Origin of the sequence: Streptomyces sp. WM6386 (assembly GCF_000972385.1) — a bacterium.
Taxonomy (GTDB): Bacteria; Actinomycetota; Actinomycetes; order Streptomycetales; family Streptomycetaceae; genus Streptomyces.
Genome location: NZ_JXTE01000002.1, coordinates 1 through 113335 on the forward strand (window position 1 = coordinate 1; position 113335 = coordinate 113335).

Consider the following 113335-nt stretch of genomic DNA (forward strand, 5'->3'; position numbering starts at 1 on the left):
CTCCTGACCCGACCCCGCCCCCGACCCGCCAGCCGACACCCCACGCACCCCGGATGCCCGTCGCGCGCCGAGCTGTCCCGCACCCGCATCCCCCACTCCTCCCGGGGCCGGCGCCCCGGCGGCTTGCCCCAGCCGGTGAGGTGCAGGGTCCAGGTGACGAGGACACTCACCACGACGATGGCGAGCCCGCTCGCCAGCACCGGGGCGGACACCATGATCATCCCGAGCCCCAGAACGGCCGATCCGACGATGGCCACGGCGAATCCGGTCCACCCCGCGACCGTGTGCCCCTCGTCATACTGGTGCGCACTCAACGTTCTCGCCTCCCGCTCACAGCAACAGAACATCTCACGACGTAAGAAATTTAGCACCGAAACCTCTCACAATCTAAGGTAATCAGCAGATGCAAGCCGAGCCCCGCCCCGCCACCACCCCGGCCCAGGCGTTGTCGTCGATGGACTCCCTCATCGCGGCGCATCTGCTCGGCCAGCAGGAGATGGCCCAGCGGCTGGGCCTGAACGTCACCGATCTCCTCTGCTTCGGCTGTGTCCTGAAGGCCGGCGAGGCCCTGCTCACCGCGGGCGACCTCGCGGAGCACGCCCATGTCACGACGGGCGCGATGACCGGCATCCTCAACCGTCTCGAACGCGGCGGCTTCATCACCCGCCGACCCGACCCCGACGACCGCCGCCGGGTCCGCGTCGCCGCCGTCCCGGCCGCGGTCGCTCGCGTCGAGGCCCTCTACGGCCCCTACTACGCCCGCCTCAACACCCTCTTCGCCGACTACTCCGCGGACGAGATCGCCGTACTGAACGACTGGTTCACGCGCACGACGGGCCTGGCGCTGGAGTACATCGAGGAACTGCGGGACCAGGACGGCCAGTAGGGCCGTGAGCAGGGCGGGTAGGGCCGGTCGGAGGGCGATGGTGGGGCTGGCTCCACCATGGGTTCGGTAGGGGACACCCTCGTTCCGGAGCGCGCGCGACGAGATCGTAGAACCACGCTGATCCGGGCTGAAGCCGGGGTGAAACTCCACTGAAGCCGGTCCGGGGTCAGCGGTGGTCCGTCAGATTCGCGCCCGGCCCGGAAGGAACCGTCATGGAGATGCAGCGCACAGAGGCCAAGCCGGTGGGCCCGCTCGCCTCCTTCGTCCGGTTCGTGGTGTGCGGCGGCGGGGTCGGGGTCCTGTCCAGCGCGGCGGTTCCGCTGCTGGCGCTGCTGATGCCCTGGGCGGCGGCGAACGCGGTGATCACGGTTGCGTCCACGATCCTCTGCACCGAACTGCACGCCCTGTTCACCTTCGGCACCGGCGGCCGCGCGGGTCTGCGCCGCCACGTCCAGTCGGCCGGTTCGGCGACCGCCGCCTACGTCGTGACCTGCACCGCGATGTTCGTCCTGCACTCGGTGCAGTCCTCGCCGAGCCTGGTCCGGGAGCAGGCGGTCTACCTCGGCGCCTCCGGTCTCGCCGGGATCGGCCGGTTCCTGGTGCTGCGGCTGTTCGTCTTCGCCGGTCGCAAGGAGACCGCGGCCGCGGCGGTACGTCCCGTGCGCGGCAGCCGCGTCCACCACGGCGACCTGCTGCTCGCCCGCTAACTCCTCGGCTCCGGGGCCCCGGGATCTCCCGGGGCCCCGCTCATGCGTTCAGGAGCCGTCGGCCCGGACCGCGTACACGTACCGCTTGTTGACGTACTCGCTGGCGTTCCAGATCACGGACTCGCTGTACGACCAGCCCGACGCACCGCTGCTGTGGTAGCTGAGGTCCTCGGAGCCGATGGCGAGGTCGGCGACGGTGCTCGTGCTGTTCGCGCCGGAGGTGAAGGTGCGCAGCGTGCCCGCGGTGGACTTGCCGGCGCTGACCGAGAGGTAGTGCTTGGTCTTGCGGGAGACGACGCCCTGGATCTTCTGCTGGGCGACGGTGACGGCCTCGGTCGCGGTCAGCGAACCCGGGTGCCGGTCGGTGTAGTCGAGCTCCCAGCGGACCACCTTGGGCACGGTGTTGGTGGGCTCGGTCGAGCCGAGGAAGGGGTCGCCCGGCTCGTCGTAGTCGACGACGCCGGAGAGCGAGTACTCGCCTATCACCAGGCTGTCGGGGGTGCTTGCGCGGTCGAGGCCTATCGCCGAGTAGCGCAGCCAGGTTCCCGCGTTGTCGTAGGCGTGGCTCTGCGGGAGGACGTACTTGTAGCCGTAGCCGTAGTACTGACCGTCGGTGTGCAGACCGCACACGTCCTTCTCCGTGGTGGGGACGGTGAAGAGGGTGTTGAGGTCGAAGAGCCTCAGGCCCTTGTACGTGTCGACGACGTACAGCAGGTTGCCGTACCACATGATGCCGCCGGCGTGTTTGCGGACGGGGTTGAAGGAGTACGCGCCCGTGCTGGTCCGCACCGGTTCGACCAGCAGTATGTGCCGGTAGGTGGGCGCGGAGGGGGTGTTGTAGTCGACGAAGGTGAGCCGCATGCCCTTGTCGAGCGCGTAGTCGTCGTCGCCGTCCTCGTCGGGGTCGGTCTCGAAGTACCAGGAGACCAGGATGACCTTGTTGCTGCCGCCCTCGGGGTAGAGCCCGTTGCCGTAGGCGTCGGCGCTGGTGGTGATGCCCTGGGGTATCCAGTAGGCGACCTCCTGGTCGTCGCCGTCCCAGGCGAAACCGGCCTGGAAGGCCTCGGACGTGCTGGGTGCGCTGCTGAGCACGTCGGCGCTGCGGTTGGTGTCGGCTATGACGGTGGTCGCGTCCACCTTGGTCAGACTGGCCGCCAACCCGGCTGCCAGGGCGGCGAATTCGCCGTGGCTGTTGTAGGAGCGGCTGGTCAGTGAGTACTGGCCGGCGTCGATGGTCGCGGCGTGCGCGGCGGTGGGGGCGAGCAGGCTGCCGGCGGCACCTACGAACGGTGCGGCGGCCATGCCCTTGATGATCGCTCTTCGCGTCATGGTCATGACGCGAGAAAATATGCGGATTCGAACAGATAGCACAAGCACATACGTTCGTCACCAACGGGCAAGTGCAGCACGCCACTTGCCCCGGAGCGCCCGATCCCGCCCGCCGATTGCGGTCGCCCTCGCGAACGGCCACCTGCTTGTGCCGGTCCGAACCTGGCCCGACCGACACCGAGTTCGACCGCCTCGACTGACCTACCACGCCTGCGCGGCTTCCCGGGCGGCCGTTCTCGAGACCCGGTCGAGGGGGGCTAGCCGTTCCCTGGGGTACGGCTAGCTACACCCCCCACGCGGTAGGTCGCTCCATGGCGGCTGAAGGCCGACGGGGGCATCGTGGAAAGCAGAGGATCCGAGAGGCACAGACCCGAGGCACAGCCCGAGGCACAGCCCGAGGCACAGCCCGAGGCACATCACACCTCCCCGGAAGGAAATCCGATGCAGTCGCTGCCCTCCCCCGAGCCGAACACCACCGTGGCCGCCATGACCGAGAGCGCGCACGAGAGCGAACTCGCCCCGCTCCTCACCGCCTGGGACCAGGCCCACTCACCCGCGACCGACCCCGAGTGGCGCCACCTCCTGGACGAACTGGCCCACCCCCGCACCACCGAGGCGTTCCACCGCCTGGCGGGAGCCACGGCTTGAACCCGCCCACTTCTTGCCGCCAGACCCAGAACGCCAGAGGCCCCGGACATCACGCCGGGGCCTCTTCTCGTATGTGCGGGTGCCTGTCCCCGTCCTTCTCCTACGCGGACTCCACGGTCAGCGTGTAGTCCACCCCCACCGAGAAGTCCTGCGACCGGCCGCGGATCTCCAGCGTGTGCTTCCCGCTCCGCAACGGGGGCAACTGGACCCAGAGGCCGCACCCGGTGGCCGTGAAGCGCTCGCCCGTGCCCGTGACGGGATTGCCGGCGACACCCTCCACGGAGATCGTCTCCCCACGGCTGGTCTCCGCGTCGATCTTCTCGCCGTCCAGGACCGCGGATCCCTCGGCCGTACTCATGAACTCCGCACAGTCCGCCGGGTCGGCGACCAGGTTCACCAAGGGGAACGCGAGCGGGACCCCGCCGGGAACCGTGCAGGTGCGCTCGGCCTGAGTACCGAACGTGCCCGCCAGGAACCACACGTCCTTCGGCTGGTTACGTCCGCACGCGCGTCCGTCCTCGTCGGCGACCGGGTTCGTGGCTTCGGGCTCCGACGCCGCCCACGTCCACCACCGGCTCTGCAGCACCGCGGAGGACAGTCGGGCCGCTTCCGTCGTCTGCGTCCGCGCCCCCGTCCTCGCCGAGCCGTCCGATTCCCCGGCCGCGCTGCCGCCGCATCCCACCAGCACGGCCAGCATCACGCCGCCGAGCCCCGCCCTACCGATCCCACCGTTCACCAGCACCCCTCCCGCACCGCGAACCCGCCCCCGACAACGCGAGAGGCCCCGGATCTCTCCGGGGCCTCTCACTTCATGTGCACTCGGCAGGATTCGAACCTGCAACCTTCTGATCCGTAGTCAGATGCTCTATCCGTTAAGCTACGAGTGCTTGTTCTGTTTTCCCGCCGTTCCCTGCCCTTCCGGGCCGCTCGCGGCGACAGGAAGAACATTACATGACTGCCGCCGCCATGTGAAATCCGTTTGCCGTACCCATTGTGAGCTGCGGAAACGGCCTGATAGGGCCTTGGCGGCAACGACGAAGCCCCGGCCGAAAGACCGGGGCTTCGTGATCAAGCGCGGAGGCGGAGGGATTTGAACCCTCGATGGGATTTAAGTCCCAAACCGCATTAGCAGTGCGGCGCCATAGACCGGACTAGGCGACGCCTCCAGCACAGCCATCCGCGCGAGCGCGAGTGGTGCGTCCAGATGATGACACAGTCGAGCGCGGTGTCACCAATCGCCTCCCACGGTACTAGGCAGGCGGGCCGCAGGGCAAAGCCCCACCGACGGTGCGAGAGGGGTGGCGCAACCGGTCGGGGCGGGGCGCGTTAGTCAGGTCATGCTCCAGTCCGCCCGGCTCGCCCGGCTCCTCGTCCTCGGCGCCTCCACTCTCGTCGCCGCCGGTTCCGTCACCGCCGCACCCGCCTCCGCCCACACCCTCATGCCCCCGCCCGCCCGCGACGACGACCGTGTCGGCGACCACCTCACCGTCACCGTGCGGAACGCGGGCGGTGCCAAGGACGGGACCTTCGAGCTGTACTGCCATCCCGGCGGCGGCACCCACCCCGACGCCGGCAGCGCGTGCGCCGCGCTCGACCGCGGTGCGCGCTGGGGCAGGGACACCTTCGCCCCCGTACCGGAGCGGAGCCTGTGCACCATGCAGTACGGCGGGCCGGCCACCGCGCATGTCACCGGGACCTGGGCCGGGCGGCCCGTCGACGCGAGGTACGACCGGAGCGACGGTTGCCAGATCGGCCGTTGGGACCGGCTCGTTCCCGTGCTGCCCGACATGGGCCGGTAGGCAGGAAGTACCTCGCACAGGCATTTCATGGCGGAAACAGGGCGTCCATTAAAGTCCTGCGGAAGTCCCGCGGGGGTATCGCGCAGGAGAAGCAGGTGGTCGCGCGTGCGGTCACACGTTCTACGTCACTTCGTCGTGCGACCTCCCTCTCATCCGGCGCCCCCGGCACAACCGGTGCCCTTAGACTCCCTCGCGTGACACGTCGCGGGCCGGTTGGCAAGATGGCCCGAGCGGTCGGCAAGGTGCGGTAACAGGGAGGAAGCGTCTCGTGAGCAGCAGGCCATCCCGAGGCGCTGCTCGCCTCGCAGCCATACTCGACGCGCTGCCCGACGCGTTGGTCCTGGTCAACGCCAACGGGACCGTCGTGAACGCCAACACCATCGCCCTCGAGGCCTTCGAGGCGCCGGGTACGGCTCTGGTCGGGCGCGGGCTGCTCGATCTGCTGCCCGAGTTCGACTCCAAGCTGATCCCGGGGTCGATGCGGCGGCCGGACCACATGGATCCGCGGGGGCAGACCAAGCCGACGCGGATGATCGCGCGCCGCACCGACGGGGCCGAGTTCCCGGTCGAGGTCACCAGCGCCAATCTCGAGAACGGCCAGCAGGCCTACGACAACTACGGCTACGGCAGCGACGAGCTGCTGATGCTCGTCGTCAGGGACCTCACCGGGACCGTCGACACCGAGGCCGAGCTGGCGCGTTCGCAGCGGCAGACCGAGATGATCCTGCGGGCCGCGTCCGAGGGGGTCGTCGGTACCGACACCGACGGGCGGATCGTCCTCGTCAACCCGGCCGCCGCCCAGATACTGGGCTACCGGGCCAGCGACCTCGGCGGCCGCGAGCTGCACGAACTCATGCTGCACTCCCGCGCGGACGGCACACCGTTCCCGTACGAGGAGTCCCCGCTCGCCGACACCCTGCGCTCCGGGCGCAAGCACCGGGTGCGCGGGCAGGTGGTGTGGTCGAAGAAGGGCGACAAGGTCTCCGTCGACCTGACGACCGCGCCGGTGCGGGACGGTGACCAGCTCGTCGGGGCTGTCATGACCTTCACCGACCGGCGGCCCTACGACCAGCTCGCCGAGGAGAAGGACGCCGCCGAGCAGCGGCACGCGCAGGAGCTGGAGCGGCTCGCCGAGGAGCACGCCTCCGAGCTGACCGCGCTGCGCCAGAAGCACATCACCGAGGTAGAGGGGCTCCAGGAGCAGCACGAGGAGGAACTCGCCGCGGGTGAGGAGCGGTACGCCTCGCTCGGGGAGCGGGAGAAGGACCGGTACGAGGCGCTCGCCGGGCGGCATGAACAGCTCCTCACCCTGCTCGGGGCCTCCCTGCGCGGGCCCCTCGACGAGCTGCGCCGCGAGCTGGCGGCTCTGGCCGCGGACGACGCCGGGCAGTTGTGGCCCGAGGCCAACCAGGTGCTGCATCACCTGTCCGCGGGGTACTCGCGGATCACCCAGCTCATCGACAACGTCCTCGCCTACCAGCGCCTCGACACCGGCACCGACGGCATCACACGGACGAAAGTGATGCTCGACGCCGTCGTCGCGGCGGGCGTCGACGGGGCCGTGGAGCTCATCGGGCCGGGGCGCGTGCAGTTCGCCGTGCACGCCCCGCCCATCGAGGCCGAGGTCGACCCGCAGCTCCTCGCCCGGGCCCTCGCCCACCTCGTCGCGGACGTCGCCGGCGTCGACGCGACCGGCAACTCGCCCGTGTCGGCGGGCGGATACATGGACAACACCGTCGTCGTGGCGGCGGCACAGCGCGGCGAGGTCGTACGCATCGAGGTGCGCGGGCCGTACGCCGGGGGAGACCCGGTGCACGAGCCGATCGTGCGCGGGATCGTGCGCGCCCATGGTGGTGTGCTGCAGACGCATGAAGTGCCGGGGATGAGTGGGAGCGCCTACGTCCTCGAAGTGCCCATCGGCGGTGGGGCGGGAGCCGTCGCGGCGGCCGGTCCGGCCGCGATCGAGCCGCCTGCCGGGACCGATGGCGGGGGCGGGCGGCGCCGGGCGCGGCGGTCGTCCGTCGACGCGTTCCTGGAGAGCGACGTGCCGGAGGCTTCCGGCATCGGCGCGGACCCCGACTCCGACGGGGCCGAGGGCACGCCCACCGGGCGTCGCAGAAGGCGTGCGGAGCAGGCTCCGGCCCTTCCGGCGCTGACCTCCGGTGTGGAGTCCGGGTCCGGTGGTACCGGGCGGCGGCGGGGCAGGCCGGCCGAGGGTGCCGGTGAGGACGTGGCCGACGGGGTCGATGCGGGCGTGTCCGAGGGTGCCGTCGTCACGGCCGCCGAGTACGCCGCGGGGACCGCCGCCATGGGAAGTGGGCTGGGCGGGACCGTGCCGCCGCAGGGTGTGCCCGCGCCTGCCGAGGGTCACCGTGCTCGACAGGACTCCGGTGCGGGCCCGGGCTCCGGCGGTGAGCAGCACGCGCTGCCGCCCGCGCTGCCCGCGGTCGCGTCCGCCGAGCCCGCGGAGGGCGGCGGGACGCAGCCGACCGGACGTCGGCGCCGCGCCCTGGCCGCCGCGAACGAGCGGGCCGCCGCGCAGGAAGCCGCGCCCCGCGCGGTGTTCGCGCTGCCGCCCGCGGACGCGGACCGGGCCGAGGGCACCCCGGACGGGCCGGGCGGGCCGGGCAGGGCGCAACAGTCGGCGGCCGCGATCGGGCAGGCGCACGTTCCGGGGCAGGGACAGGGGCAGGGGCAGGGTGTGCCCATGCAGGCACCCGGCGCCCAGAGCGCCGTTCCCGGGCAGTTGCCGGGTCAGATCGCCGTGCCCGCACAGGTTCCGGTCCAGGCCGGGCTTCCCGGGCCGGTGCCCGGTGCGGCCGCCGTACCCGTGCAGGTGCCGGGTGCTCAGGTCGCGGTCCATGTCCCGGGGCAGGCCGTTCCCGCCGCCGGGCTCGTCGACGACGGTCGGCACGACGCCGTGCCGCACGACCAGTCCGGCGACCACACCCCACCGCAGCCGCACCCCGCGTCCGCGCCCACGGGCCGGCGTCGACGGGCCGTGGGCGCGCCCGCGGAGGCCGGTGGGACACCCGCGCAGGGGGTTCCGGCGCAGCAGGCCCAGCAGGCACAGCAGGTGATCGCCGGGCAGCAGACCGCTCAGCCGGTCCCCGCCCAGGCCGCCCGGCCCGCCGCCGTGCCCGCGCAGAACGCCACCGGTCAGACCGCGCTGCCCGCCCAGGCACCCTCCGGACACACCCTCGCAGGCCAGCCGCTCCCCGCCGAGGCCGCTCCCGGTCAGGCACCCCAGGGCGCCCCGGCTCCCCAGCCGTGGCCCGCCGACGACAACGCCGTACCGGCGAACGCCCCGCAGCCCGTGCCGTCCGCCGGCACCACACCGCCCCCCGAGGCGGCCGCGCAGGCCCGCCCGGCGCAGCCGCTGCCCGCGGAGGCCGCGGCGCCCGTCGACCCGAACTCGACGCAGGGGCGGGCGATCAGCGTGCGGACGCTGGGGCAGGGCGTGCCGTTCACCCGGCAGGCGGCCCAGGTCCAGCAGCCGCAGCCGACGGCGACGCCCGCGCCGCATCAGCCCGGGGGTTCCGGCCGCCGCCGCAAGCTCGGCACGCCGCCCGACCCGGCCGCCGGGCGCCCGCATCCGACGGCCGAGCAGACCCCGGCGCAGCCCCAGCCGTCGTTGGCCGGGCAGGCGCCCGCGCAGCCCCAGCCCTCGATGGCCGGACAGTCCCGGCTGGCTCATCTGACCGAGGGCACCGGACGGTCGTACGCCATAGGCGCACCGGACGAGAACGCCGCCGAGGGTCCCGAGCCGCTGGACGGTCCCGGTGGGGCCGTCGAGATCGCGAACACCCCGCGGCCGCAGCCGATGGACGACGAACTGCCCCCGGAGCCGCTGGACAACCCGCGCCGGCTGCTGGTGTGGCCCGCGCCGGACGTCACCACGCAGCAGGCGCTCAGCGACCGCGGCTACCGGCCCGTCATCGTGCACTCGCGCGAGGAGGTCGACGCGCAGATCGCCGCGTTCCCGGCCGCGCTGTTCGTGGACCCGCTGACCGGGCCGATCACCCGGACCGCGCTGCAGTCGCTGCGGCAGGCCGCGGTGGCCGCCTCGGTGCCGGTGATGGTGACCGCGGGGCTCGGACAGGCGACGCGCGAGGCGGCGTACGGTGCCGATCCCGCCGTACTCCTGAAGGCCCTGGCCCCGCGCGACAGCGAGCAGCACCCGCCGCGCGTGCTGCTGATCGAGGAGCACGCGGAGATCGCGCTGGCGCTGACCGCGACGCTGGAGCGGCGCGGGATGCAGGTGGCGCGGGCCGCGAGCGACGCGGACGCAGTGACGCTGGCGGGGCAGTTCCGGCCGAATCTGGTTGTGATGGACCTGCACCAGGTGCACCGCCGCCAGGCCGGCATCGTCGACTGGCTGCGCGCGAACGGGCAGCTCAACCGCACCCCGCTCGTCGTCTACACCGCCGCCGTCGACCAGGCGGACCTGCCGCGGCTGGCGTCCGGCGAGACGGTGCTGTTCCTGGCGGAGCGGTCCACCAGTGGTGAGGTGCAGGCGCGGATCGTGGATCTGCTGGCGCGGATCGGGACGAACTAGCCGGGACGCGGGGCCGGGAGCGACTACGACGGCGACCGCGGCGGTCGTACGACGATGCCGGGCAGGGATGTCGATCCCCTGCCCGGCATCTCGTGTGTCCGAGCTCGTGTCAGAGCTTGGTGATGTCCAGCGTGCCCTCGGCGTACTGCCTGCGCAGCACCTTTTTGTCGAACTTGCCCACGCTCGTCTTCGGCACCGACTCGATGATCGTCCAGCGCTCCGGGAGCTGCCACTTGGCGATGTGGCCCTCCTCGGCGAGGAAGGTCCGCAGGGACTCGAAGTCGGCGGTGGAGCCCTCGCGGAGGACGACCGTGGCCAACGGGCGCTCGCCCCACTTGTCGTCGGGGACGGCTACGACGGCCGCCTCGGTGACGTCGGGGTGGGACATCAGGGCGTTCTCGAGCTCCACCGAGGAGATCCACTCGCCGCCGGACTTGATGACGTCCTTGGCGCGGTCGGTGAGGGTGAGGAAGCCGTCGGCGGAGATCGTGCCGACGTCGCCGGTCTTCAGCCAGCCGTCCTCGCTGAACTTGTCGGCGGGGCGCAGCGATTCGGCGTCCGGGCCGTTGTAGTAGGCGCCGGCGATCCACGGGCCGCGGACCTCCAGCTCGCCCGCGGACTCGCCGTCCCAGGGCAGGCGCTCGCCGCCGGGGCCGGTGAGGCGGGCCTCGACGCTCGTCGGGAAACGGCCCTGCGTGAGGCGGTACGCGAACTCCTCCTCGGTGCCCACCACATGGGCCGGCGGACGGGCGACGGTGCCGAGCGGGGAGGTCTCCGTCATGCCCCAGGCGTGGCAGACCCGCATGCCCAGCTTGTCGAAGGCCTCCATGAGGGAGGGCGGACAGGCGGAACCGCCGATGGTGACCTGCCCGAGGGAGGAGACGTCCCGCGGCTTGGCGGTCAGTTCGGCGAGCAGGCCCTGCCAGATGGTGGGGACGGCGGCCGCGTGGGTCGGCTTCTGGCTCTCGATCATCTCGGCGAGCGGCGCGGGCTGCAGGAAGCGGTCCGGCATCAGCAGGTTCACACCGGTCATGAAGGTGGCGTGCGGCAGGCCCCAGGCGTTGACGTGGAACTGCGGCACCACCACCAGCGAGGTGTCCTGGTCGGTCAGGCCCATCGACTGCGCCATGTTGACCTGCATGGAGTGCAGATAGATCGAACGGTGGCTGTACACCACACCCTTGGGGTCGCCCGTCGTGCCGGACGTGTAGCACATCGCGGCGGCATGACGCTCGTCCAGCTCGGGCCAGCCGTACGCCGTCGGCTTCCCGGCGATCAGGTCCTCGTACTCGTGCACCTGGACGTCGGCGGCCGCGAGCCCGGAGCGGTCGCCCGGGCCCGACACCACCACATGCTCGACCGTCTTGAGGTGCGGCAGCAGCGGGACGAGCAGCGGCAGCAGCGAACCGTTGGCGATCACGACCCGGTCGGCCGCGTGGTTGACGATCCACGCGAGCTGCTCGGCCGGGAGCCGGAGGTTCAGCGTGTGCAGGACCGCGCCCATGGACGGGATCGCGAAGTAGGCCTCGACATGCTCGGAGTTGTTCCACATCAGGGTCGCGACCCGCTCGTCGTCCGCGACGCCGAGGTCCTCGCGCAGCGCGTGCGCCAGCTGGGCCGCGCGGGCACCGATGCCGGCGAAGGAACGCCGGTGCGGCTCGCCCTCACCGGTCCAGGTGGTCACCTGCGATGTGCCGTGGATCGTGGACCCGTGGGCCAGGATCCTCGAGATCAGCAGCGGTACGTCCTGCATCGTGCTCAGCACGGCGTCCTCCCGGGGCGACATTGCCTACGCGGTGGTAAGGGCTGGGCTGATTCTGCTCACATACCGCGCGGTATGTCACTAGTCAGCGGTGATCGATCACGTCACGTTGCGTTCACAGTGCTGTGCAGCTGTCGGAGAGACCGCACTGCGGTCCCAGGGCCGGTCGGGGCCGCGGAAGGGCAGGGTCTGGCTGTAGACGACGCTCGTGGTCGTGCTGCCCAGACCCGCCAGCTCGTCCATGAGGGTCTCCAGGTGCCCCATGGAGGTCGCGGCGACCTTCAAGGTGTAGCAGTCGTCGCCGGTGGTGCGCAGGCACTCGAGGATCTCCCGCCGCTCGGCGAACAGTTGACGCAACGGCTGGTGCCGGTTGCCCGGGTACTTCAGCCGGACGAGGGCCAGCACGGGATAGCCGACCTTCTCCAGGTCCACCACCGCCTGGTAACCGGTGATGACGCCCTGCGCCTCCAGCTGCCGCACCCGTTCCGTGGTGGCCGACGGGCTGAGATTCACCCGCCGCCCCAGTTCACTCAGGGACAGACGCGCCTCCTGCTGCAACTGACGGATGATCGCCCAGTCGACCTCATCGAGATTCACGGCCATGTCGTGAATCTACCGGCAGATTCACGGGACCACAGCCCGATCACCAGGAGAAGTCTGTTCCGTTGCCCATGATCACCGCTATAGCCTCGAACCATGCAACTGGGCGTCAACGTACCGAACTTCGGCCCCGGCACCGACCCCGGCGTCCTGCGCGAGTGGGCCCGCGTCGTGGAAGGGCTCGGCTTCGACCTCCTCATGGTCTCGGACCACGTGACGGTCACCCCGGACGTGGCCGAGCGATACCCGGAACCGTTCTACGAACCCTTCACCACCCTCTCCTGGCTCGCCGGCATCACCACCACCCTGCGCCTGGGCACCACCGTCCTCGTCCTCCCCTACCGGCACCCGCTCCTGGTGGCCCGTATGGCCACCAACCTCCAACAGCTCAGCGACGGCCGCCTGGTGCTCGGCGTGGGCGTCGGCTGGGCCCGTCAGGAGTACGCGGCGCTCGGCGTGCCCTTCACCGCGCGCGGCAGACTGACCGACGAGCACCTCACCGCCCTGCGCGACGCCTGGCGCTCGAACGGCCCCGCCACCGCCGTCCCCCTCTGGGTCGGCGGCAACAGCGACGCGGCGATCCGACGCGCCATCGGCTTCGGCGACGCCTGGCACCCCCTGCGAGGCACGATCTCCTGGCTGCGCTCCACCGTGACCCACCACTCCCTGCCGGGCTTCGCCCCGCGCATCGCCCTGCGCCTGACGACGACACCGGTCGACGACCCCGAACGCCCCGCAGGCGTCGGAACCCTCGACCAGATCCTCGACGACCTCGACCAACTCCGCCTGCTCGGCGCCTCCACCGTCCTGCTCGACCCCTACCACGGGGACCCGGAGGAGACCCGCCGCCCGCACACGGCCTGGCAGGATCTCACCGCCGTGGCCACCCACTGGAGGACCCGCCCATGATCAGCACCGCCGACGAGCACCTCCTGCGCCGCGCGATCGCCCTCGCGGCCCACGCCGTCACCCTCGGCGACGCCCCCTACGGCTCCCTGCTGGCCGGCCCCGACGGCGAGATCCTCGCCGAGGCCCACAACACGGTCCTCCGCGACAACGACATCAGCGCCCACCCCGAACTGAAGCTCGCCCGCTGGGCCGCCCGCGAACTCGCCCCCGACACCGCCGCCCGCACCACCCTCTACACCAGCTGCCGGCCCTGCGGCATGTGCACCGGCGGCATCGCCCGCTCCGGACTCGGCCGCGTCGTCTACGCCCTCTCCACCGAGCAGCTCATCGAACTCAACCCGGCCTCAGGCGCCTGGCCGACGGTCGAGCAGCACGGCCCGGCACTCTTCGACGAGGCACGGGGCCCGATCGAGACGTATTACCGACGGTGACCCGCGGGCATGGCCATGCCAGGACCTCCCGGCCGCGGCCAGGACCCCAACCGTGCGAGGCGGCCGCCCGCGCTCCAGGGCCGCGCACCCGCGACGGGGCAGCCGCCTAGCGGACCAGCCCCAGCTCCGGGTCCTCCCGCAGCTTGCCCAGCGCCCGGGACACCGCCGACTTCACCGTGCCCACCGACACCTCGAGCACCTCGGCCGTCTGGACCTCGCTCAGATCCTCGTAGTACCTGAGGACGACCATCGCCCGCTGCCGGGCCGGCAGCTTCATGATCGCCCGCCACATCGCATCGTGCAGCGCCTGCTGCTCGGCCGGGTCGTCCCCGCCGAGCGTCAGCTCGGGTTCCGGGATCTCGTCGGTCGCGAACTCGTCCACCTTGCGCTTGCGCCACTGCGATGTGCGCGTGTTCAGCAGCGCACGACGCACATAACCGTCCAGCGCCCGGTGGTCCTCGATCCGCTCCCAGGCGACATACGTCTTGGTGAGCGCGGTCTGCAGCAGGTCCTCCGCGTCGCACGGGTTCGCGGTCAGCGACCGGGCGGTACGCAGCAGCACCGGCTGGCGGGCCTTCACATACGACGAGAAGGAGGGGTACGTCGCGTGCGGGCGGGTCTGCCTCGCCGGTACCGCGACGTCCGAAGCGCTGGTGCAGACGGGTGTGGTCATGGCTCCACGCTAGGAGCGAGGAGGCCTCCCGCTCATCGGCCGCAGGTCCCGAAGACGAGTCCGCCTCAGGTTGTAGGGGTGGGGGTGGCTCCACCTCCTGAGGGTGGACGAGGGGGTGGGGACTACTGCGGGACGACCCCTGAGGGGTACACCCGTCCTCGCAGACGAGCCCGCCTTCCGAGGCCTCAGCCTTCCCCGGAGAGCACCAGCCCCGAGGTGGGCACCCCCGTCCCCGCCGTCACCAGGACCCGGCCCGCGCCGGATATCCGGTTCACCGCCGTCCCCCGGATCTGACGCACTCCCTCCGCGATCCCGTTCATCCCGTGCAGATACGCCTCCCCCAGCTGTCCTCCGTGTGTGTTCAGCGGCAACCGCTCCCCGGCCACGAAGTCCGCCGCCTCCCCCTTCCCGCAGAACCCGAACTCCTCCAGCTGCATCAGCACGAACGGCGTGAAGTGGTCGTACAGGATCCCCACATCGATGTCGGCTGGCGTGAGCCCCGAGGTGCGCCACAACTGGCGGGCCACGACCCCCATCTCCGGCAGGCCCGTCAGGTCGTCGCGGTAGAAGCTGGTCATCTGTTCCTGGGCCCGGCCCGCTCCCTGGGCTGCCGCGGCCACGACCGCCGGCGGGTTCGGCAGATCACGTGCCCGCTCCAGGGACGTGACGACGAGGGCCTGGGCGCCGTCCGTCTCCTGGCAGCAGTCGAGGAGACGGAGCGGCTCCACGATCCAGCGTGAGGCGGCATGGTCGGCGAGGGTGATCGGACGGTCGTGGAAGTATGCCGCCGGGTTGGTCGCCGCGTGTCTACGGGCAGTGACAGCCACCTGCCCGAACGCCTCCGGGGTCAGACCGTAGGTGTGCAGATAACGCTGGGCCGCCATCGCCACCCAGGACGCCGGGGTGAGCAGCCCGAACGGCAGGGACCAGCCGAGCGCGACCCCCTCCGCGGAGGGCTCCCGGTGCCGCACCCCCGCGCCGAAGCGACGCCCCGACCGTTCGTTGAAGGCGCGGTAGCAGACCACCACCTCGGCCACGCCCGTCGCCACCGCCAGCGCCGCCTGCTGGACCGTCGCACAGGCCGCACCGCCGCCGTAGTGGACGCGGGAGAAGAAGGACAGCTCACCCATCCCGCAGGCCTGGGCCACGGTGATCTCCGGGTTGGTGTCCATCGTGAACGTCACCATCCCGTCCACGTCGGCCGGCGTCAGCCCCGCGTCGTCCAGCGCGGCCCGCACCGCCTCCACGGCGAGCTTCAGCTCACTGCGGCCCGAGTCCTTGGAGAACTCGGTGGCACCGATGCCGACGATCGCCGACCGTCCGCCGAGGGTGTCCCGGGTACGGATGCTCATCGGGCACCTCCTGAGGCCGTCCCCGACGGTGCCTGCGGCGGCGCAACCGGCGGCGCGTCCGGCGGGACGGTGACCGTCACCGTGCCCGTGACATGTCTGCCGATGCCGTTCTCCCCGAGCACGCGGACGGTCGCGGTGTCGCCTTCGACCTCCTCGACCGTGCCCGTCAACGCCATGGTGTCTCCCGGGTAGTTGGGAGCGCCCAGCCGGATGGCGACGCGGCGGAGCTCGGCCGTGGGACCGAAGTGGTCCGTGATGTAGCGGCCGACCAGGCCGTTGGTCGTCAGGATGTTCATGAAGATGTCCGGGGAGCCCTTCTGCCGGGCCGACTCCGCGTCATGGTGGACATCCTGGTAGTCGCGGGAGGCGACGGCGCCGGCGACGATCAGTGTGCGGGTGACCGGGATCTCCAGCGAGGGGAGCTGCTCACCGACGTACATGGGACCCCTCCTCGTGCGACCCCTTCCCGTACAGGCCTTCCTCGGCCCGGAAGACCGGGAGCACCAACTCCTCGTCGTACTCCCTGAATTCGAGCCGCACGGGCATGCCGATCCGCACCTTGTCGTACGGCACCCCGGTCACGTTGCTGATCATTCGCACGCCTTCCGTGAGCTCTATCAGGCCGACCGCGTACGGACCCGCCGCGTCAGCGGCGTGATCGGATTCCGTGAAGGCGGGGAAGGGCGGGTGGTGCATGACGACGTACGAATGGACCGTGCCGTTTCCGCTTGCCTCGACCGTGTCCCACTCCGGGTGGCCGCAGGTGTTGCAGCCGGGCAGCCAGGGGTGGCGCAGGGTGCCGCAGGCGGTGCAGCGCTGGATGAGGAGGCGGTGTTCGCGGACGCCTTCCCAGAAGCCGGCGTTGTCGCGGTTGATGACGGGACGGGGGCGGCGGGGTGCCTCGTCCGGCTGCCGCCGTCGCGCGGAGGCGGGGGCGTATTTGAGGATGCGGAAGCGGTGGGTGCCGGCGAGGTCGGGGCCGACGCGGATGTCCATACGGGTCGTGACGAAGTGACCCGTGCCGAGCTTCGTCGTCTTGCGGGAGGACACCGACTCGATCACGGCGTCGAAGGTGATCTCGTCCCCGGGGCGCAGGGGCCGGATGTACTCCTGCTCGCAGTCGGTGGCGACGACCGAGGTGCAGCCCGCCTCGTCGAGGAGGGTGAGCAGTTCGTCGTAGGCCGACGAGCGGCCCGTATGCCCGGAGAGGCCACCCATCGTCCACGCCTGGAGCATGGTGGGCGGGGCGATGGCGTCCGGGCCGGAGTAGGCCGGGTTGGTGTCGCCCATGGCCTCGCACCAGTGCCTGATCATGGGCGCGTTGACGGGGTCCTTGCCGGTGCCGGAGACGGCGGCGGGCCGACCCTCGTACGCCTTCAGTCGCTGCTCCAGTTCGTCGGCCATGGCCTCCCCCTCGTCCTCGTGGTCCCGTTCGTCCCGCCCGTTTCGTATCGACACTTCTGGTACACCGCTGCCGCCGCCGGGGTTCCCGCGAACTCGGCGAAGATTTCTGACTGTCCGTCAGATGGCGTGCACTGTCAAGGCGGATGGTCACCGGCCCGGCCGGAGTGTGCGGGCCCGGCCCGGGCCGACAGCCTCGCCCGATCCGTGGCCGTGCGCACAAACACCTGCGCGGCGATGCCGAAGCACCGCCGCGCAGACGTGTCACACCCCACGAAGCACACCCGGTCGGAGGCCGGGGCCGCCGGAGCGGCGACCCCTCAGCTCACCACCACAGCGGGGTGAAGTTGACGGACGTGTTGTCGTTGCCCTGATTGATGGCCGTGAACGCGGAGCCGTTGACCTGCGCGGTATTGCTCTGGTTCGAGGCACCGGAGCCCACCGCGTTCTGCTGCGTGGTGGACGAGTTGCCGTTGTTGGTGCCACCGACACCGCTGCCGACGATGCTCGCGACACCCGCGTTCGATCCGTCGTCCGCGAAGCCACCGTTGTCCGCCGTCGCGACGCCGGTGAAGAGCGCGGCGGCGAGCGGAAGGGCGGAGACGGCGGCGATGACGCGGGCGGTACGGATGCTTGCCATGTTCTTCCTCCAGAACCCGGCTTCATAGCCGGAAGTACGTCAAGTAAGGCTTTTTCCCCAGGCAGTTGGCCGACCGCCTCGGAGTCGATCACGACGTCGCGAGATCAGAGTTGCCCACCGAATCCCCGGCGAACCAGCCCGGAAGCGATCATTCGCCCTGAAGCGTGAGGACAAGTCGATAAACCCCTTTCACGACCTTGAGCATCAGGTCAGGGCGATGCGGGCAGACCCTCCCCAAGCACCGCAAGAGGTGAAGCGTTCCGGCGCTTTTCCGGCCAAGCCGCCCCGCTCGGCGAGTCGCCCTGGAATACGCTTCCCTTTCTCGAACAGGTGTACGAAAATAGAGCCATGGCCACCACAGACCGGCAGGCCACGACGCTGGCCCTCGCCCACGCCCTGTCAGCCGCCGAACGCGGCCTGGCCGTCATCCCCCTGTCCCGCACGAAGCTCCCGGCCCTGCGGTCCCCGCACCGCGACGACCCCGAGGCCCCGCCTTGCCACGGCGAGTGCGGCCGCTTCGGCCACGGGGTCTACGACGCCGCCACCGACCCGAACCGCATCCGCGAAATGTTCGCCGCGACCCCCTGGGCGACGGGCTACGGCATCGCCTGCGGCCTCCCGCCCCACCACCTGATCGGCATCGACCTCGACACGAAATCGGACACCGACTCCTCGGCGGCCCTGCGCGAACTGGCCCTGCGCCACCTGTTCACGATCCCCGCCACGGTCGTCGTCCTGACCCCCAGCGGCGGCCGCCACCTCTGGCTGAGCGGCCCACCGGACGTCGTCGTCCCCAACTCGGCCGGCCGTCTGGCCCCCGGCATCGACATCCGGGGCGCCGGCGGCTACCTCGTCGGCCCCGGCTCCCGCACCGACCACGGCGTGTACGCGACGGCCCCCGGTACGGCCCATCTGGCCCCCGCCGCCTGCCCGCCCGCCCTGCTCCGCCTCCTGCTGCCGCCGCCCCGCCCCCACCACCCCACGCCCCCGTCGGCCGGCGACCACGGTCAGGGCCTGGTCCAGTTCGTCCTCGCCGCACACGAGGGACAGCGCAACACTCGCCTGTTCTGGGCGGCCTGCCGCGCCTACGAGGACGGCATCGGCCCCGCCCTCGTCGATCCCCTGGTCGACGCGGCCCTCAACACCGGCCTGACCGAACGCGAGGCCCGCGCGACGATCGCGTCGGCGGCACGCATGACGGGGCACCGGCCGTAAGGCCCGTACGAACCGGCGTCGGCCATGAAACTCACGGGAGCCCGATGCACCACCGCCCTAGAGTGCCGACCATGTCACTGGCCCGCATCGTCCTGAACTCCGGCCGCAGCATCGACCTCTCCGAGCTGTGGCTCTCCTCGACATACGGCGGAATGCTGGAGGGCTATCCCTGCAAGCCGGTCAACGAGATGAAGATCAAAGGCCTGTTGCGATCGGCAGAGCGGGAGTTCCCGAGGACGCCGGTCCACCTGGTCCCGCCCGCGCGGGAGTACCCGGACCAGTACTCGGGTGCGTTCGGCCCGGTGGAGGTGCTCCCGTCGGTGGCGTGCGTGGGCCGCTTCCGCTCCGCCGCCATGAACCCGGCCCACGATCCGGTCCTGTACCGGTCGGACCTCACAGTCATCTGGTTCCAGCCCACGACCCAGGTTCCGTCGGGCTGCGACGCGGAGGAGGGGCTGCGGGAGGTGGCGTGGGACGAACTGGCCCGGGACCACGAGTTGTAGCCGAGTGGCCGTTCGACTACTCGCCGGAGGGACGACTCGGAACCGCTCGGCGACGACGAACTCCGGGGCCTTCGAGCTTGTCGCGGAGGGGGCCGGGGAAGGCGAGTTCGTAAGGCGGCAGGCCATCCATGAGCGAGCGTATGGGGCGCAAGAAGCCACTTCACGCCGAAGGGGTGCCTCTCGTCAGAGACACCCCTTCTGACCTGCATAGCTTCTGGCCTGCGCGGTGGGTGTGGGATTTGAACCCACGGTGACATCGCTGCCACGACGGTTTTCAAGACCGTTGCGGAATCAGGAACGAAACCCCTTCTCACGTGTACGGGAGCGCTGGATCGGCTCCTTCTGCGCGACGTTGGCCCACACATGGCCCACAGGCCCGTGAGCGTCGGACAGATTTGAACCGCAACGAGTACTCCCTCGTGCGCCGCTGTCTGTCTCTGTTGATGTCAGCTACTGATGTCACACAGTCGCTACCGCCGACAAGTCCTGCTCCACCACTGCTCATCAGGGTCTGTCGACCCGGCGCGCGACCTGGGGGTGCGCGCCGGGTCGACAGATCGCTACTCCGGGACCACGCTTAGTTGTTGAGGCACGAGGCGTAAGTGGCAGGAGTACGGCGCCCACTGAATTGGGTGACGACACGGGAGGTCAGACATGGCGACTCTGCGAAACATGCGAGAGCGGACCATCACGTTCTTCGAGATCGTCAAGCCAACCAGTGGTGAGCCGAAACGAATGGAACAGATCGATTGGGACGGGGCACTCTCCGATGTGTCCCAACTGTCGGCGCCCGAACGTAAAGTAGAGGCTGAGAACATATGGGTCGGGACGGTCACCACCGTAGACACCGACAACATCCTCCTGTTGCATCGAGTGAAGGACTCAGGTGAATGGCTCTCCGTTCTCAACTGGGACACCGGAGACCTGCGTGAACTTGAACAGTCAGCCCACGAGGGGTACTTGGACACCTCCGTCATATATTTCCTACCATTCGGCAATATAGTTGCCGTCATGCCAGGCTCTGTTTCCGCTCCAGGCAGGCCTGCACTCGAATCATGGATCAACGGGATGAAAATATTCCCGCACGATCTTCTCGTACGCCCGGTCATAGCTCATGCCGAAGTGGAGAAACTCAGAACAGCTGAAGGAGCAAGCCGGGTAGAAGTCAAGGTAATGGCCAATAAGATGGGAGCCCTGAGGGAGAAGAAGGGCGGACTGGCCCACTCGCTCCGAATTGCAGGAGAGGCCTATGGAGAAATCAGCGTCACAATGATTATTAGTGTCCCTCGGAAGAAAGAATTGAGAGAGCACAGGGAGATGCTCCTAGCCGACCTCAGGGCTATCTCCGATGTCGTACCGGAAGCCGAACGAGCGCGCGCCAAACTCGTTTACTCAGACCCCACCGGTCCCGAGTACTCACGCCTAGTAGAACTGGTAGATCACCACATCACTGCCAAGCGCCGCGTCGCCGCAACGGACGATGAAGGCAACTCCATCCGGATCCTGTCAGCGGTGCATGCCATCCTGGGAGCATCAGCAGAGCACGAGGACGAGTTGCGCTTGGCGGTCGACAGCGTAGAAGCTACCTGAGCTGCGGGGAGGATGTAGCGACGATGGGTGCGGGCGAAGCACTAGAAGATCGTTGGTCCGAGTGGCTCTGGGTTGACTACCTGGCAGCTGCGGTCATCGTCGCTGGCCACATTCTCTTGATCAGGCTCACAGGATCGGGAGACTGGCTTTCCTGGATCGACTCCTCACAGCGCACTGACGCCTACGGCACTTCGGCTGGCGTAGTTTCCGCAATCGGCGGGTTGAGTGCCATTGCGATCTCAATTTATACCGCCTCGAATGGAATTCGAGTTCGGGAAGTCCGACGAGAACACCATGCGAAACTTCGGAAGAGCTGGCGCGCCCTACTAGCTGTGACAGCTCTCTGCTGCGCTCTATTTATCGTTGCTCAGACACTAGACAGGAAGAACGATCCGCTCTCAGCAAGGTTCATCTTCGAATATGCCTTCTGCCTCGCTGTGATCCGTTTTGGTCGTTTGATCTGGCTTTTCGAGATGATGATGCGCATTTCGGATCGCGACCTAACGGACCCACAGATTGAGCCAGCGCCGGTGCGGGATCCCGATTGGGTTCAGCGGCGCCGACAGAATGCCAGCTGAAAGTGATCTGCGAACCCATCGACTGACGAAACCATCGACGCACAGCTGAGTGCGAGGCACCCCTGGTCGTCCGGCCAGGGGTGTTCGTTTGTTGGGCGGGATATTTGACGGCTTGGCCAGCCTGTTAGCCCTTTCTGAACGACTCCCCGGCGCGTGATGCCGGCCCTGTGAGGTCAGGTTCGAGAGTCTTCTAGAGCCGCGATCACGGTCGAAGGATCGCCGTCGTACGAGAGGTACGGTTCACCTGCCTGAGGGGGGAAGAACCGGGCACGGTACCTCTGAAGGTCGCTCTCGGAGAAGTAGATCGAGTTGGGGTCGTTCGCGTGAAACTCGTTGCGCTTACTGATCCTCGCCCAAAGCTCGTCGTGGCTGGCCGCGAGATAGACGACAACCGCAGTGGCGCCGGCGTCGGCGGCGATGGCTCGCCAGTGAGCTCGGTCCTCGGGGGTCCAAAAGCCATGGTCAACGACGACGTCATGTCCCGCCTTGAGCTCATCGGCGAGTTCGACCGCCACGTCCTCCAGTACCGGGCGCTCAAGGGTCGGGAAGATGCCCCGAGGAAAGTCCACCCCGTACACACCATGCCGGCGGTACATCTCTTCGTCCGGACACAGCCGTACGAACCCGCGGTCGGTCAGCGCGCGGGAGAGGGTGGTCTTGCCGGAGCCTGGCAGTCCGGCCATCAGGACGCAGAACGGTGGACGTGATGACATCGGTCTCGTCATGGTCATGGAGATGGCGGCCATCTCCGCTTCGGCTTCGGGCGTGATTGTGCCAGCTCTACGGGCCGCGAGCAGTGACCCTAGGCGGTTTTCAAGCACGCTCGCGAGCGTGTCGTCTACCACCGTCACGGCGCGACCTCCGATTCTGTGCGCCAAGTGCGGCCAGGGCCGCCGAGGTCCACGCCGAATTCCACGACGTTGCCCTCGCTGTCGACGAACTTTGCCGTCATCACGACTACTGGTTCCGTCGGTGGGTTCTCAGGGTCCAGCTCGAGGAGTCGTGCGTACTCCGGCGTGAGCAGCCTCGCGGAAGCGGTGTCGATGCGGTGACTGATCGGGTGGCCGGTGGCTTGGGCGATGAGCTGGAGCGAAGTTCCCCCTGCCAGGCGCTCGCCTTCTGCCAGTTGGGGGATGAGCTTTGCGTACCGAACCGGAATCCATGACGTGCTGTGGGCCACGATGCCGTGCCGGTCTCGGTACACCCGGCTCCGGCGAATCACGTCAGAGTCGGGCTGAAGGTCCAATGCTTGGGCCACTTCGGTGGGCGCGGGCACTACCGCTGCCTGATGCGAGTCTGATCTTTCGCCTGCACCCCAGCTAGATCCCGTGCGGCGTCCACGGTCCTGGCGTTGAGAGCCTGAAGACATTGGGGCCGGCTGGTCCAGGACTTCTGTCCCGATCCCGTGGATCCCTCGGACAAGCCCCTCGTTGCGCAGCTTGCGGAGAGCCTTCTCGGCTGTCGCGGTGCTGACTTTCCACTCTTCGGCGAGGTTCTTGATGCTGGGCAGGAGCGTTCCTGGCTCTAGCTGGCCAGACGTAATCAGCTCCGTGTAGTGGGCGGCAATCTTCGCGTACGGCGCCCGGTTGTCGGCCTGGCCTGCCATTTCGCCTGCTCCCTGTCGTTACTTCCCTGAGGTTCCCTACCTTACCGCTTGACACCGCAGGGAACCCTAGGGAACCTTAGGGATGTGCCCGCCGGTCGGTTCAACCGAACGGCGGGTGTCGGACCTCAATACGCCCTCATTCAGGGCCCGTTCGAGGTCAAGGGGCCCGGGACAGAGCGGGCCGAGGGCGCCCCCGACCCTGGGCATTCGGGAGGGCTTAGACCGAAAGGTCACGTCTCCGTACGCCTACAACGGGGTCATGCCGCGCTACCTGATACGGGCGCGACACCCCCCAAGGAGACATGCACGTCGCCCCGGCATCCAGCCGTGAAGGGTGCGAGATCGAATCTCGCCCGGGGCACTCCGGCCGCTCGACGCGGCCATGCCGCGCGTTTGGCGTGGCTGATCACCCAGAACGGCGCGCACCCCCGGAGGGGCAACTCCGGGGGTGCTGTTCGGGCCGTTCCACCTGTGAGAGGAACACGACCCAATGAACCCCATCGTGACTGTTCAGGATGCTGTTACCGCGTTCGCCGACTTCATGGAGCCGACGGATGCGGAGCTGGACGCGATCGACCAGGAGATGCCGGTCATCGTCGCGGACATCGACCTGTTGGACGCGCACATCGCCACCCTCGACCGGACCCCGACCGAGTTGGACCAGCGGCGCATCCGCCGGGCCCGCCGCCGGGCGTTGGCCGCGCGGGTGGAGCTGATCAACCACACGGTTACGGCCTCGGGGGTCGGGGCGTGACCGCGCAGACGTTCACGGCGCAGATGTCCGCGTTCAAGGACGGGTGGCGGCTGTATGTGGTGCTCATGGACACCACCGACCCGTGGCCGGAGTTCGGCTTTGACCGGGCCGCTCCGGTGCCGACGTTCACGGAGCGCGTGAACGCGCTCAGCGTTCTCGGCTTCGAGCCGGTTCCGGGTGCCGAGTGGGAGTGGACGGAGTACAGCGCCGACCCCGATGACCCCTCCACCGCTGTGACGCTGCTCGCCGCCATGCGGGTGCGTTCATGGACGGAGGGGCAGGCGTGAACAGCGTTCAGATCCGTTCAGCCGAGCGCGCGCTGTCCGTCGGGACGTGGCTCATCGTCGCGGGCGCCATGCTCTATTCGATCCTCACCGTCACCCCGCTCGCGGCCGCCCATACCCCCGATGAGTGGGACTGGACGGCCCCGATCCTGCCCCTCGTCGTTGACGCCGCGGTCGTCATCGTGGTCCGTCTCGATGCGGTCCTGGCCCGTCTCGGGGGGCATGGCGGCCGGTGGCCGGTGGTGCTGCGCTGGATGACCGGCTGCATGACGCTGGCGTTGAACGTCGCGGACTCCGCGCTGCAAGGCGACCTGGTGGGCGTGGCCGTGCATGCGGTCGCACCGCTGCTGCTGATCGTCACCGCGGAAACCGGTCTGGCCTACCGGCGCGCCATCACCGCCGCCGTCACCTCTCTGGAAGAGCGGCAGCGCATCGAGCGGGAGACGCGGGAGCAGGCCGCGGCCGAGCGCCGTGAGACTGCCGCACGGCGGGCCCGTGAGGAGCGTGAGCATGCGGCGATGCTGGCGCGTGAACAGCGTGAGCACGAAGCCCGTCTGATCCGTGAGCAAGCGGAGCGGGAGGAGCGGGCCCGCCGCGAGGAGCGTGAGCGCCAGGAGGCCCGGGAGCGCGCGGAGCGGGAAGATCGTGAACGCCGTGAACGCGAGCGTGAACAGCTCCGGCTGGACCGTGAACGGTCCGAGCGCGAGGAGGCCGAGCGACGCGAGCGGGAGCGGCAGGAGCACATCGAGCGTGAACGCCGTGAACACGTAGAGCGCCAGGAGCGGGCCGCGCGTGAACGCGCCGCCCTGCTGGCGCTGGGACCCGCCACAGAGAAGAAGCCCGAGGAGCGGGCCCGCGTGATGGTGCAGGCCGCGTTCACAGCCGGGTTGTCGGTGCGGGCCGCTGCGGAGCTGTGTGGTTGGTCGGTCGGTTGGGTCTCTACCCGCTATCAGGAACTGCGCGACGCCGGCCACGTCGCCGCCGACGTGAGCGAGCTGGTTGAGGCGGTCATCTGATGGCGACCGCCTACGCGAAGTGCTTCGACCCAAACGGGGCCCGCTACGGCATACCCACCTACCCGTGGCGGATGGCCCCGGACGGCTACGCCACCCGCCGCCAGCTCCGCGCCCGCGGCCTACGGCCCGGGGGTCAGCCGGTGGCGGCGCAGGTGATGGTGTTCAACCGCCGCCACGGCGCCCGCGTCGCCTACCTCTACCTCGAGGAACTGGCCAAGCCGGTCCGTCCGATGACCTCCCGCAAGTGGGGCGCACTGGCACTGGCGATGCTCGCCCGCCGCACCTGCCCCCGCTGCCAGGTCATCTACAGCTACTGCCTGTCGACCCGGCACGGCATCTGCGGTCTGTGCATCAACGCCGAAGAACAGCGCGCCGCCTGAACCCCCTTCGACTTTCCAAGGAGTTTCGCTGTGTCCAGTCGTACCCGTACCCGCAAGGTCAGGACCGCCGCCGGCGTCCACACCGTCCAGCTCCCGCGCCAACGCGGGCGCCGCGCACAGCCGTTCGTGGTCGTCGTCCCCGAACACCCCTCGCTGACCCGTGAGGCGCTCGGCTTCGTGGGCCGTGGACTGTGGATGGCCCGGCACGCGCTCGCCCCCACCGGCCTCGCCCTGCTCGCCCTGGCCGTCACCGGGCTGCTGCACGTCATCGCCTGGTGGTCCGCTCTCGTGCTCGCGCCCACGGCCATAGCGCCGCTCGTGTGGTTCGCCGTTGTGCAGCGCTCTCGCCCCGCGCGGGGTTCCACGCTGGCCTGGCGCATCGCCCTGGCCGTGTTCGCCACGCTCGCGTTCACGTGGGCGGCACTCGCGGCCGGGTTCGGCCCGTGGGCCAGTCCGCTGCCGCTGGTCTGGCTGCTCACCCTGATCGTCGTCCAGACCGCGTGGCTCATCGTCCGCCGCACCCACTGACCCGAGGAGGCCACCTCTGATGGCAACCCCCACGCGCAACAGCAACGGCCGCAACGGCGGCGCCACCAACCGCACGAACGGTGCGAACAGCAACAACGGCAAGGGCAACAAGTTCACCAACGCGGGCGCCGCGGTCGGCGGGTTCGTCGGTGCGATGGGCGGCTCGTTCGTCCCGCCGATCAACGTCACCGTCAACAACAACCGCAACCGAAGCCAGGCAGGCGGTGGTGGCCGGTCGGGCGGCCAGTCCCTGTTGCCTGCGCCGGAGTTCACCAATCCCGCGCAGGTACGGAACTACTGCAACACCCTGCGGGCGGCCGGCGTGACGCTGTCCATCGAGGTCGCCATGGCCGCCGAGATCCTCGAAAGCGTTCTGGCGGCCGTACCGGACCCGGAGGGACGGGCGTTCGGCTCCCGGATCAGGGCCCGGAGGGTGTCCCGCAAGATGCGCAAGGCCGCGGACGAACTGCGGGGCGCCGCGAAGAACGCTGCCGCCTGCTACGCGACGTTCCAGCAGGAATTCGAGGAAGAGATCAACCGGGTCCGCCACCGCGCCCGCCGCCCGCAGCAGCCGGTCATGAACTGGGACCAGCAGTAAGGAGGTTCACCCGATGTCCCGGAACCGAACCAGCACGATGACCTACCCCGACAACATGCCCGGCTACGTCATGGACCCCCACGGCGGACCCGAGAACGGCACGGTGCGCGCCTACCTGCTGCACAAGGCCAAGCCGCATCTGCCGCCGTGGCTCGGCTGGGCCGGTACCGGTCTGGTCGGCGCTTTGGGGCACTGGCGGTGGCCGGACAACGCTGCCGCGGGCGTCGGCCTCACCCTCGCCTCCGTGACACTGACCGGCGTCACCTGGTGGGCAGGCAAGAACACCAGCCAGCAGCGCCGCCTGCACTCGGCCGTTACGGTCGCGTGCGGCTCCGCATGGGTGACCGCCGCCTGCCTCGCCGGCCCGACCGCCGGGCCAGTGGACGACCTGTACCTGATGGGCGGGCCCGCGGTCGCCCTGTCCTGGAACATCCGGATGGGCCTGCGCCACAACACCGAGGGCACCCCGGGCAGTTCGGACGGAGGCCTGCTGGAGAAGGTCGGGCTGGCCCGCGCGCAGATCGGGGCGGCGAAGGTGGAGCCCAACCGGGTCACCGCGCCGCTCGCGCTGCAGCCCGGCGAGCAGACGAACGACGATGTCACCAAAGCACTGGCCAAGATCGCGTCCGCGCTGGATCTGCCGAAGAACGCCATCCGCTACACCCCCGACCCCGAATCCGAGCGCCGCGGGAATCTGGTGATCGTGCCGGAAGACATGCTCGCGGAGGTTCTGGAGTGGGAGGGCCCCTCCAACCTGGGGGGCTCGATCGCCGAGCCGCTGGTTCTGGGACGCTACGACGACGGCTCGCTGCTCGTGATGTGGCTGCCCGGTGACCCCGATGAGGGCCGCAACTCCACCCATGGCCTGATCGCGGGCCAGTCCGGCTCCGGCAAGGGCGATGCCGCCCTCAACCTCCTGACGGAGATCCTCTCCCGTCGGGACGTCATCGTCTGGTTCTCCGACCCCAAAGCCTTCCAGGACTTCGCACCCCTGCGGGCCGGACTGGACTGGGCCGTAGAGGGCGGCTCACAGACCGAGGTCATGGTCGCGGCCGTCGAAACGGTCATCCCCGCGCGTACCCGCTGGTTGGGTGCCCACGGCTACCGGCAGTGGGTTCCCGAGGCCGCGGAGGTGCAGAACGACCCGGCGCACTCGTGCAGCACGGACGGGAGCGCGTGCGGCTGTGCGGGCATGCCGTTCCTGGTCACCTGGTTCGAGGAGGCCGCCAACACCCTGCGCAACCTCGGTGACAGCGCGTTCACCGGCATCGCGCAGGAAGCCCGGTCGGCCGGCGTCTCGCTGATCGTGTCATTGCAGCGTCCGTCGTTCGACCAGATGTCCACCTCCACCCGCGCCTCCCTCCCGTCCGTGATCGCACTCGGCTGTGACCCGCGGGACGAGGGATTCTCGCTCCCCGAGACGGTCATCGACGCCGGCGCGCACCCCGGAGCGTGGGCCAACCGGCGACCGGGCTACTGCTACGTCGTCTCCCCCGGCATCGACGAGGACCGCTACCCCTCACCCGCGCGCACGCAGCGCTTCACCATCCGCGCCGTACCCGTCATGGAACAGCTCGCTGCATGGGCTCAGGCCAACGGTGCGGTTGCCGACCCCATCACCGCCGGCGCGGCCTCCTCGGTGGCCGGACGCGCCTACACCGGCCGCCCTACCCCCGACAAAGACGTCCAGCCGGTCGCCCCGCTGCGGGTGGTCCGCGACGAGGAGGACGACATGCACGACACCGGGCCCCTGATCGACCCGGAGGACACGGATATCGACCCCGAGGCTGAGCTTCCCGAGCCGGAGGAGGGCGACGACGCCCCGATCTTCGGCGAAGAGGAGGGCCGCAAGCCGAAGCCGGAGGAGGCACGCCGGCTGTTCGCCACGGCGCTGGCCGAGTTCGAGGACGCGGGCCAGATGATCGTAGGCCCGAAGGACTTCATGGACTGGTGCGACCGCAACAACCTCTCCCGCCCGTGGGTGTCCGCACGCCTCAAAGAGGCCGCGATCGAGGGCCGGTTGGAGCCCACGAACGCCACCGGGCGGTGGCGCATCGTCCCCACTCCGAGGGCTGCCTGACACCAGCCTGACGCCTGACACCGTCACGGCCCCCTGACACCCAAACCCCTAGGCAAACCCGCTGTCAGAAACGCGTGACGCCCCTTCCTGACACTCCCTGACACCTGACGTGACACCCCACCCTGTGCGGGCCCGCACCACCTCTGTGGCGCGGGCCCGCGGCCTACCCGAGGGAGGCTCGATGTCCCACCGCGACCCGCCGGGGATCCTCGCCCCGCACATACCCGCCGACGCCTACCGCCGCGCCGAAGCCACCGGAGCGCCGGTGGTCATCGTCGTCCCGGGCAGCACCCACCACGGCATCCCGTGGCGCCGAATCCTGATCCCCCTCGCCGTCGCCGCGGCTGCCTCGCTCGGCACCTGGGGACTGGTCGTCGCCCTGTGCGCGCTGCTCGATGCAGCCGCCCACGCCGCCGCCGTCATCGCCGGCGCCGCCGGACCGATCGGCGTCGGCGGCATCACGCTTCGGCTCGCCCGCTCCAAGTAGCCGCCCCGGGCGGCGGTTGCGCGCGCGGCCCCGCCGACGCGCGGACACGACCCGAGCCGCCCCGATCCCCGAGGCTGCCCCGCGCCACCACGCCCACCGCCTCACTCCCTCCACCAAAAAGCACGGGGCAAAGGGGCCGCAGAGGGGATGTCCGCCCCGACCACGCCCATGGTCTGGCCGGTCACCTGCGAAAACACCCCGTGGCTGAATCGGTCACCGCAACACCCAGCGCAACACCATGGCGCAACACCCAGCGCAACCCCCTGGCGCAACACCCAGCGCAACCCGGGGGGATGGAGGTTGGCCGACCGCACTGGCGACAACCCGGCCAATCAACCGCAAAACTCCAACAACCGCACCCACCGTCCCTGTTGCCTCAGGAGAGGACTGACGTGTTCGACGACGAGCAGTACTGCGACGACTGCGCCGACTACGGATGCCCCGGGCACCGGCTGTGTGACGAGTGCTCCGACGACGTCTGCAACGAATGCGGCGGCTGCGACTGCCCCGACACCTACTGCCCCGGCTCCATCGCCCACTACACCGGCGCCGACCACTAGCTACGCCAAGGGCGGCCCCCGTCTCGCCAAAGTCACGGGCCGCCCCTGTCCACCTGCCACGAACTGACCTGTGGAGGTCTCCAGCATGACCCAACCCACCGACATCCGGCGAGCCCACCGGCCACGGCCGCGCCTGCTGGATCTGTTCTCCTGCGCCGGAGGCGCCGCCATCGGCTACGACCGCGCGGGGTTCGACGTGGACGGATGCGACATCGCCCACCGACCCAACTACCCCTTCGACTACCACCAGGGCGACGCCCTCACCTACCTTGCCCACCTGATCACCTCGGGCGAGATCGAGCGGTACGCGTTCGTCCACGCCTCCCCGCCGTGCCAGGACAAGTGCACGTTGACCGTGGGCACCAACCAGTCCCAAGGCTGGGGCGGCGCCCACGTCGACCTGGTGGCGCCCACCCGCGAACTCCTCGACGCGACGGGCCTCCCGTACGTCATCGAGCAACCCAACGGCCGCGCGAAGATCCGCAAGGATCTGACCCTGTGCGGCGAGATGTTCGCGCTCGACGTCATCCGGCACCGCAACTTCGAGTTGGGCCGCTGGACCATCGACCAGCCGGCCCACGTCCCGCACCGCGGGCGCGTACGTGGCTGGCGGCATGGCCGTTTCTATGACGGCCCCTACGTGGCCGCGTACGGCAACGGCGGCGGCAAGCCGTCCGTGGCCGAGCTGCAAGCCGCGCTCGGCATCACGTGGACCGACGTGCGGGAGGAACTGACCGAGGCCATTCCGCCCGCCTACAGCGAGCACATCGGCCGCGCCTTCCTGCTCTCCAGTGCGTTGGAGGTGGCCGCATGAGCACGGATCTGATGAGGGCCGCCCTGGAGGCCGCACAGCGCGGTTGGCACGTCTTCCCACTGCGCCCCAACAGCAAGCATCCCGCCCTGCACGGCGCCGACCGCTGCCGGCAGACCGGCGACTGCGCTCATGGACACCTGAAGTGGGAGCAGCGGGCCAGCACCGACCCGCACCGTATCCGGTGGTGCTGGGAGACCAGCGCGGCGAACATCGCCATCGCGACCGGCCCGTCCGGGCTGGTTGTCATCGACCTCGACATGCCCAAGCCCAGCAGCAAGAACAGTGAGGGCAGTTCGGACGCGCCTGACGGCGCGACGTCCTTTGCGACGCTCTGCGAGCGCGCCGGGCACCCCGTCCCCACCACTTACCGGGTGCGGACTGCGAGCGGCGGACAGCACTTGTACTTCACCGCCCCGCCTGGCATCCGGCTGGCCAACACCGCGGGCAGTCTCGCTCCGTTGGTCGACACCCGTGCATGGGGCGGCTACGTCGTCGCCGCCGGCAGCACCACCCCCGCCGGACCGTACGAAGTCCTCGACAGCTCCGCCGTGGCCGCACTGCCCGCGTGGCTGCTGAGGCTGCTCCAACCGGCCCCCGCCCGCCCCGCCGGACCGCTCAGGCTCCCGTCGGTCAGCGGCAGCAGCGCCGCCCTGGCCGCATTGGAGGCCGAGTGCGCCATCGTCGCCGCGGCGCCGGAATCGCAGCGCAACATCACGCTCAATCGGTCCGCCTTCAAGGTGGGGCGTTTCGTCGCGTGGGGCGACATCCCCCGGCACGTGGTGGAGGAGGCCTTCCAAGCGGCGGGGGAGGCTCGCGGACTCACCGCTGCGGAGTGCCGCGCCACGATCCGCAGCGCCCTCGACAGTTCCCTGCGCAAAGCCCGGCCCCGGGATGCGGCATGAGCACCCCCCGCAGCTCCCCCTTGGAAGGCCAACCCGCCGCCACGAGCAGCCCACAGGCCGCCGAACCGGGCACGCCCCCGGCGGCCGTGGGCGCCCGAAGGGTCGTCGCCGCAGGCGCCCTTTCAGCTGTTCGTTCTGGCAAGTTCCGCAGCGACGAGGCACGCCACAGCACACCCGACCCCACGCCGGATCAGCCCGGTATCCGCATCTACGCCCCACCGCTCTACCGGCATCACTGGGACGGCGCCCGCTGGTCCAAGCGCCAAGGCGACACCCCCAACGCCGCCTACGCCTGCGCCTGCGGACAGACCGGCACCGCCACCGGAGCCCCAAACGTGGCAGCTCTGGCATCCGAGTACACCGTCCACCGCTCCGCCTGCGAGCAGGCCCCCGCAGCACTCTCCGAAAGGAGGCACGCGGCATGACCGACACCACCGACGGCGCTGCGCTGCTCGACGAGGTGGAGGACTTCCACCGCCGCTTCAACGTCTTCCCCACCGAAGCCGCATACGTAGCCGTGACCCTGTGGGACGCACACGCCCACCTCCTCGACGCGTTCGACTCCACCCCCCGCCTCGCGTTCCTCTCCCCGGAACCCGGATCGGGCAAGTCCCGCGCGCTGGAGGTCGTGGAAACCCTCGTACCGCGCTCCATGGCGGCCGTGGATGCTTCCGCCGCCGCCCTGTTCCGGTCCGTCTCCGGAGTCGACGGGGGCCGGCCGACGATCCTGTTCGACGAGATCGACACCATCTTCGGGCCCAAAGCCGGGGAGAACGAGCAGCTCCGCGGGTTCATCAACGCCGGCCACACGCGGGGCCGGGAGATGTACCGGTGCGTCGGAGACGGCGCCAACCAGCAAGTACAGGGCTTCCCCGCGTACTGCGCCGTCGCCGTCGCAGGACTCGGCTCCCTCCCCGCCACGATCATGACCCGCTCCGTCATCATCCGCATGCGCCGCCGGGCCAGGAACGAGAAGGTGGAAGCCTTCCGCACCCGCATCCACGTGCGGGAGGGCAACCAGCTCCGTGACAGGCTCGCCAGGTGGGCCGAGACCATCCAGGAGCAAGTCACGGACGTGTTCCCCGAGATGCCCGAAGGCGTCGCCGACCGGCCGGCCGACGTATGGGAACCACTCATCGCCATCGCCGACGCGGCCGGCGGCGACTGGCCTCACCGGGCCCGCGAAGCGTGCGCGACGCTGGTCAAGGCATCGCAGGCCAACGACAAGGGCAGCATCGGCATCCGCCTGCTCACCGACCTGCGCGACCACGTCCTGAGCGGCATCGACCGCCTGCCCACCGTCGCCATCCTCGACCGGCTCAACGCCCTCGACGACGCCCCGTGGGCCGACTTCAACGGCAAGCCGCTCGACTCCCGCCGCCTGTCCCGGATGCTCAGCGAGTACGTCACCGCCGACGGCGAACCCGTCGCCTCCCGCAACATCAAAACAGGCGGCAGCGTCCTCAAGGGCTACTACTCCACCGATCTCTACGACGCATGGCAGCGCTACTGCCCCCCACCCCCGGAAAGTCCGCTACTTCCGCTACCCGAGAGCGAACACACGGACTGACCTGCACTGATCCGGTAGCGGGTACCGCCCCCGCGGCCCGCTACCGGCTACACGCTATCCGCTACCGCTACCCCTATCCGCTACCGCTTACAGGCCTCTGACCTGCACAGAAGCGGAAGTAGCGCAGGTAGCGGACTTCCCAGAAGGGGACCGAAGAGCCCCGTCATGACCTTTACGTGAGGAGTCGCACCGTGGCCCGCCCCAAGATGCTCAAGCTCCCCGAAGTCCTCGAAGAGATCGAGATGAGCCGAGCCGCGTTCTACCGCATGCGCGCACGCGGCCAAGCGCCCCGTCTCCAGAAGCTGCCCAACGGTCAACTCCGCGTCAGCCGTGCCGACCTCGATGCCTGGTGGGCGCGCTGCGAACAGCGCGCCACAGTCTGACCCCACCTCGTAAATCAACCATGGGCCCGCCGCATGGCGGGCCCATCTTCGGGGGAGACCCATGCTCACGTACGACGTCGATATCTGGTCCATCCGCAAGCGGGCAGGACGCCCGAAGCCCTACGAACTGCGCTGGCGCGTCGGGGCACGGCCGCACTCCAAGAGCTTCAAGCTCAAGCCGCAGGCGGACGGGCGTCGTTCCGAGCTGATGACCGCTCTCCGGGAGCGCGAGCAGTTCGACGAGGACACGGGCCTGCCGGCACGGGAGTTGGCCGTACGTACCTCGCCCACCTGGTACGACCACGCCACCGCGTACGCGCTCATGAAGTGGCCACGCGCCGCGGCCAAGCACCGGGCCGGAATCGCCGAAGCGCTCGCGGTCGTCATCCCGACGCTGGTCACTACGACTCGCGGTGCCCCAGATTCCCGGACCCTGCGGGCCGCTCTCTACCAGTGGGCATTCCGCGCGGTGCCGGGCCCGGACGGCCAACTGACCTCACGCCATACCGTGGATGAGCCGCCACAAGAGATTCGATCGGCCCTGTCCTGGCTCTCTGAGCACTCCATGAAGGTCGCGGTTCTGGAAGACCCCGCCCTCTTGCGTCCGGCTCTCGAAGCGCTGTCACGCCGCATGGACGGGAAGAAGGCTGCGGAGAACACCGCCCGGCGAAAGCGCATGGTCCTGAGCAACTTCCTCCGGTACACGGTGGAGGAGAAGGGACTCTTGTCCGCCAACCCCCTCTTGCGCGTCGACTGGACTCCACCGGAGACGGACGACGAGATCGATTTTCGGTACGTGCCCGGCCCGGCTCTGGCCCGTTCGTTCATCACCGCTGTGCGGAACTCCGGAGCCCGCGGGCAACATCTCGAAGCGTTCTTCGGGTGCCTGTACTACGCCGCGATGCGCCCCGCCGAAATCGCCTCGCTAAAGGCCTCAGACTGCACCCTGCCCCCGGACACCGAGGAAACAGCGGAGCAGTGGGGGGAGCTACTGCTTGGAGAGAGCCGCCCGGAGGTCGGGGGAGGCTGGACGGATGACGGCGCGTCCTATGAGGCTCGCAGTCTCAAGCGCCGGGCCCGTGGGGCGACGCGGTCCGTTCCGATTCCGCCGATCCTCGTGCGAATGCTGCGGGACCACATCGCGGCCTATGGGACGGCCCCGGACGGCCGTCTCTTCCGCGCGGCGCAGGGCGGTCGGGTCCGGTCGACCGAGTACTGCGATCTGTGGGACGCGGCACGCGCTGCGGTGCTGTCGAAGGAGGACGCGGCAACGCCCCTCGCTCAAGTGCCGTACTCGCTCCGCCACGCAGGGGTGTCACTGTGGATCAAATCTGGAGTGGACCCCGTGGAAGTCGCGCGGCGAGCCGGCCACAGTATCGCTGTGCTGTTCCGCTTCTACGCCAAGATCCTCCGGGGCGAGCAATCCCGCTCCAATCAGCTCATCGCGCAGGAGCTGAACAGGGGCGGGTAGGCAGGGCCCACGTTGGCCCACAGATGGCCCATACGCACTGGTCAAACGTGGGACACGGGCGAGCCAGGGTGAGACAGGGTGAACGCAGAAGGGGTGCCGCTCCGGAGAGTGGCACCCCTTCTGACCTGCATAGCTTCTGACCTGCGCGGTGGGTGTGGGATTTGAACCCACGGTGACATCGCTGCCACGACGGTTTTCAAGACCGTTCCCTTAGGCCGCTCGGGCAACCCACCCCGCACCACCGGTCACCGGCGGCGCGGGGACAAGAGTAACCGGTGCCCACGCGCGCGTGGGGTCAGCTGTCGCCCTCCCGGGAAGCCAGGGTGAGATCCACCGTGTTGGTCTTGCCGTCGCGTTCGTAGGTGATCTTGACCTTGTCGCCGGGCTGGTGGGTCCAGATCTCGCCGATGAGGGTGGGGCCCGAGTCGATGACCCGGTCGTCGAGCTTGGTGATGACGTCGCCGGGCTTGAGGCCCGCCTTGGCCGCCGGGCCGCCGGCCTCGACCGCGTCGGAGCCGCTGGCACCCTGCTCGGTGATCTTCGCGCCGCCCGTGGAGTCCTCCAGGGAGACCGAGGCGCCGATCTTGGCGTACACCGGCTTGCCGGTCTTGATCAGCTGCTGGGCCACGTACCTGGCCTGGTTGATCGGGATGGCGAAGCCGAGGCCGATCGAGCCGGACTGGCTGGTGCCGCCCAGGCCGCCGTTGCTGCTGGACTGGATCGCGGAGTTGATGCCGATCACGTTGCCCTGGGCGTCCAGGAGGGGGCCGCCCGAGTTGCCCGGGTTGATCGAGGCGTCCGTCTGCAGGGCGCTCATGTAGGACGCGTTCGAACCGCTGCCGTCGCTCGACGCGACCGGGCGGTTCTTCGCGCTGATGATGCCCGTCGTGACCGTGTTGGAGAGGCCGAAGGGGGCGCCGATGGCGATCGTCGAGTCGCCCACCGCCACCTTGTCCGAGTCGCCCAGCGTCAACGGCTTCAAGTCGCTCGGCGCGTTCTTGAGCTTGATCACCGCCACGTCGTAGCCCTGCGCGTGGCCCACGACCTCGGCGTCGTACTTCTTGCCGCTCGGGAAGGTCGCGGTCAGCTTGCCGCCATCCACCGCGTCCGCCACGACGTGGTTGTTGGTGACGATGTGGCCCTCGGTGTCGAAGACGAAGCCGGTGCCGGTGCCGCCCTCGCCGCTGCTGGACTCGGCCTGGATGGTGACCGTGCTCGGCAGCGCCGTGGCGGCCACACCCGCGACCGTGCCGGCCTCGCGCTTGACGGAGCCGCCGCTGTCGGAGGCGGAGACGGTGGTCGACGAGGTGTTGTCGTCGTTCTTGGCCAGGACGTAGCCGAGGCCGCCGCCCAGGCCGCCCGCGACCAGCGCGGCGATCAGGACCGCCGCCATCAGGCCGCCACGGCCGCGGCCGGACTTAGGCGTGGGCTGCTGGTAGGAGGCGCCCCAGCCACCGGCACCCGCACCGCCCGAGCCGCTGTCGGCGTACGTCGGGGTGGCCGGGGGCGGGGGCGGCCAGGAGCCGTCCGGTGCCTGGCCCGGGGCAGTACCGCCCTGCGGACCGCCCGCGCTCGCCGAGGCGTACGCCGGTGCCTGGCCCGCGTGGACCAGTTCCTGCTCCGCTGCGCCGGGGGCGTGCGGGGGCGTCGTGGGGAGCGGGGTCGTCGGGGCGCCGCTCTCGGGCGCGCTCGCCTGCGGGGAGGCTGCGGGGGAATCCACCGGCACAGGAGGTGCGGACGGGGCCGGGGGTACCGCAGTGCCCTCGTTCTCGGTGCTCACAGCTTTTCTCCTCGATCCACGGCTGTTGTCCTAAGGTCGCACTCGGTCACGCTCGTTCACGCTTGCCGACGGTCCGGCGCGATGCAGCTGTGCATGTGCTTTTGTATGCCGTCAGCTTTTCCCACAGGCCGTCAGAGCACCATAAGCGGTGGCTGTGGGTCCGCGACTTTCCTTTATATGGGACCTGTCCGGCGAACCGGACGCATCTCGGCGCCCTCCTCGTGCGACGCGTACCCCGGTGCGATGGCACCATGACGCGGTGACCCACGCACGGCAGCAAAGCATTCAGGTCGTCGCCCACCGTGGAGCCTCCGAAGAGGCCCCGGAGCACACTCTGGCCGCGTACAAGAAGGCGATCGAGGACGGTGCCGACGCCCTCGAGTGCGATGTGCGCCTGACCGCCGACGGCCATCTCGTCTGCGTCCACGACCGACGCGTCAACCGTACGTCCAACGGGCGCGGGGCGGTCTCGGCCCTGGAGCTGGCCGACCTGGCCGCCCTGGACTTCGGCTCCTGGCGGAACCGGGACGAGGAGCCCGACTGGGAGCACCGCCCGGAGGACCGTGAGGACACCTCCGTACTGACGCTGGAGCGGCTCCTCGAGCTGGTCGCGGACTCGGGGCGGCGGGTGGAGCTGGCCATCGAGACCAAGCACCCCACCCGCTGGGCCGGGCAGGTGGAGGAGCGGCTGCTCGTCCTGCTGAAACGGTTCGGGCTGGACTCGCCCGCCTCGGCCGCCGACTCCCCGGTGCGGATCATGAGCTTCTCGGCCCGCTCGCTGCATCGCGTGCGTGCCGCCTCGTCGGTGCTGCCCACGGTCTATCTGATGCAGTTCGTCTCGCCCCGACTGAGGGACGGTCGGCTTCCGGCGGGCGTCCGCATCGCGGGGCCCTCGATCCGGATCGTGCGCAATCACCCGGCGTACATCGAGCGGCTGAAACGAGCAGGTCACCAGGTGCACGTATGGACGGTGAACGAGCCCGAGGACGTGGATCTCTGCGTCGAGCTCGGCATCGACGCGATCATCACCAACCGACCGCGCGCGGTCCTGCGCCAGCTGGGCAGATAACCAAATCGCCGACAACTGGTAAAGACCTGTGACGACATCTTGACCAGGCACCCCGGACACCCGCATTCTCCCCACTCGGCCATAACGTCGAAATCCAGCCATGCGATTACAGGGTGTGCTCCGGCGCGTTCGGACCGTGTTCGATCGTTACGAATGCGTCAGCGGACCTTGATTGGCCGGTTTCCGGTACAGGCCAATGGGGCATCCACACCGTGGCGTGGGGCAAAGGAGGTCTCGGGGGTGGCGTTGGTGGTGGCACAGGAGGTGCCCGCGTCGTCGAGCATGGCCGTACCCCATGGCCCTGCGGGCGTGGGGAAAGCAAGACACCGGATGCGTTCTCAGCTACGCACGGGTGGCGTGTCGGAAGCGGTCATCGACGACGCCGTACTGATTCTTTCCGAACTCTTGAGCAATGCGTGCAAGCACGGCCGGCCACTGGGCGACGCCCTGGCCGGGGACGGCGATGTCCGCGCCGCCTGGCGGGTGGACACCGGGGGCAGACTCACGGTCGAGGTGACGGACGGCGGTGGGCCCACCCGCCCTGCTCCGGCCACGCCCTCGGTCACCGCACACGGCGGCCGCGGGCTGAACATCATCACCGCACTGTCCGACGACTGGGGTGTCAGGGACGACGCCCGCGGCGAGGTCACGGTGTGGGTGGTCGTCCACGACGACGTGCACGATCCGGACGCCTGCCACCGCCGCGACGACTTCACCACGCGCATCACGGCTCCCTCGGTGTCGACGATCGGCGATCTGGACTTCGCGGACGCGTTCACCGACCTGGACTAGACGCTCCGCCGGGAAGGCCGCGATGGTTCGCCCTTGACTGCGGCTCCGTCGTGGCCAGTCGCGCAGTTCCCCGCCCCCCTAGGGGGCGTACCGAACCGCCGGGGTTGTCCACAGGCTCCCGTCGGTCATCCCGTGAACGGCTAGGCTCCCGCCGTACTAGACCAGCCGTAACCGGGAGACCTCACGATGGCCAAGAAGCGACCCCAGACGAAGGCCAAGCGCCCGCAGATCGCCGACGGGGAGGTCCCGGTCGTCGGTGCCCGCGAGCCCTGCCCCTGCGGCAGCGGCCGCCGCTACAAGGCCTGTCACGGCCGGGCCGCCGCGCACGCGGTGACCGAGCTGGTGCAGCGCCCGTTCGAGGGGCTGCCGGGCGAGGGCGACTGGGTGGCACTGCGCGAGCTGGTACCGGCCGCCACCGTCGAGCTGACGCTGAAGGGCGGCCTCCCCGAGGGCGTCCCGTCGGTCTCGCTGGCCACGGTGCTGCCGATGGCCTGGCCGGCGCTGCGCCGCGAGGACGGCTCGGTGCTGCTGGGCCTGCAGAACGACACGGCGTCGGGCGACATCAGTCGCGACCTCGCCGACACCCTCCAGCGTGCCCTCACCGCCGACCCGGGCACCCCGGTCCAGGGCCGCCGCGCCCCCGCCGACGGCCCGCGACTGCAGGATCTGCTCGACCCCGAAGGCACGTTCGAGCCAGTCGTGCACACGGGCTTCGAGTTCTGGGTGCCGGACGCGGAGAACTCCACCCCGGAGGTGGCCGCCTCCCTGGAGCGTGCCAACGCCGCGGCCATCCCGACCGCCAAGCTCCAGGGCGTGGACGCCGCCTACTGGTGCGAGACGCCGGACAAGAACCACCTGCGCTGGGTCATGCCGTATCCCGAGGAGCAGCTTCTGGACGCGCTCGCGCGGCTGCACGCGGCGGGCCGGGCCGGCCTCGGCGAGGGCACCCGGCTCGTGGGTTCCTTCCGCGCGCACGGGCTCACCGTGCCGGTCTGGGACCTGCCGAGCGGGGTCACCGCGGAGGATGTGGAGAAGCCGGCGGCCGAGTTCGCCGAGCGGCTCACCGGCGCGCTGGCCTCGGACACTCCGCTCACCGCGGACGAGCGTCGCGCGCGTGGCGGGCTGACCAACCGACAGGTCACGCTCAGCTGACACACAGGTTCGAACCCTGGAGCTGCTGACTGGTCGGTCAGCAGCTCCAGGGGGTTGCGGGGTGCCGGGATCCACTCACAACTCCCGTCGTGAGCAAGTGAGTCGGTGTCCGGAAAGCCGATGAAAAAGCGAGATCGAATTTGCGAACAGCCGATCTCTTGTTACCGTTCCAGTAGCCCGGTTGCTGGTGCATCCCCCGTCGCCAGCAACCGGGTCTTTCTTTGCGCCGTTCCTTTTACGCAACGCTGCCGGGCGTCAACTGCCCGTGTACGCCCCGGAGTTGCTCCCGGAACGCAGCAGGAGCGGCCCTTGACCGCCCCGTCCCGCGAACTCCGCGACCGCCGTGTACGCGGCCGGTTCGCCCTGGGTGCGCTCCCTGGGCGTCTCGCAGGTTCCCGGCTCGTCGCCCGCGCCCACGGCGCAGTGCATCTGCACGGTGCGGCCGCCGGGACCCATGAGGCTGAGGACGGATTCCAGCGCGCCCCCGGTGACGTTGCGGTAGTAGGTCCGCGCCCAGGTCTCCTCACCCTGCGTCAGGACACAGGTCTGTGCCTCGATGCCCTCGGGGGAGGTGAGTTCGGGTCCGCAGCGGGCGGCGGTGGCCAGGCCCAGGCCGAGCAGCCACGGCGAGCTGGTGGGGGTGGCGACCTTGTGGTCCTCATGCGCCCCATCAGGTGCGGCGCTTTCTTCGCGTACGGCCGCCTCATCACGTACGGCGGCCTCATCGCGTACAGCCGCCTCGTCGCGTACGGCGGCGCGACGCTCCTCACCCACCTGTCCCGCGGACGCCACGGCCAGCGGCAGCGCGACCGCGCACACCACGACGCCCGTCAGGGCAAGCAGACGAAGGTTCATGAAAGGGACGATAACGAGCGCGCGCGGGCGGCTGGTTCCGCGCGCGCCCGACACCCTTACAACTCGGGCGCGCTCACACCCGTACGAGTGAGGGCGTCCACCACCGCGTCCACCACGGCCTCGACATCGGGCACCCACGGGGAGGCCGAGCCGGGCAGCGGAGCACGCTCCCAGTGGATGGCGCCCCGGCCCGTCTCGGACGGGGGCAGCGCGACATAGCCGCCCTCGCCGTGGAAGCGCAGGGAGCCGGGGACGAAGTCCTTGGCGTACAGGAGTTCGCCCAACTGCTCCATGGAGTACGGCTTGACGAGAATCGCCCATCGGGTGGGCGAGGCGACCACCGGTCCCAGGCGCATGCCCTGGTGGTCGAGGGCGGCCAGCGCACGGGAGCCCGCGAGGGCCGGCAGGGACACCGCACAGGGTGCCGTGCCGCCGGTGGCGAGGACGATCGGCGCCGCGGGCCGGTTGGTCCACCACCAGCGCACCATGCGCTCGTCGGTGGTGGCCGCGAGGAGCCCGGGGTCGAAGGGGTGCGCGCCGGGGACCGTGCACTCGGGGTCGGGGCAGCTGCAGCGGGCCCGACCCTGCGGGTCCGGTGCCGCGCCCGGGAGTACGGGCCACTGCCATTCCGTCGCGAAGGTCAGGGCCGCGCTGATCAACTCAGGCCCCCCGTCGTTCCGCTTGGACAGGAGCCTGCGTGCCTTTCCGAGGATCTCGCGCATGAGCGCTCGTTCCTTTCCGTTGCACCGCTGGCAACACCGTGGGCCACATCACACCATGTGTCGATCACTGCACTGTGCGTACCTGTTGGCGCATCACACCCCTGTCCGAGACAAGGGGAACCCCTATGGGTCGAGCGTTGGCTGCGTCCGCGGCAGCCTGACCCACACTGCGTCTATCAAAAGCATGGGCGTGGCGTGGGGGTGGCGAAGTCTGGCGTTTTGCCGTCCCGCGTGTTTCTCCTCGCCTCCGCCACGGAGGATGGGGCACGGTCGTCGGTGGTTAAGACGCCCGGGCCCGTCACCAGGTTCCGGGTGGATGTCAACCACCCCTGGCCTTCTCCGAGTACGTACCCATCACGACCGCTGTGACGCTCAGTGGAGCAAGGCCAGTCGACCGCAATACCCTGTTACCCGAGTCAGTTTTAAGCCAACTTTGCTTTTAGGCAAGAGATACACCGGTGACCCATGGACACCAGGAATCCCGGCAGGACAATGCTGGACATCCCCTCACGAGTGCGTGTACATGTGGAGACACTGCTAGCGGCGCAGAATGACATGGGGGTTTGCGATGCTTTTGAGCAATACGCACCGGTCGGAAAGCCGGACGCCATGAACGCCCCTCACCCTCCGAAAGTGGCCGGAATCGATTCAACGGTTCCCTCGCCCGCACACACTGTCGCGCCCGCGTCCGCCGTCCCGGGCACCTCTCCGGTCCCGCCACCGAACGCCCCGAACGCCCCGGGTGCTCTGCTTCAGGACCGGCTCGCAGGCTGGGTCTCCGACCTCACGACCCTGCACGAACTCACGGAACGTCTGGCCCGCACGGGCTCATTGCAGGAAGCCCTGACGGAACTCCTGCGCGCCGGGGCCACCCTCGTGGGCGCCCGGCGCGGCCTCGTCGTACTGGAACCGGGCGACGGACTCGGCCCCGACACCACGATCGGCCTGGGTCTGGCCCGGGCCGATCTCGGTCACATCGAGACCGTGCCGCGCAGCGCGATGTCGTACGGCAAACTCCTCGACACAACGGTCGGACTGCCGGGCGCCCCCTGCGAGATCGCCGAGCCGGACCTCTTCGCCGAGGACGGCCTCCACCCCCGACACCGCGAGGTGGCCGCCCGCCTCGGCTACGCGGCGTGCTACGCGCTGCCGCTCGCCTCCGACGCCGCGGGCCGCCTCGGCGCCGCCGTGTGGCTGTACGACGAGCCCGCCGAACCGGCCGAGCGCCAGCGCCACCTCGTCGGCCTGTACGCGCGCCACGCGACCGAGTACCTGGCGCGCCTGCTCGAGGTCGAGCGCACGCGCGCGTGCATGGCGACGATGGCGGAGGAGCTGCTGCCGTCCCGGCTCCCCCGCGTCGCCGGTGTGCGGCTCGCCGCCCGGCACCGCACCGGCCCGCGCGGCGGCGGCGACTGGTACGACGCGCTTCCGCTGCCCGATGCCGCGCTCGGTCTCGCGGTGGGCTCGGTCACCGGATCCGGCCCGAGCGCGATCGCCGCGATGGGCCGGCTCAGAGCCAGCCTGAGGGCGTACGCCGTGATGGAGGGCGAGGACCCCGTCGCCGTCCTGTCCGACCTGGAGCTGCTGCTGCGGCTCACCGAACCGGCTCGCTCCGCGACCGCTCTGTTCGCCTACTGCGAGCCCGCGTTGCGCAAGATCACGCTGGCCGGTGCCGGGCACTGCCCGCCGCTGCTGGTCGGGGAGCGGCGTACGGAGTTCGTGGAGACGTCCGTGTCGGCGCCGCTCGGGATGCTCGCCTGCTGGGAGGCGCCCAGCGTGGAGCTGCAGGCCGAGCCGGGAGAGACGGTTCTGCTGTACACCGACGGGCTGCTGCACCGTACCGGCGACCCCACCGACCGTGCCTTCGCGCGGCTGCACTCGGCGGCGGCCAGGGTGCCGAAGGCGCTGCGGCACGACCCGGACGCGATCGCCGACCACGTCCTGCGCACCGTCCTGCCGGACGGACTCGACGCGGCGGACTCCGAGGAGGACGTCGTCCTGCTCGCCGCGCACTTCGAGTAGTGCCGCGGGTAGCTCTCGGTAACAGGTCTTCCGGCCCTGGGCCCCCTTCCGTACGACCGTACGATGGAGGGGGTCCAGTGCCGTATCTAGGAGGATGACCGTGGCCGACGAGCTCAACCCGGAGACCCCGGAAACCGAGCCGGAAGAGCCGATCAAGCAGCGGAAGAACGGGCTGTACCCAGGCGTGTCCGACGAGCTGGCCGAGAGCATGAAGTCGGGCTGGGCCGACACCGAGCTGCACGACCTGCGGCCGATCCCCCAGGCCGCCGAGACCGCGGCCCGCCGTGCCGCGCTGTCCGCGCGTTTCCTGGGCGAGCGTCTGGTGATCCCGGCGGGCAACCTGAAGACCCGCTCGAACGACACGGAGTACCCCTTCCGGGCCTCCGTCGAGTACGCGTACCTCACCGGCAACCTGACCGAGGACGGCGTGCTCGTCCTGGAGCCGACCTCCGAGGGTCACAAGGCGACGATCTACCTGCTGCCGCGCTCCGACCGCGAGAACGGCGAGTTCTGGCTGTCCGGGCAGGGCGAGCTGTGGGTCGGCCGCCGGCACTCCCTGGCGGAGTCCGAGGCGCTGTACGGCATCGCCGCCTCCGATGTGCGCGAGCTGGCGGACGCGCTGCGCGAGGCGACCGGTCCGGTGCGGGTCGTACGCGGGTTCGACGCCGGCATCGAAGCCGCGCTGACCGACAAGGTCACCGCCGAGCGCGACGAGGAGCTGCGGGTCTTCCTCTCCGAGGCACGGCTGGTCAAGGACGAGTTCGAGATCGGCGAGCTGCAGAAGGCGGTCGATTCGACCGTGCGCGGCTTCGAGGATGTCGTCCGCGTACTCGACAAGGCCGAGGCGACCTCCGAGCGGTACATCGAGGGCACGTTCTTCCTCCGCGCGCGGGTCGAGGGCAACGACGTCGGCTACGGCTCCATCTGCGCCGCCGGCCCGCACGCCTGCACGCTGCACTGGGTGCGCAACGACGGGCCCGTGCGCTCCGGGGACCTGCTCCTCCTGGACGCCGGTGTCGAGACGCACACGCTCTACACCGCCGACGTCACGCGCACGCTGCCGATCAACGGCACGTACACCGAGATCCAGAAGAAGGTCTACGACGCCGTCTACGAGGCCCAGGAGGCCGGTATCGCGGCGGTGCAGCCCGGTGGCAAGTACCGCGACTTCCACGACGCCGCGCAGCACGTGCTGGCCGAGAAGCTCGTCGAGTGGGGTCTGGTCGAGGGTCCGGTCGAGCGGGTGCTGGAGCTCGGGCTGCAGCGGCGGTGGACGCTGCACGGGACCGGGCACATGCTCGGCATGGACGTCCATGACTGCGCCGCCGCACGGACCGAGACGTATGTCGAGGGCACGCTGGAGCCGGGGATGGTGCTGACGGTCGAGCCCGGCCTGTACTTCCAGGCCGACGATCTGACGGTGCCGGAGGAATACCGGGGCATCGGTGTCCGGATCGAGGACGACATCCTCGTGACGGAGGACGGGAACCGGAATCTGTCTGCCGGGCTTCCTCGGCGGTCGGATGAGGTCGAGTCGTGGATGGCTTCGCTGAAGGGCTGACGTAGGAGCTGGATGGCCGGGTACCAAAGGGGTGCCCGGCCTTTCGTTGCGGTCTGCGGGGCAGTGGGGGCTGGTCGCGCAGTTCCCCGCGCCCCTGGGGGGTTGGTGTGGACCTGCATATTGAGTTCGGGTCTGTTGATGGGCCGCGGGCCGGGCTCGAGCGGGCTCTGCGGGATGCCGTACGTGATGGGCGGCTCGCGCCCGGAACCCGGTTGCCCGCCACTCGGCGGCTCGCTGCCGAGCTCGGGATCTCCCGGGGGACCGCCAAGGCGGCTTACGACCAGTTGGTCGCCGAGGGGTATCTGACCGCTCGGCAAGGGTCCGGGACACAGGTCGCTTCCCTTCCCTCCGGTGACGCCGAAACACCCGAGGCGGCCTCACGCACGCGTGCACCCCGCTTCGATCTGCGGCCCGGCAGTCCGGACGTGGGGACGTTTCCGGCGGCGGCGTGGCTGCGGGCGCTGCGCAGGGCGATCGCGACGGCGCCCTCACTGGCGTACGACTATGGCGATCCGCGCGGGCGCATCGAGCTGCGGACGGCGCTGTCCGGGTACTTGGGTCGTGCGCGGGGGGTCATCGCACCCCCTGAGCGGATCGTGATCACGTCCGGGTATGTGCAGGGGCTCGCGCTCCTCACGCGTGTGCTCGACGGTGGCGAGATCGCCATCGAGGATCCGGGGCTGCCCTTCCACCGGGAGGTCGTACGGCGGGGCGGCGGGAGCGTGGTGCCCGTGCCGGTCGACGAAAGGGGCGCCTGTGCCGACGGGTTGGGGGACTCCAGCGCCGTCGTGCTCACTCCCGCGCATCAGTATCCGACCGGGGTGACGTTGCATCCCGCGCGGCGGCGGGCGTTCAGCGACTGGGCCCGCGCGCGTGGTGGGCTGCTCGTCGAGGACGACTACGACGGGGAGTTCCGCTACGACCGGCAGCCCGTCGGGGCGCTGCAGGGGATGGCGCCGGGGCATGTGGTGTATCTCGGCACCGCCTCCAAGACGCTGGGACCCGCGCTGCGGCTCGGGTGGATGGTGCTGCCGCCGCACTTGGTCGACGCGGTCGCCGACGCCAAGCTGCACAGCGATCACCACACCGAGTCCATCGGGCAGTTGGCGCTCGGCGAGCTCATCGGGAGTCATGCGTACGACCGTCATGTGCGCGCCTGTCGGCTGCGGTACCGGCGGCGCCGGGACCAGTTGCTGCACCGGCTCGGGGAACGGCGGCCGGTGCGGGGGATCGCGGCCGGGCTGCACGCGCTGGTGGAGGTCGCCGACGAGAAGGAGGCCCTGGCGCGGGCGGAGGCGGCGGGTCTCGCCGTCGGGCACCTGGGGGACCACTGGCATGCGCCGGACGCCGAGGGGCGGCCTCAGGGGCTCGTGGTGGGTTACGGGACGCCGCGGGAGCGTGTGTATCCGGAGGCGCTGGAGGCGCTGGGGAAGGTGTTGGACGGATTGGGCCAATAAAAGGGGCGACTATTGGGTCTGTAGTGGGGTCCAGTTCCCTTCTACCGTCGTCGACATGACGAACTCCCTCGTCCCGCCCGCGGGGCCGCAACGCGTCCTGGCCCTGGCTCAGTTGACCAATGCCGTCGGTGACGGCGCCTACCTCGTGACCTCCGCTTTCTACTTCACCCACGTCGTCGGGCTCTCTCCCGCGCGCGTGGGGCTCGGGCTGACCGCGGGGTGGGCGGTCGGGTCCGTGGCGGGCGTGCCGCTGGGGCGGCTCGCGGACCGGCGCGGGGCGCGCGGTACGGCGGTGCTGCTGGCGTCGGCGGCGGGGCTCGCGGTGGCGTCGTTCCTGTTCGTCCGGGGGTTCCTGCCGTTCGTCGCGATCGCGTGCGCGTACGCCGCCTCGCAGTCGGGGCTGGCCGCGGCCCGGCAGACGCTGCTGGCGGGGCTGGTGCCCGCCGGGGAACGGACCGGGGCGCTGGCGTATCTCCAGTCGGCGTTCAACGCCGGGCTTGCGGTGGGGGCGGGGCTGGGCGGGCTGGCGATCCAGGCCGGGACGCGGGAGGCGTATCTCGCGGTGTTCGCGATGGACGCGGTGACCTTCGTGGCGTGTGCGGGGGTGCTGGGGCGGCTGGCGTCGGTGGCGCCGGTACCTGTGCGGAAACGTCACGGCCTCGGTGTCGTACGGGATCGCCGCTATGTCGCCGTCACGGCCCTCAACACCGTCCTGCTGCTGCGGATGCCGCTGCTCAGCCTCGGGCTTCCGCTGTGGATCTCCGAGCGGACGCAGGCGCCGACGTGGCTGGTGTCCGCGCTGTTCGTGCTCAACACCGGGGCCGTGATGGTCTTCCAGGTGCGGATGGCGCGCGGTGTCACGGGATCGGGTCGGCCACGCGCGCGGTGCGGCGGTCGGGGTGGGTCATGCTCGCGGCGTGCGCGGTGTTCGCGCTGTCGGCCGGTGCGTCGCCGTGGGTCGCCGCCGGGGTGCTGGTGGCCGGAGCGATCCTCCAGGTCCTCGCGGAGATGGGACAGTCGGCCGGCTCATGGCAGCTGTCCTTCGATCTGGCCCCGGCCGACCGGGTGGGTGAGTACCAGGGGTTCTTCGGAACGGGGGTGACCGTGGCGCGGACGCTGGGTCCGCTCGTGGTGACCACGCTGCTGATCGGCTGGGGAACGACGGGCTGGCTGCTGCTGGGAGGGGCGACGCTGATGGCGTCGTACGCCATGGGACCGGCGACGCGCCGGGTCGCCGCCTCCCAGCCGGAGGTCAGGCGGCGACCCGTGCTCGTGAACTGACCGTCGCCGGGAGCGAGTCCAGGAACAGGGCCCCCGCGAGCAGCCCCGCGCTGCCACGGGGGCTCCACGCGCGCGTGTGGAGGTCCTCGTCGAAAGCGACCAGGGCCGCGGCACCGGTCTCGGTGGAGGTGCCGCCGGCCTCCAGGACGCCGCGGGCGCCCGCCTGGACGTGGCGCAGGCCGAGCGGGCCCGCGGCGTACAGGAGTTCGGTGTCCTGGAGGGTGGACATCACGGTGAGCAGGGCGTCGAGCCGGGCCTCGCCCTCGGTGGCGCCGGCCGCGCGCGCGGCGGCCAGGGCGTCCAACGCCCGCCGTACGTGCGGGAATCCGGCCCGAGCCTCGCCCCGCGCCCCGGCGGCGCCGTACTTCGCCGACACCGACGAACCGTGTGAGGGCTTGCGCGGGGCGCGCTTGTCGGTGTGCCGGGCGATGCCCTTGGCGGTCGCGGCGATCTCCGTGGCCACGGCTCGGGGGTTCAGGGCGGCCGCGGCGACCAGCAGGCCGAGGGCCCATGTGGCGCCGCGGTGGCCGCCTCCCGCGAGGCCCACCGAGTGCTCGGTGCAGCGGCCGATCGCGCCGAGTTCCGTACGGAGTCCGGGCGTGGGTTCGCCGGTGCGGCGGGCGGCGGCGGCCATCGCCGCGAGGCCGGGCACGAGTGCCTTGGCCGACCAGCGCAGGGAGCAGTGGTCCCGGCGGGTGACGCGGGCGTCGAGGTCACGCGGGTCGGGCAGGCCCGGCTTGGGAGCCAGGGCCAGCTGCCCGGTCAGTGCGGTCACGGCGGCCTGCGCCAGAGCTTCGTCCTCGCGGCTGCTCATGGCCGTACCTTACGAGGAGGCCGAGGCCGACGGGGAGGCACTGTCGGTCGGGGCGTCACTCGGCGGGGTGCCCGTCGGTGCGTCGCTCGGCGGGGTGCCGCCACCGCCGCTGCCCGCGCCGGTGCTCTCGGCGTCGGGGTCGATGCCAAGGGTCAGAAAGCCCTTGTAACCCTTGGAGGGGTCCTTCTTGTGGACGGCCTTGAGGGTGAGCAGGCCGCTGGAGGCGCCGCCGTCGTCGTACACCATGTCGTTGTCGAGGGTGGTGTAGCTGCCGGAGTGCCGGGAGTAGGGCTCCAGCGTGAAGATCTCCTCGGCGACGGTGTCGTCGAAGAAGAACTGGCCGGTGTAGTTGATCTTGCCGCCCTCGTAGGTGCCGTCCTCCTTCTCACCGCCGGTGTGGACCTTGACGTGGATGTGGCAGGTACGCGGGGTGTACCAACCGGGGAAGATCGTCTCGAACTTGACGACCCCGTTGCCGTTGGCGATCTGGTAACCGCGCAGGTAGGTGGCGTCGTTGGCGGTCGAGCCGTCCTCGCTCTCGGCGGGGGCCGAGCCGCCGGGGTCGGCGGTGGTGTAGCCCGAGTAGTAGCCCCAGGCGTCGCAGTGCCAGATCTCCACGGCCGCGCCGGGAACCGGGGTGCACCCGTCGGTGGCGTCGACGACGGTCAGGCGCAGGGTCAGCGGGACGCCGCTCTTGCCCTCGGTGATGTCTTTTCTGACCAGGGCGCCGTCGAGATAGTAGGGACCCTCGGTGACGCTCGTCATGAGCGTCATGCACTCGCTGCCGGTGCTGATGGAGGACGCCGAGGCCGTCGCGTCGGTGGGGGTGGTGGCGTCGGCGAAGGCCGACTGGTAACCGGCGACGGCGAGGCCGCCCGCGGCGACCGTGCCGCCCGTCACGACGATGGCGCGGCGCCTGGTGATCGTCTTGTCCTTGTGGTTTCCCGTCATGGCCAGGAAGTTATGGACGGCGCCCGTCAGGGAAATGGGGGGACGCTGAGAGTCGCCTGTGAATGCTGCGGAAGGTGAAATTCCGCGCCTTCGCGGGTGAAGAAGTCCTCGGAACGGCGGGCGCTACACCGCCATGAGCGGAGCGTCCTTCTTCCACTTGAGGATCTTGTCGAAGCTGACCACCGCACCGCCCCGGCCCGGCTTGTTGCCGATGTGGACGTGGTCGGCGAGCTCCTTGATCAGACACAACCCGCGACCGTGCTCGGCCTCGCTGGGGGCACGCCGGACCACCGGGGCGGGGCGGCCGAAGCCCGGGCCCGAGTCCGCGACCTCGATACGACACTTCTCGCCGTCCAGATAGGCGGTGACCCGGTACGCCTCCGAGGTACCGCCCTGCCCGGTGTCCCCGCCGTGCTCGACGGCGTTCGCGCAGGCCTCACTGAGGGCCACGGAGAGGTCGTAGGAGACATCGGGATCCACGCCCGCGGTCTCCATCGTGCCGAGCAGCAGCCGTCGAGCGAGCGGAACGCTCGCGGCTTCGCGGCGCAGATGGAGTGACCACCAGATGCTCATGCTCCAGCCTCCCGGCCGCGGCTCGACATACCGTTACCTATTGCCGCCAGTGGCCAGGTGTAAGCACACAGTTGACGTGACGCCGCCCATATGGGCGATGCGTACCGGGCGGTGCATGGGGTATGTGAGGGCGGTTCGTATCGGAGGGTGATCTTCCGGTCGTACCACTCGTACGTCATCTTGTGGACCTGCCGTATGGCCGCCGTAAGGCCAGTGCGATGATGAGCCCGCCATGTCTGCCCCCCACCAGCGCACCGGAGACGGTCTCCGGGTCCCGCGGGCCGCGGTGTTCGCCGCGGTCTGCGTCGTGCTGGCCGCCGCCGGGCACACCATGGCCGCCTGCGCCGCCGTTCCGCTGTGGACGCTGGGCGCGGGATTCCTCGGGGTCCTCGCGGTCGCGGCACCACTCGCCGGGCGGGTGCGTTCGCTGGCCGGGATCGCGGCCCTGCTGGCGCTCGGACAGACCGTGCTGCACGCGCTGTTCGGGCTGGGACAGCACGGTACGGCGGCCCAGCCGATGTCCTCGATGTCGTCGGACGCCACTTTGGTGCAGCAGGCCGCGCGGCTGGTCTGCGGGACCACCGCGGCGGCGATCAGCCCCACCCAGGCGGTCCGGATCCTCACCGAGGCGCGCCTCTACCAGGGCACGCACGCGCACGGCTCGATGGACACCATGTCCACCACCACCAGCGCCCCCACCTCGCTGATGCCGTCCCTGCCGATGCTGCTCGGCCACGTCCTCGCGGCCCTCGCCGCCGGCTGGCTGCTGCGCCACGGCGACCTGGCCCTGCTGCGGCTGACCCAACTGTCGGCGCACGGGGTCGCTCAGGGGGCGCTCGTACGGTCCCTGCGCGGGGCGCTCGCTCTGGTGCGCGCCCTGCGGGCCGGGCTGCCGGGTGCGCCGGAGGCCGGTCCGCGGCTGCCGCGCACCGATCTGCTCGCGCCTCCTGCGCCTCGTACGACCGCACTCCGGCACGCGGTGATCAGGCGTGGTCCGCCCACCGCCGACGGTCTCGTCCTCGCCGCCTGACACGACGCGAACACCCCTGGGTTGGGGGCCGCCGTCGTGCGGCCACACGCGCGTGTCCGTGTTCCGAGTGATCGGGCACCTCTGCGCGCGCGTATCCCTCTTCAACTCCGGAATCACACGCGAAGTGGAGTGCTCTCTTTCATGAAGGTTTCTCGTCTCGCCGCCGTCGGCGCCATCGCCGCCTCTGCCGTCGTCGTCCTGTCCTCCCCCGCGTTCGCGCACGTCAGCGTGCAGCCCGAGGGCACCGCCGCCAAGGGCGGTTACGCGGTCATCGACTTCAAGGTGCCCAACGAGCGCGACAACGCCTCGACGACCAAGCTCGAGGTCACCTTCCCGACCGAGCACCCGCTGGCCTCCGCCATGCCCGAGCCGGTGAACGGCTGGGACATCAAGGTCACCAAGTCCAAGCTGGCCAAGCCCATCGAGCTGCACGGCAAGAAGATCTCCGAAGCCGTCTCCAAGATCACCTGGACCGCCGACGGCAAGGGGATCCAGCCGGGCTTCTTCGAGAAGTTCCCGGTCTCCGTGGGCACGCTGCCCGAGGACGCCGACGAACTCGTCTTCAAGGCGATCCAGACGTACTCCAACAAGGAGGTCGTCCGCTGGATCGAGGTCGAGCAGGAGGGCCAGGAGGAGCCCGAGAACCCGGCCCCGGTGCTGGCGCTCTCGGCCGCCTCCGAGGACGGCCACCACGGCGCCTCGGCGACCGAAGAGGCCTCCGACGACACGGCGGACGACACCGAGAAGGCCGCCGCCGAGACGGCCGCCCCCGTCGACAGCAGTGACACCACCGCGCGCGTGCTCGGCGTGGTCGGCATCGCCGTCGGCGTGGTCGGGGTCGCGTACGGCGTGCTCGCCGGCCGTCGGCGCACCACCGACGCCTGAGGTCCACCCTTCCGCGCGGTGCACCGGGGTCGTACGACCTGTCCGCACGATCCCGGTGCACCCCGCCCCCTTCACATCTGGGACATTTTGATATGCGCAAGAAGATGTTCGCCGCGGCCGCCCTGCTCGCCGCCGCATCCCTGACACTGACCGCCTGCGGCAGCGGTGACGACAGCGACTCGCCCGTGTCGGTGGTCTCCGAGGAGGCGGGTTCCGACAAGGCCGCCACCGTCCTCGACAAGCCGTTCGAGAAGCCGGACCTCGTCCTCACCGACACCAACGGCGAGAAGTACGACTTCCGCGAGCAGACCAAGGGCCGGCCGACGCTGATCTACTTCGGCTACACCCACTGCCCCGACGTCTGCCCGCTGACGATGAACAACGTCGCCGTCGCCAAGAAGCAGCTGACCAAGGCGCAACAGGACGAGCTGCGGATCGTGTTCGTCACCACCGACCCCGACCGGGACACCCCGAAGGCGCTGGGCAAGTGGCTCAAGGGCATCGACTCCCAGGTCGTCGGCCTCACCGGCGACTTCGACACCATCCAGGCCGGCGCCCGTACCCTCGGCATCTCCATCGAGCCGCCGCACAAGGACAAGAACGGCAAGATCGTCTCGACGCACGGCACGCAGGTCGTCGCGTTCTCGCCGAAGACCGACGGCGGGTACGTCCTCTACGGCGAGGACGCCACCGTCGACGACTACACCAAGGACCTCCCCAAGCTCATCAAGGGAGAGAACCCGTGAGCCGGTTCCCGCTCTTCGCGGCTGCCGCGGTCGGCGCCCTGGTGCTGACCGGATGCTCGGACTCCGGCACCGACGACGGACAGGCCGAACTGTCCGTCAGCGCCGCCTACATGCCCCAGCCGGTCTCCGACTCCATGGCGGCGGGCTTCCTCACGGTCACCAACCAGGGCGGCGCGAAGGACGACCTGACCTCGGTCACCAGCGATGTCGGCCAGGTCACCGTGCACGAGACCGTCGACTCCTCCATGACGGAGGTCAAGAGCCTCGACGTGCCCGCACACGGTCAACTCGTGTTCAAAAGCGGCGGCAGCCATCTGATGTTCGAGAACCTGAAGCGGAAGCCGAAGCAGGGCGAGACGGTCTCCGTGGAACTGCACTTCGCGAAGTCCGGCCCGGTCACCGTCGAGATGCCGGTGAAGTCCGCGACGTACAGCCCCAAGACCGGGCACTGAGGGAGGGACCACCTTGACGCAGACCATCGCCCCCCGCGTCCGGATCCTGGTGCTGCTGCTTCTCGCGGCCACCGGACTGCTTCTCGCCGGTGCCGGACCGGCCTCCGCGCACGCCGCGCTGACCGGCAGCGACCCCCAGCAGGGGGTGGTGGTCGACAAGGCCCCGACCCAGGTCTCGCTCACCTTCTCCGAGAAGGTCGCGATGTCCGACGACTCCCTGCGGGTCCTCGACCCCAAGGGCAAGCGCGTCGACACCGGCAAGCCGTCCGAGGTCAGCGGCACGACCTACGCCGTCCAACTGCACAGCGGACTGCCCGACGGCACCTACACCGTCACCTACCAGGTCGTCTCCGAGGACAGCCATCCCGTCGCCGGGGCCTACACCTTCTCCGTCGGCGCCCCCTCGAAGACCACCGTCTCGGCGTCCGCCCCGACTGCCGGCGGCGGAGTCGTCGGCTGGCTCTACGGCTTCGGGCGCTACGTCTCCTACGCCGGGTTCATCGTCATGGTCGGCGGCGCCGCCTTCGTGCTGGCCTGCTGGCAGCGCGGCTCCGGCGTACGGGCCCTGCAGCGGCTCGTCGTCTCCGGGTGGCTCGCGCTCACCTCGGCCACCCTCCTGCTGCTGCTCCTGCGCGGCTCGTACACCAGCAGCGGCAAGCTCGGCGACGTGTTCGACCTGAGCCTGCTCGGACAGGTCCTGCAGACCAAGACCGGCGCGTCGATGGTCTCCCGGCTGCTGCTGCTCGCCGCGGCCGCGCTGTTCATCGCCGTGCTCTTCGGGGCGTATGACAAACGCGAGGACCAGGAGAAGCGGGACCTCACCTTCGGGCTCTCCATCGGCGGCACCGTCGTGGCCGCCGGGCTCGCGGCGAGCTGGGCGATGGCCGAGCACGCCTCGACCGGGCTCCAGACCGGTATCGCGATGCCCGTGGACGTGGTGCATCTGCTGGCGGTCGCGGCCTGGCTGGGCGGACTGACCGCGCTCCTGGTGACGCTGTACCGGGCGGACACCCCGATCGAGCGCTCCGCCGTCCGCCGCTTCTCCCGCCTCGCCTTCAGCAGCGTTCTGACCCTCGTCGCCACCGGCATCTACCAGTCGTGGCGCCAGCTCGGCTCCTGGTCGGCCTTCACCGACACGACGTACGGACAGCTGCTCCTCGTCAAGATCGGCCTCGTGACGCTGCTGGTGGGCATCGCGTGGATCTCCCGGCGGTGGACCGCGCGGCTGGGGGACAGCGCGGTGGCGCCCTCGGTGGAGGTTCCGCAACAGGAGGAGGCTCCGGAGCGGGAGAAGGAGCACGTCAGTGCCAATGCCAAGGGCGGTGGCTCCAAGCGGGCCGCCCAGCTCGCCCGGCAGCAGGCCGCCGTCGACGCGGCGCGGCAGCGGCGGCAGCGGGACGCCGACCCGGATCGGTTCGGGCTGCGCCGCTCGGTGCTCGCCGAGGCGAGCGTCGCCGTCGTCCTGCTCGCCATCACCACCGTGCTGACCCAGACCGAGCCCGGCCGGACCGAGGAGGAGGCCAAGGCAGCCACGTCGTCGTCCTCTTCCTCCTCCACCTCGTCCTCGGGCGCGCTGACGCTCGACATGCCGTTCGACACAGGCGGCGAGGACGGCAAGGGCCTCGCGCGGATCGATCTCGACCCCGCGCGCGTGGGCGCCAACGAGATGCACGTCTACGTGGAGCGGCCCAATGGGAGCGGCTTCGACGTACCCGAGGTGAAGGTCTCCTTCACCCTCGAGTCCAAGGGCATCGGACCGCTTCCCGTCGTCCCCGACCACATCACCACCGGCCACTGGTCGGCCAACGGCATCCAGCTCCCCATGGCGGGCGACTGGAAGATCGCGGTGACCGTGCGGACCTCCGACATCGACCAGACCACCGTCTCAAAGAACGCGCAGATCGGCTGAACCACCATGGCTGACCAGTCCATTCCGGAGGCCCTTACTCCCGACGAAGCACTTAATGACAGTGCCTTTGAAAGCGCCGTCATCAAGGAGGGCGTTTCGCGGCGCCGACTGCTCGGGACCGCCGGCGCCACCGGGCTCGTGCTCGGCGCGGCCGGCGGGACCGTCGGGTATGCCGCCCGGCCCTCCGAGGCCACGCCGCTCACCTCGGTCGGCGCCGACGAGGCGATGTTTCACGGGAAACATCAGCCCGGCATCCTCCAGGGCCTCCAGGCCCGCGGCCACCTCGTCGCCTTCGACCTGACGGCGGGCGCCGGCCGCAAGGGCGCGGCCGCGTTGCTGCGCCGCTGGTCGCAGACGGCCCGACGGCTGATGGCGGGCGAAGGGACGGCCTCGGACGACACGGATGTCGCGCGGGACGCCGGTCCGTCGGCGCTCACCATCACCTTCGGGTTCGGGCACGGCTTCTTCGCCAGGACCGGCCTCGAGAAGCAGCGCCCGGTCGCGCTGGACCCGTTGCCCGACTTCTCCTCCGATCAGCTCGACAAGACGCGCAGCAACGGCGACCTGTGGGTGCAGATCGGCGCCAATGACGCCTTGGTCGCCTTCCATGCCCTGCGCGCGATCCAGAAGGACGCGGGGAGCGCGGCCCGCGTCCGGTGGCAGATGAACGGGTTCAACCGGTCGCCGGGCGCCACCGCCCACCCCATGACCGCCCGGAACCTCATGGGCCAGATCGACGGCACCCGCAATCCGAAGCCGGGCGAGTCCGATTTCGACCGGCGGATCTTCGTGCCGTCGTCCGGTTCGAACGACCCGTCGTGGATGGCGAACGGCTCCTATGCCGTCGTACGCCGTATCCGCATGCTCCTCGACGACTGGGAGAACCTCTCGGTCACCGAGCAGGAGAACATCATCGGGCGCCGCAAGGCGACCGGGGCGGCGCTGTCCGGGGGCTCCGAGACGACCGAGATGGACCTGGAGAAGACGGACGCCAAGGGCGATCTGGTCGTCCCGATCAACGCCCACGCGCGCATCACCCGGCCCGACCAGAACGGCGGGGCGGCGATGCTGCGGCGCCCGTTCTCGTACCACGACGGCATCGGCACGGACGGGGCGCCGGACGCGGGGCTGCTCTTCGTGTGCTGGCAGGCCGACCCGCTGCGCGGCTTCGTCACCGTGCAGCGCAAGCTCGATCGCGGTGACGCCCTGTCGAAGTTCATCCGGCACGAGTCGAGCGGGCTGTTCGCGGTGCCGGGCGGGGCGGCGGAGGGGGAGTACGTGGGGCAGAGGTTGCTGGAGGGGTGAGCGGGCGGGGCGTCGTGCGGTCCGGGGAGGGTCACGCGAACGCCCGGAGCGGCTTCCGGTCACGCCGGTTCACTCAGCGGAGGGGCTGTCGTGAGACGTGTGCGCCAGGCTGCGCAAGGGCCATTAGGGTGAGGTCATGCCAGCGAGCTATGCGTATCTCGGTCCCGAAGGCACTTTCACCGAAGTCGCCCTGCGCACGCTTCCGGAGACGGCCACGCGGGAGCTGATCCCGTATGTGTCCGTGCAGTCCGCGCTGGACGCGGTGCGCGCGGGCGAGGCCGAGGCCGCGTTCGTGCCGATCGAGAACTCCGTCGAGGGCGGCATCACCACCACCCTCGACGAACTGGTCGCGGGCGCCCCGCTGATGATCTACCGCGAGGTGCTGCTGTCGATCACCTTCGCGCTGCTGGTCAGGCCCGGCACCGAGCTGTCGGAGATCAAGACGGTCTCCGCACACCCGGCCGCCCAGCCGCAGGTCCGCAACTGGCTGAAGAAGAACCTCCCTGACGCCCTCTGGGAGTCCGCCGCCTCCAACGCGGACGCCGCGCGCCTGGTCCAGGAGGGCCAGTACGACGCCGCCTTCGCGGGCGAGTTCGCGGCTGCCCGGTACGGCCTGGAGGCGCTGGAGACCGGCATCCACGACGCGGAGAACGCCCAGACCCGGTTCGTGCTGGTCGGCAGGCCCGCCCGGCCCGCCGCGCCGACCGGTGCCGACAAGACGTCCGTCGTGCTGTGGCAGCGCGACGACCACCCCGGCGGTCTGCGCGATCTGCTGGGCGAATTCGCCACCCGTGGCATCAACCTGACGGTGCTGCAGTCCCGGCCCACCGGTGCCGGAATCGGCAACTACTGCTTCTGCATCGACGCCGAGGGGCACATCTCCGACCGCCGGGTGTCCGAGGCCCTGATGGGACTCAAGCGGATCTGCCTCGATGTGCGGTATCTGGGCTCGTATCCCCGTGCGGACATGAGCACGGCCGACGTACAGCCGCCGCTGCGCGGGACGTCGGACGAGGAGTTCGTGGCGGCGGCGGACTGGGTTGCTCGCTGCCAGGACGGGCGTTTCTAGCAAGCGTCCAGCAGGAGTACGCAGGGTTTCCGGTTGTTCCTACCTGCATATTTTCGTTATCCACAGGAGTTATCCACAGGCTGCCGTCTCGACCTGGGGACAAGTCGACACGGAAGCGCCACCCAGTCGACAAATCGCCCTACAGCCCCCAACTTCGTCCACAGCTCCACAGGTCACCCCTCGTCCACCCGTTTCCATCGATCAATCCTTTGGAGCGACCCATTTCCACCCGAAAGTGGGCCTGAACAGCGTTTGGATCGGGAATTCTCAACCCGCCGAGACCGATTCGGAATGATCACTTCCGAAGTCCACAGATCTTTCGCACACCCTGTGGATAACTTTTCGGGGGTGTGGATTCCTGTGGACAGAGCAGCCCCCAAGTCCCTTCCCCCGCAAGGGAATCGAGTCAACCAGCCGCCTCTCGCTTGCCTCGTTCCAGGGAGTGAGACGCCTTTTATTGACACGGTACGCAATTCCCCCATAGCGGTACGTAAGGCGCAGTTCGGAATAGCGAGTCGTGGGCTCTCACCAGGCACCGGTAGCCTTGGCCGCGTGATTGACCTTCGCCTGCTCCGTGAGGACCCCGACCGAGTGCGCGCGTCCCAGCGCGCCCGTGGAGAGGACGTCGCGCTCGTCGACGCCCTCCTGTCTGCCGACGAGCGGCGCAGGTCGTCCGGCGTCCGCTTCGACGAGCTGCGTTCCGAGCAGAAGAACCTCGGCAAGCTCATCCCCAAGGCCTCCGGCGACGAGAAGGCCGAGCTCCTGAAGAAGGCGGGCCAGCTGGCCGCCGACGTCAAGGCGGCCGACGCCGAGCAGCACGAGGCCGACGAGGAGACCAAGCGCCTGGCCCTCCAGCTCGGCAACCTCGTCCACCCCGACGTCCCCGTCGGCGGTGAGGAGGACTTCGTCGTCCTCGAGACGCACGGCACCATCCGGGACTTCGGCGCCGAGGGCTTCGAGCCCAAGGACCACCTGGAGCTCGGCGAGTCGCTGGGCGCCATCGACGTCGAGCGCGGCGCCAAGGTGTCCGGCTCGCGCTTCTACTACCTGACGGGTGTCGGCGCGCTCCTGGAGCTCGCCCTCGTCAACGCGGCGATCGCCCAGGCCACCGAGGCCGGCTTCATCCCGATGCTCACCCCCGCACTGGTCCGCCCGCGCGCCATGGAGGGCACCGGCTTCCTCGGCCAGGCCGCGGAGAACGTGTACCACCTGGAGAAGGACGACTACTACCTGGTCGGCACCTCCGAGGTCCCGCTCGCCGCGTACCACATGGACGAGATCCTCGACGCCGACAAGCTGCCGCTGCGCTACGCCGGCTTCTCGCCGTGCTTCCGCCGCGAGGCCGGCACCTACGGCAAGGACACGCGTGGCATCTTCCGCGTGCACCAGTTCGACAAGGTCGAGATGTTCTCGTACGTCGCCCCCGAGGACGCAGAGAACGAGCACCAGCGGCTCCTGGACTGGGAGAAGCAGTGGCTGACCGGCCTGGAGCTGCCCTTCCAGGTCATCGACGTGGCCTCGGGCGACCTCGGTGCGTCGGCGTCCCGCAAGTTCGACTGCGAGGCGTGGATCCCGACCCAGGGCAAGTACCGCGAGCTGACCTCGGCCTCCAACTGCGACAGCTTCCAGGCCCGCCGTCTGTCGGTGCGCCAGCGCGACGGCAAGAAGGTGCAGCCGCTCGCGACGCTCAACGGCACGCTGTGCGCCGTACCGCGCACGATCGTGGCGCTCCTGGAGAACCACCAGCAAGCCGACGGCTCCGTGTACGTGCCGCCCGTGCTGCGTCCGTACCTGGGCGGGCGTGAGGTGCTGGAGCCCGTTGCCAAGTGAGTACGGCCGCTGAGTTTCCGTTCAAGCTGATCGCGACCGACCTCGACGGGACGCTCCTGCGCTCCGACGATTCGGTCTCGCAGCGCACGCGTGCCGCTCTCGCGGCGGCGACCGAGGCCGGTGCGGCGCACATCGTCGTCACCGGCCGCGCCGTGCCGTGGACGCGGCACATCCTCGACGACCTCGGCTACGAGGGGCTCGCGGTCTGCGGGCAGGGCGGGCAGGTGTACCACGCCGGGGAGCACCGGCTGCTGACGTCGGTGACGCTCGACCGGCAGCTGGCGGGGGTTGCGCTGGCCAAGATCGAGGCGGAGGTCGGGCCGCTGTACCTCGCGGCGAGCCGGGACGGTCTCGACGGTGCGGTGCTGGTGGGGCAGGGGTATGCGCTCACCGGGGACCTGCCTGCGACGCCGTTCACGGATGCGGCCGATCTGTGGTCCGCGCCGCTGAACAAGATCTACATACAGCATCCGGAGCTGTCGGACGACGAGCTGGCGGAGGCCTCCCGGCGGGCGGCGGGTGGGTTCGTGACCGTCGCGATGGCCGGTGCGGGGATTGTCGAGCTGCTGCCGTTGGGGTTGTCGAAGGCGACGGGGTTGTCGCTGGCGGCGCGACGGCTTGGGCTGAAGGCCGCGGACACGATTGCCTTCGGCGATATGCCGAATGACGTGCCGATGTTCGGGTGGGCCGCTCGGGGTGTGGCCATGGCCAATGCGCATGAGGAGCTCAAGGCTGTGGCCGACGAGGTGACGTCCTCGAACGACGAGGACGGTATCGCTGTGGTCGTGGAGCGTCTGCTGGGTTGAGGCCGTCGGGGAGCCGCGGGCGCGTTGCGGCTGGTCGCGCAGTTCCCCGCGCCCCTCAGGTGGGTCCACTCGTCCCTGGTTTCACGTCCCGCTCGGTCCCAGCGAGCGCGTCTTGCGGAGGATGCACGAATCGAACGTGCGCGGGGTTTCCCCCGACCGCGGCTTAGCAAGCCGGTGCCTTTCCACTCGGCCAATCCTCCGGGTGGGCGACCCACGCGAGAGCGACATCGCGTGCTCGAAGCGGCCGCCCCGGGCAGCTCCCGTGCGAGCGGGTTCGACGGTGGCGTAACTACACCGCAACCCGCCGCGGACTGCCCTGACGGGAGCTGGACGTACTGTCGTGCATGGACATCGCCCAACTCCTCTCCCAGAACGTGGCGCCGGAGTCACTGTCCGGCGTGGACACAACCATCGTGCCTGTACGCCGAGTTGGACGCCACTGATTAAAACCGGCCGGGTGTTCGCCTACCGCCGCCACCACTTGCGGCGTGCCTTGCTGAAGAACCAGCCCGCGGGCGGCTCGTCGGAACGCCACGGCTGCGGCTCGGGCTTCTCGCCGCGCCAGCGGGCGGCGAGCATACGGGCCCTGGCGGACGGCTCGGAGGACTCCGCCGAGCGTATGAAGTCCTCGTCCAGGACGAGCCCGTCCCAGGTGTCGTCCCCGGATCGTGCCCGCCCGTCGTAGTGCGCGTCCGCCATCCCCGTTCCTCCTCGCAGTGCATCCCCTTGTGCCCACTCTGCCCGGCCAGGGGTGAAGTCCCTGTCAATAAGCCCGGCGTCTACTCCTCGCCCGCCAGCGTCAGCGTCCGCAGCTTCTGTCCCGCGTACCAGGTGGCGAGCACGGTCACCGCGACCAGCAGCACCGTGGCCGTCGTCAGCCCGACGTCCGAGGTGACCAGGTCCCCGCCGGCGACCTTGTGGGCCACGGCCAGCGACCACTGCTGGACGCTGAGCGTGCGCGCCCCGGCGACCAGGGAGCCGAACAGGGCCTCCCAGACAAGGGCGTAGACGAGACCGAAGACCACCGCGTGCCGGGACACCGTGCCGAGCAGCAGGAACAGCGCGGCGTAGGCGATGGAGGAGACCAGCGCGGCCACCGTGTAGGCGACGGCGATCTGCTGGCCGTTGCCGTTGAGGATGAAGCCCGAGATCAGGGTCGGCAGCGCCGAGAACACCATGGTCACGGCGACCGCGACGATCAACTTGGTGAAGATGATCGTCGGCCGTTTGATCGGCTTGGACAGCAGATACACCACCGAGCCGTCGTCGATCTCCGGGCCGATCGCGCCCGTGCCGGCGATGACGCCGATGATCGGCACCATCGTGGCCAGCGCGAGGCCGCCCAGGAGGTCGGCCGTGGTCTGGTCGTCGGCGCCCACCAGAGCCCGCACGATCACGGAGATCAGGATCAGCAGCGCGGGCAGGGCGCCCAGGATGAGGGCCCGGCGCCGGCCGAGCAGGGCCCGGTAGGTGAGTCGGGCGACTGTGGGGTCGTACATCTTGGGCCTCCTACGCCGCGACCAGATACGAGAACACGGACTCGAGGGACTCGTCGGACGGCGAGACCGTGAGCAGCCGGATGCCGTGGTCGCGGGCGACCTTGGGCAGCAGCGCGGTGAAACGGCCGAAGTCGACGGCCTGGATGCGCAACGCGCCCTCGGCCAGGTCGACTTCGATGCCGGACGTCGACGGGTCGGCGATCAGCGCGGCCGCGAGGGCGCGGTCGTCGCTGGAGCGCACCAGGTAGCGGTGCGGCCGGTCGGTCATCAGGCGGCGGATCTTGCGGAAGTCGCCGCTGGCCGCGTGGCGTCCGGCCACCACGACCTCGATGTGCCAGGCGAGTTGCTCGACCTCTTCGAGGATGTGGGAGGAGAACAGCACCGTGCGGCCCTCGTCGCCCATGCGTCGCAGCAGGTCCATGAGCTGCATGCGCTGACGCGGGTCCATGCCGTTGAAGGGTTCGTCGAGGAGGAGCAGCGACGGGTCGTGGACCAGGGCACTGGCCATCTTCACGCGCTGGCGCATGCCCTTGGAGTACGTCTGGATCTTGCGATCCTGCGCGTACTCCATCTCGACCGTGGCCAGCGCCTTCTGGGCGGCCTTGGCTCCCAGACCGTGCAACTCGGCGTTGGCGACGACGAATTCGCGGCCGGTGAGGAAGTCGTACATCGCCTCGCGCTCGGGGACGATGCCGATGTGCTGGTAGATGTTCTCGTTGCGCCACACCTCCTGGCCGTCGAGGGTGACGGTGCCGGTGGAGGGGGCGAGGAAGCCGCCCATCATGTTGATCAGGGTGGACTTTCCGGCGCCGTTGGGGCCGAGGAGGCCGGTGACGCCGGGGCCGATCGTCATGGTGATGTCGTTGACGGCGACCACGTTGCCGAACCAGCGCGAGACGTGGTCGATGTTGAGCGTGGTCACAGTCCGACCTTTCGGTAGCGGCGCAGCAGAAGGCCGTAGCAGGCGGCGATGAGGCCGAGGACGGCCAGGACGTAGACCGCACCCTCGCCGTTCGAAGGGCCTGCCGCGCCGGGGAACGCCGAGCTCGCACCGAGGAACGCGGTCTGCAGTCCGTCGATGAGTGTGACCGGGGAGAACAGCCCGATCCACGGGACGGCGTCCGTGCTGCCCTGGGCGTCGGCGATGGCCTGGAGCGTGGAGACGGCTCCGTAGGAGATGGTCATGACGGCGATCACGGCCGCGATGCCGAAGCCGCGGCGCGGGGTGACCGAGGCGATGACCAGGCCGATGCCGGCGAACAGCAGCGAGAGCAGTGCCACCGAGACGAGTCCCTGCGCGAATCCCTTGGTCTGGTCGGCGAAGTCCAGCTTGGCCAGCAGCGCGCCCACGTAGAGCACGAGGAGTGGTGCGGCGGTGAGGATGAACATCGCCGAGGCCAGCGCCGCGTACTTCGCGCGGACGTAGTCGGCGGTCTCGATCGGCCGCGAGAAGTACAGCGGCACGGTCTTGAAGCGCAGGTCGCGCGAGACGGACTGGGGTGCCTGAGAGGCGATGTAGAGGCTGATGACGGCCTGCATGACGATCGCGTAGCGCGTGTAGTCGACAGGCAGGTCGTTGGCCTTGGTGGCGACCGCGACGGCCACCATGATGGCCGCGGGCACGCACATCACCACGAACAGCAGCATCGGCAGCACCTTGGACTTCACCGACCGGCCGAGGCCGTAGGAGCCGCGCAGGGACTGCGAGTAGAGGGAACGGGTGGCGTAGGAGCGGCCGAGGCGGGGGCCGTCGTAGGCGCGGTAGCCGATGTTGTGGATGCGGGTCTGATCGCCCGCGGGGGCGGTGACCGGGTGCTCAACTGCCATGGCCGACGGCCTCCTTCCGCTGCTCGCTGGTGTCCTGGTCGTCCGTGAAGACCTCGGAGATGTGATGCCGGCGCTGCTCCATGCGGACCAGGCCGAGGCCGAGGTCGGCGACCGCGTCCCGGACGACGTCGTACGTCTCCTCGCCCTGTGCGGTCAGCAGCAGGATGTGGCCGGCGCCCGGCAGGGCGCTGTTCGCGTCGAGGACTTCCACCCCGCGCGCGTGGAGCGCTTCTCGTACCGCGCGGGTTCCGTCGGGGTGCGCGTCGGTGTCGGTGACCTCGATCGCCAGGGTGGTCGTGGTCTGGGTGAAGTCGGTGGTGGAGCTGGAGCGCAGCAGCTTGCCGCCGTCCACGACGACGACGTGGTCGCAGGTGCGTTCCAGTTCGCCCAGCAGGTGCGAGGTGACCAGGACCGAGATGCCGAAGTCGGTGTAGATACGCCGGATCAGGCCCAGCATGTCGTCGCGGCCGACCGGGTCGAGGCCGTTGGTCGGCTCGTCCAGGAAGACCAGCTGCGGGTCGTGGACCAGGGCCTGGGCCAGCTTCACGCGCTGCTTCATGCCGGTGGAGTAGCCGCCGATGGGGCGGTACCGCTCCTCGTACAGCCCGACGTGGCGCAGCGTGTCCGCGGTGCGTTCGCGCGCGGCGGCGGGCGGCAGGCCGGACATGCGCGCCATATGGACGACGAACTCGGTCGCCGAGACGTCGGGCGGCAGACAGTCGTGCTCCGGCATGTACCCCACGCGCTCACGGATGGCGCCGCCTTTGGTGGCGACGTCGAGCCCGAGCACTTCGGCACGGCCCTCCGTGGCGGGGGACAGACCCAGCAGGATCTTGATCAGTGTGGACTTGCCGGCTCCGTTTGCTCCGACGAGTCCGGTCACACCGGGCCCGACGTCGACGGAGAGCCGGTCAAGCGCGGTCACCCGGGGGAACCGCTTGCTCAGGCTTTCGGTCGCGATCACAGTCACGCCATAGACGGTAGTGACGCGGACCACGCCGGTCGTCACACCGCAGAGCTGTCTTCGGGTCAGACTCCAGACGTACGGGCCCGTAGGGGATGCCATGCCTGAGAGCTACGCGGGGGCGTTTTCCACAGGCCGCCACCCGCCTATTGACGCTGCCTCTAACAACTGTCACATTCGGTGATGTCAAGTTACGGACACGTAGCGCAGTCGACGTGGACCTGCGTGGGGCGGAGTGGCATGACGACGGCAGTGAGAGACGAACGTGCCGCTGAACTGCGGGGATTCAGAAACGTCCAGCGGCTGGCGTACGAGTGCGCCGAGGCCGTCGCGGCCCGCCTCGAGCCGGGGGTGACCGAGCGTGAAGCGGCACGGATGCAGCGCGAGTGGCTGCGCGAACGCGGGGTGCGGGACTGGTTCCATCTGCCCTTCGCCTGGTTCGGGGACCGCACGGCGTTCGTGAACTTCCGCGTTCCGCTGCAGTTCTTCCCCACGAACCGCAGGCTGGAGCCGGGCATGCCGTTCATCCTGGACATGGCCCCGGTCCACGAGGGCTTCACGGCGGACATCGGCTACTCGGGCTCGCTGGGCGTCAACCCGGTGCAGGACAAGCTGATGGACGACCTCCGGGCGCACCGCGAGCTGATCCTCGGCGAGGTGCGTGAGCGGCGGTCGCTGCGCGAGATCTACCAGGACGTGGACCGCCTCATGGTCCGCCAGGGCTACGCCAACCGGCACCGCGCGTATCCCTTCGGGGTGATCGCGCACAAGGTGGACCGGGTGCGGGAGCGCCGCTGGTCTCCGAAGGTCTTCGGCTTCGGCACCGAGTCCCTCAAGGGCCTGGCGGCCGACGCGCTGCACGGACATCGCGAGGGCTGGTCGCCGCTGTGGTCGCCGTACCGCTTCTCCGACCATCCGCCGCAGCCGGGCCTGTGGGCGGTCGAACCCCACCTCGGTTTCCGGGGGACGGGCGCGAAGTTCGAGGAGATCCTCGTCGTCACCGACTCCAAGGACCCCGAACAGAGCGCGTTCTGGCTGGACGACGATCTGCCGCACGTGCGGCGCTGGGCGGAGGGGGAGTGAGCGGAGTGACTCTTGAGGGTGCGCGCGAACGCCGGGTGCGGACCGGCGGCGTCGAGCTGTGTGTCGCCGAACTGGGGGACCCGTCGTGGCCGACGGTCGTCCTGGTACACGGCTATCCGGACAGCAAGGAGGTGTGGTCGCAGGTCGCGTCGCGGCTGTCGGACCGCTTCCACGTCGTGCTCTACGACGTCCGGGGCCACGGCCGCTCGTCGGCGCCGCAGCCGCTGCGCGGCGGGTTCACCCTGGAGAAGCTGACGGACGACTTCCTGGCCGTCGTGGACGCGGTCAGCCCGGACCGGCCGGTGCATCTGGTGGGGCACGACTGGGGCTCGGTACAGGGCTGGGAGTTCACCACGGTCCGGCGCACCGAGGGCCGGATCGCCTCCTTCACCTCGATGTCCGGACCGTCCCTGGACCATTTCGGGCACTGGATCAACGGCCGGATCAAGCGCCCCACTCCGCGCCGCGTCGGCCAGCTCCTCAGCCAGGGCGCCAAATCCTGGTACGTGTACGCGCTGCACACGCCCGTGCTGCCCGAACTCGCCTGGCGCGGCCCGCTCGCCAAAGCCTGGCCGCGCCTGCTGGAGCGGGTCGAGCGGGTCCCCGGCGACGGCTACCCGACCTCGTCGCTGCCGTCAGACGCCGCGCACGGGGCGTGGCTGTACCGGGACAACGTCCGTCCCCGCCTGCGCAGGCCACGCCCGGACGCGTACGCCCACGCGCCCGTGCAGCTCATCACGCCGCTCGGTGACGCGTTCCTGTCGGAGCGGCTCAACGACGGGTTGGAGCAGTGGGTCCCGCAGCTGACCCGGCGCACCCTCCGGGCACGGCACTGGGTACCGCGCTCACGGCCCGACCAACTGGCCTCCTGGATCTCGGAGTTCGTGACCTCCGTGGAGGGCGGGCGCCCCGAAGCGGTGACGGTCAGCGGCAAGTACGCCGACCGCTTCGGCGGGCAGCTCGTGCTGGTCACGGGTGCGGGCAGCGGCATCGGGCGGGCGACCGCCTACGCGTTCGCGGAATCCGGCGCACGCGTGATCGCCGTGGACCGGGACGCCGAGAGCGCGACCCGTACCGCCGAGATGTCCCGCCTGATCGGTTCCCCCGAGGCCTGGGCGGAGACCGTCGACGTCTCCGACGAACAGGCCATGGAGAAGCTCGCCGCGAAGGTCGCCGCCGAGTACGGCGTGGTGGACGTCCTGGTGAACAACGCCGGAATCGGTCTGGGCGGCTCCTTCTTCGACACCAGCCCCGAGGACTGGAAGAAGGTCCTCGACGTCAACCTGTGGGGCGTCATCCACGGTTGCCGGCTGTTCGGCAGACAGATGGCCGAGCGCGGACAGGGCGGCCACATCGTCAACACCGCGTCGGCGGCGGCCTATCAGCCCTCCAAGGCGCTGCCCGCTTACAGCACCTCCAAGGCGGCGGTGCTGATGCTCAGCGAGTGCCTGCGCGCGGAGCTGGCCGGTCAGGGGATCGGGGTGAGCGCGATCTGCCCCGGCTTCGTCAACACCAACATCACCTCGACCGCGCGCTTCGCCGGTGTGGACGCCGACGAGGAGAAGCGGCGCCAGAAGCGGTCCGCGCGACTGTACGGGCTGCGGAACTACCCACCGGAGAAGGTCGCCGACGCCATCCTGCGGGCGGTCGTGCGCAACGAGGCGGTGGTGCCGGTGACACCCGAGGCCCGCGGCGCGCGTCTGCTGTCCCGGGTCGCACCGCGCGCGCTGCGGGCGATCGCACGGCTGGAGCCACCGCTGTGAGGCCCCTGAGCCGGGTCTCCGGCGTGGCGTCGTCCTTCGGACCTCTGTTCCGCCGGGCGGCATGAACGGCGTCCAGAGGGTGATCGTGTGAGTGACGTACCGGCGCTTCGGATCGAGGACCTCGCGCAGCTCAGCGGCGCCACCGTCCGCACCATCCGTGCCTACCAGGACCGCGGCCTGCTCCCCCGCCCCGAGCGCCGCGGCCGCGCCAACCTCTACTCCGACGCCCACCTCGTCCGCCTGCGCCAGATCGCCGACCTCCTCGACCGCGGCTACACCCTGGCCTCCATCAAGGAGCTCCTGGAGGCCTGGGACGCCGGCCGCGGCCTCGGCGGAGTGCTCGGACTGGTCGCCGAGGTCGACGGACCGTGGAGCGACGAGGCGGCTGACCGGATCTCGCGCGCCGAGCTGGAGGAGCGGTTCGGCGGCACTCCCGACGACGCGGCCATCGCCGACGCCGTGGAGCTCGGTGTGCTGGAGCCGGTGCCCGGGGACGAGGACTGCTTCCTCGTGCCGAGCCCCCAAGAGCTGGCCGTGGCCGTCGAGTTGCAAGCGGCCGGAGTGCCGCTGTCGGCCATCTCCGGTCATCTACGGGAGTTGAGGGGTCAGGTCGAGCACATCGCCGCCCGTTTCCTGGAGTTCACCACCGAGCACGTCTTCGCGCGCTATCTCGACGGGCCCCACCGTCCGACCGACGCCGACGCGGCCGAAGCGGCCTCTCTCGTACGTCGGCTGCGGCCGCTCGCCCAGCAGACGGTGGACGCGGAACTCGCCCGTGCGATGCGCCTGTTGGCGGTACGGCATCTGCGACAGCACCTGGGCACGGGCGTGGGAACACCGCAGCGGTCCTCGTCACGCTCCGTGTCTCTTCCCGAGGAGACAATACGGGCGGTGGAGGGGCTGGTTGGCGCGGAGGATGTGGCGGAGTTCATCGCGCTGGCGGCTGAACGGGAGGTGCGCGCAAGGAGGTTGGACGCGCTCACGTCAAAACGACTGCCCCCAGCCAATCTTGACGAACAGGTCTGACATGACGGTGAGTTGTCCACAGAAACGCCAAGTAGCCTGTGGATAACTACACTTGGTTGTGGACCAAACCTCCGCACCAAAACAAAATGCGTGATGCGCGTCTCTCCCGTCATGCTGAGCGGATGGACGAAAGACGCACCGTGAAGGTGTCGAAGTACCTCTCGAAACACCTGCGCCATCAACCCGAGCGCATCGGCCTCGTCCTCGACGAGGCCGGCTGGGTCGAGATCGACGTACTGATCACCGCTGCCGCCGCGCACGGCTTCCGGTTCACCCGCGAGGAACTGGCCCATGTGGTCGCCGCCAACGACAAGAAGCGCTTCGCGATCGAAGGCGCCCGGATCCGCGCCAGCCAGGGCCACAGCATCGAGGTGGACCTCGGACTGGCCCCGGCGACCCCACCGCCGTACCTCTACCACGGCACTGTGGACCGCTACCTGGACGCGATCCGTGCCGAGGGCCTGCGGCCCATGAACCGGCACGACGTGCATCTCTCACCCGACCGCGAGACGGCGACCCGGGTCGGCGCCCGCCGCGGCCGACCCGTCGTGCTCTCCGTGGACACGGGCGCGATGCATCGCGACGGCCACGTCTTCCACGTCAGCTCGAACGGGGTGTGGCTGACGAAGGCGGTGCCGCCGGAGTACCTGAGGTTTCCCGCGCCCCACTGACCGGCCTCCGGCATGATCAGTGGTATGGACCACCGCGGAACCCATCTCCCCACCACCGAGGCCGCCGTCGCCGCCCTGCGCGCCCTCGCCGACGAGTACGCGCTCGAGATCGAGGTGACCCACGACATCGGCGCCGACCAGACCTCGCGCCGCAGCGCCGCGGGCGTCGGCGTCACCACCGACCCGAACGGCTCCCTGCCTCACGAGGCGTATGTCGAGCTCGGTGGCCGGCCCCGGGTGGATGTACGGCTGTTCCCGGACGACGACGCCCTGATCACCGTCGACGGCGTCGAATGCCCCGACATCGCCCGCGACGACGTGCCCGCCTTCCTCCGCGCCCTCTACGACGGCCACGCCTGGGTCAAGGTGCGCCGCTTCCCGCCGGGCAACTATCTGATGGTCCCGCTGCCGGGCGACCGCGTGCACAAGGAGTTCATCCTGGTCGGGCTCAGCCCATGGCTCAGCGGCCGAGGGGGATGACGGGGCGATGACTGTCAGTCACTGTTTCACGTGAAACGGGCGGGTCCGCATACGCTCGAATCATGAGTCTGCTTCTGAGCACCGTGATCCTCCCGTACCGCCGCTGGCACGAGGGGAGTCGTGAGGCATGGCAGCGCGCGGAGCAGCTCGGCTTCCACACCGCGTACACCTACGACCACCTGTCCTGGCGCAGTTTCCGGGACGGCCCGTGGTTCGGTGCCGTGCCGACGCTGACCGCCGCGGCGGCCGTCACCGACCATCTGCGGCTGGGCACCCTGGTGACCTCGCCGAACTTCCGGCACCCGGTCACTCTCGCCAAGGAACTGATCTCCCTCGACGACGTCTCCGGCGGTCGGGTCACCCTTGGCATCGGCGCGGGTGGCACCGGCTTCGACGCCACGGCCCTCGGCCAGGAGCCGTGGACGCCGCGGGAGCGTGCCGACCGGCTCGCGGAGTTCGTCCCGCTGCTGGACCGGCTGCTGACCGAGGACTCGGTGTCGTACGAGGGCGACTTCTACTCGGCGCACGAGGCACGGAACATCCCGGGCTGTGTGCAGCGGCCCCGGCTGCCCTTCGCGGTGGCGGCCACCGGTCCGCGTGGGCTGCGGCTTACCGCCCGCCACGGGCAGGCGTGGGTAACCACCGGCGACCCGAAGCTGTACGAGAACGGCACTCCTGAACAGTCGATTCAAGCCATTCGCGGACAGGTCGAGAAGCTCGCCGACGCATGTGCGGAGATCGGCCGTGACGTGACCGGACTCGACAAGATCCTGCTCACCGGATTCACCCCGGACCGCGCCCGGCCGCTGGAGTCGCTCGACGCGTTCGTCGACTTCGCCGGACGACACCGGGAGTTGGGCTTCACGGAGATCGTCGTCCACTGGCCGATCGCCGACTCGGACTTCGCCGCGGACGAGAAGGTCTTCGAGCAGATCGCCATGGAGGCACCGGCACAGCTGGGCCGAGGCGACGGAGCGTGATCGTGCCGGTGGGGGCGGTAACTACTCACATGTGCGGGCTCTCGCACGACCGTGCGGGCATATGCAGGAGAATGAGCGGGTGACCTCAGCGACTCGACAGCCCGAGACCCCGGCCTCCACCGTCCCGCCGCGCCTGATAGCCACCGACCTCGACGGCACCCTGCTGCGCGACGACAAGTCCGTCTCCCCGCGCACGGTCGCGGCCCTCGCCGCCGCCGAGGAGGCGGGCATCGAGGTCTTCTTCGTCACCGGCCGCCCCGCCCGCTGGATGGACGTCGTCAGCGACCACGTCCACGGGCACGGCCTGGCGATCTGCGGCAACGGCGCCGCGGTGGTCGACCTGCACGGCGGCCCCGGCGCCCACCGCTTCGTGAAGGTGCGGGAGCTGGCGCGGGACAACGCGCTGGACGCCGTACGGCTGCTGCGGGACGCGGCACCGGGCACGGTGTACGCGGTGGAACAGACGTACGGCTTCCATCAGGAGCCGGACTATCCGAAGCTGCACATGGAGATCCCCGACGAACTCCAGACGGCCGAGAAGCTGCTCGCGCCGGACGGTCCCGGGGCCGACGAGCCGGTCCTCAAGATCCTCGCCTTCCACCCCACGATCGACCCGGACGCCTTCCTCACCCTCGCCCGTCTCGCGATCGGCGAGCGCGCCAACGTCACCCGCTCCAGCCCCAGCGCCCTGCTGGAGATCAGCGGCCCCGGCGTCTCCAAGGCCAGCACGCTCGCCCTGTGCTGCGCCGAACGCGGTATCTCCCACGAGGAGGTCGTCGCGTTCGGGGACATGCCGAACGACGTGGAGATGCTGACCTGGGCAGGACAGTCGTACGCGATGGGCAACGCCCACCCCGACGTGATCGCCGCGGCCTCGGGGCGGACGGTGGCCAACAACGAGGACGGGGTGGCGGTCGTGATCGAACAGTTGCTGGCACGGCGCTAACCGAGGGGGACGCCGCGTGCCGCCAGCCACGGCACCGGGTCCACCGCCGAGCCCAGCTCCGGTGTGACCCGGACCTCGAAGTGCAGGTGGGGTCCGGTGGAGTTGCCGCTGGTGCCCGACTGGCCGATCCACTGCCCCGGCACCACCTGCTCCCCCTGGTCGACGGTGACGGCGGCGAGATGGGCGTACTGCGTGTAGTAGCCGCCCGCCTGCTCGATCACGATCTCGATGCCGAACGAGCCCCCGCACGACACCTTCACCACCCGGCCCGCACCGACCGACCGCACCGGCGTGCCGATCGGCACCGCGAAATCCTGCCCGGTGTGCCGGTTCGCCCACCGCGAGCCGCCGCTGCCGAAGCCCGCGGACAGTCCGTACGTCTCCACCGGCCCTACCCAGCCGCCCACGACCTGCGTCGGAGGCTGGTCCAGCCGGACGGCACCCCGGCAGGCACCCGCGGCGACCGACGCGTCCGCCTGGCCCTGCAACTGGCGGCGCGCTTCTTCGAGCTTCTGCTCGATGTCCGTCTTCAGACCGGCGAGTTCCCCCTTCCGCTTCTCCAGCGACTGCCACGCCGCCGCGGCCTTGGCCTCGTCCTTCACGAGCCGCGCCTCGGCACGCCGGCTCTTGTCGATGGAGTTGTTCACGGCCAGATTCGTCTGGGAGAAGACCTGCTGACCACGCATCAGCTCCTCCGGACTGCCGGCGAGGATGATCTGCGCGGTGAGCGGAAGGCCACCGCCGTCGCGGTACTGGCTGCGGGCGATCCGGCCCAGGTCCTCGTGCATGACGGCGATCTCCCGCCGCTCCCGGCCCAGCAGCGCCTCGAACCGCTGCGCCTGGGCGCGCTGCGCCTCCGCCTCCTGCCGCCCCTTCTCGTACTGCTGTGTCGCCACGGCCGCGTCTTCGTACAGCCGAGCCACCTGGGCACTGATCCCGGGGTCAGCGCCGTCGCGCCTCTTCTCCGCCGCGTCGGTGGGGCGGGCCGCGAGCACGGCGAGCGCGCACAGGACGGTCGGGACGAGCAGGGGATGGCGCCAGGGCAGTCGCATGTCAGCGATCGTGGCCCGAGCGCGGGACAGTGGCATGTCAGGTCGTACAGCCGGGGGAATCACCACCCCGTTCGGCGCAGTCGTACGACCGAACAGGCATCCGTGGAATCGTGGTTGACGGTCCGTCACGGGGGAGGTGGCTCAGGGGGCCACTCTTCACTCGAGCGGTACCTCCCACACCACCGTCGTGCCGCCGCCGTCCTTCCCGATGCCCGGCCCGTGCCGGCTGTCGCCGCCCAACGACTCGGCGCGCCTCTTGAGGTTCTTCAGGCCGCTGCGCCGGCCGCCCTCGGGGACGCCGACACCGTCGTCCGCGACGGTCAGGCGTACGCCCTTCCGTCCGCCCGGCAGAGTCGCGGTCGCGTCGACGACGACGTCGATATGAGCGGCCCCGGCGTGCCGGAAGGCGTTGGACAGGACCTCGCGCAGGGCCGCGATGAGGTTCTTGCCGATCAGGTCGCCGACGAGGGCGTCGACCGGGCCGACGAAGCGGTGGGAGGGCTTGAAGCCGAGCGGCACGGCGGCGGTGTTGATCTCCCGCAGCACGCGTGTGCGCAGCCCCGCGGGCATCTCGGCGGGCCCCTGTTGCAGCGCGAAGATCGCGGTGCGGATCTCCTGGATGGTGACGTCGAGTGCGTCGACGGCCTTGCCGACGCCCTCTCGCACATCGGGCACGACCGACCCGCGCTGCGCGCTCTCCAGCATCATGCCGGTGGCGAACAGCCGCTGGATGACGAGGTCGTGCAGGTCACGGGCGATACGGTCGCGGTCCTCGTAGACCGCGAGCCGTTCCCGGTCGCGCTGCGCGTCGGCCATCATCAGCGCGAGGGCGGCCTGCGAGGCGAACTGGATCGCGAGGGTGCGTTCCGTCTCCGTGAACGGCCGCTCCCCCCGCGCGCGTGGTGTGACGAGAGCGCCCAGGACACGGCCGTCGCTGAGCAGGGGCAGCATCATGGTCGGCCCGTAGCCGCGCGCGAGCGTGGTGATCAGGCGCGGGTCGGCGGCCGCGTCGTCCATGAACACGGCCTGTCCGTCGAGGAGTTCGGCTACGACCCTGCTCTCCGGCGGGACGACCGTGCCCAGGATGTTCGACGGCTGGTCCGCGGCCACCGCGGCGACCTCCAGGCCGCCCTCGTTGGCGGGCAGCAGCACGATCCCCGCTGTCGCCCCCGACAGCCGTCGGGTCTGCTCCGCGACGACCTGCATGGCGTCGTCGACGTCCCCGCCCGACAGCAGGGCGGTGGTGACGGCGACCGACCCGTCGATCCACCGCTCTCGCTGCTTGGCCGCCTCGTACAACCGGGCGTTGCCGATGGCGATGCCGGCCTCCGTGGCGAGCACCCGGACCATGTCGAGGTCGTAGTCGTTGAACGGCTCGTCGCCTCGCTTCTCCGTCAGATACAGATTCCCGAAGATCTCGCCCTGGACCCGGATCGGGAGGCCGAGGAAGCTGCGCATCGAGGGGTGGTGCTCGGGGAAGCCGCAGGAGCGCGGATCTCGGGCGAGGTCCGCGAGCCGGACCGGCTCCGGGGCGCGGACGATCGCGCCGAGCAGCCCCCGCTGCCCGTCCGGCAGCCGCCCGATACGCCGGGCGGTCACCTCGTCCACGCCGTGGAAGACGAAGTCGGCCAGCCCCCGGCCGTCCTCGTCGACGACGCCGATGGCCGCGTACCGGGCCTCCGTCAGCGCGGCCGCGGTCTCGCAGATCCGATCCAGCGTGGAGTGCAGTTCAAGGCCGCTGCCGACGGACCGCATCGCCTCCAGCAACTGCGGCACCCGCGCGGCCAGCTCGGTCGAGAGAGTCGGGGGCAGGGGACCGGGGGACGGGGCGTCGGACATGAACCGAGCGTAATTAGTACCCTTTGATACAGAAAGTCGAGATTCTGGGCGGCGGCTCAGGCGGTGAGCGCCAGCACCTCCGACTCCGCCTCCCGCTCCACCATCCCCCGCAGCGGCCCCGCCACGGCGGCCAGCTCCGCGTACGAACCCCGCTGCACCACACGTCCCTCGTCCAGCACGATCACCTCGTCCACCCCTTCCAGCCCGGCCAGCCGATGGGTGATGAGCAGCGTCGTACGCCCCTCGGTGGCGGCCAGGAGGTCGGCGGTGAGCGCGTCGGCGGTGGGCAGGTCGAGATGTTCGGCGGGCTCGTCCAGCACGAGGACGGGGAAGTCGGCCAGCAGCGCACGGGCCAGTGCCAGCCGCTGCCGCTGCCCCCCGGACAGCCTCGCCCCGTGCTCGCCGACCAGCGTGTCCAGCCCGTCGGGCAGCTCGTCGGCCCACTCCAGCAGCCGGGCCCGCCCCAGGGCGTCGCGCAGATCGTCCTCGGTGGCGTCCTTCTTGGCGAGCAGCAGGTTCTCGCGCAGTGAACTGTCGAAGAGGTGCGCGTCCTGGGCACACAGCCCCACGAACCGCCGTACGTCGTCGCCGTCCAGCGCATACGCGTCCACGCCGCCCAGCGTGTACGAGCCGGCCTCCGCGTCCAGGAACCGCAGCAGCACCTGCGCGAGCGTCGTCTTGCCGGACCCGGACGGCCCTACGACGGCGATCCGGCGGCCTTTCGTGAGGATCAGGTCCAGCCCGGCGAGGGCGTCCCGCTCCTGCCCGGCGTAACGGGCCGACAGACCCCGCACGACAACCGGGAACGGCGACGCGGGTGCCTCCCGCGGCTGCTCCGGCTCCCGTACCGGCTCCGGGGCGTCCAGCACCTCGTACACGCGCTCCGCGCTCTTGCGGACCCGCTGGCGGTACTGCACGGCGAGCGGCAGCCCGAGGACAGCCTCGAAGGCTGCCAGCGGGGTGAGTACGACGACGGCCATGGTGACGCCGCTCAGCCGTCCGCCGGCGACTCCCTGGGCGCCCACGAGGGCGGTGGCCGCGACGGTCAGGCCGGAGACCAGCGCGGTGAGCCCGTCGCCCAACGCGGTGGCGGTGGCGGCGCGCGAGGCGATCCGGGCGAGCACCCCGTCGGCCTGCCGTGCTTCGGCGGTACGCGCGGGCAGGGCGCCGGCGACGGCCAGTTCGGCGGTCCCGGTGAGCAGGTCGGTCACGCGCGTCGCCAGCACTCCGCGTGCCGGGGCCAGCCGCCGCTCCGCCCGACGGGCCACCGCACCGGTGACCGACGGCACCCCGACACCGGCCGCCAGCAGCCCGACGGCGAGCACGGCACCGGCCTCGGGCAGCAGCCAGGCGGTGAAGCCCACGGACACGGCGGACACCATGAGAGCCGCACCGGCGGGCAACAGCCAGCGCAGCCAGTAGTCCTGCAGGGCGTCGACATCGGCGACGAGGCGCGACAGCAGATCACCGCGGCGGGTCCGGCGCAGTCCGGCGGGCGCCAGCCGCTCAAGGCGCCGGTACACGGCGACCCGGGTGTCGGCGAGCATCCGCAGCACGGCGTCGTGCGACACGAGCCGCTCCGCGTACCGGAAGACGGCCCGCCCGATCCCGAAGGCCCGCGTCGCGGTCACGGCCACCATCAGATACAGCACCGGCGGCTGCTGCGAGGCCCGCGAGATGAGCCAGCCGGAGGTGGCCATGAGCCCGACGGCACTGCCAAGAGCGAGGCTCCCGAGCAGCAGGGCGAGCGCGAGGCTCCCGCGCCGGGGGGCGGCCATGGCACGGACCCGGGCGAGGACGCCACGGGTGAGCGCGGCCGCTTCCGGATCGCCGGGCGCCGCCTCGTCGGCGGACGCCCCATCGGTGTCGGCGGGCCGCTCTTCGCTCGCACGAGCCGCGGGCGCCTTCGCCACGGCCTCAGTACGACTGGGAGCGGCAGCCTCATCCAGCCGCACCACACGATCCGCCACGCCCAGAAGTGCCGGCCGATGGACGACGAGCAGCACCGTCCGTCCCACCGCCAGCCGCCGTACCGCCGCCACGACCTCCGCCTCGGTGGCCCCGTCGAGCGCCGCCGTCGGCTCGTCGAGCAGCAGCACAGGCCGGTCCGCGAGGAACGCCCGCGCCAATGCGAGCCGTTGCCGTTGACCGGCGGACAGCCCTGCCCCGTCCTCCCCGAGCACGGTGTCGGCGCCGTGCGGCAGCACGTCGACGAACTCCAGCGCGCCCGCGTCGGCGAGCGCCTGCCGCACGGCCGTGTCGTACGCGTCGGGGCGTGCCAGCCGTACGTTCTCGGCGATCGTCCCGGCGAAGAGGTGGGGACGCTGCGGCACCCACGCGATCTGCGACCGCCAATCCTCCAGATCGGCCTCGGTGAGATCGACTCCCCCGACCAACGCCCGGCCTTCTGCGGGCGCCACGAACCCCAACAGCACGTTCAGCAGCGTCGACTTGCCCGCGCCGCTCGGACCGACGAGCGCGACGGTCTCCCCGGGCTCGACGGTGAAGGACACCTCGGAGACGACGTCTCCGGACCGGCCGGGATAGCGGGCGGTGACCTTGTCGAAGGACAGCGCACCGGCCGACACGGCACGGGTGCCCGACGCCGGCACCGGCGTCTCCAGCACCTCGAAGATCTCCTCGGCCGCGGCCAGCCCCTCCGCCGCCGCGTGGTACTGCGCCCCCACCTGCCGCAGCGGCACGTACGCCTCGGGCGCCAGCACCAGGATGACCAGGCCGATGTACAGGTCCATCTCGCCGTGCACGAGCCGCATGCCGATCGTCACGGCGACCAGCGCCACCGACAGTGTCGAGAGCAGTTCCAGAGCGAAGGAGGAGATGAATGCGATCCGCAGCGTCCGCATGGTCGCCCGCCGGTACTCGCCGGTGATACGCCGGATCGAGTCGGCCTGAGCCTTGGCCCGTCCGAACACCTTCAGGGTCGGCAGCCCGGCGACGACATCCAGGAAGTGCCCGGACAGCCGGGACAGCAGCTGCCACTGATGGTCCATCCGGGACTGTGTGGCCCAGCCGATCAGCACCATGAAGATCGGGATGAGGGGGAGGGTGCCGACGATGATGGCTGCCGAGACCCAGTCCTCGGTGACGACCCGCGCCAGCACCGCCACTGGCACGACCACCGCAAGGCCCAACTGCGGCAGATAGCGCGAGAAGTAGTCGTCGAGGGCATCGACTCCTCGTGTGGCGAGCGCGACCAGCGACCCTGTCCGCTGCCCGCTCAGCCATCCCGGCCCGAGCGCCGCGGCCCTTTCCAGCAGTCGCCCTCGCAGCTCGGACTTGACCGCCGCACTCGCCCGGTGCGCGGCGAGTTCGGTGAGCCAGGAGACCAGCGCCCGTCCACCGGCGACCGCCACCAACAACAGCAGGGGAGTGCGGAGTTCACCCACCGACAGACCGTGCTGGAAGGCGCCGACCACCACCTCGGCGATGAGCATCGCCTGGGCGATGACCAGCGCCGCCCCGACGGCACCCAGGCCCACGACCGCCACCATGAAGAGGCGGGTGGCGCGGGCGTATCGCAGAAGACGCGGATCGATCGGTTTCACGTGAAACACACCCTCTTCTCAGCGGGGAACGGTGGGGCATGTTTCACGTGAAACATGCCCCGACCCGGGCCCCCGGCTCGGACTCAGTGCGCGACGTCCGCCGCGATGTGCTGCGTACCGATCCGCTTGCGGAACACCCAATAGGTCCAGCCCTGGTAGACCATCACGACCGGCGTGGCGATCACCGCGCACCAGGTCATGATCTTCAGGGTGTACGGGCTGGATGAGGCGTTGGTGACCGTGAGGCTCCAGTCCTCGTTGAGCGAGGACGGCATGACGTTCGGGAACAGCGTCAGGAAGAGCATCGCCACGGCGGCCGCGATGGTGACGCCGGAGAACGCGAACGACCAGCCCTCGCGCCCGGCTTGGTTGGCCACCAGGGCGGCGAGCAGGGCGGCCACCGCCACGACCATGGCGACCAGGCTTTTGCCGTCGCCGCTCTCGACCTGCGTCCACAGCAGAAAGACGAGCGCCGCCACGGCCGTCACGAGCCCGACCTGAAGCGCCAGCTTTCGCGCCCGCTCCCGGATCTCGCCGACCGTCTTGAGCGCCGTGAACACCGCCCCGTGGAAGGTGAACAGCGTCAGCGTCACCACCCCGCCGAGGAGCGCGTACGGGTTGAGCAGGTCCCAGACGGTGCCGACATACTCGAAGTTCTTGTCAATCTTCACGCCGTGCACGATGTTGCCGAAGGCGACGCCCCACAGGAACGCCGGGAGCAGCGAGGTCCAGAAGATCGCGGTCTCCCAGTTGCGCTGCCAGTTCTCCTCGGGACGCTTGACCCGGTACTCGAAGGCGACACCGCGGACGATGAGGCAGACCAGGATGAGCAGCAGGGGCAGGTAGAAGCCCGAGAAGAGCGTGGCGTACCACTCGGGGAAGGCGGCGAAGGTCGCGCCGCCCGCCGAGAGCAGCCAGACCTCGTTGCCGTCCCACACGGGCCCGATGGTGTTGATCAGCACCCGCTTCTCGGGCCGGTTCCGGGCCAGCAGCTTGGTGAGGACGCCGACCCCGAAGTCGAAGCCCTCCAGGAAGAAGTAGCCGGTCCACAGGACGGCGATGAGCACGAACCAGACGTCGTGAAGTTCCATGACTCGATCCCCCTCGGCCTAGTACGAGAAAGCCATCGGCTTGTCGGCGTCACGTGTGTCGCCGCCGATCTTCGTGGGCGGGTTGCGGTCGGCCTCGGTGAGCTCGGGCGGGCCGGCCTTGATGTACTTCGCGAGCAGCTTGACCTCGACGACGGCAAGGATGGCGTACAGCGAGGTGAAGACGATCATCGAGGTGAGAACCTCGCCCTGGGAGACACCGGGTGAGACCGCGTCGCGGGTCTGCAGGACGCCGTAGACGACCCACGGCTGACGGCCCATCTCGGTGAAGATCCAGCCCCAGGAGTTGGCGATCAGTGGGAAGCCCATGGTGAGAACGGCGACGCGCCAGTACCACTTGGTCAGCTTCGGACCGAGGGCCTTCTTGGCCCTGGGCAGCAGTACGAGATGCGGCACCTCGTCGTCTGCGACCCTCAAGGCCTGCGGCAGCAGGAACTTCTTGCGGGTCAGCCACAGTCCGAGCAGACCGATCGCGAAGGACGTCATGCCGAAGCCGATCATCCAGCGGAAGCCCCAGTAGGCGACGGGGATGTTGGGCCGGTAGTCGCCGGGTCCGTACTTCTCCTGCTCGGCCTTGTTGACGTCGTTGATGCCCGGGACGTACGAGGTGAAATCGTCCTTGGCCAGGAAGGAGAGCAGTCCCGGGATCTCTATGGCGACCTTGTTGTGGCCCTTGTCGACGTCGCCGATGGCGAAGATCGAGAAGGGGGCCGGCTTCTCGCCGTCCCACAGCGCCTCGGCGGCGGCCATCTTCATCGGCTGCTGCTCGTACATGATCTTGCCGAGGGTGTCGCCGCTGATCGCGGTGAGCATGCCGCCGATGACGACGGTGACCAGGCCGAGCCGCAGCGAGGTCTTCATGTCGCTGATGTGCTTCTTGCGCAGCAGGTGGAAGGCGGAGATGCCGACCATGAAGGCGCCACCGGTAAGGAACGCCGCCGAGAGGGTGTGGAAGGCCTGGGCGAGCGCGGTGTTCTGGGTGAGGACCAGCCAGAAGTCGGTGAGTTCGGCCCTGCCCTTCGCCTCGTTGATCCGGTAGCCGACCGGGTGCTGCATCCACGAGTTGGCCGCAAGGATGAAGTACGCCGACAGGATCGTGCCGACCGAGACCATCCAGATGCAGGCCAGGTGGATCTTCTTGGGCAGCTTGTCCCAGCCGAAGATCCACAGACCGATGAACGTCGACTCGAAGAAGAAGGCGATCAGGGCCTCGAAGGCGAGCGGGGCACCGAAGACGTCACCGACGAAACGCGAGTAGTCGGACCAGTTCATGCCGAACTGGAACTCCTGCACGATGCCGGTGACCACACCCATCGCGATGTTGATCAGGAACAGCTTGCCCCAGAACTTCGTCGCCCTGAGGTACTTCTCCTTCTCCGTGCGCACCCAGGCGGTCTGCAGTCCGGCCGTGAGGGCGGCCAACGAGATCGTCAGGGGCACGAAGAGGAAGTGGTAGACGGTAGTGATGCCGAACTGCCAGCGCGCCAGTGTCTCCGGCGCCAGAGCCAGGTCCACGTCGTCAGGTCTCCTTAGGTCGCCGTGGTACGGCAGTTTGCCCCTTATGTCACACACATCATTGGAGCAACCGGGACACGCTTGTGAACGCGTTCACATTCACAAGCCCAGTATGACGTACTGGTTTTCGACGAATGGCAGGGGGGTCGTGTCTCCTGCGTCACGTAAACGCGCACGGCGGCCACTTCAACATCTCGTTGAAGTGGCCGCCGTGCGGCAGGTCTCCCACGGAGCTTCAGAGCTCCTTGCGGAACCCTTCCGCCACCTTCAGGAAGATGTCGTTCGCCTCGGTCTCCCCGACCGTCACCCGCACGCCCTCACCAGGGAACGGCCGGACCACCACACCGTGCCGCTCGCACGCCGCGGCGAAGTCGACCGTGCGCTCCCCCAGCCGCAGCCACACGAAGTTGGCCTGGGTCTCGGGCACCGTCCAGCCCTGCCCCCGCAAGCCCTCGACCACCCGGTTGCGCTCACACACCAACGAGCCGACCCTGCCCAGCAGTTCGTCCTCGGCGCGCAGCGAGGCGATCGCCGCGTCCTGCGCGAGCTGGCTGACGCCGAAGGGCACCGCGGTCTTGCGCAGCGCCGCCGCCACCGGCTCGTGGGCGATCGCGAAGCCGACACGGAGACCGGCGAGACCGTACGCCTTGGAGAAGGTCCGCAGGACGCAGACGTTCGGGCGGTCGCGGTACAACTCGACGCCGTCCGGCACCTCGGCGTCCCGAATGAACTCCCGGTACGCCTCGTCCAGCACCACGAGCACATCGCTCGGCACCCGGTCGAGGAAGCGCTCCAGCTCGGCCCGCTTCACCACGGTGCCGGTCGGGTTGTTGGGGTTGCAGACGAAGACGATGCGCGTCCGGTCGGTGACGGCGTCGGCCATGGCGTCCAGGTCGTGCACATCGCCCGGCGTCAGCGGGACCTTCACCGAGGTCGCTCCGCTGATCTGCGCGATGATCGGGTACGCCTCGAAGGACCGCCAGGCGTAGATGACCTCGTCGCCCGGGCCCGAGGTCGCCTGGATGAGCTGCTGGGCGACACCGACCGAGCCGGTGCCGGTGGCCAGGTGGGAGAGCGGGACGCCGAAGCGCTCCGACAGCTCGTTCATCAGGCCTGTGCAAGCCATGTCCGGGTAGCGGTTGAAGGACGAGGCCGCGGCCGTGACGCTCTCCATCACACCCGGCAGCGGCGGATAGGGGTTCTCGTTGGAGGACAGCTTGTAGGCGACCGGGCCGCCGGCCGCTGCGGGCTTGCCCGGCTTGTAGGTGGGGATACCTTCCAGCTCGGCGCGCAGCTTGGGGCTCGTCTCGCTCACCGCAGTCCTCCTTGTGACCACCACCGGCTTCGAATACTCCTTACCTTATGAGGATTCGGCGCCGCTGCGTACAGGTGGGACGCAAACCTCATCAGCCCCACTGGCATCAGGGGCATCACCGTACGAAGACAGACGAATCACAGGGCGCTCTCACATATATCTATGCGCCGGTGGCTCGCGCCGTGGCGCGCATCACCCGTGAAGGTGAGTTGAGACCTCTTCGAAACATCGGCGACTTGGCAGGCCCATGCGCGTCGACAAGTCACGTAGTGCCATTGGATCGTTCAACTCCCTTTCATTCACAGGATATTGACGGGGTATGACCATGCAGAAACGTGCCTGTCAACGCGTGCATATGCGCCCGCCCTACCCCACCGCCTGAGCCCTACTATCGGCTCGCCATGACAGCAGCAGGGAAGCACCAGGTGAGCCGCGCGGAAACCTCACGTCGAGGCAGCCGGCCGGGCCGTGCGGGCATCAGAGACGTTGCCGCCGCCGCCGGAGTCTCCATCACGACCGTCTCTGACGCCCTCAACGGCAAAGGGCGGCTCCCGGACGCCACCCGCCGCCATGTCCGCGAGGTCGCCGACCGGCTGGGTTATCGCCCGTCGGCGGCCGCCCGAACCCTCCGTACCGGAAAGTCGGGCCTCATCGGCCTCACCGTGACGACGTACGGGGATGAACCTTTCACCTTCACGGAGTTCGCGTACTTCGCCGAGATGGCCCGGGCCGCCACCTCGGCGGCGCTCGCCCGCGGCTACGCGCTCGTCATCCTCCCCGCGACCTCGCGCCACGACGTGTGGTCGAACGTCGCCCTGGACGGGACGGTCGTCATCGACCCGTCAGACCAGGACCCGGTGGTCAGCGAACTCGTCCGGCAGGGTTTACCGGTCGTCTCCGACGGCCGCCCAGCCGGCTCGCTGCCGGTCACCGCGTGGGTCGACAACGACCACGAGGCCGCCGTACTCGGCATCCTCGACCACCTGGCCGACGCCGGCGCCCGCCGCATCGGCCTGCTGACGGGGACGTCGACAGACACGTACACCCATCTGTCCACCACGGCGTATCTGCGCTGGTGCGAGCGGGTCGGCCAGGATCCGGTGTACGAGTCCTACCCCGCGCACGATCCGTGCGCGGGCGCCGTCGCCGCCGACCGGCTGCTGGCCCGGCCGGACCGTCCTGACGCGGTCTACGGGCTGTTCGACCCGAACGGCACCGACCTGCTCGCCGCCGCCCGCCGCTACGGGCTGCGGGTACCGGACGACCTGCTTCTGGTCTGCTGCAGCGAGTCCACCGTGTACGCCAGCACCGAACCGCCCATCACCACGCTCTCGCTGAAGCCGAGGCGTATCGGCACGGCGGTGGTCCAGCTCCTCATCGACGCCATCGAGGGGGTCGAATCGGACCAACCGGTCGAGCAGGTGATACCGACGGAGTTGATCGTGCGTACCTCGTCCGAGCGCCGTCCTCCCCGGACGACCGTCAGTCCGCCCCGGTCGCCCGAGGAGGAGTAGGACGAGGGCCGTCAGCAGGCGGCACAGGCCCTGCCCAATCGGGGCGAAAGCCGCGGTGAACAGGAGTCTTGCTCCGATTCACCACCCCTGGGTCATCACATGGCGCGATCCGCATTCCTATGATGGGCCCACGACACCGCGGGCCGCTGCGACCAGGCAGTCCGAAGCGGTGCAGATGCGGCGTGATGGTGGAGGGGTCTGATGACTCAGGGGGCCGGTCAGGGACCCGAGGCGGAGCGGACGGCGACGTTGCGCGACTTCCGGGTACCCGCGTACGTCCACGAGACCGGCCCGTACGGCCACAGCGCGCACCCCGGCGACGTCGTACCGGCGCACGAGGCGGACTACCCGGAGGGGTACACGCCCACCGAGCGCAACCTGCCGGTCGTCAACCGAGGGGACACGCTTCAGGTGGCCGTCGACCCCGCGGCGGTCCCGCGGGCCGTCGTCGGGCCGGGTGCGCTGTTCGTCGTCGGTGACGTCCACGGCTATCTCGACGAGCTGGTGGCCGCCCTCCAGGAGAAGGGCCTCGTCGACGCCGCGGGCAACTGGTGCGCGGGCACCGCCCGGCTGTGGTTCCTCGGCGACTTCACCGACCGCGGCCCGGACGGCATCGGCGTCATCGACCTCGTGATGCGGCTGTCCGCCGAGGCCGCCGCGGCCGGCGGCTACTGCAAGGCCCTCATGGGCAACCACGAGCTGCTGCTGCTCGGCGCCAAGCGGTTCGGCGACACTCCCGTCAACTCCGGTGCGGGCACCGCCACCTTCCAGGCGGCCTGGCTGCTCAACGGCGGGCAGAAGACCGACATGGACCGTCTCCAGGACCACCACCTCCAGTGGATGGCCCGCCTCGACGCCATGGAGGAGGTCGACGGGCACCTGCTCGTCCACTCGGACACCACCGCCTACCTCGACTACGGCGACTCGATCGAGGCGGTCAACGACACCGTCCGCGAGACGATCACGCGCAACGACGCGGACGAGGTGTGGGATCTGTTCCGTAAGTTCACCAAGCGCTTCTCCTTCCGCGACGAGGGCGGCGCCGACCATGTGCGGTCCCTGCTCGACACGTACGGCGGCACGCGGATCGTTCACGGTCACAGCCCGATCCCCTACCTGCTGGGCGAGGTCGGCTCGGAGGACGGCGAGGACTCGTCGGGTCCGCTGGTCGAGGGACCGCACGTCTACGCCGAGGGGCTGGCCATCGCGATGGACGGCGGTGTGACCATGGCCGGAAAGCTGCTGGTCCAGCAACTGCCGCTGGATATCTGAACGTTCACGGGGCAGACGATCCCCCATGCCGGACTGAGCAAGAAACGACGCAGGCCAGGGCCCAATTTCTGGAAACCCCCTGTCACCGTGTGCCGTCGCCGCTCTACCATCGGCTTATCCGTAGCAGGCTCCCCTCCGTTTCTGCCCGACGGCTCACAGTCATGCGAGCCCCAAGCCCTACGGAGCATCGGGGGATGCACATGAACAGCGTTCCGCAGCACCTGCTGATCGAGGACCGCCAGGAGTACGAGCGGATCCTCGATGAGGCGCTGCGCTCCGCCCCACACCGCCCAGAACTGGCCGCTGTGGGACAGCGGCTCAATCCCGAACAGCTGCGCACCATGGCGCTCAACGCCACCGCGATCATCACGGCGGCCGCGGCGACCGAGTACCAGCACTACGTGAAGGTCCGCGAGGAACTGCGCCAACCGGCGCCGTCCACCCCGTCGTCCGTCCGTGAAACCGGCTCTGCCGAGCCGGGCTCGGGCGCGGTGGGGCTCGCCGCCACCATGGGAGAGGTCGCCGAGACCGCCGGCGCGGGCGCCGTCGCCGTCGCCGCGGTCCTGACGCCCGTCCTCGCCGGAACCGCCGCGGCGATCTTCCTGCTGGTGGGGTACATCCTGAAAATGCTGGACCCCCAACCGGCGTTCGCCCAGACCATGCTGACCACCGGTTGGGTGTTCGGCGCGGTGACCGCGCTCGCGATCCTGGTCGCCGCGGTCGGCCTCCTGCTCACCGCCCTGCGCAACCGGCCCTCGCTGGACACCGGGCCGTACGGCGAGCTGAGCGGGGAAGTGGCCCGGGCCAGGGAAGCCTGGCGCGAGGCCCTGTTGGAGCGGGGTGTCCTGCCCTTCCTGCGGGACGCGCTGGCCGACCCCGGCACCGCGGCCGCCCTGCACCGCCCTGCACCGCCCGCGCCGACCAGCCGTATGCCGAACCTCGGCTACGGCCGTCCGGGCTTCAGCAGCCCGGACGACGGCTCCTCCGGACCCCGGCCCAGCTTCACGAGCCCGGACTACAGCAGCCCGGACTTCGGCGGCCCGGAGCATCAGCCGGAGTAACCCCCGGCTTGCGCCCCTCACCGCGGGGAAACCCGCCTTCGGGGGCGCGCAAGCCGGTTGTCCGGCGCCTCACGGACCCCGGACGACCTGCGCCTCCCGCCTTCCCCGACGGGTCTCCGCTCAGTCGGCGAGCGGCAGATACACCCGGTTCCCCGCGGCCGCGAACTCCTTCGACTTCTGGGCCATGCCCTCCTCGATCTCTTCCTGGTTCCCGCCGTGTCGGCGGCGGATGTCCTGGGAGATCTTCATGGACGACAACACAAGTCATGATGCCCCCCGCTGCTCTAGGAGGTCGATCACTTCGTGGCCAGGAAACGGTGGTATACCCATGCCATCTACTGCCGAGTGACATAAGGAGGCTTCTGAGGTTTTCGCTTCGGGGTGACGTCATGGCGGAGCCAGTGTGAGGCCAGTCTCGGCGATGAAGCCGTCGAGCAGATCGGGTCGGTACTGGATCCGCTTCAACCGGGTGCGGGCCAGATCGGCGAGGGCGTCGACGGTGCAGGCGGCGAGGTTGCCCAGGTCGTTCTTCAGGTTCGCCCACACGCCCTCGGCCGGGTTCAGATCCGGCGAGTACGGCGGGAAACGGAAGACGGTCAACCACGGCTTCCGGGCTGCCAGCAGCTCGCGCATCAGAGTGTCCTTGTGCTGGGTGGAGTTGTCCCACAGCAACACGATGTGCCCGCCCAGTTGCTGGCGAGTGGCATCCAGCAGCACGGCGAAGTCCCGCTCACGAAAGCCGCTCTTCTCACCGCGGCGGCCGGAGTGGTGGACCAGCATCCGGTAGATCAGCCGGGTCCGCTCGCCGGGTTTCGCGCACACCAGGCCTGCCAGCGAGACCCTCCCCGAACCTTTGCCTGACACGCGCACCACGGGCGGCACACCCATACGGGACCAGGTACGGGCCTTGGGCGGACGAAGCGACTGCCCCGACTCGTCCTCGAAGACCAGCCACGCACCCTGCTCCCTCACCTTCCTTCCACGCGCGGCCAGGTCTCCCGCCACCACGTCGCCACCTGCTCCTCGTCACGCTCGGCCGCCCGGTGCACCGGGACCTGCACCGAGAAACCCATCTGCCGCAGGATCCTGGACAGTTGAGGCTGACTGAAGCGCACGTGAAAACGGCGGGCGATGAGCACCGAGACCCTGGCAAGCGTCCACCGCTGGTCCTCCGCCCAGCCATGCGCAGCCGGCCCCTGCTCCAACGCGCGAGCCAGCCAGGCCCGCCAGGCCGGCTGCATCCGGGACGCCATCCCCGAGGGTCCTTTGGACCGCAGGGCGTCCCTGCCGCCCTCCCTCCAGGCGGCATGCCAGGCATAGGCCGACTTCCGCGACACCCGTAACGCCCGTGCGACCTGCGGCGGCCGCATACCGACAGCGAACATCTCGGCGGCCTGGAACCGCACCCGCTCCCGCCGGGCCCGCTCCACCGCGGTCAGGCCACCCCCATCGGGATACCTCATGACACCGGACTACACCCACCCGCAGAGGCCACGTCACCCCGAAGCGAAAACCTCAGTTGCTCCCCAGCCGCCTATTACGCGCCCAGGGAAATTACTTACGAGCTCGAATTGAGGAGAAGCTCCCTTTGGCCTTCTCAAGTTCATCGAAACCGATACCTGAAGGAAGGCCTTTGATCTCGGACAGCACCGCAACGGAAAGTTGTTCGATCCGCAAGCCTTCAGAACGGGACAGATCCACGTCTTTGAGCATGGCACTCGAAAGGTCAGCGTCGTGAAACTCAGCGGACGGCACTTGGGTGTGAAGGAAGGCAGCGCCCTGCAGGTTGGATTCCCTCAGCCGAGCCCGCTCCATATTGGCGTAAGAGAAGACAGCATTCCTTGCGTCCGCCTGCCATAGCGCGGTTTCCTCCATACCAGCCTGGTAGAAGATCGCACCACTGAGCTGTGTGAAGGAGAAGTCGGCCATGTGAAGTGCAGCGCCCTGGAACACCGCATCCCTCAGAGAGGCTCGAGCGAAGTGAGCCCGCTGCAAGCGGGCGCCCCTCAGGTCGACCTGATCGAGCTTGGCATCGCTCAAGTCCGCACCACGGAGATCTGTGTGACGAAGGTTGATACATGAGGGGCCGTCACCATGGATCGGTCGCCGCCCAAGGACAGTGAGCGCAGCCTGTACGTCCTCGTCAGGCTTGATGCCCTTCTCATCAGCGCCCTCCTCGTTCCCAGCGGCGGCACGCTCTCGGACAAAGGCGGCCAGCACTTCGACGACGGTTGCGTGATCTTTCTTGGAGTCCCTCATGATTCGTTCTAGCGCGTAGATGCCGCCGAGTCGTTCCGTGAGGTTCTCGGACGCCAGCAGCTTGATCGCCTCAACGTACCTTTCCGTGACCTGGCCTTCACGGATTAGTTCAGACTGTTCTTGATCACGGACCCTCGTATGCTCAAACTGCTCCTGAACTTGCTCGTATTGACGCAGGCCCAAGACGTGGTTGCGATGCGTGTAGTAAAGACTGACAGCCGCTACCGCTCCCACACCGAGCGCAACGAGCATGGTGCGGAACCCGGTGATGACGACGCCATCAGCAGGTTGAAGGTCCCTGCTGCGGAGGTGGGATCCATCGACCCACCAGGGGCCGTGCCACAGCAGGAGGACGTACCCGGTAGCTGCCAGGGCAAGGGCCACGGTGAAGGCGATCCGCTTCATCTTCGACTTCATGCGGAGCAGCATGACCCTTGCCGCTTCCTCCAGCCTCCGAACAGTGGAGTTCAGAGCAGAAGTTGAGGTCGGGGAGGCCCGGTGGTCTGCTCTCTGGTCGGCCAGCTGTAAGACCGACCAGAGAGCACGGACCACCGGCAGGTGAGCTCAGTCTGCGATCGGCAGGTACACCCGACTCCCGCTCGCCGCGAACTCCTTCGACTTCTGGAGCATCCCCTCAGCGACCTCCTCAGCCGTCGCCCCCGCAGCCGCCGTACCGCCGAACTGCTTTGTGATGCTTTGGCTAATCTTCATCGAGCAGAACTTCGGCCCGCACATGGAACAGAAGTGGGCCGTCTTGGCCGGCTCGGCCGGGAGTGTCTCGTCGTGGAACTCCCGGGCCGTGTCGGGGTCGAGGGCGAGGTTGAACTGGTCCTCCCAGCGGAACTCGAAGCGGGCGTCCGACAGCGCGTCGTCCCACTCCTGTGCGCCAGGGTGTCCCTTGGCGAGGTCCGCCGCATGGGCCGCGATCTTGTAGGTGATGACGCCTGTCTTCACGTCGTCACGATTGGGCAGGCCCAAGTGCTCCTTGGGCGTGACGTAGCAGAGCATCGCCGTGCCCCACCACGCGATCATCGCGGCACCGATGCCTGAGGTGATGTGGTCGTACGCCGGGGCGACGTCCGTGGTCAACGGACCGAGCGTATAGAACGGAGCCTCCTCGCAGATCTCCTGCTGAAGGTCGATGTTCTCCTTGATCTTGTGCATCGGGACGTGGCCCGGGCCCTCGATCATGGTCTGTACGTTGAAACGCTTCGCGATCGTGTTGAGTTCCCCGAGCGTCCTCAACTCCGCGAACTGGGCCTCGTCGTTGGCGTCCGCGATCGAGCCCGGCCGCAGGCCGTCACCGAGCGAGTACGTGACGTCGTAGGCGGCGAAAATCTCGCAGAGTTCCTCGAAGTTCTCGTAGAGGAACGACTCCTTGTGGTGCGCGAGGCACCAGGCCGCCATGATCGAGCCGCCGCGCGAGACGATGCCCGTCTTGCGGTTGGCCGTCAGCGGTACGTACGGCAGGCGGACGCCCGCGTGGACCGTCATGTAGTCCACGCCCTGCTCGGCCTGCTCGATGACCGTGTCCTTGTAGATCTCCCAGGTCAGTTCCTCGGCCTTGCCGTCCACCTTCTCCAGTGCCTGGTAGAGCGGCACCGTGCCGATGGGGACGGGGGAGTTGCGCAGCACCCACTCGCGGGTGGTGTGGATGTTGCGGCCGGTGGACAGGTCCATGACCGTGTCGGCGCCCCAGCGGGTCGCCCAGGTCATCTTCTCGACCTCCTCCTCGATGGAGGACGTCACCGCGGAGTTGCCGATGTTGGCGTTGACCTTCACCAGGAACCTCTTGCCGATGATCATCGGCTCGATCTCCGGGTGGTTGACGTTGACCGGGAGGACCGCGCGGCCGGCCGCGATCTCCTCCCGGACGACCTCGGGGGACACGTTCTCCCGCAGGGCCACGTACTCCATCTCCGGCGTGATCTCACCGCGGCGTGCGTAGGCGAGTTGCGTGACCGCTCCGCCGTCGCGGCTACGGCGCGGCAGCCGGGGCCGCCCGGGGAAGACGGCGTCGAGGTTGCGGAGGTTGCCGCCCCGCGGCGAGGTGTGCTTGATGCCGTCATCCTCGGGACGGGCAGGACGGCCCGCGTACTCCTCGGTGTCACCGCGGGCGATGATCCAGTTCTCCCGGAGCGGGGCCAGCCCCCGACGGACGTCGGTATCGACCAGGGGGTCGGTGTACGGACCCGATGTGTCGTACAGCGTGACCGACTGCCCGTTGGTGAGGTGCACCTGACGGACCGGCACCCGCAGATCGGGGCGAGAGCCCTCGACATACGCCTTGTGCCAGCCGATGGACTTCCCGACCTCCGCGGACTGTTCGCCCTGAATGGGCTGTTCGTCCTGGCTGAAGGCAGGCGTGCGCGCGTCCTTGATGGTCATGAGACCTACTCCCTACGCCGGCATTACCCGGTAACAGGTTCGGCGGTCGACGCAGCGGCTTCCGTCTGCCGACGTTTCGTGTGGAACGTCACTCGCTGGTGACGATGTTCCACGTGAAACATCGCTGGGACGGAGGTCAGCGCCCTCTCAGCCCGGTGCTCCGAGCTCCCGCGTGTACAAAGGTGCCCCCACGCTAGCGTCAATTCGGGCGCGGTGAACAGAGGGCCCCTGTCGTTCTTGCGATGATCGGTCGGTGACCACGACACATCAGCCCCCCTTCCCACCGCCCGAGCCTCCTCGCAGGCCCGGCTCCGGAAACGGGTTCGGCAACGGCCCCGGACCCGCCGACGGGCAGGGTGCCGGGTACGGCCCGGGCCCGGGCTCCGGCGACTGGCACGAGCGCGGAAACGGCACCGGTGACGGGTTCGGACAGGAGCCCGGATCGGGCGGCCGGTTCGAGCAGGGGCCTGGTATCACCGGCGGCCACGAGCACGACGCCGGTGGCGGACACGGGCATGGGCACGGCCCCGGTTCCGGTGGCGGGGGCACCGGCGGTGGCGGCGGTGGCGGCGGCGGACACGGTCACAGCCACAGTCACGGCCCGGCGGCCCCCGTCTCCAAGCATCTGCGCAAGGTCATCGCCGCGATCCTCATCCCCTTCGGCGTCGCCGTGATCGTCGGGCTCGCCGTGCTGTGGCCCGGGGGCGCGCCGGGTCATGAGCGCACCGGCGTCGGCTTCGACCGGCAGACCCAGCAGGCCACGGTCACCAAGGTCGTGAGCGTGAGCTGCAAGTCGGTCAACGCCTCGGGCGAGACACCGACCGGCGACACCTCCACCGCCGAGGGCTCCTCCGCCCAGCAGCAGGCCGACGGCGACTGCAAGAAGGCGACGATCCGCGTCGACACCGGCGACGACAAGGGCCGTACGTTCACCGAGATCGTGCAGCCGGACCAGTCACGCCAGTTGCACCAGGGCGAGAAGGTCGTGGTCGCCTACGAGCCCTCCGCCCCCAAGGACCTGCAGTACTCGGTCACCGACGTGAACCGCAGGTTCCCCATGGCGTTGCTCGCCGGCATCTTCGCACTCGCCGTCGTGGTCGTCGGGCGGTTGCGGGGCGTCATGGCGCTGGTCGCGCTGGCCATCAGCTTCATGATCCTGAACTTCTTCATCCTGCCCGCGATCCTGCAGGGCTCGAACCCGCTGGTCGTGGCCGTGGTCGGGGCGAGCGCCATCATGCTGATCGCCCTGTATCTGTGCCACGGACTGTCGGCGAGAACCTCCGTCGCGGTGCTCGGCACGCTGATCTCGCTGCTGCTGATCGGTGTGCTCGGCTCGCTGTTCATCGGCTGGGCCGCGCTCACCGGCAACACGGACGACAACACCGGCCTGATCCACGGCCTGTACCCATCGATCGACATGAGCGGTCTGTTGCTCGCCGGCGTCATCATCGGTTCGCTCGGTGTCCTCGACGATGTGACGGTCACCCAGACTTCGGCGGTCTGGGAGTTGCACGAGGCCAATCCGTCGATGGGCTGGCGCGATCTGTACCGTGCGGGCATCCGCATCGGCCGTGACCACATCGCGTCTGTCGTCAACACGCTCGTCCTCGCCTACGCGGGCGCCGCCCTGCCGCTGCTGCTGCTCTTCTCCATCGCGCAGAGCAGCGTGGGGACGGTCGCCAACAGCGAGCTCGTCGCCGAGGAGATCGTGCGCACGCTGGTCGGATCGATCGGCCTGGTCGCGTCCGTGCCGGTGACGACCGCCCTCGCGGCCCTGGTGGTGTCGGCCGACCGGCCCGCGCTCCCGGGCTCCGGGACGGCGCCGGTGGGCGGGCGGCCGGCTCCGGCGGGAGCCCAGTCGATGTCGGCGGGCACACAGCCGACCGCGGCACGAGGTGGGCGCGGGCGGCGGCGCAAGCGCTGACGCGTGCATCTGCTGTCACAGGGGCTGTACGGCGCCGTACAGCCCCTGTGACATGCCCCGGGCCCCGCTTGGAGGAGAAGCGTTCCTGCACGAGCCCCACGCCCGTGCTGAAGCGTTACGCCCCCCCATGGCCGTGACGCTTCAGCCCGCGCTCTGTTCCTCCGCCAGAATCCGGTCCAGGGCCTCCTCAAGGTGGGCGTCGAAGTCGGCGAGCGCCCCCTCCTGGCCCAGCGGCACCAGCTTGTCGGTGCGGTCGAGGAAGGCGATGAGCGGCGCCGCCGAGGAGCGGAACAGCGCCTGGTCGACGCCGACCTGAAGGCGGATCAGGACCTCACCCAGCGTGTCCGCCTCCGCCGGCGCGATGCGCACATCCCCGTCCCCGCACGGCCGCCCCACGCCGTCGATCAGCAACTCACGCCCGAAAGCCCAGGTCACCGGCGCATCACCGGGCAGATGGAAGGTGAGCCGCACGGCGTAGGGATCGCAGGTCTCGTAGCGCAGCTCCACCGGGATACGGAAGGCGAGCTCCTCGGACACGAGAAAGCTCATCATGACCTCTGCCTGTACGGACTCACCCATCGTCTACCCCGTCATCTGCCGTCGACTGGCCGGGAATGATCCCTCTGACTGTGGTGGAAGTTTGCTGAACGTACACGGGAGATCACAAGGAGTGAGTTTTCAGATACTGATAGAGATCGCAAGCGACCCGAGGAGGCGTCCGATCTCGCTCTGCAGCTGACGGGTGGCGGCCGCCAGCCGGTCGGCCTGGTGGGCGGGCAGCGAAATGGCCATCGTCGCGGCAGTGGTGCCCATGGTGATCGGAATCGCCGCGCAGACCGTACCCAGCGCGTACTCCTGCCGTTCGAAGACCGGTTCCATCCGCCGCGTCCGGTCCAGACGCCGCAACAGCGTGTGGCTGTCCCGCACGGTGTACGGGGTGATGGCCTGTACGGGGTAGCGGTCCAGGTGGTCGCGGCGGGCATCCTCGTCGAGCTGGGAGAGCAGGCACTGGCCGATGGCATGCGCGTGCGCCGTCTCGCGGAAGTCGGCCCATTCCTCGACCGCCGGGTTGCCCGGGGTGTCGGAGACGCACATGACCTCGATCTCGCCGTCCCGGTAGATCGCGTAATACACGGGTACGCCGATGGCGTCGCGCCAGTGGGCCAGTGTCTCGGCGATCGTGCTGCGACGTTTCTCCTGTGCTCCGCTGCTGCTCAGCCGTTCGGCCGCCTCGCCGAGGAAGAACAGGCCCTTGTCCCTGCGCAGATAACCCTCGTGGACCAGGGTGCGCAGCAGGTGGTAGGCCGTGGGCAGGGCGAGGCCGGTCTCGCGGGCCAGTTGTTTGGCGGGGGCGCCGTGTTCGTGCTCGGCGACGGATTCCAGCAGGCGCATCGCGCGCTGGACGGAGCCGATGAGGGTCGTGGAGTGCGGTGACTCCGGGGGGTCGGCAGATACCGCTCTCGGTGCCGGGTTCGATGCCGGTGCCGGGGGTGTCCCCGGGCGGGACCGGCTCGTGGCTGCGGGCTGCTCCGGCGGCCGGAGCCGGGACTCCGGCGAAGGGACCGCCGCCCGGACCGGTGCGGGGGCTGCGAGGCGTTCTGCGGGTGCGGTGTCAACCGTGGCCAAGGGTCACTCCCGAAGCGCGAGGGGGCCGCCCGTGCGGGGGGACACGGGAGGGGGTGTGCGCCGCTCGCGGGGGATCGTCCCCGCGTCGAATTCCGGACTTTAACCGTCCGCCACCGCTCGCACTCGACCTGTACCGAAACTTCCCTCGCCCGAGGGAACCGGCGATTCCTGTTACCGATCACCGGTGCCGCTCGCCGGTTGCCGCACGCGTCACCAGTCGCCGCGTGACGAGGAGCTCGACGTGAACTTCCGCACCACGTAGATCAGTCCGCCGACCAGGGCCACGAAGACCAGCAGCTTGAAGAGCAGTCCGATGACGAACCCGACGACGCTGGCTATCAGCCCGCCGAACACGACCAGCGCGATGACCGGCACCGCGATCCACTTCACCCACCAGGGCAGTCCCGCGAAGAAATCTCCCATTGCTCTCGTCCTTACCTCTCCGCCCGTCGCTCGTGCCGGGTCCGGTCGAAGACCCGGGCTCGTGATGCCGGATCCTTCTGATGTCCTGCACCCGATGCTAGGGCGGGGAGGGGCCTCGGCGGGGGCCTCGCACCCCTTGTCCTCCCCTGACTGATCCCCTAGGGAATCCCGGGGTGTCGGGTCAGCTCTCGGGCGGAGAGAACACCACGAGGACCCGCAGGTCCTCGCTGATGTGGTGGAACTTGTGGGCGACGCCGGCCGGTACGTAGACCACGCTGCCGCGCGCGACCTGGGTGGTCTCCATGCCGACGGTGATCGCTGCGCGGCCGCTCACAACGAAGTAGACCTCGTCCTGGTTGTGCGGCTTCTGTGGATCCTGCTCACCGGCGTCCAGCGCGTACAGCCCGACCGACATGTGCCGCTCACGCAGAAACTGCAGGTAGGCGCCCTCGTTGGCGGCGCGTTCCGCCTCCAGTTCGTCCAGCCGGAATGCCTTCATCGCCCTCGTCCGCCCTCGTCACACTGCTGATCGTCGACCTCTTCTGCCACGATCAGACACATGAAGAATTTCGTAGTCAAGACGATCGCCAACGCGGGCGCCCTGGCGGTCGCCGTCTGGCTGCTGGACAAGATCACCCTGACCGGTGACAGCACGGGCAAGAAGATCGCCACCCTGATCCTCGTCGCGCTGATCTTCGGCATTGTGAACTTCCTGGTCAAGCCGGTCGTAAAGCTCCTCAGCCTCCCGCTGCTGATCCTGACCCTCGGTCTGTTCACCCTGGTCGTCAACGCGCTGATGCTGCTGCTGACCTCGTGGCTGGCTGACAAGGTCGACCTGAGCTTCCACGTCGAAGGCTTCTGGACCGCGGTGCTCGGCGGCCTGATCATCTCGCTCGTGTCCTGGGCGCTCAACGTCGTCCTGCCCGACGGGGACTGAGCCCCTCGTGACGTACCGCGTCTGCTTCGTCTGCACCGGCAACATCTGCCGCTCGCCGATGGCCGAGTCCGTCTTCCGCGCCCACGTGGCGGAGGACGGGCTCGACGGCCGGGTCGAGGTCGACAGCGCCGGCACGGGCGGCTGGCACGAGGGCGACGGCGCCGACCCGCGCACCGTGTCGGTCCTCGATGCGCACGGCTACGACGGCGCCCACACGGCCCGCCAGTTCCAGCCGTCGTGGTTCTCCCGCCTGGATCTGGTCATCGCCCTCGACCACGGCCATCTCAAGGCCCTGCGCCGCCTCGCGCCCACCCCGCAGGACGCGGCGAAGGTGCGGCTCCTGCGCTCCTACGACCCGTCCGCGGGCGACGACCTCGACGTACCGGACCCCTATTACGGGGGGATGGACGGCTTCGAGGAGTGCCTTGAGATGGTGGAGGCGGCGAGCGAGGGTCTGCTCGCCGCGGTACGCGAGGACGTGGAAGGACGAGTGGCATGAGCGAGTCGACCGGGAGCAACGGCGAGGGCACGCGCGCAGTACGGGCGGGACTGCCCGAGCCGGTCAGGAACGAACCCACCCTGCCCGGCCCGGCCTTCGCCGCCCACTTCCATCTGCCGGGCGAGGTGGGCGGCCCGTACACCTACGGCCGGGACGAGAACCCCACCTGGACCCTCCTGGAGCGCGCCATCGGCGAGCTGGAGGCGCCCGGGCAGGTCGGCTTGCAGACGCTCGTTTTCGCGTCGGGTATGGCCGCCATCTCCTCGGTGCTCTTCTCCCAGCTGCGTGCCGGGGAGACGGTCGTCCTGCCGAACGACGGCTACCAGGTGCTGCCCCTGGTGCGCGCGCAGCTCGAGGCGTACGGCATCGAGGTGCGGACCGCGCCGACCGGCGGCGACGCCCAGCTGGAGGTGCTGGACGGCGCGAAGCTGCTGTGGATCGAGACGCCGTCGAACCCCGGGCTCGATGTGTGCGACATCCGGCGGCTCGTCGAGGCGGCACACACGCGTGGCGCCCTCGTCGCCGTCGACAACACCCTCGCGACGCCGCTCGGACAGCGCCCCCTGGAGCTCGGCGCCGACTTCTCGGTGGCCAGCGGCACCAAGCAGCTCACGGGGCACGGAGACGTCCTGCTGGGATACGTCACCGGCCGCGACGGCGAGGCGATGACCGCCGTACGACGCTGGCGCAAGATCGTCGGGGCGATCCCGGGCCCCATGGAGGCCTGGCTCGCGCACCGCTCGATCGCCACGCTCCAGCTGCGGGTCGACCGGCAGAACGCGACCGCGCTCGTGCTCGCCGAGGCCCTGAAGGGGCGGCCGGACGTCACGGGGCTGCGGTATCCGGGACTGCCCGACGATCCCTCGCACAAGGTCGCCTCGCAGCAGATGCGGCGCTACGGGTGCGTGGTCTCCTTCACGCTGCCTTCGCGGGAGCGTGCCGAGCGTTTCCTCGACGCGCTGCGGCTCGTGGACGACGCGACGAGCTTCGGCGGAGTGCGTTCCACGGCCGAGCGGCGTGGCCGCTGGGGCGGGGACGCCGTGCCGGACGGCTTCGTCCGCTTCTCGGTCGGCGCCGAGGATCCGGAGGATCTGGTGGCGGATGTGCTGCGTGCGCTGGACGAGTCGGCGCGCTGACACCGTCTTCTGCCCGTCCGTGGGTGTCCGGCTACGCACAACGGACGGTCCGAGCCTCCCCCCTCGTGGCTCGGACCGTCCTCGGTTCTGCGCGCGAAGAACCGCGCAAGCAAGGCTAGTTGACTCTGTGTCAGTGTCCAATCACAGTAGCGACAGCGACCTATCGACATATTTATAGTTGGGCGCGGCCGGAGGGCCAGGAGCAGGCACTGAAGGGGAGGGCGCGGCATGGATCTGGCCTTGTTGCGGACCTTCGTGACCGTGCACCGGGCCGGCTCCTTCACTCGCGCCGCCGCGCTGCTCGGCCTCTCCCAACCGGCCGTGACCTCGCAGATCCGTACGCTGGAGCGGCAGTTGGGCCGCCCTCTGTTCCTGCGACAGGCCCGCGGGGTGACCCCGACGACCATCGGCGACGAGCTCGCCCACAAGGCTGCGCCGCATCTGGACGCCCTGGTGGAGATCACCGAGACCGGCCTCGACGACGAGTCCTCTTTACGAACCCTCCACCTCGCCGGGCCCCCCGAGTTCATCGCCGAACGGGCTCTGCCCGCGCTCACCGAGCTGACCGGCGAGGACGGCCAGGGCTTCGCGCTGCGGGCCTCCTTCGGGAACGCCGAGGAAACCCTGGAGGGGCTGGCCGCCGGGCATCACGATCTGGCCATCACCACGGCCCGCCCACGCGGCTCACTGCTCACGGCGACTGCGCTCTGCGACGAAGTGCACGTCCTGGTCGCCTCCCCGCGCTGGGCGAAGCGGATCGGTGCCGGAACCCTGCGCCGCAAGGGAGCGCCCGCCCTGGAGGACCTCCCGGTGATCGAGGTGCACGAGTCTCTGCCGTTCGTCTCGCGCTACTGGGCTGCCGTCTTCGACTCCCGCCCGGCGGCCCCCGGCACCGTCATCGTCCCCGACCTGCGCGCGGCGCTCGCCTGCGCGGCGGCGGGCGCCGGGCTCGCGGTGCTGCCCAGCTATTTGTGCGCGTCAGCCCTGGAGCGCGGCGATGTCGTCGCCCTGCACCATCCGGCGGTGCCGCCGCTGCGGACGTACTTCCTGGTGGTCCGTACCGGCACGCTGGCGATGCCACATATCGCGCGCGCTCACGACTGGCTGCTGCAGACGGCTACGGACTGGTGCTGACCTGCGTTCTCCCTCCGGTCACCGGGTGAGCTCGGCCGATGACGGCCCGCGATGTTTCACGTGGAACCAACCGGGCCACATTTCACCCATGACCGTCCGACCCGTGGTCAAGCGCACCGCACGTGCCGTTCTCCTGCATGGCGACGACCTGATCCTGATCAAGCGCACCAAACCCGGCATGGATCCCTACTGGCTCACACCCGGTGGTGGAGTCGAGCCGACCGACACGACCGTCGTCGACGCCCTGCACCGCGAGGTCTACGAGGAGCTCGGCGCCAAGATCACCGACGTGGTGCCCTGCTTCGTCGACACCGTCGAGCACATCGGCGAGGACGGTGGTGCGACCGGGGTGAAGGTCCAGCACTTCTTCGTCTGCCGTCTGGAGTCCATGGACACCTCGCTGCGGCACGGGCCCGAAATCGACGAACCCATCGGTGAGTACGAGATCGTGCGGGTGCCCTTCACCCGCGTCGGGATCGCCTCCGTCCACCTGGTCCCGCTGTCCCTGCGGCACTACCTGGACGGGAACATCGAGGGCGTCCGTGCCATGCACGCCCCCGACCTGGGCTGAGATCAGTCCCCGATGACGACGAGCTCCTCCACGGAGTCGTGACGTATACGGTTCGACGGAATGCCGATGTCCCTCAGGGCGTCCACACCACTGCGGATCATCCCGGGCGGGCCCGAGACGAAGGCGTCGTACTCGTTCCAGGGGCCGTACTGGCGGATGGCCTCGGGGAGTTGGACACGCGCCAGTTGGTCGATGACCGCGCGGACCGAGAGCCACGGGTGGGACTGCTGGAGCCTGAGCATCGTGTCGATGTCGTACAGGTCGTGGTCGGTGCGGGCGCCGTAGAACACCTCGACCGGCCGCCGCTCGCCGTGTTCGGCGACGTCCTCGATCAGTGCCTTGATCGGCGCTATGCCGGTACCACCGCCCAAACAGAGCAGTCCGCTGTCGGTGGTGTGATCCACGGTCATCGAACCGGTCGGCGGACCGAGCCGGAGGATGTCGCCGGGCCGGGCTCGGTGCACCAGGGCGTTGGAGACCCAGCCCGCCGGGACAGCCTTCACGTGGAACGACAGCAGGCCGTCGGAGCGGGGCGCCGAGGCGAAGGAGTAGTGCCGCCAGATCCGCGGCCACCACGGCGTCTCCAGGCTCGTGTACTGGCCGGCGAGGAAGGGGTAGGGCTGGTCCGGGCGGACGGTGACGACCGCGACGTCCGGCGTCCTGAGGTCGTGCGACACGACCTCGGCGTACCACCAGGCCGGGGCGCGCAGTTCGTCCCTGGCCGCCGCGTCGATCATCACCTGCGAGATCGTCGTGTACGTCCGGACCCAGGCCGCTTCCAGCTCCGGGTCCCAGATGTTCTCGGCGTACTTGCTCAGCGCGCCGATGAGGCACTCGCCGACGGCCGGGTAGTGCTCGGCCCGGGTGCCGTACTTGCGGTGGCCGCGGCCGAGATTCTGCAGGTAGTCGACGAGGACGGGGGTGTTGTCGATGTGCTCGGCCGCGGTGAGCAGCGCCTTGAGCAGCCGGTCCCGCTGGGTGTCCATCGCGGCGGGGAAGAGCGAGCGCAGGTCGGGGTGGCGGACGAAGAGGAGTGCGTAGAAGTACGAGGTGACCTTGTCGGCCACGGGGGCGACCTCCGCCATGGTCCGGCGGATGAGGATCGCGTCCGGGGAAGCCTGCTGGGCCTGCGCCGGGTTGGTGCGCTGCGGGGGTACACGCTGCTCCGGGGGCGGGGGTTCCGCCTGCCCCCGGTTCGGTATCGCGTGCGAGGTGAGGGTCGCCGTCGAGTGCGCCTGCTCGGTCGGGGCTGGTGGGGCGTCGGGAGCGGGCGGTGGGGCAGGTGCCGGGGCTGGGACGGGCAGCGGGGCGTCCTGTGCCGGTGGCTTCGTCTCGGCGCCCTGTGCGGTCCTGCCGACCGGGCGCAGCGCCGCCAGGCGGCTGCTCTCGGCCGTCTCCTGCTCGCTGCCCGGCTCCGGCTGCTTGTGCGGCGTGAACCAGCCGCTCCCGCCGCCGGAAGTGCCGTTGTCGGCCGACGCGGTGGTCGGAGCGTCCATGGTGTGCCTCGCCTCGAACATCTTTCGGTCGGTCTGGGCACTTCCTCGGTCGGAATGTGCCTGCTTTCCCCCGCAGACGGCTTACTTTCCCCGTTCATGGCCATGGCCAATGCGGCCACATTCAACCCGTATTCGCGCTCCATACGGACAAGTAAGGCGAGAGTGTGACATTGGCCGCAGCGCTCTCACCGCAGCCTCCCACCGCATGGGGACGCCCGGCCGCATAACCGAAAACGCGGGTCTCGATCTCTCCGTCCCGTTAGGCTGCCTTGCCTTGTTCACGGTCCGGGCAGGGCATGCGCAGGGTCTGCGCACCTCACGCCGGACGAGAACCGGAGTCGACCCTACCGGTCAGCGCTCCACACACAAGTCCCGCCTTCCTCCTCCACGAATGAGGCGAGGAGCGAACCATCAATTCCTTCAATTACCGGGCGCTGCGCACCAATTCATAGGCAGCCCACAGATCTCTGCCTGTGTACGCGTGGGTCGCGAGACCGGCCAGATGACTGTCCGCATTGACCGCGACGGAGACCGGCACCGTGCCGAAGAGGTCCTTGTCCGAGGACGAGTCCCCATAGGCAATACAATCGGCCCGGCTCACCCCGAACTCCTCACACAGCCGGTCGGCGATCAGGACCTTGGCTGCGGCGCTGAGCACCCCGGCCGGATCCACGGGCTCGGTGAACGGCACGGCGGGAAAGCGCGATCCGTAGGCCGCGTGGGCACCCCAGGTGATGAGCCGCTCGACGAAGAAGGACGGCGAGAGCGATACGACGGCGCAGTAGTCGCCGTTCTCCCGGATCTCCTCCCAGACGTCACGAATTCGGGCCAGCCACGGAGCGCCCTCGAAAGCGGCCGCCACATGGGCCTCGGTGAGCTCTGTCCACAGTTCGCGTACCCGCGCGGCGTACTCGGGCGGTTCTATCAGCCCCGTCGAGATCGCCTGGTCGAGTGCCACGGTCTCGGCTTCCAGCCCTAGTTGCCGGGAAATCTCCACGGGCGAGGAAGTGCCGTACAGCAATGTGCCGTCGAGGTCGAAGAGATGAAGTCTGGCCATGGTTCCCGAGGCTAGCCGGGTCGGATGACGACACCTGGGCGAGGATCCCTGAAGCCCTTTGGGCGAGGACACCGCCAACGCTTCGCAAGGCCGTCAGATGTCTGTCGTTCGCTCATGTTTCACGTGAAACACGCGCCGTCTGTCGTGGCGCTGTGCAGTGGGCTACGACATGGCCAAAACCTCGTACATCTCCCCGGAAACAGGTGGACGCCGAGGGCACCCGTCAGACAGCCTGACCTGCGTGTCGACACCTCCTCTCGCCGATCTGCCCATCCGCCGATTGACGCGGCGCGATCTCCCCGCCTGCGCCGACTTGTCCGAGGACCGGGGGTGGCCGCGCGAGGAGCACAAGTGGGGCTTCCTCCTCACCTCCGGGAAGGGATACGGCATCGATGACCCCGACGGCGGCCTCGCCAGCGCCTGCGTCGTCACCGAGTACGGCCCGCAGGACCGCCCCGATGTGGGGGCCATCGGCATGGTGCTGGTCGCCGATCGACATGCACGCCAGGGCATCGGCCGCCGGCTGATGCGTCACGTGATCGCGGCGATGGGCACCACCCCGCTGACCCTGCATGCGACGCCCAACGGCCGCCCGCTCTACGAGGAACTCGGCTTCAAGGTCACCGGCCGGGCGGAGATGGTGCGGGGCCACTTCACGGCCGGATACCAGCCTGCCGTCGCCACCCGCGCGGCGACCGCAGAGGACCTCACCGCCATCCTCCGGCTCGACGCGGAGGTCTTCGGCGCCGATCGCACGCATATCGTGACGCGCCTGCCCGCCTTCGCCGACCAGTTGCGGGTCGCCGAGGAGAACGGCCGGATCATCGGATACGTGGGCGCATGGCCGAACATGGACAACCATGTCGTGGGGCCGCTGATCGCCCGGGACACGGAGACGGCGAAAGCGCTCATCGCCTCGCTGGCCGCCCGCACCGACCTCAAACTGCGTACCGACATCGACGTGCGGCACGAGGAGCTGCTGACGTGGGTGAAGGAGCGCGGGCTGGCATCCGTTGCCTTCAACTCGGTCATGACCTACGGGATTTCGGAGTTGCCCGGTGACTGGAGCCGACGGTTCGCGCCGGTGACGGTGGCGGCGGGGTGAGGGACGGCGGCGTGGCGACGGCTTGCTGACAGCAGCTGAAGGGGTGATGCCGGGTCCCGGTCGGGGCCCGGCATCGTTCGGTCGGCTCAAGGTGGCTGGTGCGGCTCGGTCGGCCCTGTCCGGATCAGTGGTGGACAGCCGCCCGCCGCTCAGCCGGTACGGCCCCTGCCACCACCTCGCTGGGCGCGCCGGCCCGGCGCTCCAGGGCGGCCGAGAGAAGCGCGAGTCCCAGGGCGGCAGCGGCCAGGACGGCACCCACCCAGTTCGGAGCGGTGTAGCCGAGACCGGCGCCGATCACAAGGCCGCCGAGCCAGGCGGAGAGCGCGTTGCCGAGGTTGAAGGCACCGATGTTCACCGCCGAGGCGAGTGTCGGGGCGCCGTGCGCCTGGTCGAGGACGCGCTTCTGCAGCGGCGGGACCGTGGCGAACCCCAGGGCGCCGATGAGCGTGATCGTGACGGCCGCGAGGACCTTGTTGTGCGCGGTGAGCGTGAAGAGCGCGAGAACGACGGCCAGGGCCCCCAGAGACACGTACAGCAGGGGCATCAGGGCGCGGTCCGCGTACTTGCCGCCGATGAGGTTGCCGCCGACCATGCCGAGGCCGAAGAGTACGAGCAGCCAGGTGACGGAGCCGTCGGCGAATCCGGCGACGTGGGTCATCATCGGCGCGATGTAGGTGATGGCCGCGAAGACGCCGCCGAAGCCGAGCACCGTCATCGCCATGGCGAGCAGGACCTGGGCGTTCTTGAAGGCGGCCAGTTCGTGGCGCAGGTGCACGCCCTCCGGCCTGGGCATGTCGGGGACGAGCTTGGCGATGCCAACCAGGCCCAGGACTCCGAGCGCGGCGACGAGGGCGAAGGTGACGCGCCAGCCGACGGTCTGCCCCACGAGGGTGCCCAGCGGGACGCCCACCACGTTGGCGACGGTGAGGCCGGTGAACATCATCGCGATGGCTCCGGCCTTCTTGTCCGGGGCGACCAGCTCGGCCGCCACGACCGAGCCGATGCCGAAGAAGGCACCGTGGGCGAGTGAGGCGACCACCCGGCCGATCAGCATGACGCTGAAGGCGGGGGCCAGGGCGGACAGCAGGTTGCCGGCGATGAAGAGGCCCATCAGCACCATCAGCATGCGCTTTCGGGAGACCTTGGTGCCGAGCACCGTCATCAGCGGAGCACCGAACATGACGCCGAGCGCATAGCCCGTCACCAGGAAGCCGGCCGTGGGGATGGAAACCCCGAAGTCACCCGCGACCTCGGGCAGCAAGCCCATGATCACGAACTCGGTGGTTCCGATTCCGAAGGCCCCGATCGCGAGAGCCAGGAGCGCGAGAGGCATGAGGGTCTGCACCTTCCAGATAATTGCAGGAGCGCTTTACAGTCGAAGACAATACTTGCATACGCTTGATAGTTTCAAGCGCCGACTATTGCGGCCCTGCTCTATCCTGGTTTCAGTCGTTCCGGGACGAAGGAAGCGCCGATGACAGCGACGGACCCCGCACCCACCCCCCTCGCACAGGGCTGGTGCGCCCTCTCCCTGCTGCACGGGAGGATCGAGGCCCATATCGAGCGGGCCCTCCAGGCGAAGCACGACCTCAGCGTGCGCGAGTACTCCCTGCTCGACGTCCTCAGCCGACAGCACGACGGAGACGGCGGCCATCTGCAGATGAAGCAGGTCGCCGACGCCGTCGTCCTGAGCCAGAGCGCCACCACCCGGCTGGTCACCCGCCTGGAGGACCGCCTCCTGCTCACCCGCTACCTGTGCCCCACCGACCGCCGCGGCATCTACACCAACGTCACCGAGGCAGGTCTCAAGCTCCTCGCCCAAGCACGGCCGACCAATGACACCGCCCTGCGCGAGGCTCTCGACGAAGCGGCCAGGAACCCCGAACTGGCCCCGCTGGTCCGGGTCGTGGAGTCGCTGAACGTGCCCGCATAGGCTGGCCGGCATGGGAGATCTTGAAATACGCGCCGCCGTCGCCGCCGATGTCCTCGCGATCGTCGCCATGCTTGCGGACGACCCGCTGGGCGCGCAGCGCGAGTCACCGGACGACCTCGCGCCCTACCTGACCGCCCTGGAGCGGCTCGTCGCGGACCCGAACCAGCACCTCGTCGTCGCCGTCCGCGAGGACCGCGTCGTGGGCACTCTCCAGCTCACGATCATTCCCGGGCTCTCCCGACGCGGCTCCACCCGGTCGATCATCGAAGGCGTCCGCATCCACGCCGACGAGCGTGGCAGCGGTCTGGGTACGCAGCTCATCGAGTGGGCGGTCGATGAATCACGGCGTCAGAACTGCCAGTTGGTGCAGCTGACCTCCGACGCCACCCGCACCGACGCACATCGCTTCTACGAGAGGCTGGGCTTCGAGGCCACGCACGTGGGCTTCAAGCTGCCGCTCTGACGCTCGGACGGGCACCGTTCCGACCTCCGGGGGGCTTGTTTCACGTGAAACAAGCCCCCCGGCCGCTCAGCCGACACCGCGCCACCCCTCCGGGTCCACCCCACCCGGCACGGACGAGCCCTCGTCGTACGGCTGACGCGTGAACACGAACGACCCGAGGTCCAGATGGCTCACAGCGCCGTCAGGCCGCCGTACGGCCTTCAGGAGCTCTCCGGCGAAGTAGCCCTCGAGGCCAGTCCACGTGCCGTCACCGTTCCTGCGAAAACGTGAGCGGCGACCGGTACCGCTCAGGGGATCCAGCGAGACGCCGCCCTTGGTCGTCAGCCGCAGGGCGAACGCATGCGTCCCCCAGTACCACTGCCCCGCCAACTCCAGCACAGCTGCGTCGACTTCGGGCAGGGGACGCCACGGCTCGGGAATCCGCGGCTCGGCCTCCGCGACGATCCGTACGAGGTCGGCGCCCACGGAACCCAGCAATGGCCCGGAGGTGCAGTTGGCCAGCACCACCGCGGCCACGTCGTCGGCCACGCTGATGGTGAGGTTGGCCAGGAATCCCGGCAGGGACCCCGAGTGCCCGACGAGCAGTCGGCCGTCCCGGCTCTGCACCTGCATCCCCAGACCGTACGTCGCACCGTCCACGACATCCGCGACCTCGGCCGGAGCGGCGGGCGTCCGCATCTCCCGTACCGTCTCCGCACCCAGCACCCGGTCGTCGCCCTTCGCCAGGAAGGCCGCGAACTTCGCCAAGTCGCCGGTGGTGGACCAGAGTTGGCCCGCCGGGGCCATCCGGCCGAGGTCCTCAGTGGGCTCCGGAAGCATCACATCGGCCCAGGGATGCACCGCCCAGCCACCCGCATGCGGCGCCCGGGGCTGGGCGCTCGTGCTGTCGAGGCCCAGGGGTTCGAGCACTTCGCGCCGGAGGACGTCCTCCCATGGGGCCCCGCGCAGCTCCTCGACCAGCGCACCCAGCAGGGTGTAGCCGGGGTTCGAATAATGGAAGCGGCGGCCGCCCGGGTGCAGGAAGGGCTGCTCGCCGAGCACGTCGGTCAGTTCGGGACGCAGCGAGCCCGGGCTGCGCTCCCACCACGGCCCCGGCGCCTCGGCCGCCAACCCGGCCGTGTGCGCGAGGAGTTCGGCGATGGTGGCCTCCCCCGCGCCGGTGCCCGGCAGATGCTTCTCCAGCGGGTCGCCGAGGTCGAGCAGTCCCTCGTCGCGCAATCGCAGCACGAGTACGGCGGTGAAGGTCTTGGTAATCGAGCCGATGCGGTATTGCACGTTCTCGTCCGGCCCGTGCCCGTCCACCGACGTCCGCGAGCCGTGCCAGACGGCCCGGCCCTCTCGCACGACCACCGCGACCAGCGATGGCGTACGTCCCTCGGCCTGGGCCACGGCAATGCGGTGCAGCAGCGCCCGGCGCGTGCCGGGAAGCAGCTCTTCCTGAGATGTCGTCATGGGCCCAGTCCACCCCGCGGAACACCGCGACGTCGAACGCTTTGGACCCGGGAACGGGCGGTTCAGGTCTGGGCCATGTCCACGAAGCGCGAGTAGTGACCCTGGAAGGCGACCGTGATCGTCGCCGTCGGGCCGTTACGGTGCTTGCCCACGATGATGTCCGCCTCGCCGGCGCGTGGCGACTCCTTCTCGTAGGCGTCCTCGCGGTGCAGCAGGATCACCATGTCGGCGTCCTGCTCGATGGAGCCGGACTCGCGCAGGTCGGACACCTGCGGCTTCTTGTCCGTGCGCTGTTCGGGTCCACGGTTGAGCTGTGAGAGCGCGATCACCGGGACCTCGAGCTCCTTGGCCAGGAGCTTGAGGTTACGGGACATGTCCGAGACCTCCTGCTGACGGCTCTCGGAGCGCTTGCCGGACTGCATCAGCTGCAGATAGTCGATGATCACGAGCTTGATGTCGTTGCGCTGTTTCAGGCGACGGCACTTCGCGCGGATCTCCATCATCGACAGGTTCGGGGAGTCGTCGATGTAGAGCGGCGCGGCCGAGACCTCGGGCATCCGACGGGCCAGCCGCGTCCAGTCCTCGTCCGTCATGGTGCCGGAACGCATGTGGTGCAGGGCCACCCGCGCCTCGGCCGACAGCAGACGCATCGCGATCTCGTTGCGCCCCATTTCCAGGGAGAAGATGACGCTCGGCAGGTTGTTCTTGATCGACGCCGCCCGCGCGAAGTCCAGCGCCAACGTGGACTTACCCATGGCGGGACGGGCCGCGATGACGATCATCTGGCCCGGGTGCAGACCGTTGGTGAGCGAGTCCAGGTCCGTGAACCCCGTCGGCACACCGGTCATCTCGCCCGTGCGGGAGCCGATCGCCTCGATCTCGTCGAGCGCGCCCTCCATGATGTCGCCGAGCGGCAGATAGTCCTCGCTGGTGCGCTGCTCGGTGACCGCGTAGATCTCGGCCTGGGCGCGGTTGACGATCTCGTCGACGTCGTCGTCGGCCGCGTATCCCATCTGGGTGATGCGGGTGCCGGCCTCGACCAGACGGCGCAGGACCGCGCGCTCATGCACGATCTCCGCGTAGTACTCGGCGTTGGCCGCCGTCGGCACCGTCTGGACAAGGGTGTGCAGATACGACGCGCCGCCGACCTTGTTGATCTCACCGCGCTTGGTCAGCTCGGCAGCGATCGTGATCGGGTCGGCCGGCTCGCCCTTGGCGTAGATGTCGAGGATCGCCTGGAAGATCGTCTCGTGCGCCGGCTTGTAGAAGTCGTGTCCTTTGATGACCTCGACGACGTCGGCGATGGCGTCCTTCGACAGCAGCATGCCGCCGAGGACGGACTGCTCGGCATCGAGGTCCTGCGGCGGGACACGTTCGAAGGACGTGCCCCCGCCGTCCCATTCGCCGCTCTCCCGGCCGCGGTCGTGCTGATCGTCGCGACCCCGGCCACCCTCGCCGCGGCGGCGCGAGGCAGGCAGGCGATCACTGGGACCGCTGTCGGCCCACGGATCGTCCAAGGGCTCGGAAATGCTCACCGAGCCACCTCCTCCCGTCCGCGGAGCGGACATCGCCGTGCTTCTCTTCTACGGCACGGCACTGACAAATGAGAGGCCCAACTCCGGTTCTGGCAGCGTCGGTTTTGTGATGGTTTCCAGGCCGACAGACGGAGCGGGCGCCGGACCACGGTAGGCCCGACGGCACCGTCAGCCAATCTGGTTATCCACAGGCCATGTGGACGACGGCCCGGATGCTGTGGAGAACTCCGCAAAACCTGTGCACGACACGGTGGACAGGCCTGTGAACAAGCTCGCCCCTCTCGTTCGAGACCAGCGCTGACCTGGTCTCTTCCCATCCACCGGCTGTGCAGAAGAAAAACTTCCCCAGTCGGACCAAGATCACATCGAACGACACGCGGAAGCGCACGCCACAACACGGCAAGTAAGGGTCATTAATACATTGCATCTCTTACCTGTGGACGATTAGATTGGTGCTCATGACACATGCTCCGGCGACCACGCGCGCCACACGGCGACAGCATGACCGAGAGATCGTCGCTCTGGCCGTCCCGGCCTTCGGGGCACTCGTCGCCGAACCGCTCTTCGTCATGGCCGACAGCGCGATCGTCGGCCATCTCGGCACCGCGCAACTCGCGGGACTGGGAGTCGCCTCGGCCCTCCTCATGACAGGCGTCAGCATCTTCGTCTTCCTCGCCTACGCCACCACCGCGGCCGTCGCCCGACGTGTGGGCGCCGACGACCTCCCGGCCGCCATCCGGCAGGGCATGGACGGCATCTGGCTCGCACTCCTGCTCGGCGCCGCGGTCGTCGCCGTCGTCCTGCCCACCGCACCGGCCCTGGTGGAACTCTTCGGCGCCTCGGACACCGCCGCCCCGTACGCGATCACCTATCTGCGGATCTCGTCCCTCGGCATCCCGGCCATGCTCGTCGTCCTCGCCTCGACCGGCGTTCTGCGCGGACTGCAGGACACGAAGACACCGCTGTACGTCGCCGTCGGCGGCTTCGTCGCCAACGCCGCCCTCAACGTGGGCCTCGTCTACGGCGCCGACCTCGGCATCGCCGGCTCTGCCTGGGGCACCGTGATCGCCCAGTTCGGAATGGCCGCCGTCTACCTTGTGGTCGTCGTCCGCGGAGCCCGCGCCCACGGCGCCTCGCTGCGCCCCGACGCCGCAGGTATTCGGGCTTCGGCGCAGGCCGGCGTCCCACTGCTCGTCCGCACCCTCTCGCTCCGCACGATCCTGATGATCGCCACGGCCGTGGCGGCCCGTCTCGGCGATGCCGACATCGCGGCTCACCAGATCATCCTGTCGCTGTGGAGCCTGCTCGCGTTCGCCCTGGACGCCATCGCCATCGCAGGACAGGCCATCATCGGCCGCTACCTCGGTGCCGGCGACGTCCAGGGCGCCCGTGAGGCATGCCGCCGCATGGTGCAGTGGGGCATCGCGGTCGGCGTGATACTCGGCCTCGCCGTGGTGGCGGCCCGTCCCGTATTCCTTCCGCTGTTCACAAGCGACTCCGTGGTGAAGGACGCGGCACTGCCCGCTCTTCTCGTGGTGGCGCTCGCCCAGCCCATCTGCGGGATCGTCTTCGTCCTGGACGGCGTCCTGATGGGGGCGGGCGACGGACCATACCTCGCCTGGGCCATGATCGTGACTCTGGCCATCTTCACGCCTGTGGCCCTGCTCATTCCCGCGCTCGGCGGAGGCCTCACAGCGGTCTGGGGAGCGATGACGCTGATGATGGCGGTACGCATGCTGACTCTCTGGCTGCGGTCCCGCTCGGGCCGCTGGATCGTCACCGGCGCCACGCGCTGAACCGAGGGCCGCGACGAACCGGGCCCACCGCGCTGACTGTTTCACGTGAAACCCTCTGTTTCACGTGAAACACTCCTCGGTCCGTCCACACGCAAGAAGGGCCGCACCCGATGGGTGCGGCCCTTCTCAGCTGCTCAAACCGAGCGCAGCGTCACGCAGCGACGACCTCGATGTTGACCTTGGCGGCCACCTCGGGGTGCAGACGCACGGACGTCTCGTGAGCGCCCAGCGTCTTGATCGGCGAACCGAGCTCGATGCGGCGCTTGTCGACCTCGGGGCCACCGGAAGCCTTGATCGCCGAAGCGATGTCGGCCGGGGTGACGGAACCGAAGAGGCGACCGGCGTCGCCGGAGCGAACGGCCAGACGCACCTTGACGGCCTCGAGCTGGCCCTTGACCTGGTTGGCCTGCTCGATGGTCTGGATCTCGTGGATCTTGCGAGCACGACGGATCTGCTCGACGTCCTTCTCGCCACCCTTGGTCCAGCGGATAGCGAACTTCCGCGGGATCAGGTAGTTGCGAGCGTAGCCGTCCTTGACGTCGACGACGTCGCCCGCGGCACCGAGGCCGGAGACCTCGTGGGTAAGGATGATCTTCATTGGTCGGTCACCCTTCCCTTATCGCGCGGTGGAGGTGTAGGGCAGCAGCGCCATCTCACGGCTGTTCTTGACGGCCGTGGCGACGTCACGCTGGTGCTGCGTGCAGTTGCCGGTCACGCGGCGGGCACGGATCTTGCCGCGGTCGGAAATGAACTTCCGCAGCATGTTCGTGTCCTTGTAGTCCACGTACGTGACCTTGTCCTTGCAAAAAGCGCAGACCTTTTTCTTAGGCTTGCGCACAGGCGGCTTCGCCATGGTGTTTCTCCTGTGTGATCAAGAAGTGTGGGTACGACCCACCCTCGGCCCGAAGGCCTAGAAGGGGGGCTCGTCCGAGTAGCCGCCGCCCTGCTGGCCGCCGCCGGAGCTTCCACCCCAGCCGCCGCCACCGCCGCCGCCCTGGTTGCCACCGGCGGGAGCGCCGGTCGCCCACGGGTCTTCGGCGGGAGCGCCGCCGCCCTGCTGGCCGCCGCCGGAGTTTCCACCCCAGCCGCTACCGGCCTGGCCACCGCCGCCACCCCCGCTGTAACCGCCCTGGCCACCGCGGCCGGCGCCGCCGGCAGTCTTGGTGACCTTGGCCGTGGCACTGCGCAGGCTGGCGCCGACTTCCTCGACGTCCAGCTCGTAGACCGTGCGCTTGACGCCCTCACGGTCCTCGTAGGACCGCTGCTTCAGCCGGCCCTGCACGATGACGCGCATGCCTCGCTGGAGCGACTCCGCGACGTTCTCCGCCGCCTGACGCCAGACCGAGCAGGTCAGGAACAGGCTCTCGCCGTCCTTCCACTCGTTGGTCTGACGGTCGAAGGTGCGGGGGGTGGACGCGACACGGAACTTCGCGACCGCCGCACCGGAGGGGGTGAAGCGCAGCTCGGGGTCGTCGACAAGATTGCCGACGACCGTGATGACGGTCTCGCCTGCCATGGGGAACCTCTCGGCGGGTTTGCTGCTCTGGCTGCTTGGTTGCTGCTACTCGAATCCCGAGATCAGCTGAGCGGGAGGCTCAGTGGGTCTCGGGGCGGAGGACCTTGGTCCGGAGGACCGACTCGTTCAGGTTCATCTGGCGGTCGAGCTCCTTGACGACCGCAGGCTCGGCCTGCAGGTCGATGACCGAGTAGATGCCCTCGGGCTTCTTCTTGATCTCGTACGAGAGCCGACGACGGCCCCAGGTGTCGACCTTCTCGACCTTTCCGTTGCCCTCACGGACGACGGAGAGGAAGTTCTCGATCAGGGGGGCGACAGCGCGCTCCTCCAGATCGGGGTCGAGGATGACCATCACCTCGTAGTGACGCATGTGGAACCCACCTCCTTTGGACTCAACGGCCACGGTCGTTCCGTGGCAGGAGGGTTGTAATGCGTACGCAAAGGTATCGGCCGCCACTGACAATCGGGGCTTCCTCGCGGTAGTCCCGGTCGTGACATGGGCAGACACCAGTGCAGACGGTACAGAGTACCCGCACCATGGCTTCCGGTTGAAATCCGGCCGCCAGGACCGACAATCTGTACACATCGGGTGTGTATGGCGCTACGATGCGCCGCCTTTCGCAGGAGGTGCCCTATGGCACAAGCATTGCGACCCAACACCGTCGGAGGCCTGTTCGCCACGGACGGCAAATCCCACCCCCTCCAGGACACCCTGCTCGCGGTGACCCTGGTCCTGGGGCTCACGTCGTTCATCACGGCGATGTTCCACAGCCTGCACCTGCTCAGCTCCTGGACCGGGCTGGTGGGGATCCTCACCGGCGCGTACGGCCAGTGGATCTCGGAGACGACCCGTGAACGCTTCGGACTGATCCTCGGTCTCGGCGCCTCGGCGATCGGCTTCTTCCTCGGCATGGCGCACGGCGGCCTCTTCGGCGGACTCATCAACTGACGCCCAGGGCATCGTCCTCCTAACACCACACAAAGCACCGCGGAACGCCTCGGCTGCCCATCGGCCGGGGCGCAGGTGCCGTATGCCCAGTCGGGGCGCTCGCCAGGCGCAGTAGGCTTCGGCGCGAGAGCCGGAGCCCCTGTACCCATGGGGACACACCAGCCCGAGGAGCGCCCCGAATGAGCCTGACCCTGAGGACGATCAGCCGCGAGCAGCATCTGGCATACATCCAGAGCCTGCCGTCGGCTAGCCACATGCAGGTTCCGGCCTGGGCAGACGTCAAGGCGGAGTGGCGCTCCGAGAGCCTCGGGTGGTTCGACGACAAGACCGGCGAGCTGGTCGGCGCGGGCATGGTCCTCTACCGGCAGCTCCCCAAGATCAAGCGTTACCTCGCCTATCTGCCCGAGGGCCCGGTCATCAACTGGTTCGCGCCGAATCTGACCGACTGGCTGGAACCGATGCTCGCGCACCTCAAGCACCAGGGCGCCTTCTCGGTGAAGATGGGCCCGCCGGTGATCATCCGGCGCTGGGAGGCCACCTCCATCAAGGCCGGTATCCAGAACCCCGACGTGAAGCGGCTGCGCGACATCGAGGCCGACTTCATCGAGCCGCGCGCCTTCGAGGTCGCCGACAAGCTCCGTCGTATGGGCTGGCAGCAGGGCGAGGACGGGGGCGCCGGATTCGGCGACGTCCAGCCCCGCTACGTGTACCAGGTGCCGCTGGCGAACCGGTCCCTGGAAGAGGTCCACAAGAACTTCAACCAGCTGTGGCGCCGCAACATCAAGAAGGCCGAGAAGGCCGGCGTCGAGGTCGTCCAGGGCGGCTACCACGACCTCGAGGAATGGCAGCGGCTGTACGAGATCACGGCCGTGCGCGACCACTTCCGACCCCGCCCGCTGTCGTACTTCCAGCGCATGTGGACGGCCCTCAACACCGAGGACCCCAACCGCATGCGGCTGTACTTCGCCCGCCACAACGGCGTGAACCTGTCGGCGGCGACGATGCTGATCGTAGGCGGGCACGTCTGGTACTCCTACGGAGCCTCCGACAACATCGGCCGTGAGGTCCGGCCCTCGAACGCGATGCAGTGGCGGATGCTGCGCGACGCCTACGCGCTCGGCGCGACCGTCTACGACCTGCGTGGCATCTCCGACTCGCTGGACGAGACCGACCACCTCTTCGGCCTGATCCAGTTCAAGGTCGGCACGGGCGGCCAGGCCGCCGAGTACCTCGGCGAGTGGGACTTCCCGCTGAACAAGCTGCTCCACAAGGCGCTCGACATCTACATGTCGCGGCGCTGAACCCCAGCTGTTTGCTTCGATAGCTTCGGCACGTCCGTTCGCTTCCATACCTCTGATACACCGCAGCCACGAGAAAGGTTCCAGGTCCGGCCATGGCGCTCACGCTCTACGTCGACACCGCGCGCTGGCGTGCGCACCACAAGCACGTGCAGGACCAGTTCCCGGGTCTCGTCCCGGTCTGCAAGGGCAACGGATACGGCTTCGGGCACGAGCGGCTGGCGGAGGAGGCCACGCGGCTGGGCTCGGACGTCCTCGCGGTCGGCACGACGTACGAGGCC

Annotated in this window: 111 protein-coding genes, 4 tRNA genes, 1 pseudogene and 1 riboswitch (1 of these 117 cut by a window edge); of the genes and pseudogenes, 66 read left to right on the forward strand and 50 right to left on the reverse strand. The window is 69.5% G+C overall.

The window, feature by feature from the left end; genetic code table 11:
• On the reverse strand, window positions 1-314 hold a 314-nt coding region (locus tag TN53_RS01265; protein ID WP_199924487.1), incomplete at its 3' end, for an HGxxPAAW family protein.
• Window positions 315-403: 89 nt separating this feature from the next.
• Between TN53_RS01265 and TN53_RS01270 the strand changes: the two genes are divergently transcribed.
• Both TN53_RS01270 and TN53_RS01275 read left to right on the forward strand, forming a co-directional pair.
• On the forward strand, window positions 404-886 hold the full coding sequence (locus tag TN53_RS01270) for a MarR family transcriptional regulator (protein WP_046256403.1): 483 nt from the start codon (window positions 404-406) through the stop codon (window positions 884-886).
• Window positions 887-1104: 218 nt separating this feature from the next.
• Window positions 1105-1593 (forward strand): hypothetical protein, encoded by a 489-nt coding sequence (locus TN53_RS01275; protein ID WP_420719072.1) that lies wholly within the window; start codon window positions 1105-1107, stop codon window positions 1591-1593.
• A gap of 48 nt (window positions 1594-1641) precedes the next feature.
• On the opposite strand, the gene TN53_RS01280 is transcribed toward TN53_RS01275, so the two are convergent.
• On the reverse strand, window positions 1642-2922 hold the full coding sequence (locus TN53_RS01280; RefSeq protein WP_052745125.1) for a hypothetical protein: 1281 nt from the start codon (window positions 2920-2922) through the stop codon (window positions 1642-1644).
• A 441-nt stretch (window positions 2923-3363) separates the two neighbouring features.
• Between TN53_RS01280 and TN53_RS01285 the strand changes: the two genes are divergently transcribed.
• Window positions 3364-3570: a hypothetical protein gene (locus TN53_RS01285; RefSeq protein WP_046256405.1), complete on the forward strand. Its 207-nt coding sequence runs from the start codon at window positions 3364-3366 to the stop codon at window positions 3568-3570.
• Window positions 3571-3670: 100 nt separating this feature from the next.
• On the opposite strand, the gene TN53_RS01290 is transcribed toward TN53_RS01285, so the two are convergent.
• From TN53_RS01290 to TN53_RS01300, 3 genes are all read right to left on the reverse strand, one after another.
• Window positions 3671-4306 carry a signal protein gene (locus tag TN53_RS01290; protein ID WP_234441487.1) on the reverse strand — a complete coding sequence of 212 codons (636 nt, stop codon included), beginning with the start codon at window positions 4304-4306 and terminating at the stop codon, window positions 3671-3673.
• A 78-nt stretch (window positions 4307-4384) separates the two neighbouring features.
• A tRNA-Arg gene (locus TN53_RS01295) sits at window positions 4385-4457 on the reverse strand.
• 188 nt (window positions 4458-4645) lie between these two features.
• Window positions 4646-4736, reverse strand: a tRNA-Ser gene (locus TN53_RS01300).
• 171 nt (window positions 4737-4907) lie between these two features.
• On the opposite strand from TN53_RS01300, the gene TN53_RS01305 reads away from it, so the two are divergent.
• Both TN53_RS01305 and TN53_RS01310 read left to right on the forward strand, forming a co-directional pair.
• Entirely contained in the window at window positions 4908-5369 is a 462-nt protein-coding gene (locus tag TN53_RS01305) for an SSI family serine proteinase inhibitor (protein WP_046256406.1), read from the forward strand.
• Window positions 5370-5637: 268 nt separating this feature from the next.
• The gene (locus TN53_RS01310; protein ID WP_095046230.1) at window positions 5638-9927 is read left to right on the forward strand and encodes a PAS domain-containing protein; all 4290 of its coding nucleotides are present in this window, start codon (window positions 5638-5640) and stop codon (window positions 9925-9927) included.
• 109 nt (window positions 9928-10036) lie between these two features.
• Here the strand turns inward: TN53_RS01310 and TN53_RS01315 are convergent, their stop codons facing one another.
• On the reverse strand, window positions 10037-11713 hold the full coding sequence (locus tag TN53_RS01315; RefSeq protein ID WP_046256408.1) for a long-chain fatty acid--CoA ligase: 1677 nt from the start codon (window positions 11711-11713) through the stop codon (window positions 10037-10039).
• Between the two features lie 75 nt (window positions 11714-11788).
• The gene (locus tag TN53_RS01320) at window positions 11789-12292 is read right to left on the reverse strand and encodes an Lrp/AsnC family transcriptional regulator (protein WP_046256409.1); all 504 of its coding nucleotides are present in this window, start codon (window positions 12290-12292) and stop codon (window positions 11789-11791) included.
• A gap of 93 nt (window positions 12293-12385) precedes the next feature.
• On the opposite strand from TN53_RS01320, the gene TN53_RS01325 reads away from it, so the two are divergent.
• Both TN53_RS01325 and TN53_RS01330 read left to right on the forward strand, forming a co-directional pair.
• The gene (locus TN53_RS01325; protein WP_046256410.1) at window positions 12386-13198 is read left to right on the forward strand and encodes an LLM class flavin-dependent oxidoreductase; all 813 of its coding nucleotides are present in this window, start codon (window positions 12386-12388) and stop codon (window positions 13196-13198) included.
• A complete protein-coding gene (locus TN53_RS01330; protein ID WP_046256411.1) occupies window positions 13195-13629 on the forward strand; it encodes a nucleoside deaminase in 435 nt (144 codons plus the stop codon). Before TN53_RS01325 ends, TN53_RS01330 begins: the two co-directional genes overlap by 4 nt.
• A gap of 106 nt (window positions 13630-13735) precedes the next feature.
• On the opposite strand, the gene TN53_RS01335 is transcribed toward TN53_RS01330, so the two are convergent.
• The 5 genes from TN53_RS01335 to TN53_RS01355 form a co-directional block, all read right to left on the reverse strand.
• Window positions 13736-14302, reverse strand: coding sequence for a SigE family RNA polymerase sigma factor (locus TN53_RS01335; RefSeq protein WP_046256412.1), 567 nt, complete (start codon window positions 14300-14302; stop codon window positions 13736-13738).
• Window positions 14303-14487: 185 nt separating this feature from the next.
• Window positions 14488-15654, reverse strand: coding sequence for a lipid-transfer protein (locus TN53_RS01340; RefSeq protein ID WP_046256413.1), 1167 nt, complete (start codon window positions 15652-15654; stop codon window positions 14488-14490).
• Complete coding sequence (locus TN53_RS01345) at window positions 15651-16094, reverse strand: MaoC family dehydratase (RefSeq protein WP_046256414.1); 444 nt, start codon at window positions 16092-16094, stop codon at window positions 15651-15653. The genes TN53_RS01340 and TN53_RS01345 overlap by 4 nt, the downstream gene beginning before the upstream one ends.
• Window positions 16081-17058 (reverse strand): bifunctional MaoC family dehydratase N-terminal/OB-fold nucleic acid binding domain-containing protein, encoded by a 978-nt coding sequence (locus TN53_RS01350; RefSeq protein WP_046256582.1) that lies wholly within the window; start codon window positions 17056-17058, stop codon window positions 16081-16083. Before TN53_RS01350 ends, TN53_RS01345 begins: the two co-directional genes overlap by 14 nt.
• Before the next feature lie 322 nt (window positions 17059-17380).
• Complete coding sequence (locus TN53_RS01355) at window positions 17381-17695, reverse strand: hypothetical protein (RefSeq protein WP_046256415.1); 315 nt, start codon at window positions 17693-17695, stop codon at window positions 17381-17383.
• A gap of 348 nt (window positions 17696-18043) precedes the next feature.
• Between TN53_RS01355 and TN53_RS01360 the strand changes: the two genes are divergently transcribed.
• The 4 genes from TN53_RS01360 to TN53_RS44585 all read left to right on the forward strand — a co-directional run bounded on the left by TN53_RS01360 (window position 18044) and on the right by TN53_RS44585 (window position 21581).
• The gene (locus TN53_RS01360; protein ID WP_046256416.1) at window positions 18044-18910 is read left to right on the forward strand and encodes a bifunctional DNA primase/polymerase; all 867 of its coding nucleotides are present in this window, start codon (window positions 18044-18046) and stop codon (window positions 18908-18910) included.
• Window positions 18911-18981: 71 nt separating this feature from the next.
• Window positions 18982-19413 carry a hypothetical protein gene (locus TN53_RS01365; RefSeq protein WP_046256417.1) on the forward strand — a complete coding sequence of 144 codons (432 nt, stop codon included), beginning with the start codon at window positions 18982-18984 and terminating at the stop codon, window positions 19411-19413.
• A 654-nt stretch (window positions 19414-20067) separates the two neighbouring features.
• Window positions 20068-21003, forward strand: coding sequence for a hypothetical protein (locus TN53_RS44580; protein ID WP_234441488.1), 936 nt, complete (start codon window positions 20068-20070; stop codon window positions 21001-21003).
• Window positions 21004-21026: 23 nt separating this feature from the next.
• Window positions 21027-21581, forward strand: a complete 555-nt coding sequence (locus TN53_RS44585; protein WP_095046232.1) for a hypothetical protein — start codon at window positions 21027-21029, stop codon at window positions 21579-21581.
• Between the two features lie 173 nt (window positions 21582-21754).
• Here TN53_RS44585 and TN53_RS01370 read toward each other — a convergent pair whose 3' ends face one another.
• Both TN53_RS01370 and TN53_RS01375 read right to left on the reverse strand, forming a co-directional pair.
• Complete coding sequence (locus tag TN53_RS01370) at window positions 21755-22432, reverse strand: AAA family ATPase (protein WP_095046233.1); 678 nt, start codon at window positions 22430-22432, stop codon at window positions 21755-21757.
• Window positions 22429-23187, reverse strand: coding sequence for a GntR family transcriptional regulator (locus TN53_RS01375; protein ID WP_046256419.1), 759 nt, complete (start codon window positions 23185-23187; stop codon window positions 22429-22431). Before TN53_RS01375 ends, TN53_RS01370 begins: the two co-directional genes overlap by 4 nt.
• Window positions 23188-23677: 490 nt before the next feature.
• Here TN53_RS01375 and TN53_RS01380 point away from each other — a divergent pair, with 490 nt between their 5' ends.
• The 15 genes from TN53_RS01380 (at window position 23678) to TN53_RS01440 (ending at window position 35014) form a co-directional block, all read left to right on the forward strand.
• On the forward strand, window positions 23678-23941 hold the full coding sequence (locus tag TN53_RS01380; protein ID WP_046256420.1) for a DUF6284 family protein: 264 nt from the start codon (window positions 23678-23680) through the stop codon (window positions 23939-23941).
• Window positions 23938-24228, forward strand: a complete 291-nt coding sequence (locus TN53_RS01385; protein ID WP_234441489.1) for a DUF6303 family protein — start codon at window positions 23938-23940, stop codon at window positions 24226-24228. Before TN53_RS01380 ends, TN53_RS01385 begins: the two co-directional genes overlap by 4 nt.
• Complete coding sequence (locus TN53_RS01390) at window positions 24225-25241, forward strand: hypothetical protein (RefSeq protein ID WP_046256421.1); 1017 nt, start codon at window positions 24225-24227, stop codon at window positions 25239-25241. Before TN53_RS01385 ends, TN53_RS01390 begins: the two co-directional genes overlap by 4 nt.
• Complete coding sequence (locus tag TN53_RS01395; RefSeq protein WP_046256422.1) at window positions 25241-25621, forward strand: RRQRL motif-containing zinc-binding protein; 381 nt, start codon at window positions 25241-25243, stop codon at window positions 25619-25621. The genes TN53_RS01390 and TN53_RS01395 overlap by 1 nt, the downstream gene beginning before the upstream one ends.
• A 30-nt stretch (window positions 25622-25651) precedes the next feature.
• Entirely contained in the window at window positions 25652-26149 is a 498-nt protein-coding gene (locus TN53_RS01400; protein WP_046256423.1) for a hypothetical protein, read from the forward strand.
• Window positions 26150-26168: 19 nt separating this feature from the next.
• Complete coding sequence (gene traA, locus TN53_RS01405) at window positions 26169-26747, forward strand: plasmid transfer protein TraA (protein WP_046256424.1); 579 nt, start codon at window positions 26169-26171, stop codon at window positions 26745-26747.
• A 55-nt stretch (window positions 26748-26802) separates the two neighbouring features.
• A complete protein-coding gene (gene traB, locus TN53_RS01410; protein WP_046256584.1) occupies window positions 26803-28827 on the forward strand; it encodes a plasmid transfer protein TraB in 2025 nt (674 codons plus the stop codon).
• Between the two features lie 181 nt (window positions 28828-29008).
• Window positions 29009-29314, forward strand: coding sequence for a hypothetical protein (locus TN53_RS01415; protein ID WP_046256425.1), 306 nt, complete (start codon window positions 29009-29011; stop codon window positions 29312-29314).
• A 392-nt stretch (window positions 29315-29706) separates the two neighbouring features.
• Entirely contained in the window at window positions 29707-29874 is a 168-nt protein-coding gene (locus TN53_RS47750; protein ID WP_199924488.1) for a hypothetical protein, read from the forward strand.
• Between the two features lie 85 nt (window positions 29875-29959).
• A complete protein-coding gene (locus TN53_RS01420) occupies window positions 29960-30688 on the forward strand; it encodes a DNA cytosine methyltransferase (RefSeq protein WP_046256585.1) in 729 nt (242 codons plus the stop codon).
• On the forward strand, window positions 30685-31590 hold the full coding sequence (locus tag TN53_RS01425; protein WP_046256426.1) for a bifunctional DNA primase/polymerase: 906 nt from the start codon (window positions 30685-30687) through the stop codon (window positions 31588-31590). The genes TN53_RS01420 and TN53_RS01425 overlap by 4 nt, the downstream gene beginning before the upstream one ends.
• A complete protein-coding gene (locus TN53_RS44590; RefSeq protein WP_234441490.1) occupies window positions 31587-32015 on the forward strand; it encodes a hypothetical protein in 429 nt (142 codons plus the stop codon). Before TN53_RS01425 ends, TN53_RS44590 begins: the two co-directional genes overlap by 4 nt.
• Window positions 32012-33160: a DUF3631 domain-containing protein gene (locus tag TN53_RS01430; RefSeq protein ID WP_046256427.1), complete on the forward strand. Its 1149-nt coding sequence runs from the start codon at window positions 32012-32014 to the stop codon at window positions 33158-33160. The genes TN53_RS44590 and TN53_RS01430 overlap by 4 nt, the downstream gene beginning before the upstream one ends.
• A 191-nt stretch (window positions 33161-33351) precedes the next feature.
• Window positions 33352-33543 carry a helix-turn-helix transcriptional regulator gene (locus TN53_RS01435; protein ID WP_095046234.1) on the forward strand — a complete coding sequence of 64 codons (192 nt, stop codon included), beginning with the start codon at window positions 33352-33354 and terminating at the stop codon, window positions 33541-33543.
• Between the two features lie 61 nt (window positions 33544-33604).
• Window positions 33605-35014, forward strand: coding sequence for a tyrosine-type recombinase/integrase (locus tag TN53_RS01440; protein ID WP_046256428.1), 1410 nt, complete (start codon window positions 33605-33607; stop codon window positions 35012-35014).
• 146 nt (window positions 35015-35160) lie between these two features.
• Here TN53_RS01440 and TN53_RS01445 read toward each other — a convergent pair.
• Both TN53_RS01445 and TN53_RS01450 read right to left on the reverse strand, forming a co-directional pair.
• Window positions 35161-35247, reverse strand: a tRNA-Ser gene (locus tag TN53_RS01445).
• 62 nt (window positions 35248-35309) lie between these two features.
• On the reverse strand, window positions 35310-36794 hold the full coding sequence (locus TN53_RS01450; RefSeq protein WP_046256429.1) for a S1C family serine protease: 1485 nt from the start codon (window positions 36792-36794) through the stop codon (window positions 35310-35312).
• 259 nt (window positions 36795-37053) lie between these two features.
• Between TN53_RS01450 and TN53_RS01455 the strand changes: the two genes are divergently transcribed.
• The 3 genes from TN53_RS01455 to TN53_RS01465 all read left to right on the forward strand — a co-directional run bounded on the left by TN53_RS01455 (window position 37054) and on the right by TN53_RS01465 (window position 39807).
• Entirely contained in the window at window positions 37054-37863 is an 810-nt protein-coding gene (locus TN53_RS01455) for a glycerophosphodiester phosphodiesterase (RefSeq protein ID WP_046256430.1), read from the forward strand.
• Window positions 37864-38016: 153 nt separating this feature from the next.
• Window positions 38017-38655, forward strand: a complete 639-nt coding sequence (locus tag TN53_RS01460) for an ATP-binding protein (protein ID WP_046256431.1) — start codon at window positions 38017-38019, stop codon at window positions 38653-38655.
• A 186-nt stretch (window positions 38656-38841) separates the two neighbouring features.
• Window positions 38842-39807 carry a DUF5926 family protein gene (locus tag TN53_RS01465; RefSeq protein ID WP_046256432.1) on the forward strand — a complete coding sequence of 322 codons (966 nt, stop codon included), beginning with the start codon at window positions 38842-38844 and terminating at the stop codon, window positions 39805-39807.
• 255 nt (window positions 39808-40062) lie between these two features.
• Here TN53_RS01465 and TN53_RS01470 read toward each other — a convergent pair whose 3' ends face one another.
• Entirely contained in the window at window positions 40063-40662 is a 600-nt protein-coding gene (locus TN53_RS01470) for a hypothetical protein (RefSeq protein WP_046256433.1), read from the reverse strand.
• A gap of 56 nt (window positions 40663-40718) precedes the next feature.
• Complete coding sequence (locus tag TN53_RS01475) at window positions 40719-41384, reverse strand: bifunctional DNA primase/polymerase (RefSeq protein ID WP_046256434.1); 666 nt, start codon at window positions 41382-41384, stop codon at window positions 40719-40721.
• Between the two features lie 492 nt (window positions 41385-41876).
• On the opposite strand from TN53_RS01475, the gene TN53_RS01480 reads away from it, so the two are divergent.
• The 5 genes from TN53_RS01480 (at window position 41877) to TN53_RS49440 (ending at window position 47705) form a co-directional block, all read left to right on the forward strand.
• Complete coding sequence (locus TN53_RS01480; RefSeq protein WP_199924493.1) at window positions 41877-43406, forward strand: PP2C family protein-serine/threonine phosphatase; 1530 nt, start codon at window positions 41877-41879, stop codon at window positions 43404-43406.
• Between the two features lie 94 nt (window positions 43407-43500).
• Entirely contained in the window at window positions 43501-44967 is a 1467-nt protein-coding gene (locus TN53_RS01485; RefSeq protein ID WP_046256436.1) for an aminopeptidase P family protein, read from the forward strand.
• 107 nt (window positions 44968-45074) lie between these two features.
• Window positions 45075-46424, forward strand: coding sequence for a PLP-dependent aminotransferase family protein (locus TN53_RS01490; protein WP_199924489.1), 1350 nt, complete (start codon window positions 45075-45077; stop codon window positions 46422-46424).
• Between the two features lie 55 nt (window positions 46425-46479).
• On the forward strand, window positions 46480-47526 hold the full coding sequence (locus tag TN53_RS01495) for an MFS transporter (protein ID WP_420719073.1): 1047 nt from the start codon (window positions 46480-46482) through the stop codon (window positions 47524-47526).
• A 2-nt stretch (window positions 47527-47528) separates the two neighbouring features.
• Entirely contained in the window at window positions 47529-47705 is a 177-nt protein-coding gene (locus TN53_RS49440) for a hypothetical protein (protein WP_420719074.1), read from the forward strand.
• On the opposite strand, the gene TN53_RS01500 is transcribed toward TN53_RS49440, so the two are convergent.
• The 3 genes from TN53_RS01500 to TN53_RS01510 all read right to left on the reverse strand — a co-directional run bounded on the left by TN53_RS01500 (window position 47677) and on the right by TN53_RS01510 (window position 50043).
• Window positions 47677-48519 (reverse strand): triphosphoribosyl-dephospho-CoA synthase, encoded by an 843-nt coding sequence (locus TN53_RS01500; protein ID WP_046256438.1) that lies wholly within the window; start codon window positions 48517-48519, stop codon window positions 47677-47679. The two genes, TN53_RS49440 and TN53_RS01500, sit on opposite strands and share 29 nt — an antisense overlap.
• A gap of 9 nt (window positions 48520-48528) precedes the next feature.
• Window positions 48529-49470: an intradiol ring-cleavage dioxygenase gene (locus tag TN53_RS01505; protein ID WP_046256439.1), complete on the reverse strand. Its 942-nt coding sequence runs from the start codon at window positions 49468-49470 to the stop codon at window positions 48529-48531.
• A 123-nt stretch (window positions 49471-49593) separates the two neighbouring features.
• Complete coding sequence (locus TN53_RS01510; RefSeq protein WP_046256440.1) at window positions 49594-50043, reverse strand: ATP-binding protein; 450 nt, start codon at window positions 50041-50043, stop codon at window positions 49594-49596.
• Window positions 50044-50275: 232 nt separating this feature from the next.
• On the opposite strand from TN53_RS01510, the gene TN53_RS01515 reads away from it, so the two are divergent.
• The 9 genes from TN53_RS01515 to TN53_RS01555 all read left to right on the forward strand — a co-directional run bounded on the left by TN53_RS01515 (window position 50276) and on the right by TN53_RS01555 (window position 60075).
• Window positions 50276-51073, forward strand: coding sequence for a hypothetical protein (locus tag TN53_RS01515; RefSeq protein ID WP_046256441.1), 798 nt, complete (start codon window positions 50276-50278; stop codon window positions 51071-51073).
• Window positions 51074-51214: 141 nt separating this feature from the next.
• On the forward strand, window positions 51215-51958 hold the full coding sequence (locus TN53_RS01520; RefSeq protein WP_046256442.1) for a YcnI family protein: 744 nt from the start codon (window positions 51215-51217) through the stop codon (window positions 51956-51958).
• A 92-nt stretch (window positions 51959-52050) separates the two neighbouring features.
• The gene (locus TN53_RS01525; RefSeq protein ID WP_046256443.1) at window positions 52051-52704 is read left to right on the forward strand and encodes an SCO family protein; all 654 of its coding nucleotides are present in this window, start codon (window positions 52051-52053) and stop codon (window positions 52702-52704) included.
• Window positions 52701-53156 (forward strand): copper chaperone PCu(A)C, encoded by a 456-nt coding sequence (locus TN53_RS01530; RefSeq protein WP_046256444.1) that lies wholly within the window; start codon window positions 52701-52703, stop codon window positions 53154-53156. The genes TN53_RS01525 and TN53_RS01530 overlap by 4 nt, the downstream gene beginning before the upstream one ends.
• A gap of 13 nt (window positions 53157-53169) precedes the next feature.
• Window positions 53170-55065 (forward strand): copper resistance CopC/CopD family protein, encoded by a 1896-nt coding sequence (locus TN53_RS01535; protein ID WP_046256445.1) that lies wholly within the window; start codon window positions 53170-53172, stop codon window positions 55063-55065.
• Between the two features lie 6 nt (window positions 55066-55071).
• A complete protein-coding gene (efeB, locus tag TN53_RS01540; protein ID WP_046256446.1) occupies window positions 55072-56370 on the forward strand; it encodes an iron uptake transporter deferrochelatase/peroxidase subunit in 1299 nt (432 codons plus the stop codon).
• Between the two features lie 136 nt (window positions 56371-56506).
• Window positions 56507-57439, forward strand: coding sequence for a prephenate dehydratase (pheA, locus tag TN53_RS01545; protein ID WP_046256447.1), 933 nt, complete (start codon window positions 56507-56509; stop codon window positions 57437-57439).
• A 552-nt stretch (window positions 57440-57991) separates the two neighbouring features.
• Complete coding sequence (serS, locus tag TN53_RS01550) at window positions 57992-59269, forward strand: serine--tRNA ligase (protein WP_046256448.1); 1278 nt, start codon at window positions 57992-57994, stop codon at window positions 59267-59269.
• A complete protein-coding gene (locus TN53_RS01555; protein WP_046256449.1) occupies window positions 59266-60075 on the forward strand; it encodes an HAD family hydrolase in 810 nt (269 codons plus the stop codon). Before serS ends, TN53_RS01555 begins: the two co-directional genes overlap by 4 nt.
• A 115-nt stretch (window positions 60076-60190) precedes the next feature.
• On the opposite strand, the gene TN53_RS01560 is transcribed toward TN53_RS01555, so the two are convergent.
• The 6 genes from TN53_RS01560 to TN53_RS01585 form a co-directional block, all read right to left on the reverse strand.
• Window positions 60191-60275, reverse strand: a tRNA-Ser gene (locus TN53_RS01560).
• Window positions 60276-60540: 265 nt separating this feature from the next.
• Complete coding sequence (locus tag TN53_RS01565; protein WP_046256450.1) at window positions 60541-60774, reverse strand: hypothetical protein; 234 nt, start codon at window positions 60772-60774, stop codon at window positions 60541-60543.
• Window positions 60775-60854: 80 nt separating this feature from the next.
• The gene (locus TN53_RS01570) at window positions 60855-61574 is read right to left on the reverse strand and encodes an ABC transporter permease (protein WP_046256451.1); all 720 of its coding nucleotides are present in this window, start codon (window positions 61572-61574) and stop codon (window positions 60855-60857) included.
• 10 nt (window positions 61575-61584) lie between these two features.
• Window positions 61585-62496, reverse strand: a complete 912-nt coding sequence (locus TN53_RS01575) for an ABC transporter ATP-binding protein (protein ID WP_046256452.1) — start codon at window positions 62494-62496, stop codon at window positions 61585-61587.
• Window positions 62493-63401: a membrane protein gene (locus TN53_RS01580; protein ID WP_046256453.1), complete on the reverse strand. Its 909-nt coding sequence runs from the start codon at window positions 63399-63401 to the stop codon at window positions 62493-62495. The genes TN53_RS01575 and TN53_RS01580 overlap by 4 nt, the downstream gene beginning before the upstream one ends.
• Complete coding sequence (locus TN53_RS01585) at window positions 63391-64365, reverse strand: ABC transporter ATP-binding protein (protein ID WP_046256587.1); 975 nt, start codon at window positions 64363-64365, stop codon at window positions 63391-63393. The genes TN53_RS01580 and TN53_RS01585 overlap by 11 nt, the downstream gene beginning before the upstream one ends.
• Window positions 64366-64605: 240 nt before the next feature.
• Between TN53_RS01585 and TN53_RS01590 the strand changes: the two genes are divergently transcribed.
• The 7 genes from TN53_RS01590 (at window position 64606) to TN53_RS01620 (ending at window position 71314) form a co-directional block, all read left to right on the forward strand.
• On the forward strand, window positions 64606-65448 hold the full coding sequence (locus tag TN53_RS01590) for a M24 family metallopeptidase (protein WP_046256454.1): 843 nt from the start codon (window positions 64606-64608) through the stop codon (window positions 65446-65448).
• 5 nt (window positions 65449-65453) lie between these two features.
• Window positions 65454-67211, forward strand: a complete 1758-nt coding sequence (locus tag TN53_RS01595; protein WP_046256455.1) for an SDR family oxidoreductase — start codon at window positions 65454-65456, stop codon at window positions 67209-67211.
• 87 nt (window positions 67212-67298) lie between these two features.
• Window positions 67299-68237, forward strand: a complete 939-nt coding sequence (locus TN53_RS01600; RefSeq protein ID WP_046256456.1) for a MerR family transcriptional regulator — start codon at window positions 67299-67301, stop codon at window positions 68235-68237.
• A 122-nt stretch (window positions 68238-68359) separates the two neighbouring features.
• Window positions 68360-68908, forward strand: a complete 549-nt coding sequence (locus tag TN53_RS01605) for an RNA 2'-phosphotransferase (RefSeq protein WP_095046235.1) — start codon at window positions 68360-68362, stop codon at window positions 68906-68908.
• 12 nt (window positions 68909-68920) lie between these two features.
• Window positions 68921-69388 (forward strand): hypothetical protein, encoded by a 468-nt coding sequence (locus TN53_RS01610; RefSeq protein WP_420719075.1) that lies wholly within the window; start codon window positions 68921-68923, stop codon window positions 69386-69388.
• A gap of 62 nt (window positions 69389-69450) precedes the next feature.
• Window positions 69451-70368, forward strand: a complete 918-nt coding sequence (locus TN53_RS01615) for an LLM class flavin-dependent oxidoreductase (RefSeq protein ID WP_046256459.1) — start codon at window positions 69451-69453, stop codon at window positions 70366-70368.
• Window positions 70369-70447: 79 nt separating this feature from the next.
• On the forward strand, window positions 70448-71314 hold the full coding sequence (locus TN53_RS01620) for a Cof-type HAD-IIB family hydrolase (protein WP_046256460.1): 867 nt from the start codon (window positions 70448-70450) through the stop codon (window positions 71312-71314).
• Here TN53_RS01620 and TN53_RS01625 read toward each other — a convergent pair.
• From TN53_RS01625 to hisC, 6 genes are all read right to left on the reverse strand, one after another.
• Entirely contained in the window at window positions 71311-72366 is a 1056-nt protein-coding gene (locus TN53_RS01625) for a M23 family metallopeptidase (RefSeq protein WP_046256461.1), read from the reverse strand. The genes TN53_RS01620 and TN53_RS01625 overlap by 4 nt on opposite strands.
• Before the next feature lie 156 nt (window positions 72367-72522).
• Window positions 72523-74205 carry a GAF domain-containing sensor histidine kinase gene (locus TN53_RS01630; RefSeq protein WP_046256462.1) on the reverse strand — a complete coding sequence of 561 codons (1683 nt, stop codon included), beginning with the start codon at window positions 74203-74205 and terminating at the stop codon, window positions 72523-72525.
• 56 nt (window positions 74206-74261) lie between these two features.
• A complete protein-coding gene (gene cydD, locus TN53_RS01635) occupies window positions 74262-77771 on the reverse strand; it encodes a thiol reductant ABC exporter subunit CydD (protein WP_046256588.1) in 3510 nt (1169 codons plus the stop codon).
• 83 nt (window positions 77772-77854) lie between these two features.
• Entirely contained in the window at window positions 77855-78862 is a 1008-nt protein-coding gene (cydB, locus tag TN53_RS01640; RefSeq protein WP_046256463.1) for a cytochrome d ubiquinol oxidase subunit II, read from the reverse strand.
• Window positions 78863-78880: 18 nt separating this feature from the next.
• On the reverse strand, window positions 78881-80395 hold the full coding sequence (locus tag TN53_RS01645) for a cytochrome ubiquinol oxidase subunit I (protein WP_046256464.1): 1515 nt from the start codon (window positions 80393-80395) through the stop codon (window positions 78881-78883).
• A gap of 235 nt (window positions 80396-80630) precedes the next feature.
• Entirely contained in the window at window positions 80631-81710 is a 1080-nt protein-coding gene (gene hisC / locus TN53_RS01650) for a histidinol-phosphate transaminase (protein ID WP_046256465.1), read from the reverse strand.
• 401 nt (window positions 81711-82111) lie between these two features.
• On the opposite strand from hisC, the gene TN53_RS01655 reads away from it, so the two are divergent.
• The 3 genes from TN53_RS01655 to TN53_RS01665 all read left to right on the forward strand — a co-directional run bounded on the left by TN53_RS01655 (window position 82112) and on the right by TN53_RS01665 (window position 85557).
• Window positions 82112-83224: a LacI family DNA-binding transcriptional regulator gene (locus tag TN53_RS01655; RefSeq protein WP_046256466.1), complete on the forward strand. Its 1113-nt coding sequence runs from the start codon at window positions 82112-82114 to the stop codon at window positions 83222-83224.
• A gap of 201 nt (window positions 83225-83425) precedes the next feature.
• Window positions 83426-84496 (forward strand): metallophosphoesterase, encoded by a 1071-nt coding sequence (locus TN53_RS01660; protein ID WP_046256467.1) that lies wholly within the window; start codon window positions 83426-83428, stop codon window positions 84494-84496.
• A 194-nt stretch (window positions 84497-84690) separates the two neighbouring features.
• Window positions 84691-85557, forward strand: coding sequence for a hypothetical protein (locus TN53_RS01665; RefSeq protein WP_046256468.1), 867 nt, complete (start codon window positions 84691-84693; stop codon window positions 85555-85557).
• A 120-nt stretch (window positions 85558-85677) separates the two neighbouring features.
• Here the strand turns inward: TN53_RS01665 and TN53_RS01670 are convergent.
• From TN53_RS01670 to thiC, 4 genes and pseudogenes are all read right to left on the reverse strand, one after another.
• Window positions 85678-85809 (reverse strand): annotated as a pseudogene (locus tag TN53_RS01670) (thiamine biosynthesis protein ThiC); the annotation flags it as partial.
• 135 nt (window positions 85810-85944) lie between these two features.
• A protein-coding gene (locus tag TN53_RS49445) for an IS630 family transposase (RefSeq protein ID WP_420719076.1) occupies window positions 85945-87020 on the reverse strand; the annotation gives its coding sequence in 2 pieces (ribosomal slippage) (window positions 85945-86534 and window positions 86534-87020; 1077 coding nt in all).
• A 91-nt stretch (window positions 87021-87111) separates the two neighbouring features.
• Entirely contained in the window at window positions 87112-88233 is a 1122-nt protein-coding gene (locus TN53_RS01685) for a pentapeptide repeat-containing protein (RefSeq protein ID WP_046256591.1), read from the reverse strand.
• A gap of 147 nt (window positions 88234-88380) precedes the next feature.
• Window positions 88381-90204 (reverse strand): phosphomethylpyrimidine synthase ThiC, encoded by a 1824-nt coding sequence (gene thiC / locus TN53_RS01690; protein ID WP_046256470.1) that lies wholly within the window; start codon window positions 90202-90204, stop codon window positions 88381-88383.
• A riboswitch (TPP riboswitch) is annotated at window positions 90197-90386 on the reverse strand. Its footprint overlaps the gene before it by 8 nt.
• 71 nt (window positions 90387-90457) lie before the next feature.
• Here thiC and TN53_RS01695 point away from each other — a divergent pair.
• A complete protein-coding gene (locus TN53_RS01695) occupies window positions 90458-92128 on the forward strand; it encodes a YibE/F family protein (protein WP_046256471.1) in 1671 nt (556 codons plus the stop codon).
• 141 nt (window positions 92129-92269) lie between these two features.
• On the opposite strand, the gene TN53_RS01700 is transcribed toward TN53_RS01695, so the two are convergent.
• The 4 genes from TN53_RS01700 to TN53_RS01715 form a co-directional block, all read right to left on the reverse strand.
• On the reverse strand, window positions 92270-92707 hold the full coding sequence (locus tag TN53_RS01700; protein WP_046256472.1) for an SsgA family sporulation/cell division regulator: 438 nt from the start codon (window positions 92705-92707) through the stop codon (window positions 92270-92272).
• Between the two features lie 99 nt (window positions 92708-92806).
• Entirely contained in the window at window positions 92807-93754 is a 948-nt protein-coding gene (locus TN53_RS01705; RefSeq protein ID WP_420719077.1) for an IclR family transcriptional regulator, read from the reverse strand.
• A gap of 210 nt (window positions 93755-93964) precedes the next feature.
• The gene (locus TN53_RS01710) at window positions 93965-94177 is read right to left on the reverse strand and encodes a DUF5326 family protein (protein ID WP_046256474.1); all 213 of its coding nucleotides are present in this window, start codon (window positions 94175-94177) and stop codon (window positions 93965-93967) included.
• A 181-nt stretch (window positions 94178-94358) separates the two neighbouring features.
• A complete protein-coding gene (locus TN53_RS01715; protein ID WP_046256475.1) occupies window positions 94359-94676 on the reverse strand; it encodes a cupin domain-containing protein in 318 nt (105 codons plus the stop codon).
• A gap of 60 nt (window positions 94677-94736) precedes the next feature.
• On the opposite strand from TN53_RS01715, the gene TN53_RS01720 reads away from it, so the two are divergent.
• From TN53_RS01720 to TN53_RS01740, 5 genes are all read left to right on the forward strand, one after another.
• Complete coding sequence (locus tag TN53_RS01720) at window positions 94737-95114, forward strand: phage holin family protein (RefSeq protein WP_046256476.1); 378 nt, start codon at window positions 94737-94739, stop codon at window positions 95112-95114.
• Window positions 95115-95121: 7 nt separating this feature from the next.
• Window positions 95122-95613, forward strand: a complete 492-nt coding sequence (locus tag TN53_RS01725) for a low molecular weight protein-tyrosine-phosphatase (protein ID WP_046256477.1) — start codon at window positions 95122-95124, stop codon at window positions 95611-95613.
• Window positions 95610-96749: a cystathionine gamma-lyase gene (locus TN53_RS01730; RefSeq protein ID WP_046256478.1), complete on the forward strand. Its 1140-nt coding sequence runs from the start codon at window positions 95610-95612 to the stop codon at window positions 96747-96749. Before TN53_RS01725 ends, TN53_RS01730 begins: the two co-directional genes overlap by 4 nt.
• Window positions 96750-96977: 228 nt before the next feature.
• Window positions 96978-97883 carry a LysR family transcriptional regulator gene (locus tag TN53_RS01735; protein ID WP_046256479.1) on the forward strand — a complete coding sequence of 302 codons (906 nt, stop codon included), beginning with the start codon at window positions 96978-96980 and terminating at the stop codon, window positions 97881-97883.
• 88 nt (window positions 97884-97971) lie between these two features.
• Complete coding sequence (locus TN53_RS01740; protein ID WP_046256480.1) at window positions 97972-98454, forward strand: NUDIX domain-containing protein; 483 nt, start codon at window positions 97972-97974, stop codon at window positions 98452-98454.
• 2 nt (window positions 98455-98456) lie between these two features.
• Here the strand turns inward: TN53_RS01740 and TN53_RS01745 are convergent, their stop codons facing one another.
• Both TN53_RS01745 and TN53_RS01750 read right to left on the reverse strand, forming a co-directional pair.
• Window positions 98457-99971 (reverse strand): globin domain-containing protein, encoded by a 1515-nt coding sequence (locus tag TN53_RS01745; protein WP_095046236.1) that lies wholly within the window; start codon window positions 99969-99971, stop codon window positions 98457-98459.
• 403 nt (window positions 99972-100374) lie between these two features.
• A complete protein-coding gene (locus TN53_RS01750) occupies window positions 100375-101007 on the reverse strand; it encodes an HAD family hydrolase (protein WP_046256481.1) in 633 nt (210 codons plus the stop codon).
• 241 nt (window positions 101008-101248) lie between these two features.
• Between TN53_RS01750 and TN53_RS01755 the strand changes: the two genes are divergently transcribed.
• Complete coding sequence (locus TN53_RS01755; RefSeq protein WP_046256482.1) at window positions 101249-102112, forward strand: GNAT family N-acetyltransferase; 864 nt, start codon at window positions 101249-101251, stop codon at window positions 102110-102112.
• Window positions 102113-102236: 124 nt separating this feature from the next.
• On the opposite strand, the gene TN53_RS01760 is transcribed toward TN53_RS01755, so the two are convergent.
• Window positions 102237-103445 (reverse strand): MFS transporter, encoded by a 1209-nt coding sequence (locus tag TN53_RS01760; protein WP_046256593.1) that lies wholly within the window; start codon window positions 103443-103445, stop codon window positions 102237-102239.
• A gap of 141 nt (window positions 103446-103586) precedes the next feature.
• On the opposite strand from TN53_RS01760, the gene TN53_RS01765 reads away from it, so the two are divergent.
• Both TN53_RS01765 and TN53_RS01770 read left to right on the forward strand, forming a co-directional pair.
• On the forward strand, window positions 103587-104045 hold the full coding sequence (locus TN53_RS01765) for a MarR family winged helix-turn-helix transcriptional regulator (protein WP_046256483.1): 459 nt from the start codon (window positions 103587-103589) through the stop codon (window positions 104043-104045).
• A 10-nt stretch (window positions 104046-104055) separates the two neighbouring features.
• Entirely contained in the window at window positions 104056-104508 is a 453-nt protein-coding gene (locus tag TN53_RS01770; RefSeq protein ID WP_046256484.1) for a GNAT family N-acetyltransferase, read from the forward strand.
• Window positions 104509-104574: 66 nt separating this feature from the next.
• On the opposite strand, the gene TN53_RS01775 is transcribed toward TN53_RS01770, so the two are convergent.
• A complete protein-coding gene (locus TN53_RS01775) occupies window positions 104575-105960 on the reverse strand; it encodes a serine hydrolase domain-containing protein (protein ID WP_046256485.1) in 1386 nt (461 codons plus the stop codon).
• 62 nt (window positions 105961-106022) lie between these two features.
• Window positions 106023-107495, reverse strand: a complete 1473-nt coding sequence (gene dnaB, locus TN53_RS01780; protein WP_046256486.1) for a replicative DNA helicase — start codon at window positions 107493-107495, stop codon at window positions 106023-106025.
• A 449-nt stretch (window positions 107496-107944) separates the two neighbouring features.
• Here dnaB and TN53_RS01785 point away from each other — a divergent pair, with 449 nt between their 5' ends.
• Window positions 107945-109291, forward strand: a complete 1347-nt coding sequence (locus TN53_RS01785) for an MATE family efflux transporter (protein ID WP_046256487.1) — start codon at window positions 107945-107947, stop codon at window positions 109289-109291.
• 151 nt (window positions 109292-109442) lie between these two features.
• On the opposite strand, the gene rplI is transcribed toward TN53_RS01785, so the two are convergent.
• The 4 genes from rplI to rpsF all read right to left on the reverse strand — a co-directional run bounded on the left by rplI (window position 109443) and on the right by rpsF (window position 111177).
• Window positions 109443-109889: a 50S ribosomal protein L9 gene (rplI, locus tag TN53_RS01790; protein ID WP_046256488.1), complete on the reverse strand. Its 447-nt coding sequence runs from the start codon at window positions 109887-109889 to the stop codon at window positions 109443-109445.
• A gap of 18 nt (window positions 109890-109907) precedes the next feature.
• The gene (gene rpsR, locus TN53_RS01795) at window positions 109908-110144 is read right to left on the reverse strand and encodes a 30S ribosomal protein S18 (protein WP_003949403.1); all 237 of its coding nucleotides are present in this window, start codon (window positions 110142-110144) and stop codon (window positions 109908-109910) included.
• A 57-nt stretch (window positions 110145-110201) separates the two neighbouring features.
• On the reverse strand, window positions 110202-110807 hold the full coding sequence (locus TN53_RS01800) for a single-stranded DNA-binding protein (protein WP_046256489.1): 606 nt from the start codon (window positions 110805-110807) through the stop codon (window positions 110202-110204).
• A 79-nt stretch (window positions 110808-110886) separates the two neighbouring features.
• Window positions 110887-111177 carry a 30S ribosomal protein S6 gene (rpsF, locus tag TN53_RS01805; protein WP_005482942.1) on the reverse strand — a complete coding sequence of 97 codons (291 nt, stop codon included), beginning with the start codon at window positions 111175-111177 and terminating at the stop codon, window positions 110887-110889.
• 264 nt (window positions 111178-111441) lie between these two features.
• On the opposite strand from rpsF, the gene TN53_RS01810 reads away from it, so the two are divergent.
• The 3 genes from TN53_RS01810 to TN53_RS01820 all read left to right on the forward strand — a co-directional run.
• Entirely contained in the window at window positions 111442-111756 is a 315-nt protein-coding gene (locus TN53_RS01810) for a hypothetical protein (protein ID WP_046256490.1), read from the forward strand.
• Between the two features lie 179 nt (window positions 111757-111935).
• Window positions 111936-113057 carry a peptidoglycan bridge formation glycyltransferase FemX gene (femX, locus tag TN53_RS01815; protein WP_046256491.1) on the forward strand — a complete coding sequence of 374 codons (1122 nt, stop codon included), beginning with the start codon at window positions 111936-111938 and terminating at the stop codon, window positions 113055-113057.
• 92 nt (window positions 113058-113149) lie between these two features.
• Window positions 113150-113335, forward strand: partial view of an alanine racemase gene (locus tag TN53_RS01820; protein ID WP_046256492.1) — the start only. The gene runs 846 nt beyond the window's last position; 186 of the gene's 1032 nt are visible here — the first part of the coding sequence; it begins with the start codon at window positions 113150-113152; its stop codon lies off the right edge, out of view.

Bases quoted from the DNA above. Each gene is read 5' to 3' on its own strand.
- TN53_RS01735 (WP_046256479.1), top strand. From the start codon at position 96,978: ATGGATCTGGCCTTGTTGCGGACCTTCGTGACCGTGCACCGGGCCGGC.
- TN53_RS01800 (WP_046256489.1), bottom strand. From the start codon at position 110,807: ATGGCAGGCGAGACCGTCATCACGGTCGTCGGCAATCTTGTCGACGAC.
- TN53_RS01270 (WP_046256403.1), top strand. From the start codon at position 404: ATGCAAGCCGAGCCCCGCCCCGCCACCACCCCGGCCCAGGCGTTGTCG.
- TN53_RS01810 (WP_046256490.1), top strand. From the start codon at position 111,442: ATGGCACAAGCATTGCGACCCAACACCGTCGGAGGCCTGTTCGCCACG.
- TN53_RS01345 (WP_046256414.1), bottom strand. From the start codon at position 16,094: ATGTACGTCGGTGAGCAGCTCCCCTCGCTGGAGATCCCGGTCACCCGC.
- TN53_RS01360 (WP_046256416.1), top strand. From the start codon at position 18,044: ATGGCCACCACAGACCGGCAGGCCACGACGCTGGCCCTCGCCCACGCC.
- TN53_RS01420 (WP_046256585.1), top strand. From the start codon at position 29,960: ATGACCCAACCCACCGACATCCGGCGAGCCCACCGGCCACGGCCGCGC.
- rpsF (WP_005482942.1), bottom strand. From the start codon at position 111,177: ATGCGTCACTACGAGGTGATGGTCATCCTCGACCCCGATCTGGAGGAG.
- rplI (WP_046256488.1), bottom strand. From the start codon at position 109,889: ATGAAGATCATCCTTACCCACGAGGTCTCCGGCCTCGGTGCCGCGGGC.
- TN53_RS01425 (WP_046256426.1), top strand. From the start codon at position 30,685: ATGAGCACGGATCTGATGAGGGCCGCCCTGGAGGCCGCACAGCGCGGT.
- TN53_RS01750 (WP_046256481.1), bottom strand. From the start codon at position 101,007: ATGGCCAGACTTCATCTCTTCGACCTCGACGGCACATTGCTGTACGGC.
- TN53_RS01740 (WP_046256480.1), top strand. From the start codon at position 97,972: ATGACCGTCCGACCCGTGGTCAAGCGCACCGCACGTGCCGTTCTCCTG.
- TN53_RS01365 (WP_046256417.1), top strand. From the start codon at position 18,982: ATGTCACTGGCCCGCATCGTCCTGAACTCCGGCCGCAGCATCGACCTC.
- TN53_RS01745 (WP_095046236.1), bottom strand. From the start codon at position 99,971: ATGTTCGAGGCGAGGCACACCATGGACGCTCCGACCACCGCGTCGGCC.
- TN53_RS01340 (WP_046256413.1), bottom strand. From the start codon at position 15,654: ATGAGCATCCGTACCCGGGACACCCTCGGCGGACGGTCGGCGATCGTC.
- rpsR (WP_003949403.1), bottom strand. From the start codon at position 110,144: ATGGCGAAGCCGCCTGTGCGCAAGCCTAAGAAAAAGGTCTGCGCTTTT.
- TN53_RS01510 (WP_046256440.1), bottom strand. From the start codon at position 50,043: ATGAGCATCTGGTGGTCACTCCATCTGCGCCGCGAAGCCGCGAGCGTT.
- TN53_RS01685 (WP_046256591.1), bottom strand. From the start codon at position 88,233: ATGAAGTCGAAGATGAAGCGGATCGCCTTCACCGTGGCCCTTGCCCTG.
- TN53_RS01615 (WP_046256459.1), top strand. From the start codon at position 69,451: ATGAGTCTGCTTCTGAGCACCGTGATCCTCCCGTACCGCCGCTGGCAC.
- TN53_RS01415 (WP_046256425.1), top strand. From the start codon at position 29,009: ATGTCCCACCGCGACCCGCCGGGGATCCTCGCCCCGCACATACCCGCC.
- TN53_RS01765 (WP_046256483.1), top strand. From the start codon at position 103,587: ATGACAGCGACGGACCCCGCACCCACCCCCCTCGCACAGGGCTGGTGC.
- TN53_RS44590 (WP_234441490.1), top strand. From the start codon at position 31,587: ATGAGCACCCCCCGCAGCTCCCCCTTGGAAGGCCAACCCGCCGCCACG.
- efeB (WP_046256446.1), top strand. From the start codon at position 55,072: ATGGCTGACCAGTCCATTCCGGAGGCCCTTACTCCCGACGAAGCACTT.
- TN53_RS01335 (WP_046256412.1), bottom strand. From the start codon at position 14,302: ATGACCACACCCGTCTGCACCAGCGCTTCGGACGTCGCGGTACCGGCG.
- TN53_RS01720 (WP_046256476.1), top strand. From the start codon at position 94,737: ATGAAGAATTTCGTAGTCAAGACGATCGCCAACGCGGGCGCCCTGGCG.
- TN53_RS01470 (WP_046256433.1), bottom strand. From the start codon at position 40,662: ATGAACCTTCGTCTGCTTGCCCTGACGGGCGTCGTGGTGTGCGCGGTC.
- TN53_RS01770 (WP_046256484.1), top strand. From the start codon at position 104,056: ATGGGAGATCTTGAAATACGCGCCGCCGTCGCCGCCGATGTCCTCGCG.
- TN53_RS01460 (WP_046256431.1), top strand. From the start codon at position 38,017: ATGCGTCAGCGGACCTTGATTGGCCGGTTTCCGGTACAGGCCAATGGG.
- TN53_RS01700 (WP_046256472.1), bottom strand. From the start codon at position 92,707: ATGGGTGAGTCCGTACAGGCAGAGGTCATGATGAGCTTTCTCGTGTCC.
- TN53_RS01380 (WP_046256420.1), top strand. From the start codon at position 23,678: ATGAACCCCATCGTGACTGTTCAGGATGCTGTTACCGCGTTCGCCGAC.
- TN53_RS01325 (WP_046256410.1), top strand. From the start codon at position 12,386: ATGCAACTGGGCGTCAACGTACCGAACTTCGGCCCCGGCACCGACCCC.
- TN53_RS01465 (WP_046256432.1), top strand. From the start codon at position 38,842: ATGGCCAAGAAGCGACCCCAGACGAAGGCCAAGCGCCCGCAGATCGCC.
- TN53_RS01710 (WP_046256474.1), bottom strand. From the start codon at position 94,177: ATGGGAGATTTCTTCGCGGGACTGCCCTGGTGGGTGAAGTGGATCGCG.
- TN53_RS01660 (WP_046256467.1), top strand. From the start codon at position 83,426: ATGACTCAGGGGGCCGGTCAGGGACCCGAGGCGGAGCGGACGGCGACG.
- TN53_RS01430 (WP_046256427.1), top strand. From the start codon at position 32,012: ATGACCGACACCACCGACGGCGCTGCGCTGCTCGACGAGGTGGAGGAC.
- TN53_RS01565 (WP_046256450.1), bottom strand. From the start codon at position 60,774: ATGGCGGACGCGCACTACGACGGGCGGGCACGATCCGGGGACGACACC.
- TN53_RS01285 (WP_046256405.1), top strand. From the start codon at position 3,364: ATGCAGTCGCTGCCCTCCCCCGAGCCGAACACCACCGTGGCCGCCATG.
- TN53_RS01305 (WP_046256406.1), top strand. From the start codon at position 4,908: ATGCTCCAGTCCGCCCGGCTCGCCCGGCTCCTCGTCCTCGGCGCCTCC.
- TN53_RS44585 (WP_095046232.1), top strand. From the start codon at position 21,027: ATGGGTGCGGGCGAAGCACTAGAAGATCGTTGGTCCGAGTGGCTCTGG.
- TN53_RS01480 (WP_199924493.1), top strand. From the start codon at position 41,877: ATGCTGGACATCCCCTCACGAGTGCGTGTACATGTGGAGACACTGCTA.
- TN53_RS01590 (WP_046256454.1), top strand. From the start codon at position 64,606: ATGACGACGGCAGTGAGAGACGAACGTGCCGCTGAACTGCGGGGATTC.
- TN53_RS01520 (WP_046256442.1), top strand. From the start codon at position 51,215: ATGAAGGTTTCTCGTCTCGCCGCCGTCGGCGCCATCGCCGCCTCTGCC.
- TN53_RS01605 (WP_095046235.1), top strand. From the start codon at position 68,360: ATGGACGAAAGACGCACCGTGAAGGTGTCGAAGTACCTCTCGAAACAC.
- TN53_RS01570 (WP_046256451.1), bottom strand. From the start codon at position 61,574: ATGTACGACCCCACAGTCGCCCGACTCACCTACCGGGCCCTGCTCGGC.
- TN53_RS01280 (WP_052745125.1), bottom strand. From the start codon at position 2,922: ATGACGCGAAGAGCGATCATCAAGGGCATGGCCGCCGCACCGTTCGTA.
- traA (WP_046256424.1), top strand. From the start codon at position 26,169: ATGGCAACCCCCACGCGCAACAGCAACGGCCGCAACGGCGGCGCCACC.
- TN53_RS01500 (WP_046256438.1), bottom strand. From the start codon at position 48,519: ATGAGCAGCCGCGAGGACGAAGCTCTGGCGCAGGCCGCCGTGACCGCA.
- TN53_RS01515 (WP_046256441.1), top strand. From the start codon at position 50,276: ATGTCTGCCCCCCACCAGCGCACCGGAGACGGTCTCCGGGTCCCGCGG.
- TN53_RS01630 (WP_046256462.1), bottom strand. From the start codon at position 74,205: ATGTCCGACGCCCCGTCCCCCGGTCCCCTGCCCCCGACTCTCTCGACC.
- TN53_RS01715 (WP_046256475.1), bottom strand. From the start codon at position 94,676: ATGAAGGCATTCCGGCTGGACGAACTGGAGGCGGAACGCGCCGCCAAC.
- TN53_RS01275 (WP_420719072.1), top strand. From the start codon at position 1,105: ATGCAGCGCACAGAGGCCAAGCCGGTGGGCCCGCTCGCCTCCTTCGTC.
- TN53_RS01475 (WP_046256434.1), bottom strand. From the start codon at position 41,384: ATGCGCGAGATCCTCGGAAAGGCACGCAGGCTCCTGTCCAAGCGGAAC.
- TN53_RS01395 (WP_046256422.1), top strand. From the start codon at position 25,241: ATGGCGACCGCCTACGCGAAGTGCTTCGACCCAAACGGGGCCCGCTAC.
- TN53_RS01580 (WP_046256453.1), bottom strand. From the start codon at position 63,401: ATGGCAGTTGAGCACCCGGTCACCGCCCCCGCGGGCGATCAGACCCGC.
- femX (WP_046256491.1), top strand. From the start codon at position 111,936: ATGAGCCTGACCCTGAGGACGATCAGCCGCGAGCAGCATCTGGCATAC.
- TN53_RS01775 (WP_046256485.1), bottom strand. From the start codon at position 105,960: ATGACGACATCTCAGGAAGAGCTGCTTCCCGGCACGCGCCGGGCGCTG.
- TN53_RS01330 (WP_046256411.1), top strand. From the start codon at position 13,195: ATGATCAGCACCGCCGACGAGCACCTCCTGCGCCGCGCGATCGCCCTC.
- TN53_RS01525 (WP_046256443.1), top strand. From the start codon at position 52,051: ATGCGCAAGAAGATGTTCGCCGCGGCCGCCCTGCTCGCCGCCGCATCC.
- TN53_RS01610 (WP_420719075.1), top strand. From the start codon at position 68,921: ATGATCAGTGGTATGGACCACCGCGGAACCCATCTCCCCACCACCGAG.
- TN53_RS44580 (WP_234441488.1), top strand. From the start codon at position 20,068: ATGGCGACTCTGCGAAACATGCGAGAGCGGACCATCACGTTCTTCGAG.
- TN53_RS01665 (WP_046256468.1), top strand. From the start codon at position 84,691: ATGCACATGAACAGCGTTCCGCAGCACCTGCTGATCGAGGACCGCCAG.
- TN53_RS01760 (WP_046256593.1), bottom strand. From the start codon at position 103,445: ATGCCTCTCGCGCTCCTGGCTCTCGCGATCGGGGCCTTCGGAATCGGA.
- TN53_RS01320 (WP_046256409.1), bottom strand. From the start codon at position 12,292: ATGGCCGTGAATCTCGATGAGGTCGACTGGGCGATCATCCGTCAGTTG.
- TN53_RS01485 (WP_046256436.1), top strand. From the start codon at position 43,501: ATGACCGTGGCCGACGAGCTCAACCCGGAGACCCCGGAAACCGAGCCG.
- thiC (WP_046256470.1), bottom strand. From the start codon at position 90,204: ATGACCATCAAGGACGCGCGCACGCCTGCCTTCAGCCAGGACGAACAG.
- TN53_RS01655 (WP_046256466.1), top strand. From the start codon at position 82,112: ATGACAGCAGCAGGGAAGCACCAGGTGAGCCGCGCGGAAACCTCACGT.
- cydB (WP_046256463.1), bottom strand. From the start codon at position 78,862: ATGGAACTTCACGACGTCTGGTTCGTGCTCATCGCCGTCCTGTGGACC.
- TN53_RS01505 (WP_046256439.1), bottom strand. From the start codon at position 49,470: ATGACGGGAAACCACAAGGACAAGACGATCACCAGGCGCCGCGCCATC.
- TN53_RS01440 (WP_046256428.1), top strand. From the start codon at position 33,605: ATGCTCACGTACGACGTCGATATCTGGTCCATCCGCAAGCGGGCAGGA.
- pheA (WP_046256447.1), top strand. From the start codon at position 56,507: ATGCCAGCGAGCTATGCGTATCTCGGTCCCGAAGGCACTTTCACCGAA.
- traB (WP_046256584.1), top strand. From the start codon at position 26,803: ATGCCCGGCTACGTCATGGACCCCCACGGCGGACCCGAGAACGGCACG.
- TN53_RS01375 (WP_046256419.1), bottom strand. From the start codon at position 23,187: ATGGCAGGCCAGGCCGACAACCGGGCGCCGTACGCGAAGATTGCCGCC.
- TN53_RS01730 (WP_046256478.1), top strand. From the start codon at position 95,610: ATGAGCGAGTCGACCGGGAGCAACGGCGAGGGCACGCGCGCAGTACGG.
- TN53_RS01625 (WP_046256461.1), bottom strand. From the start codon at position 72,366: ATGCGACTGCCCTGGCGCCATCCCCTGCTCGTCCCGACCGTCCTGTGC.
- TN53_RS01350 (WP_046256582.1), bottom strand. From the start codon at position 17,058: ATGGCCGACGAACTGGAGCAGCGACTGAAGGCGTACGAGGGTCGGCCC.
- TN53_RS01315 (WP_046256408.1), bottom strand. From the start codon at position 11,713: ATGTCGCCCCGGGAGGACGCCGTGCTGAGCACGATGCAGGACGTACCG.
- TN53_RS01355 (WP_046256415.1), bottom strand. From the start codon at position 17,695: ATGGCAAGCATCCGTACCGCCCGCGTCATCGCCGCCGTCTCCGCCCTT.
- TN53_RS01495 (WP_420719073.1), top strand. From the start codon at position 46,480: ATGACGAACTCCCTCGTCCCGCCCGCGGGGCCGCAACGCGTCCTGGCC.